The 115,343-nt window shown below is 71.5% G+C and carries 86 protein-coding genes, 1 tRNA gene and 3 pseudogenes (1 of these 90 running past the window's edge); 53 read left to right on the top strand and 37 right to left on the bottom strand.

The window, feature by feature from the left end; translation table 11 throughout:
* The 8 genes from ACFFHU_RS00450 to ACFFHU_RS00415 form a co-directional block, all read left to right on the top strand.
* Nucleotides 1-869, top strand: partial view of an HAAS signaling domain-containing protein gene (locus ACFFHU_RS00450; protein ID WP_377334487.1) — the 3' portion only. Its footprint begins 157 nt before the window's first position; 869 of the gene's 1,026 nt are visible here — the last part of the coding sequence; its start codon lies beyond the left edge, outside the window; its stop codon occupies nucleotides 867-869.
* Between the two features lie 184 nt (nucleotides 870-1,053).
* Entirely contained in the window at nucleotides 1,054-1,740 is a 687-nt protein-coding gene (locus ACFFHU_RS00445) for a dienelactone hydrolase family protein (RefSeq protein ID WP_377334485.1), read from the top strand.
* Nucleotides 1,741-1,816: 76 nt separating this feature from the next.
* On the top strand, nucleotides 1,817-2,593 hold the full coding sequence (locus ACFFHU_RS00440) for a uracil-DNA glycosylase (RefSeq protein ID WP_377334483.1): 777 nt from the start codon (nucleotides 1,817-1,819) through the stop codon (nucleotides 2,591-2,593).
* A gap of 16 nt (nucleotides 2,594-2,609) precedes the next feature.
* A complete protein-coding gene (locus ACFFHU_RS00435; RefSeq protein WP_377334481.1) occupies nucleotides 2,610-3,359 on the top strand; it encodes a DUF4129 domain-containing protein in 750 nt (249 codons plus the stop codon).
* Nucleotides 3,360-3,405: 46 nt separating this feature from the next.
* The gene (locus ACFFHU_RS00430; protein WP_377334479.1) at nucleotides 3,406-4,023 is read left to right on the top strand and encodes a hypothetical protein; all 618 of its coding nucleotides are present in this window, start codon (nucleotides 3,406-3,408) and stop codon (nucleotides 4,021-4,023) included.
* Nucleotides 4,020-5,021, top strand: coding sequence for an AAA family ATPase (locus ACFFHU_RS00425; protein WP_377334477.1), 1,002 nt, complete (start codon nucleotides 4,020-4,022; stop codon nucleotides 5,019-5,021). Before ACFFHU_RS00430 ends, ACFFHU_RS00425 begins: the two co-directional genes overlap by 4 nt.
* 56 nt (nucleotides 5,022-5,077) lie before the next feature.
* On the top strand, nucleotides 5,078-6,409 hold the full coding sequence (locus tag ACFFHU_RS00420) for a DUF58 domain-containing protein (protein ID WP_377334855.1): 1,332 nt from the start codon (nucleotides 5,078-5,080) through the stop codon (nucleotides 6,407-6,409).
* Nucleotides 6,409-6,966: a hypothetical protein gene (locus tag ACFFHU_RS00415; RefSeq protein WP_377334853.1), complete on the top strand. Its 558-nt coding sequence runs from the start codon at nucleotides 6,409-6,411 to the stop codon at nucleotides 6,964-6,966. The genes ACFFHU_RS00420 and ACFFHU_RS00415 overlap by 1 nt, the downstream gene beginning before the upstream one ends.
* 19 nt (nucleotides 6,967-6,985) lie before the next feature.
* On the opposite strand, the gene ACFFHU_RS00410 is transcribed toward ACFFHU_RS00415, so the two are convergent.
* Nucleotides 6,986-8,815 (bottom strand): hypothetical protein, encoded by a 1,830-nt coding sequence (locus ACFFHU_RS00410; RefSeq protein ID WP_377334475.1) that lies wholly within the window; start codon nucleotides 8,813-8,815, stop codon nucleotides 6,986-6,988.
* A 98-nt stretch (nucleotides 8,816-8,913) separates the two neighbouring features.
* Between ACFFHU_RS00410 and ACFFHU_RS00405 the strand changes: the two genes are divergently transcribed.
* The 3 genes from ACFFHU_RS00405 to ACFFHU_RS00395 all read left to right on the top strand — a co-directional run bounded on the left by ACFFHU_RS00405 (nucleotide 8,914) and on the right by ACFFHU_RS00395 (nucleotide 10,380).
* Nucleotides 8,914-8,994 (top strand) — tRNA-Leu (locus ACFFHU_RS00405).
* 98 nt (nucleotides 8,995-9,092) lie between these two features.
* Nucleotides 9,093-9,944 (top strand): Bax inhibitor-1/YccA family protein, encoded by an 852-nt coding sequence (locus tag ACFFHU_RS00400; RefSeq protein ID WP_377334473.1) that lies wholly within the window; start codon nucleotides 9,093-9,095, stop codon nucleotides 9,942-9,944.
* A gap of 118 nt (nucleotides 9,945-10,062) precedes the next feature.
* Nucleotides 10,063-10,380 carry a hypothetical protein gene (locus ACFFHU_RS00395; protein ID WP_377334471.1) on the top strand — a complete coding sequence of 106 codons (318 nt, stop codon included), beginning with the start codon at nucleotides 10,063-10,065 and terminating at the stop codon, nucleotides 10,378-10,380.
* A 70-nt stretch (nucleotides 10,381-10,450) separates the two neighbouring features.
* Here ACFFHU_RS00395 and ACFFHU_RS00390 read toward each other — a convergent pair whose 3' ends face one another.
* The 3 genes from ACFFHU_RS00390 to ACFFHU_RS00380 are packed head-to-tail and all read right to left on the bottom strand — an operon-like array spanning nucleotide 10,451 to nucleotide 13,673.
* Entirely contained in the window at nucleotides 10,451-11,713 is a 1,263-nt protein-coding gene (locus ACFFHU_RS00390; protein WP_377334469.1) for an acetyl-CoA C-acetyltransferase, read from the bottom strand.
* Nucleotides 11,714-11,760: 47 nt separating this feature from the next.
* Nucleotides 11,761-12,576 (bottom strand): SGNH/GDSL hydrolase family protein, encoded by an 816-nt coding sequence (locus tag ACFFHU_RS00385; protein ID WP_377334467.1) that lies wholly within the window; start codon nucleotides 12,574-12,576, stop codon nucleotides 11,761-11,763.
* Nucleotides 12,573-13,673 (bottom strand): SGNH/GDSL hydrolase family protein, encoded by a 1,101-nt coding sequence (locus ACFFHU_RS00380; RefSeq protein ID WP_377334465.1) that lies wholly within the window; start codon nucleotides 13,671-13,673, stop codon nucleotides 12,573-12,575. Before ACFFHU_RS00380 ends, ACFFHU_RS00385 begins: the two co-directional genes overlap by 4 nt.
* Nucleotides 13,674-13,936: 263 nt before the next feature.
* Between ACFFHU_RS00380 and ACFFHU_RS00375 the strand changes: the two genes are divergently transcribed.
* Nucleotides 13,937-14,293, top strand: a complete 357-nt coding sequence (locus ACFFHU_RS00375; protein ID WP_377334463.1) for a YkvA family protein — start codon at nucleotides 13,937-13,939, stop codon at nucleotides 14,291-14,293.
* Between the two features lie 127 nt (nucleotides 14,294-14,420).
* A complete protein-coding gene (locus ACFFHU_RS00370) occupies nucleotides 14,421-15,791 on the top strand; it encodes a cystathionine beta-synthase (RefSeq protein ID WP_377334461.1) in 1,371 nt (456 codons plus the stop codon).
* 130 nt (nucleotides 15,792-15,921) lie between these two features.
* Here the strand turns inward: ACFFHU_RS00370 and ACFFHU_RS00365 are convergent, their stop codons facing one another.
* Together ACFFHU_RS00365 and ACFFHU_RS00360 are read right to left on the bottom strand one after the other, a co-directional pair.
* Nucleotides 15,922-16,437 carry a GNAT family N-acetyltransferase gene (locus ACFFHU_RS00365; RefSeq protein ID WP_377334459.1) on the bottom strand — a complete coding sequence of 172 codons (516 nt, stop codon included), beginning with the start codon at nucleotides 16,435-16,437 and terminating at the stop codon, nucleotides 15,922-15,924.
* Entirely contained in the window at nucleotides 16,434-17,360 is a 927-nt protein-coding gene (locus tag ACFFHU_RS00360) for a ribonuclease Z (RefSeq protein WP_377334457.1), read from the bottom strand. The genes ACFFHU_RS00365 and ACFFHU_RS00360 overlap by 4 nt, the downstream gene beginning before the upstream one ends.
* Nucleotides 17,361-17,807: 447 nt before the next feature.
* On the opposite strand from ACFFHU_RS00360, the gene ACFFHU_RS00355 reads away from it, so the two are divergent.
* Nucleotides 17,808-18,365: a Uma2 family endonuclease gene (locus tag ACFFHU_RS00355; RefSeq protein ID WP_377334455.1), complete on the top strand. Its 558-nt coding sequence runs from the start codon at nucleotides 17,808-17,810 to the stop codon at nucleotides 18,363-18,365.
* Nucleotides 18,366-18,469: 104 nt separating this feature from the next.
* Here ACFFHU_RS00355 and ACFFHU_RS00350 read toward each other — a convergent pair whose 3' ends face one another.
* From ACFFHU_RS00350 to msrA, 4 genes are all read right to left on the bottom strand, one after another.
* Complete coding sequence (locus tag ACFFHU_RS00350) at nucleotides 18,470-18,616, bottom strand: hypothetical protein (RefSeq protein ID WP_377334453.1); 147 nt, start codon at nucleotides 18,614-18,616, stop codon at nucleotides 18,470-18,472.
* 48 nt (nucleotides 18,617-18,664) lie between these two features.
* Nucleotides 18,665-19,204, bottom strand: coding sequence for a nitroreductase family protein (locus ACFFHU_RS00345; protein ID WP_377334451.1), 540 nt, complete (start codon nucleotides 19,202-19,204; stop codon nucleotides 18,665-18,667).
* A gap of 76 nt (nucleotides 19,205-19,280) precedes the next feature.
* Nucleotides 19,281-19,874 (bottom strand): hypothetical protein, encoded by a 594-nt coding sequence (locus ACFFHU_RS00340; RefSeq protein WP_377334449.1) that lies wholly within the window; start codon nucleotides 19,872-19,874, stop codon nucleotides 19,281-19,283.
* A gap of 113 nt (nucleotides 19,875-19,987) precedes the next feature.
* Complete coding sequence (gene msrA, locus ACFFHU_RS00335; protein WP_377334447.1) at nucleotides 19,988-20,650, bottom strand: peptide-methionine (S)-S-oxide reductase MsrA; 663 nt, start codon at nucleotides 20,648-20,650, stop codon at nucleotides 19,988-19,990.
* A gap of 369 nt (nucleotides 20,651-21,019) precedes the next feature.
* Between msrA and ACFFHU_RS00330 the strand changes: the two genes are divergently transcribed.
* Nucleotides 21,020-21,808, top strand: a complete 789-nt coding sequence (locus tag ACFFHU_RS00330) for a helix-turn-helix domain-containing protein (protein WP_377334445.1) — start codon at nucleotides 21,020-21,022, stop codon at nucleotides 21,806-21,808.
* 69 nt (nucleotides 21,809-21,877) lie between these two features.
* Here ACFFHU_RS00330 and ACFFHU_RS00325 read toward each other — a convergent pair whose 3' ends face one another.
* Both ACFFHU_RS00325 and ACFFHU_RS00320 read right to left on the bottom strand, forming a co-directional pair.
* Entirely contained in the window at nucleotides 21,878-22,654 is a 777-nt protein-coding gene (locus ACFFHU_RS00325; RefSeq protein WP_377334443.1) for a hypothetical protein, read from the bottom strand.
* A gap of 150 nt (nucleotides 22,655-22,804) precedes the next feature.
* A complete protein-coding gene (locus tag ACFFHU_RS00320; protein WP_377334441.1) occupies nucleotides 22,805-23,215 on the bottom strand; it encodes an HIT family protein in 411 nt (136 codons plus the stop codon).
* A gap of 60 nt (nucleotides 23,216-23,275) precedes the next feature.
* Between ACFFHU_RS00320 and ACFFHU_RS00315 the strand changes: the two genes are divergently transcribed.
* The 3 genes from ACFFHU_RS00315 to ilvA all read left to right on the top strand — a co-directional run bounded on the left by ACFFHU_RS00315 (nucleotide 23,276) and on the right by ilvA (nucleotide 27,218).
* Nucleotides 23,276-24,418 carry a cystathionine gamma-synthase gene (locus ACFFHU_RS00315; protein ID WP_377334439.1) on the top strand — a complete coding sequence of 381 codons (1,143 nt, stop codon included), beginning with the start codon at nucleotides 23,276-23,278 and terminating at the stop codon, nucleotides 24,416-24,418.
* Nucleotides 24,419-24,500: 82 nt separating this feature from the next.
* A complete protein-coding gene (locus tag ACFFHU_RS00310) occupies nucleotides 24,501-25,886 on the top strand; it encodes an amidase (RefSeq protein WP_377334437.1) in 1,386 nt (461 codons plus the stop codon).
* 111 nt (nucleotides 25,887-25,997) lie between these two features.
* Nucleotides 25,998-27,218 carry a threonine ammonia-lyase gene (gene ilvA, locus ACFFHU_RS00305; protein WP_377334435.1) on the top strand — a complete coding sequence of 407 codons (1,221 nt, stop codon included), beginning with the start codon at nucleotides 25,998-26,000 and terminating at the stop codon, nucleotides 27,216-27,218.
* Here the strand turns inward: ilvA and ACFFHU_RS00300 are convergent.
* From ACFFHU_RS00300 to ACFFHU_RS00290, 3 genes are all read right to left on the bottom strand, one after another.
* Nucleotides 27,188-28,399, bottom strand: a complete 1,212-nt coding sequence (locus ACFFHU_RS00300) for an acyltransferase family protein (RefSeq protein WP_377334433.1) — start codon at nucleotides 28,397-28,399, stop codon at nucleotides 27,188-27,190. The genes ilvA and ACFFHU_RS00300 overlap by 31 nt on opposite strands.
* A 177-nt stretch (nucleotides 28,400-28,576) precedes the next feature.
* Nucleotides 28,577-29,074 carry a transcription elongation factor GreA gene (gene greA / locus ACFFHU_RS00295; RefSeq protein WP_377334431.1) on the bottom strand — a complete coding sequence of 166 codons (498 nt, stop codon included), beginning with the start codon at nucleotides 29,072-29,074 and terminating at the stop codon, nucleotides 28,577-28,579.
* Nucleotides 29,075-29,314: 240 nt separating this feature from the next.
* Nucleotides 29,315-29,749 (bottom strand): DUF4307 domain-containing protein, encoded by a 435-nt coding sequence (locus ACFFHU_RS00290; RefSeq protein ID WP_377334429.1) that lies wholly within the window; start codon nucleotides 29,747-29,749, stop codon nucleotides 29,315-29,317.
* 248 nt (nucleotides 29,750-29,997) lie between these two features.
* Here ACFFHU_RS00290 and mca point away from each other — a divergent pair, with 248 nt between their 5' ends.
* From mca to ACFFHU_RS00265, 5 genes and pseudogenes are all read left to right on the top strand, one after another.
* Entirely contained in the window at nucleotides 29,998-30,879 is an 882-nt protein-coding gene (gene mca, locus ACFFHU_RS00285) for a mycothiol conjugate amidase Mca (RefSeq protein WP_377334427.1), read from the top strand.
* A gap of 118 nt (nucleotides 30,880-30,997) precedes the next feature.
* The gene (locus ACFFHU_RS00280) at nucleotides 30,998-31,300 is read left to right on the top strand and encodes a hypothetical protein (protein WP_377334425.1); all 303 of its coding nucleotides are present in this window, start codon (nucleotides 30,998-31,000) and stop codon (nucleotides 31,298-31,300) included.
* A 107-nt stretch (nucleotides 31,301-31,407) separates the two neighbouring features.
* The gene (locus ACFFHU_RS00275; protein WP_377334423.1) at nucleotides 31,408-34,077 is read left to right on the top strand and encodes a putative bifunctional diguanylate cyclase/phosphodiesterase; all 2,670 of its coding nucleotides are present in this window, start codon (nucleotides 31,408-31,410) and stop codon (nucleotides 34,075-34,077) included.
* A gap of 67 nt (nucleotides 34,078-34,144) precedes the next feature.
* Nucleotides 34,145-35,432: pseudogene (locus ACFFHU_RS00270) on the top strand (thioredoxin domain-containing protein); the annotation flags it as partial.
* Nucleotides 35,433-35,491: 59 nt separating this feature from the next.
* Nucleotides 35,492-36,187, top strand: a pseudogene (locus ACFFHU_RS00265) (hypothetical protein); the annotation flags it as partial.
* An 82-nt stretch (nucleotides 36,188-36,269) separates the two neighbouring features.
* Here ACFFHU_RS00265 and ACFFHU_RS00260 read toward each other — a convergent pair.
* Nucleotides 36,270-36,833, bottom strand: a complete 564-nt coding sequence (locus tag ACFFHU_RS00260; RefSeq protein WP_377334421.1) for a PadR family transcriptional regulator — start codon at nucleotides 36,831-36,833, stop codon at nucleotides 36,270-36,272.
* 100 nt (nucleotides 36,834-36,933) lie between these two features.
* Between ACFFHU_RS00260 and ACFFHU_RS00255 the strand changes: the two genes are divergently transcribed.
* From ACFFHU_RS00255 to purE, 3 genes are read left to right on the top strand one after another with little or no spacing between them, the layout of a single operon-like run.
* Complete coding sequence (locus ACFFHU_RS00255; RefSeq protein WP_377334419.1) at nucleotides 36,934-37,422, top strand: hypothetical protein; 489 nt, start codon at nucleotides 36,934-36,936, stop codon at nucleotides 37,420-37,422.
* An 8-nt stretch (nucleotides 37,423-37,430) separates the two neighbouring features.
* Entirely contained in the window at nucleotides 37,431-38,594 is a 1,164-nt protein-coding gene (locus tag ACFFHU_RS00250) for a 5-(carboxyamino)imidazole ribonucleotide synthase (protein ID WP_377334417.1), read from the top strand.
* Nucleotides 38,591-39,082, top strand: coding sequence for a 5-(carboxyamino)imidazole ribonucleotide mutase (gene purE, locus ACFFHU_RS00245; RefSeq protein ID WP_377334415.1), 492 nt, complete (start codon nucleotides 38,591-38,593; stop codon nucleotides 39,080-39,082). Before ACFFHU_RS00250 ends, purE begins: the two co-directional genes overlap by 4 nt.
* 9 nt (nucleotides 39,083-39,091) lie before the next feature.
* On the opposite strand, the gene ACFFHU_RS00240 is transcribed toward purE, so the two are convergent.
* Nucleotides 39,092-44,743, bottom strand: coding sequence for an SCO7613 C-terminal domain-containing membrane protein (locus ACFFHU_RS00240; protein ID WP_377334413.1), 5,652 nt, complete (start codon nucleotides 44,741-44,743; stop codon nucleotides 39,092-39,094).
* A gap of 388 nt (nucleotides 44,744-45,131) precedes the next feature.
* On the bottom strand, nucleotides 45,132-46,556 hold the full coding sequence (locus ACFFHU_RS00235; protein ID WP_377334411.1) for a UDP-glucose dehydrogenase family protein: 1,425 nt from the start codon (nucleotides 46,554-46,556) through the stop codon (nucleotides 45,132-45,134).
* 278 nt (nucleotides 46,557-46,834) lie between these two features.
* Between ACFFHU_RS00235 and ACFFHU_RS00230 the strand changes: the two genes are divergently transcribed.
* A complete protein-coding gene (locus tag ACFFHU_RS00230) occupies nucleotides 46,835-47,998 on the top strand; it encodes an acyl-CoA dehydrogenase family protein (RefSeq protein WP_377334410.1) in 1,164 nt (387 codons plus the stop codon).
* A 547-nt stretch (nucleotides 47,999-48,545) separates the two neighbouring features.
* Here ACFFHU_RS00230 and eccB read toward each other — a convergent pair.
* On the bottom strand, nucleotides 48,546-49,928 hold the full coding sequence (eccB, locus tag ACFFHU_RS00225; protein WP_377334408.1) for a type VII secretion protein EccB: 1,383 nt from the start codon (nucleotides 49,926-49,928) through the stop codon (nucleotides 48,546-48,548).
* Between the two features lie 51 nt (nucleotides 49,929-49,979).
* On the opposite strand from eccB, the gene ACFFHU_RS00220 reads away from it, so the two are divergent.
* Nucleotides 49,980-51,275, top strand: coding sequence for a type VII secretion protein EccE (locus ACFFHU_RS00220; protein WP_377334406.1), 1,296 nt, complete (start codon nucleotides 49,980-49,982; stop codon nucleotides 51,273-51,275).
* Nucleotides 51,272-51,940 carry a hypothetical protein gene (locus tag ACFFHU_RS00215; protein ID WP_377334404.1) on the top strand — a complete coding sequence of 223 codons (669 nt, stop codon included), beginning with the start codon at nucleotides 51,272-51,274 and terminating at the stop codon, nucleotides 51,938-51,940. Before ACFFHU_RS00220 ends, ACFFHU_RS00215 begins: the two co-directional genes overlap by 4 nt.
* Before the next feature lie 5 nt (nucleotides 51,941-51,945).
* Here ACFFHU_RS00215 and ACFFHU_RS00210 read toward each other — a convergent pair whose 3' ends face one another.
* Nucleotides 51,946-54,003 (bottom strand): hypothetical protein, encoded by a 2,058-nt coding sequence (locus tag ACFFHU_RS00210; RefSeq protein ID WP_377334402.1) that lies wholly within the window; start codon nucleotides 54,001-54,003, stop codon nucleotides 51,946-51,948.
* Between the two features lie 139 nt (nucleotides 54,004-54,142).
* Here ACFFHU_RS00210 and ACFFHU_RS00205 point away from each other — a divergent pair, with 139 nt between their 5' ends.
* On the top strand, nucleotides 54,143-56,884 hold the full coding sequence (locus ACFFHU_RS00205) for a putative alpha/beta hydrolase (protein ID WP_377334400.1): 2,742 nt from the start codon (nucleotides 54,143-54,145) through the stop codon (nucleotides 56,882-56,884).
* Between the two features lie 227 nt (nucleotides 56,885-57,111).
* Nucleotides 57,112-58,128 (top strand): hypothetical protein, encoded by a 1,017-nt coding sequence (locus tag ACFFHU_RS00200; RefSeq protein WP_377334398.1) that lies wholly within the window; start codon nucleotides 57,112-57,114, stop codon nucleotides 58,126-58,128.
* Nucleotides 58,129-58,254: 126 nt separating this feature from the next.
* Here the strand turns inward: ACFFHU_RS00200 and ACFFHU_RS00195 are convergent, their stop codons facing one another.
* The 7 genes from ACFFHU_RS00195 to eccCa form a co-directional block, all read right to left on the bottom strand.
* On the bottom strand, nucleotides 58,255-58,590 hold the full coding sequence (locus ACFFHU_RS00195; protein WP_377334396.1) for a DUF2563 family protein: 336 nt from the start codon (nucleotides 58,588-58,590) through the stop codon (nucleotides 58,255-58,257).
* Between the two features lie 13 nt (nucleotides 58,591-58,603).
* Nucleotides 58,604-60,388, bottom strand: a complete 1,785-nt coding sequence (locus ACFFHU_RS00190) for a hypothetical protein (protein WP_377334394.1) — start codon at nucleotides 60,386-60,388, stop codon at nucleotides 58,604-58,606.
* 11 nt (nucleotides 60,389-60,399) lie between these two features.
* Nucleotides 60,400-60,747 carry a hypothetical protein gene (locus tag ACFFHU_RS00185; protein WP_377334392.1) on the bottom strand — a complete coding sequence of 116 codons (348 nt, stop codon included), beginning with the start codon at nucleotides 60,745-60,747 and terminating at the stop codon, nucleotides 60,400-60,402.
* A gap of 62 nt (nucleotides 60,748-60,809) precedes the next feature.
* Nucleotides 60,810-61,112, bottom strand: a complete 303-nt coding sequence (locus tag ACFFHU_RS00180) for a hypothetical protein (protein WP_377334390.1) — start codon at nucleotides 61,110-61,112, stop codon at nucleotides 60,810-60,812.
* 14 nt (nucleotides 61,113-61,126) lie between these two features.
* A complete protein-coding gene (locus ACFFHU_RS00175) occupies nucleotides 61,127-61,447 on the bottom strand; it encodes a hypothetical protein (protein ID WP_377334388.1) in 321 nt (106 codons plus the stop codon).
* Nucleotides 61,448-61,485: 38 nt separating this feature from the next.
* Nucleotides 61,486-62,106, bottom strand: a complete 621-nt coding sequence (locus tag ACFFHU_RS00170; RefSeq protein WP_377334386.1) for a hypothetical protein — start codon at nucleotides 62,104-62,106, stop codon at nucleotides 61,486-61,488.
* A gap of 83 nt (nucleotides 62,107-62,189) precedes the next feature.
* Nucleotides 62,190-66,161, bottom strand: coding sequence for a type VII secretion protein EccCa (gene eccCa / locus ACFFHU_RS00165; RefSeq protein WP_377334384.1), 3,972 nt, complete (start codon nucleotides 66,159-66,161; stop codon nucleotides 62,190-62,192).
* Between the two features lie 126 nt (nucleotides 66,162-66,287).
* Here eccCa and eccD point away from each other — a divergent pair, with 126 nt between their 5' ends.
* A complete protein-coding gene (gene eccD / locus ACFFHU_RS00160; protein ID WP_377334382.1) occupies nucleotides 66,288-67,679 on the top strand; it encodes a type VII secretion integral membrane protein EccD in 1,392 nt (463 codons plus the stop codon).
* Nucleotides 67,676-69,016, top strand: a complete 1,341-nt coding sequence (gene mycP, locus ACFFHU_RS00155) for a type VII secretion-associated serine protease mycosin (RefSeq protein WP_377334380.1) — start codon at nucleotides 67,676-67,678, stop codon at nucleotides 69,014-69,016. The genes eccD and mycP overlap by 4 nt, the downstream gene beginning before the upstream one ends.
* Before the next feature lie 97 nt (nucleotides 69,017-69,113).
* Here the strand turns inward: mycP and ACFFHU_RS00150 are convergent, their stop codons facing one another.
* Entirely contained in the window at nucleotides 69,114-69,923 is an 810-nt protein-coding gene (locus tag ACFFHU_RS00150) for an SAM-dependent methyltransferase (RefSeq protein ID WP_377334378.1), read from the bottom strand.
* A gap of 239 nt (nucleotides 69,924-70,162) precedes the next feature.
* Here ACFFHU_RS00150 and ACFFHU_RS00145 point away from each other — a divergent pair.
* Nucleotides 70,163-71,394 (top strand): IS3 family transposase gene (locus ACFFHU_RS00145; protein WP_377334376.1). Its coding sequence is split into 2 segments (ribosomal slippage): nucleotides 70,163-70,424 and nucleotides 70,424-71,394, totalling 1,233 coding nucleotides; the frame shifts between segments, so codons are not numbered across the junction.
* On the opposite strand, the gene ACFFHU_RS00140 is transcribed toward ACFFHU_RS00145, so the two are convergent.
* On the bottom strand, nucleotides 71,379-72,401 hold the full coding sequence (locus tag ACFFHU_RS00140; RefSeq protein WP_377334374.1) for a hypothetical protein: 1,023 nt from the start codon (nucleotides 72,399-72,401) through the stop codon (nucleotides 71,379-71,381). The two genes, ACFFHU_RS00145 and ACFFHU_RS00140, sit on opposite strands and share 16 nt — an antisense overlap.
* Before the next feature lie 255 nt (nucleotides 72,402-72,656).
* Between ACFFHU_RS00140 and ACFFHU_RS00135 the strand changes: the two genes are divergently transcribed.
* Nucleotides 72,657-73,466: a hypothetical protein gene (locus ACFFHU_RS00135; RefSeq protein ID WP_377334372.1), complete on the top strand. Its 810-nt coding sequence runs from the start codon at nucleotides 72,657-72,659 to the stop codon at nucleotides 73,464-73,466.
* A 160-nt stretch (nucleotides 73,467-73,626) separates the two neighbouring features.
* On the opposite strand, the gene ACFFHU_RS00130 is transcribed toward ACFFHU_RS00135, so the two are convergent.
* The 3 genes from ACFFHU_RS00130 to ACFFHU_RS00120 form a co-directional block, all read right to left on the bottom strand.
* The gene (locus ACFFHU_RS00130; protein WP_377334370.1) at nucleotides 73,627-74,442 is read right to left on the bottom strand and encodes a tyrosine-type recombinase/integrase; all 816 of its coding nucleotides are present in this window, start codon (nucleotides 74,440-74,442) and stop codon (nucleotides 73,627-73,629) included.
* A 9-nt stretch (nucleotides 74,443-74,451) separates the two neighbouring features.
* On the bottom strand, nucleotides 74,452-74,781 hold the full coding sequence (locus ACFFHU_RS00125) for a hypothetical protein (protein ID WP_377334368.1): 330 nt from the start codon (nucleotides 74,779-74,781) through the stop codon (nucleotides 74,452-74,454).
* 284 nt (nucleotides 74,782-75,065) lie between these two features.
* Nucleotides 75,066-75,662, bottom strand: a complete 597-nt coding sequence (locus ACFFHU_RS00120; RefSeq protein ID WP_377334366.1) for a hypothetical protein — start codon at nucleotides 75,660-75,662, stop codon at nucleotides 75,066-75,068.
* A gap of 11 nt (nucleotides 75,663-75,673) precedes the next feature.
* Between ACFFHU_RS00120 and ACFFHU_RS00115 the strand changes: the two genes are divergently transcribed.
* On the top strand, nucleotides 75,674-75,862 hold the full coding sequence (locus ACFFHU_RS00115; protein ID WP_377334364.1) for a helix-turn-helix transcriptional regulator: 189 nt from the start codon (nucleotides 75,674-75,676) through the stop codon (nucleotides 75,860-75,862).
* 52 nt (nucleotides 75,863-75,914) lie between these two features.
* The gene (locus ACFFHU_RS00110) at nucleotides 75,915-76,601 is read left to right on the top strand and encodes a DUF3800 domain-containing protein (protein WP_377334362.1); all 687 of its coding nucleotides are present in this window, start codon (nucleotides 75,915-75,917) and stop codon (nucleotides 76,599-76,601) included.
* 311 nt (nucleotides 76,602-76,912) lie between these two features.
* Here the strand turns inward: ACFFHU_RS00110 and ACFFHU_RS00105 are convergent, their stop codons facing one another.
* Entirely contained in the window at nucleotides 76,913-78,058 is a 1,146-nt protein-coding gene (locus ACFFHU_RS00105) for a DNA cytosine methyltransferase (protein ID WP_377334360.1), read from the bottom strand.
* 296 nt (nucleotides 78,059-78,354) lie between these two features.
* Here ACFFHU_RS00105 and ACFFHU_RS00100 point away from each other — a divergent pair, with 296 nt between their 5' ends.
* From ACFFHU_RS00100 to ACFFHU_RS00090, 3 genes are read left to right on the top strand one after another with little or no spacing between them, the layout of a single operon-like run.
* Nucleotides 78,355-79,959 carry a sigma-70 family RNA polymerase sigma factor gene (locus ACFFHU_RS00100; RefSeq protein WP_377334358.1) on the top strand — a complete coding sequence of 535 codons (1,605 nt, stop codon included), beginning with the start codon at nucleotides 78,355-78,357 and terminating at the stop codon, nucleotides 79,957-79,959.
* On the top strand, nucleotides 79,952-83,029 hold the full coding sequence (locus ACFFHU_RS00095) for a helicase-related protein (RefSeq protein WP_377334356.1): 3,078 nt from the start codon (nucleotides 79,952-79,954) through the stop codon (nucleotides 83,027-83,029). Before ACFFHU_RS00100 ends, ACFFHU_RS00095 begins: the two co-directional genes overlap by 8 nt.
* Nucleotides 83,030-83,040: 11 nt before the next feature.
* Nucleotides 83,041-84,777 carry a DUF8724 domain-containing protein gene (locus tag ACFFHU_RS00090; RefSeq protein WP_377334354.1) on the top strand — a complete coding sequence of 579 codons (1,737 nt, stop codon included), beginning with the start codon at nucleotides 83,041-83,043 and terminating at the stop codon, nucleotides 84,775-84,777.
* Here the strand turns inward: ACFFHU_RS00090 and ACFFHU_RS00085 are convergent.
* Nucleotides 84,713-85,192 carry a very short patch repair endonuclease gene (locus ACFFHU_RS00085; RefSeq protein ID WP_377334352.1) on the bottom strand — a complete coding sequence of 160 codons (480 nt, stop codon included), beginning with the start codon at nucleotides 85,190-85,192 and terminating at the stop codon, nucleotides 84,713-84,715. The genes ACFFHU_RS00090 and ACFFHU_RS00085 overlap by 65 nt on opposite strands.
* 163 nt (nucleotides 85,193-85,355) lie before the next feature.
* Between ACFFHU_RS00085 and ACFFHU_RS00080 the strand changes: the two genes are divergently transcribed.
* The 9 genes and pseudogenes from ACFFHU_RS00080 to ACFFHU_RS00040 all read left to right on the top strand — a co-directional run bounded on the left by ACFFHU_RS00080 (nucleotide 85,356) and on the right by ACFFHU_RS00040 (nucleotide 106,034).
* On the top strand, nucleotides 85,356-88,199 hold the full coding sequence (locus tag ACFFHU_RS00080; protein WP_377334350.1) for an SNF2-related protein: 2,844 nt from the start codon (nucleotides 85,356-85,358) through the stop codon (nucleotides 88,197-88,199).
* Nucleotides 88,196-92,889, top strand: a pseudogene (locus ACFFHU_RS00075) (Eco57I restriction-modification methylase domain-containing protein). The gene ACFFHU_RS00080 and the pseudogene ACFFHU_RS00075 overlap by 4 nt, the downstream one beginning before the upstream one ends.
* Nucleotides 92,886-97,616 carry a DEAD/DEAH box helicase gene (locus ACFFHU_RS00070; protein WP_377334348.1) on the top strand — a complete coding sequence of 1,577 codons (4,731 nt, stop codon included), beginning with the start codon at nucleotides 92,886-92,888 and terminating at the stop codon, nucleotides 97,614-97,616. The pseudogene ACFFHU_RS00075 and the gene ACFFHU_RS00070 overlap by 4 nt, the downstream one beginning before the upstream one ends.
* Nucleotides 97,616-99,757 carry a UvrD-helicase domain-containing protein gene (locus ACFFHU_RS00065; protein WP_377334346.1) on the top strand — a complete coding sequence of 714 codons (2,142 nt, stop codon included), beginning with the start codon at nucleotides 97,616-97,618 and terminating at the stop codon, nucleotides 99,755-99,757. Before ACFFHU_RS00070 ends, ACFFHU_RS00065 begins: the two co-directional genes overlap by 1 nt.
* 107 nt (nucleotides 99,758-99,864) lie before the next feature.
* Entirely contained in the window at nucleotides 99,865-101,637 is a 1,773-nt protein-coding gene (locus ACFFHU_RS00060; RefSeq protein WP_377334344.1) for a GmrSD restriction endonuclease domain-containing protein, read from the top strand.
* Nucleotides 101,592-101,882 (top strand): GmrSD restriction endonuclease domain-containing protein, encoded by a 291-nt coding sequence (locus tag ACFFHU_RS00055; RefSeq protein WP_377334851.1) that lies wholly within the window; start codon nucleotides 101,592-101,594, stop codon nucleotides 101,880-101,882. Before ACFFHU_RS00060 ends, ACFFHU_RS00055 begins: the two co-directional genes overlap by 46 nt.
* On the top strand, nucleotides 101,773-103,743 hold the full coding sequence (locus ACFFHU_RS00050) for a tetratricopeptide repeat protein (protein ID WP_377334342.1): 1,971 nt from the start codon (nucleotides 101,773-101,775) through the stop codon (nucleotides 103,741-103,743). Before ACFFHU_RS00055 ends, ACFFHU_RS00050 begins: the two co-directional genes overlap by 110 nt.
* A gap of 237 nt (nucleotides 103,744-103,980) precedes the next feature.
* Entirely contained in the window at nucleotides 103,981-104,508 is a 528-nt protein-coding gene (locus ACFFHU_RS00045) for an ArsR/SmtB family transcription factor (protein WP_377334849.1), read from the top strand.
* Nucleotides 104,509-104,717: 209 nt separating this feature from the next.
* Nucleotides 104,718-106,034 (top strand): MFS transporter, encoded by a 1,317-nt coding sequence (locus tag ACFFHU_RS00040; protein WP_377334339.1) that lies wholly within the window; start codon nucleotides 104,718-104,720, stop codon nucleotides 106,032-106,034.
* A gap of 16 nt (nucleotides 106,035-106,050) precedes the next feature.
* Here the strand turns inward: ACFFHU_RS00040 and ACFFHU_RS00035 are convergent, their stop codons facing one another.
* Complete coding sequence (locus ACFFHU_RS00035) at nucleotides 106,051-107,199, bottom strand: EcsC family protein (RefSeq protein ID WP_377334337.1); 1,149 nt, start codon at nucleotides 107,197-107,199, stop codon at nucleotides 106,051-106,053.
* A gap of 182 nt (nucleotides 107,200-107,381) precedes the next feature.
* Between ACFFHU_RS00035 and ACFFHU_RS00030 the strand changes: the two genes are divergently transcribed.
* Both ACFFHU_RS00030 and ACFFHU_RS00025 read left to right on the top strand, forming a co-directional pair.
* Nucleotides 107,382-107,531: a hypothetical protein gene (locus tag ACFFHU_RS00030; RefSeq protein WP_377334881.1), complete on the top strand. Its 150-nt coding sequence runs from the start codon at nucleotides 107,382-107,384 to the stop codon at nucleotides 107,529-107,531.
* A gap of 196 nt (nucleotides 107,532-107,727) precedes the next feature.
* Nucleotides 107,728-110,556, top strand: coding sequence for a hypothetical protein (locus tag ACFFHU_RS00025; RefSeq protein WP_377334335.1), 2,829 nt, complete (start codon nucleotides 107,728-107,730; stop codon nucleotides 110,554-110,556).
* 120 nt (nucleotides 110,557-110,676) lie between these two features.
* On the opposite strand, the gene ACFFHU_RS00020 is transcribed toward ACFFHU_RS00025, so the two are convergent.
* The gene (locus ACFFHU_RS00020) at nucleotides 110,677-111,465 is read right to left on the bottom strand and encodes a hypothetical protein (protein WP_377334333.1); all 789 of its coding nucleotides are present in this window, start codon (nucleotides 111,463-111,465) and stop codon (nucleotides 110,677-110,679) included.
* 117 nt (nucleotides 111,466-111,582) lie between these two features.
* Nucleotides 111,583-112,263 (bottom strand): hypothetical protein, encoded by a 681-nt coding sequence (locus ACFFHU_RS00015; RefSeq protein WP_377334331.1) that lies wholly within the window; start codon nucleotides 112,261-112,263, stop codon nucleotides 111,583-111,585.
* A 199-nt stretch (nucleotides 112,264-112,462) separates the two neighbouring features.
* Between ACFFHU_RS00015 and ACFFHU_RS00010 the strand changes: the two genes are divergently transcribed.
* Nucleotides 112,463-112,981 (top strand): acyl-CoA thioesterase, encoded by a 519-nt coding sequence (locus ACFFHU_RS00010; RefSeq protein WP_377334329.1) that lies wholly within the window; start codon nucleotides 112,463-112,465, stop codon nucleotides 112,979-112,981.
* A gap of 216 nt (nucleotides 112,982-113,197) precedes the next feature.
* On the top strand, nucleotides 113,198-115,195 hold the full coding sequence (locus ACFFHU_RS00005; RefSeq protein ID WP_377334327.1) for an acetoacetate--CoA ligase: 1,998 nt from the start codon (nucleotides 113,198-113,200) through the stop codon (nucleotides 115,193-115,195).
* Nucleotides 115,196-115,343: the final 148 nt, after the last annotated feature.

Raw genomic sequence — 115,343 nt, 5'->3', positions numbered from 1 at the left:
GGCTCGGACCCCCCGAGGCGTACGCGGCCGAGCTGCGGGCGGCCGCGGGCCTGGCGGAACCGGCGGACGGCGAGGCCGCGCGGCCGGATCGCGCGGCGGCGCTGCGGCGCGCCCTCGCGGACCGGCTCACCGCGCTGGACCTGGCCACCGGCCCGCTGCTGGGGTACGCCCGGACCAGCGAGTTCCTCCGGCTGCTGCGGCCGGCCTGGTGGGTGCTGCGCGGCTATCTGCTGGTGCTCGCGTTGAGCATGTTCGGCGACGGCCCGACCGTGCTGCCCCGGCTGGGTGGCAGTCCCCTGGTCGCCATGCTCTTCCTGCTGGCCGCGGTGATCGGTTCGGTCTGGTTGGGTCGCCGGAGCGACGGGTTGACCGGCCTGCGGAAGGTTGCGGTGCACGGCGCCGGGGCGCTTCTGGCCGTGATCGGGCTGGCCGGGCTGGTGGGGGCCGACGGCATGGCCCGACAGAACGGGTACTTCGCCCCGTCCTACAGCGACAACCCGTACACCAACGTGCAGGACCTGTACGTCTACGACAGCGAGGGCAGATTGGTCGACGGCGCCCGGATCTTCGACCAGAACGGCCGCCCGATCGAGCTGGGCTACCCGGACTGGTGTCCCCAGCCGTCGGTCGATCCGACGGCCGAGCCGGCCCAGGAGCGCGCGAGCGACCACGTCAGGTACGCGTACCCGTTCTGCCCGGCCGAGGCCCCGTTCCACGGCCTCGGTCGAGGGCCGGCCGCCACCGGCGAGCCGGCGCCCTCCATCGGCCCGGCCACCCCGGCCGCCACCGGCCCGGCCACCTCGGCCGCCACCGGCCCGGCCACCCCGGCCGCGACCGGTCAACCCACGCCGGCGGTGACTCGCTCCTGACGATCCGGCCACGACAACGTGAACACAGGAGGGATACGCCACGTTGTCGGTGCCTTCCCCGGCAGCACCACGGCATGGCACGCTACCGGCACGTAGCAGCACGCCTCGGATGTCCGGCCGATGGACCTCGGCCGGACGGACTGTGCGACCAGCCAACGATGACTGACCGACAGGAGGACGGCCGATGGGCGAGATGGTGAGCTATCGCAGCAACGGGGGGACCAGTGAGGGCTACCTCGCGGTGCCCAGCGGCGGTGAGACCTGGCCCGCGGTGATCGTCATCCAGGAGTACTGGGGGCTGGTCGGGCACATCAAGGCGGTGGCCGACCGGTTCGCCGGGGCGGGTTTCGTGGCGCTCGCCCCCGACCTCTACCACGGCGCCACCGCGGTCGAGCCGGACGAGGCCGGAAAGATGATCATGGGGTTGGCCATGGACCAGGCCGCCCGGGACATCGCGGGCGCCGCCGATTATCTGGCGAACCGGCCCGAAGTGACCGGCAAGGTCGGCGCGGTTGGCTTCTGCGCGGGCGGCAGCCTCGCGCTCTGGTCGGCCACCCTCTCCGAGCGCATCGTCGGGGCGGTCGGGTTCTACCCGGTGCTGCCCTGGGAGCGGATGCGTCCGGACTGGTCGGACTACGCCGGCAAGAGCGCGCTCATCCACTGCTCCGAGGAGGACGGCACGTCCGCCGCCGAGGGCGTCCAGGCGGCCCGGCGGGCCGTCGAGGCCGCCGGCGGCCAGTGCACCGTGTACGACTACCCGGGCACGTCGCACGCGTTCTTCAACGACGACCGGCCGGAGGTCTACCACCACCCGGCCGCGGCCAGCGCCTGGGCCCGCACCCTCGAATTCTTCCGAGCGAAACTTGGCTGAGCGCCGCCGGAGCCGGGGTGTGGCGGAGGCGGGGTCGGCCGCCGGGACTCAGGCTGAGCGCCGCCGGAGCCGGGGTGTGGCGGAGGCGGGGTCGGCCGCCGGGGCTCAGGCTGAGGCCGGGCCGCGTACCGCTGCGGCGGTCGCCGATCGGGCCGGGCGGGCGGCCGACCTCGACGCTCTCGACGCCGCGGTCAGCGACTGCTTCGCCTGCCCGCGCCTGGTCGCCTGGCGCGAAGAGGTCGCCCGGGTACGCCGGGCCGCCTTCCGCGACCAGGAGTACTGGGCGCGTCCGGTGCCCGGCTTCGGGCCACCGGACGCCCGGATCGGCATTCTCGGCCTCGCCCCGGCCGCGCACGGCGGCAACCGGACCGGTCGGGTCTTCACCGGCGACCGGTCCGGCGATGTGCTGTTCGCGGCGCTGCACCGGGCCGGCCTGGCCAACCAGCCGACCAGCGTGGCCGCCGACGACGGGTTGGCGCTGCGGTCCACCCGCATCTTCGCGGCGGTCCGGTGCGCGCCGCCGGACAACAAGCCCACGCCCGCCGAGCGGGACACCTGCGCGCCGTGGCTGCATCGAGAGCTGGAGCTGATCCGGCCCACCCTGCGGGTGGTGGTGGCGCTCGGCGCGTTCGCCTGGGCGGCCTGGTGGCCGGCGTACCGGGCGGTGTACGGCGAGCGCCCGCCCAGCCCGCGCCCGGTGTTCGGGCATGGGGCAGACTGGTCCGGCGGGGCGGGCCCGAGGCTGCTCGGCTGCTATCACGTCAGCCAGCAGAACACCTTTACCGGGCGGCTCACCCCGGCGATGCTCGACGAGGTGTTCGAGCGGGCGAAGCGACTGGCCGAGGTGGACTGACCCAGCGGGAGGGCGCATGGACCGCGATCCGGTGCGCCGGTGGTGGCCCTCGCTCGTGGTGGTCGGGCTGCTCGCGGTGGCCGCGGTGGCTGCCGGGCACTCGTCGATCGGGATGCGCCGGATCCCGCCGGCGAGCGAGGACGTGCCGTTCGCCCCCGAGTACCCGACCGACCTGCCGACCCCGTCGCCGGTGGCGCCGCTGCCGTCCGGCGTCGCGCAGGACCAGCCCGCCCAGCTGCCCGGTTGGCTCGGCCCGGCCCTCCTCGGTCTGGTCGTGCTGGTGGTCCTGGTGCTGCTCGGGGTGATCCTGTGGGCCATGTTGGGCCGCGGGCGGCGGCGCGCCGGCCGGCTCGCTCCGGCCACCCCGCTCACCCGATCGACCGAGCAGACCACCGAGGACGTCGTGGCCGCTGTCGATGCCGGGCTCGGGCAGCTGGACGACGCCGCCACGGACCCGCGTACCGCGGTCATCGCCTGCTGGGTGCGGTTGGAGGAGGCGGCGGCCGCCGCCGGCGTACCGCGGCGGGTCGGCGACACCCCGACGGACCTGGTGGCGCGGCTGTTGCGCGGCGACCGCGCGGCCGGGGCGCCGGCGATCGCCAGCGCCGACGTGCTGGCCGAGTTCGCCGGCGTCTACCGGGAGGCCCGGTACGCCACCCACGTGGTCGACCAGCGGATGCGCGACCAGGCCCGGGCGGCGCTCGGCAGGCTGCGCGCCGAACTCGTGAGGCCGCGCCGGCCGGCTGAGGTGGGTGAGCCGGCATGATCGGGCGCAGCGCGCAGCACCGGCTGGGGCGTGGTCGGTGGGCGGCATGACCGAGCGCGGCGGCGACCGGGTGGTGGACCTCGGCATGGTCGAGCCGGCGGCGGAGCCGGAGGCGAACGCCGGGATCGAGGACCTGCTCGGGTACGAGGACGAGCCGGCGTCGAACCGGCGCCGACGCTCGGGCCGGTGGTTCCGGACCGTGCTGGTGGTGGCCGCGGCCACCGCCGTGGTGATCGCGGCGCTCCGGGTGGTCGGCCTCGCCGTCTCGGTGCTGGCCGTGCTGGCCGGCGTGCTGGCGCTGATCTTCATCCGCCGGGCGGCCGCCGTGGCGTCCCCGGCGCCGGCGCCCGGTGGGTACGCGCCGGGCGGCGGCCCCGGCCCGGCGGGTCGGGACGGCCTGAGCTGGGCGGTCGGCCGGTGGGTCCGCACCCTCGACTGGACGAGCGGGGACGCCGACCGGTACGACAACCTGGTCCGGCCCCGCCTCGCGGCGCTGGCCGACGAGCGCCTGCGGCAGCGGCACGGCGTCACCCTGGCGACCGACCCGACCCGGGCCCGCGCCCTCCTCGGCGACCCGCTCTGGACGGCGTTGACCGTTCCGGCCCGCCGCTCACCGTCGCCGCGGGATCTCGCGGCCATCGTCGACCAATTGGAGCAGATATGAACGACCTCCCCGCGGTGAGCGTCGCGGACGTTGCCGGGCTGGCCGGCGAGGTGCTCGACGCGGTCGGCTCGGTGGTGGTCGGCAAGCGGGACGCGCTGGAGCTGGTGCTGGCCGGCATCCTCGCCGGCGGGCACGTGCTGCTGGAGGACCTGCCGGGACTGGGCAAGACGCTGACGGCCCGGTCCTTCGCCCAGGCGCTCGGCCTCGACTTCCGCCGGCTGCAGTTCACTCCGGACCTGCTGCCGGCCGACGTGACCGGTTCGTTCCTGTACGACCAGCGCAGCGGCGACTTCAGCTTCCGCGCCGGACCGCTGTTCACCAACCTGCTGCTGGCCGACGAGATCAACCGGACCCCGCCCAAGACCCAGGCCGCGCTGCTGGAGGCCATGCAGGAGAAGCAGGTCTCGGTGGAGGGCGTCACCTACCGGCTGGATCCGCCGTTCCACGTGCTGGCCACGGCCAACCCGATCGAGTACGAGGGCACGTACCCGCTGCCCGAGGCGCAGTTGGACCGGTTCCTGCTCCGGGTCTCGTTCGGCTACCCGCAGCCCGACGAGGAGTGGGACGTGCTGCGGCGCCGCATGTCGCGGCGGCAGGAGGAGACGATCCTGCCGGCGGTGGTCGAGCCGGCCACCCTGCGGGCCATGCAGGCGGCGATCGAGGACGTCGAGGTCGAGGACTCGGTGGGCCGCTACATCGTGGCGCTCGCGACCGCCACCCGCGAGCACCCGTCGGTGCTGGTGGGCGCCTCGCCGCGCGGCTCGCTGGCCCTGTTGCTGCTGTCCCGGGCACGGGCCGCGCTGGCCGGCCGGGACTTCGTGGTGCCCGAGGACGTCAAGGAGGTGGCCGTCCCGGCGCTCGCGCACCGGATCACCCTCAAGCCGGAGATGTGGCTGCGCCGGGTCGATCCGGCGTTCGTCGTGGGCGAGGTCCTGGCCGGTACGCCGGCCCCGGCCAGCGGCGCGCTGCCGAGCCACGCCCGCGGGGCGGCCCGTTGACCGGCGCCGCGGCGGCGGAAGGCGGGGCGGAGCCGGACGGCGCTGCCGACGAGGGGATCCCGAGCTGGGCGCCCACTCGGGCCCTCGGCCGGGCGGTGCTGCTCACCGGGCTGCTGCTGCTCGGCGCCGTCCTGCTGGGCCGGGTCGACCTGGTGGTGCTCGCGGCGCCGTTCGCGCTGGGCACCGCGTACGCGCTGCGCCGCCGGCCGGTCGAACTGCCGGCGGTCTCGGTCGGGGTCGACGACACCCACCTGGTGGAGGGCGGCCCGGTCACCGCCGCCGTCACCGTCGGCGCGCCGGGACCGGTGACCTACGACCTGGCCCTGGTGCGGACCCGGGTGTCGCCGTGGTTGCACATCGAGCGGGCCGGGTTCGCGACCGACCGGGAACCGCCCGTCGCGGCGGTGGACCGGCCGTTCGTCACCACCGTGCCGGCGGCGGCGGCCATCGGCCTCGACCTGGCCGGCCGGACCCGGCGGTGGGGCCGGCACCAGGTCGGTCCGGCGGGCGTCCGCGCGGCGGCCTGCGACGGGCTGCTGGTCAGCCGCCCGGTGTTCGCGACCGCGGAGCGGGTCCGGGTCTACCCGGCCACCGACCCGTTCGAGGCCGTCGAGGCGATGCCGCGGGCCGCCGGCCTGGTCGGTGGCCACCGGTCCCGGCGCCCCGGCGAGGGCGGCGAGCTGGCCGGCGTGCGGATCTTCGCCCCCGGCGACCGGCTGCGCCGGATCGACTGGCGGGTCTCGCTGCGGTCCCGGCAGCTGCACGTGGCGGCCACCCTGTCCGACCGGGACGCCGAGGTGGTGCTGCTGCTCGACGTGCTGGCCGAGGCGGGCCGGTCCGGCGGCATCGGCGGACCGGCCTCGGTGCTGGACACCACGGTCCGGGCCGCGGCCGCAATCGCCGAGCACTACCTGCACCGGGGCGACCGGGTGTCGCTGTTCGAGTACGGCCTGAGCGCCCGCCGGCTGCGCCCGGCGACCGGCCGCCGGCAGTATCTGACGGTGCTGGAGTGGCTGCTCGACGTCGAGGCCGACGCGTTCGAACACGAGCCGTTCGACCACGTGTTCGGCCCGCACCTGCTCTCGGCCGACGCCCTCGTGGTGGTGCTCACCCCGCTGCTGGAGGACCGTTCCGCCGAGATGCTGGCCCGGCTGGCCCGGGCCGGCCGGTTCGTGGTGGCCGTCGACACGCTGCCGCCCGCCGCGCCGGCCGGGGAGCAGGGGCTGCCGCAGCTGGCCCATCGGCTCTGGCGGCTGGACCGGGAGAACACCATCGGCCAGCTGCGCGAGCACGGCGTGCCGGTGGTGACCTGGGCCGGCTCCGGCAGCCTGGACCTGGTCCTCCGGGACGTGGCCCGGCTCGCCACCGCGCCCAGGGTGGGCCGATGATCGACACGGTCACCGGGTGGCTGGCGTCGGCCCGGCGCGCGGCCGGGCGGGCCACCGCCGTCCCGCTGCTGGTCCGGGGCGGCGTCTTCGTCGCCATGCTGGTCGCGTTCGTGCTGGCGGCGCCGGTGGGGTCGCTGACCGGCCGGCCGTTCGGCCTGCTGGCCGCGGTGGCGCTGCTGCCGGCCATCGGGCCGCGCCGGCTGTGGACCACCGCGGCCGTGCTGCTCGCGGTGGGCGTCTGGCTGGTGACCACCACCGCGTACGACCAGCCCATCGCGCCGTGGCGGCTGCTCGGCCTGGCCGGGGCGCTCTACCTGGCGCACAGCCTGGCCACGCTGGCCGCGCTGCTGCCGTACGACGCGGTGGTCGACCCGGCGGTCCCGCTGCGCTGGCTGGGCCGGGCGGCGGCCGTGGCGCTGGTCGGCGCGGTGCTCGGGCTGGTGCTGCTGGCGGTGGCGGGGGTGGGCGTCCCGGTCGGGCTGCCGGCCACGCTGGCCGGGCTGGCCGTGGCCGCCGGCCTGGCCGCCCTGCTCGGCTGGCTCGTCCGCCGCCCCTGAAGGCCCGGCCCCCTTTCCCCTATCTGACCTTCCAGAGCCAGACGTCCGCGTCCCGGGTGGCCGGCCCGAGCAGCGCCTCCACGGTGCCGCGCAGGCTTTCCGCGTGCGGCGCGCCGTCGACGAGCACCACGCAGGACGCGTTCCAGAAGTCGAGGTCCTGCCGCGCCTGCTGGCGCTCCCGGGGGCCGATCGGCGGGATGACCCCCAGCCGGGCCACGTCGGCCAGCAGCGCCGAGGTGGGCTGCTTGTAGGTGCCCATCGAGGCGCCGTGGTCGTCGCCGTACGGGCCGATGAAGAAGCCCTCCGGCATGGCGAAGCCGACGTCCTGGCTGGCCGCCCAGCGCATCGCCCACGGCTCGCTCGGGGTGGGCAGCGGCACCGGCACCAGCACCCCGGTGGGCCGGACGCAGTCCCGCCAGCGGCCCGCCGAGAAGAATTCCGGGACCGGCGGCCGGTCGGTGGTGGGCAGCGGGGCAGGCAGCACCGGCACGAGGGCCGCCGCCAGCACCGCGGGCGCCACCCAGCGGGCGGCCGGCCACCGCAGCCCGCGGGCCCGGTCGACGGCCAGCACCAGCACGGTGGCCAGCAGCGGTACGAGCGCGAGGGCGAACCGCATCGGCAGCGCGCCGTCGATCACCGGCAGTTCGAGCAGCAGCGTGTACGGCGTGGCGACGGCGGTCCGGTGCCCGTGGACCACCAGCTCCGGTCCGAGCGACAGCGCCGCCATGACGACGGCGGCGGTCGTGCAGGCCACCGCCACGGGCCGGCGCAGCAGCCAGCCTGCGGCGAGCAGGCCGAGGACCAGCAGCGGCCAGCCGAGGAACGTGTTGTATTCGGACGGGCCGGTGCTCAGCCGCTCCGCGTCGGGGCCACCGGCCAGGGACAGCGGGGAGAACGCCGGGAAGCTGGCCAGGTCGGCCGAGAAGTATGCCGGGCTGAACAACCCGTTGCGAACTCCCTGCGGTCCCTTGAACTGGAACCAGAGCGGGAACGCCAGCACGGCGGCGGCCAGCAGCGCGGCCGGGATCAGCCCGGCGGCGACGCCGGGCAGGACCCGCCGGGCCAGCCGGGGGGAGGTCAGCGCGTACGCCACGGCGAAGACGGTCAGCGAGACGGCGGTGAGGAACAGCACCTCCTCACCGATGAACACCTGGGCGGTCACCGCGGCGGCCAGCCCGACCGCCGAGGTGCTGATCCGGCGCCGGTCCCGACCGGCGTGCTCGGGGTCGGCGGCGCGCACCATCCGCACCAGCAGCCACACGATGACCGGGACCAGCCATTGGGCGGTCATGTGCAGGTGGCTGTTGGACTGCGACACCATGCCCGGTCCGAAGCCGCAGAGCGTGGCCCCCAGCGCCGCGGCCGGCCGGCTGGCCCGCAGCGTGCGGGTGAAGAGCAGATACCAGGCGATCGCCGTGCCCGCGAGGTTGGCCGCGGCGATCAGCGCGAACGTGGTGGCCGCGCCGAACAGCAGCGTGACCGGCGCGAACAGCGCGCCCAGCGCGATCACCGTGGTGTTGGCCATCAGGTTGACGCCGTCCGGCACGTTGAGCCGGTCGCTGAGCAGGCTGAAGTCCCCGAGCAGCAGCCGGGCGTCGCTGGCCAGGAACCACTCGTAGAGAGTCTGGTCGGCCGGGTTCAGCGCCAGCGCCCGGTGGGCCGGGTCGGGCCACAGCCCGTGGGTGAGCCAGCCGGCGGCCAGCAGGAAGAGCACGCCGATCATGAGGTCCAGCCGGTGCGTACGCGCCATGGAGATCAACCGGGTCCGACGGAGTCCTGCGGGGGCCGCGGGCGCGATCGGGGCCGTACCGGGCTCGACCTCGTACGCCGCGCGGGCTGTGCTGGTCACGACTTTGACCCTAGTGCCGGGCGGCCGGCGGGGTGCGCCGGGTGGGCATCGACCCGCTACGGTGACAGGGCCGGACCGCTGCGCGGCGCCGGCGCCCGGCCCGGGTGGTGGAATGGCAGACACGGCCGCCTTAAAAGCGGCTGCCGCGAGGCGTGCGGGTTCGATCCCCGCCCCGGGCACCGCTGGCCCCGTCCAGCGGATCGCCGACCCGCTGGCGTCGGGGCACTACCCTTGAGGCGCACGTTGTCGTGCCACGACCCCCCAAGGGAGGCCTGGAGTGAAGACCACCAACCCGGTGCTCAGCCGGTTCGGCCGGACCGCCGTGCGGGAGCGAGGCGCCGGGTACGCCGCCGGTGCCGGCTACCAGCAGCCAGCGTACGGGCAGGGATACCCGCCGGCCGGTTACCCGGAGCCCTCGGGCTACCCGAACGGGGCGTTCCCCACCTCGCCCGTCAGCACCCGGACGATGACCATCGACGACGTGGTGGTCAAGACCGCCACGCTCCTCGGCCTGCTGGCCGCGTCGGCCGCGGCCGCCTGGGTCCTCATCCCGGACGCGTTGCTCGGCGCGGCCTGGATCGGCGCGGCGGTGGTCGGTCTGGTGCTGGGCCTGATCATCTCCTTCTCCCGGATGGCCAACCCGGCGCTGGTGGTCGCGTACTCCGTGGTCGAGGGCGTCTTCGTCGGCATGGTGAGCAAGTTCTTCACCTCGGTGGCCGGCTACGACGGCATCGTCCTGCAGGCCGTGGTGGCCACCTTCGGCGTCTTCTTCGCCATGGTGCTGCTCTACAAGGCTCGGGTGGTCCGGGCCACCCCGCGGTTCACCCGGATCCTCATCGCGGTGATGGGCGGCCTGTTCGCGGCCATGCTGATCAACTTCGTGCTGGCCCTGTTCGGGGTGGACACCGGGCTGCGCAGCGGCGGGCCGGTGGCCGTCGGGTTCAGCCTGATCTGCATCGTGGTGGCCGCGCTGAGCTTCGTGCTCAACTTCGCCGAGATCGAGGAGGGCGTCCGGGCGGGCCTCCCGGAGCGATACTCCTGGATGGCCGCCTTTGGGATCCTGGTCGGCTTGGTCTGGCTCTACCTCGAGGTGCTGCGGCTGCTCAGCTACTTCCAGGGCGACGACTGAGCGCACGCCCGTCCGACCCACCGGCGCCCGTCCTCCCGTTGCGAGGGCGGGCGCCGCGCCGTCCTGGCGCCGGGCGGGCCGCCGGTGACCAGGGTCTGCCGGCGGTAAACTGCCGCGGATGAGCGCCGAGCTGACCCGGGAGGTCGACCTGCTCGCCCGGCAGGTCGGGCACTGGGAGGCGCCGCGCTGGGCCGCCAAGGCGGACCGGGGCAACGCCGCGCGCGCCGACCTCGTACACCGGCTGGTCCAGGAGATCGCCAACCGGGCGGCCGACGCGGCCGGTGAGCCGCGCCGGACGGTACCCCGGTTGGACAACGACCTGGCGCTTCCCGATCAGCTCCGGGTGGTGGCCGCCGACCTGGCGGCCGCGGATCCGGCGGCGCCGGTGCTCGCCGACGCCGCCGCCCAGGTCCGCGCCACCCGCCTGGCGCTGTGACCCGCCTGGCGCTGTGACCCGCCCGACGCTGTGACCCGCCCGGCGCTGTGACCTCGCCGGGCGCGGTGGCTCAGCTGAGGCGTTCCAGCACCATGGCCATGCCCTGGCCACCGCCGACGCACATGGTCTCCAGCCCGATCGTCCGGTCGTGCCAGTCCAGCGCGTTGAGCAGGGTGCCGGTGATCCGGGCGCCGGTCATCCCGAACGGGTGCCCGACGGCGATCGCCCCGCCCATCACGTTGAGCTTCTCCAGCGGGATGCCGAGCTGCCGGTACGACGGGATGACCTGGGCGGCGAACGCCTCGTTGATCTCCACCAGATCCACGTCGTCGATGCTCATCCCGGCCCGAGCCAGGGCCTGCCGGGACGCCTCGACCGGGCCCAGCCCCATGATCTCGGGGGAGAGCGCCGTGACGCCCGTGGAGACGATCCGGGCCAGCGGGGTGATCCCGAGATCCCGGGCCCGCTGCTCGCTCATCACCACCACGGCCGCGGCGCCGTCGTTCAACGGGCAGCAGTTGCCGGCCGTGATCCGCCCGTCCGGCCGGAACACCGGCTTGAGCCCGGCCACCCCCTCCAGGGTCACCCCCGGGCGCGGGCCGTCGTCGGTGCTCACCACGGTCCCGTCCGGGGTGGTCACCGGGGTGATCTCGCGGGCCCAGAAGCCGCCCGCGATGGCCTTCTCGGCGAGGTTCTGGCTGCGCACCCCGAAGTCGTCCATGTCGGCCCGGGTCACGTCGTACACCTGGGCCAGGTTCTCCGCGGTCTGCCCCATGGCCAGGTAGATGTCCGGCAGTTCGCCGGTGGCGCGCGGATCGGTCCAGGTGTCGGCGCCGCCGGCGGCCCGGGCGGCGGATCGCTCGCGGGCGGCCGCGAAGCGCGGGTTCTCCCAACCGCCCCCCACCAGGGCCTGCGCCTCCGGGGGTAGGCCGTCGGAGCTGCCGCGGGCGTACCGGGAGACCATCTCGACGCCGGCCGAGACGAAGACGTCGCCCTCGCCCGCCGCGATCGCGTGGAACGCCATCCGGGTGGTCTGCAGCGACGAGGCGCAGTAGCGGGTGAGCGTGGCGCCGGGCAGGCCGTCCAGGCCGAGCAGCGTGGCCACCACCCGGGCCATGTTGAAGCCCTGCTCCCCGCCGGGCAGGCCGCAGCCCAGATAGAGGTCGTCGATGGTGCCCGGATCGAGCTGCGGCACCTTGTCCAGGGCCGCCCGCACGATGGTGGCGGCGAGATCATCCGGCCGCAGCTCCCGCAGCGAACCCTTGTGGGCCCGGCCGATCGGTGAGCGGGCGGTGGCGACGATGACGGCGGTACGGGACGGGTCGGTCGGCATGGCACCACGTTAACCCGCGGGTAACTTGCCCGGGAAGGGAGTGTGGCTCAGCTCCGACTGGCCACGGCGGCCGCCTCGGCCACCGCCGGGAGCAGCGCGTGCGCCCACACGCGGTATCCGTCGGCCGAGGGGTGGTAGCCGTCGGGGCACAGCGTCCCCGCGTCGGCCCGGAACACCGGGCCGGTCTCCGCGGCCAGGTCGACCACCGCGCCGCCGGCCGCCCGTACGGCTTGGGCCTGAGCCGCCGCGGTGCGCCGGCCGAACCAGCCGGCGAGCTGGCGTAGCGGCGGCGCGATTGCCCGGACCGCGCCCAGATCCGGGCAGGTGCCGACCACCACCTGGACCCGGGCGGCGCGCAGCCGGCGCACCGCCGCGCCCAGGTGACCGGCCGCCTCGGCCGGCCGGCGCAGCCCCGCCGCGTCGGCGGCCCCGACGAGGATGACGGCCACGTCGGGGCGGGTGCCCAGCAGCGCGCGGGCCACCTGGGTGGCCAGATCCGTCGACCGCGAGCCCACCACGCCCACGCTGGACAGGTGCACCCGGCGGCGACCCGCGCCGGCCCGGCCCACCCCCTCGGCCAGCAGCCGGGCGAGCTGCCCGCCCGGGGTGTCCTCGACCCGGGCGACGCCCACGCCGAGCGCGGCCGAGTCGCCCAGCAGCACGAGCCGCAGCGCGGGCGCGCCGGCCGGGCCGACCTCGCACCGCAGCGCGAGCCCGGGCTCCGGCTGGACGTACCGGCGGGCGCCGGCGAGGACGGCCTCACCGGCGAGGACCGCGGCCCCGCTCACGGTGCCGGCCAGCAGCGTCATGGCGGCCGTCCGGCCGATCCGGGCGGCCGCGGGCCGGGGGATGGAGCCGGTCATGTCGCACCCTCCTCAACCGCTGCCGGCGGGGTCGCGGCCGCCGGTGGCGTCCTGACCGTCACCGGGGTGGTGGCCGGCGGGGCGGCCGGACCGCCCTGGGCGTGCCCGAACCACGGCCGGCGGCGGCGCAACCGCGCCCACCGACCCGCCGGGCCGTGCTCGCGGCCGTTCAGCCGCGCGGCGCTGACCTCGGTGCCGGCGTGCCGCGCGGCGACCTGCGCGGCCACGGGAAGCGACCGTACCCCGGCCGCGTCGCCCGTTCCACCGTCCGGCCGGCCCGTCCCGGCCAGCGCGGACAGGGCCGTCGGCAGCAGCGCGGCCGCGGCCATGGCGTACCCCTCGGCAGACGGATGGAAGTGGTCCCAGGCGAACATCCGGGTCGGCTCGGCGGCGAACCGGGGCCCGAGCAGGTCACCCAGCGAGACGGTCCAGCCGCCCGCCTCGACGACCGCGACGGTCTGCGCGGCCGCCAACTGACGGCTCCACCGCCGGGCCAGCCAGCGCAACGGCGGCTTGATCGGCTGGATGGCGCCCAGATCGGGGCAGGTGCCCACCACCACCTCCGCGCCGGCGCCACGCAGCGCCCGCACGGCCTCCACCAGAAAGCGCACCGCGACCGGGACCGGGGTCCGGTTGGTGACGTCGTTGCCGCCGATCAGGATCACCGCGAGCTCGGGCCGGTGCTCGAGGGCGGCCTCCACCTGCGGCACCAGGCCGGCGGAAAGCGAGCCCACCACGGCCAGCCGATGCAGCCGGACGGGCCGCTGCAACCGGCGGGAGATCCCGGTGGCCAGCAGCGCGCCGGGCGTCTCCCGGGGCCGGTGCACCCCGTAGCCGGCGGCCGAGGAGTCACCGAGGACGACCAGCGAGAGCGGCGGACCCGGGAACCGGGCGCCATAGACCCCGTCGCCGCGCGGCGGCGGCGCCTCGGCCAGCGGGATCACCCGCCGGGCCCGCCGGGCCTGCCCGATCAGCACGCCGGACGCGGTCAGCGCGGTGATCGCGGTGGCGCCCACGCCCACCACGGCCAGCTTGGCGGCCCGCCGTGCCACGTCCCACGGCGCGGTCACCCCGGACACCGCTGCGGCCTGACCCATCAAGCGCCCCCCGGCCCTACGCGAATCCTTCCTGCGAAATTCGAGGCTATCGCGATCGGGTGGCGGCGCGCTGTCTGCGATGCGGCGTTCCGGGGTGGAAGAGCCGACTGTCGCTCGCCGGTCCGCCGGTCCGCCGGTCCGCCGGTCCGCCGGTCCGCCGGTCCGCCGGTCCGCCGGTCCGCCGGTCCGCCGGGGTGGCGGGCCGTCGGGGTGCCGGGGTGGCGGCCGGGGCGCATCATGGAATGCGGAGAAGGAGGACGGCGATGGCCAAGACCCTCAAGCGCACGGCCGCGTTCACCGCGCTGGCCCGGGCGTTGACCGCCGGGGCGCGGGGCGGACCGTCCCTGTCCGCCCGGCTCGCCGCGCTGCCCCGGATGATCCGGGCCACCAGCCGCGGCGAGTACGACGGCGGCCTGCGGCTCGCGATGATCGCCGCGGCCACCGCCTACGTGGTGTCACCGGTGGACATCGTCCCCGAGGCGTTCTTCCTGCTGCTGGGCCTCGTCGACGACGCCGTCATGGTCACCTGGCTGGCCGGCGCGGTGCTGTCGGAGACCGAGCGCTTCCTGGCCTGGGAGGCGGGCCGGGCGCCCGTGGTCCCCGGACACGTCGCGCGCTGACGGCACGTACGCTGGTCGGGTACGTCCGAAGCAGGCCCGGCCGCCTGCCGGTGCCCTCGCGGCGGTGTCGCCGTCCGGTCATGGTCCAACCGCGCTGCCGGCCTGCCGAACCAGAGAGGCACCCGGAGTGCGCTACTACGACAACGTGGTCGACATGATCGGCAACACCCCGCTGGTGCGGCTACGCAACGTGACCGCCGGCATCCAGGCGACCGTCCTGGCCAAGGTCGAGTACATGAACCCCGGCGGATCGGTGAAGGACCGGATCGCGCTGCGGATGGTGGAGGACGCCGAGGCCGCCGGGATCCTCCGGCCCGGTGGCACGATCGTCGAGCCGACCAGCGGCAACACCGGCGTCGGGCTGGCGCTGGTGGCGCAGCTCAAGGGCTATCGGTGCGTGTTCGTGTGCCCCGACAAGGTGAGCCAGGACAAGCGGGACGTGCTCAAGGCGTACGGCGCCGAGGTGGTGGTCTGCCCCACGGCCGTGGCGCCCGAGGACCCGCGCTCCTACTACAACGTGTCGGACCGGCTGGCCCGGGAGATCCCCGGGGCCTGGAAGCCGGACCAGTACTCGAACCCGGCCAACCCGCGCTCGCACTACGAGACCACCGGCCCGGAGGTGTGGGACCAGACCGAGGGTCGGATCACCCACTTCGTCACCGGGGTGGGCACCGGCGGCACCGTCTCGGGCATCGGCCGCTACCTCAAGGAGGCGTCCGGCGGCTCGGTCCGGATCATCGGCGCCGACCCCGAGGGCTCGGTCTACTCCGGTGGCACCGGCCGGCCGTACCTGGTCGAGGGGGTCGGCGAGGACTTCTGGCCGGAGACGTACGACCGGAAGATCTGCGACGAGATCGTCGAGGTGTCGGACAAGGACTCCTTCGAAATGACCCGGCGGCTGGCCCGGGAGGAGGGCCTGCTGGTCGGCGGCTCCTGCGGGATGGCCGTGGTGGCCGCGCTGGAGGTGGCTCGCCGGGCCGGACCGGACGACGTGGTCGTGGTGCTGCTGCCGGACAGCGGCAAGGGCTATCTCTCCAAGATCTTCAATGACGACTGGATGGCCCGGTACGGCTTCCTGGCGACCGGCGGCAGCGAGGCGACCGTGGCCGAGGCGCTGGCCAAGAAGCCGGGCGGCCTCCCCGAGCTGGTGCACGTGCACCCCACGGAGACGGTCCGGGACGCGATCGACTACATGCGCGAGTACGGCGTCTCCCAGTTGCCGGTGCTCAAGGCCGAGCCGCCGGTGGTGACCGGCGAGGTGGCCGGTTCGATCGCCGAGCGGGACCTGCTGGACGCCCTGTTCACCGGTCAGGCGCACCTGCACGACACGATCGAGCGGCACATGGCCCCGCCGCTGCCGATGATCGGCGGCGGCCAGCCGGTGAGCGAGGCGGTCAACATGCTGGAGAAGTCGGACGCCGCGCTCGTGCTGGTGGACGGCAAGCCCAAGGGCGTCCTCACCCGCCAAGACCTCCTGGCCCACCTAGGCGCCCGCTAACCCCCACCCCGGCCCGCGAGGCGCCGGGTCTCCTCCGCGATCTTGCACTTCGGGCCCCCGATCCGCCCCCTCTGCGGCGTATGTCGGGGCCGAAAGTGCAAGATCGCGGCTGGGGAGAGTGGGGGGACAGTCAGGGGAGGTCGCGGGAGTAGCGGATCTGGTTGGTGGGGATGGTGCCGATCTCGTCGACCCGTTCCACGTCGTCGCAGCGCCATCCGCCGCGCTCGTAGAACCGGCGCGCAGCCGCGTTCTCGGTGAGCACCCACAGGACGGCCCGCTGGTAGCCCTCGTCCGAGAGCGTCCCGAGGGCGTCGATCATCAGGGTCCGCCCGACGCCGCGTCCCTGAAAGCGGGGATCGAGGTGGATCGCGTTCAGCAGCCCGACCTTGGCGTCGGGTCCGGGCTCGTCCGGGCCGACGTACGTGAAGCCGATGATCCTGCCGTTGTGCTCGGCGACCGTGAGCAGGTGATCGGTGCGCTCATAGCTCCAGCGCTGCTCCCAGTAGTGGCCCAGGGCCCGGGGGGTGGGCCGGGCAAGGGCCGGTGCGGGCAGGAAGTGCGAGTAGGCAGCGACGCGCGAGCGGTGGTGCAGGGCGCCCACCGTCATCAGATCGCTCTTCCGGGCGGGCCGGAGCGTGATGATCACCCACCCGAGGGTACCCGGCGGTTCGGCACCGGAAACCGGGCCAGGTCCTCGGCGACGACCACGTCGCCGGGGAACTCGGCCCGCGCCTCGTCGAGGAAGCCGCGCGGGTCCGGGTAGCGCTGCGAGAAGTGTGTGAGCACCAGTCGACGTACCCCCGACTCGGCCGCCACCCGGCCGGCCTGCGCGGCGGTGAGATGGCCGTAGTCGGCGGCCAACCGGGCGTCCGCGGCGCGGAACGTCGACTCGATGACCAGCATGTCGGCGCCCTCGGCCAGCGCGTAGACGTTGTCGCAGAGCGCGGTGTCCATCACGAACGCGAACACCTGCCCCGGCCGCGGCGCGCTCACCTCGGCCAGGCTGACCCGGCGTCCGTCGTGGTCGAGGTGGCCGTCGGCGCGCAGCGTCCCGACCGACGGGCCGGCGATGCCGTACGCCGCGAGCCGGTCCGGCAGCATCCGCCGGTCGTCCGGCTCCACCAGCCGATAGCCGTACGCCTCGATCGCGTGCCGCAGCCGACGGGCCGTCAACCGCCCGACGGGCGTCTCCAGCACGTGAGCGTCGCCGGAAACCGGCTCGGGCCGCAGCTCGGCGGTCTCGTAGAACGAACTGGCGTGCCGCAGCGCGGCGAAGTATTCCCGGCCCGACGCGGGGAAGTGGGCGGTCACCGGGTGCGGCACCCGGTCCAGGGAGAGCCGCTGGATCACCCCGGGCAGCCCGAGGCAGTGATCGCCGTGGAAGTGCGTGACGCAGACCCGGGTCACGTCGGTGGCCGAGACGCCGGCCAGCAGCATCTGCCGCTGGGTGCCCTCGCCGGGGTCGAAGAGGATCCCCTCGCCGTCCCAGCGCAGCAGGTATCCGTTGTGGTTGCGGTGCCGGGTGGGCACCTGGCTCGCCGTACCGAGCACCACCAGTTCGCGGGACATCTCGACCTTTGGAAATGGGCGACCCCCGGGGCTTCCGTTCCGCAGAACGGGCCGGCTGGACTGGGCCGGCACCCCGGGGGTCGGGTGGCTGACTTGGATTCGCCGCACCGCTGCCACACGGTCTCGACGATCGGACAAGGGATCCTCACCGGCGGCGAGCCGTCGAGGGGGATCCATGACTGTCAAGGACAGCGGCTAGCGGACAGCCACCTCACGAGTCCAATAACTACACAAAGCCTGGACCACCTCCTTTCCCGTGTACCGCCAACCTATCCACCCGGCGACCCGCCGGCAACGGGTTTAGATCACTTGCCACAACGCCACCCGGCGCGCTAATGCGGTGAGCCCGCGAATGTCTCGCTCTGTCTCGTTGCGTGTCATCCTGACACTGGCTACCTGCGACTCGCAGATTTGCCACACGCTGGGATACCGGGAGGTGAGTCGACGTTGAGCGTGGCGGTGCTTGAACACGTGGGCCCCTGGACTGAGGCTGAGTACCTCGCCCTAGGCGAGACCACGGACCGGATCGAGCTGTTGGACGGGAGCCTGCTGGTTAGCCCGGCACCGAGCAAGCGGCACCAGCACCTGTCACGGCGGCTGGCCAACGCCGTGGATCCGGCTGCCGCCGCCCGCGGTCTGCTGGTCTTCGAAGCCGTCAACGTCCGGCTGCGGACCGATCGGATCGTCATCCCGGACCTCGTGGTCGCAGACACCGACGAGGAGGGCGCGGTGATCGACGCGGCCGAGGTGCGCCTGGTCGGCGAGATCGTCTCACCCGGGAACGCCGCCGCCGACCGGTTGGTGAAGATGCAGCTGTACGCGGCCGCGGGCATCGGGTCGTATCTCCTGGTCGAGCCGCGCCAGGGCGATGAGCTGGTGCTGCGCCTGCATCGCCTGGTCGAGGCGCACTACGTCGAGCAGACGGTGGTCAGGTCCGGTGAACGGCTGCGACTGACCGACCCGGTCGAGCTCAGCCTCGACCCTCGATCGCTGCTTGCCAGGTAGCCGCGGACCGGCCGGCACTCGACAATGCCGAGCCGGCCTAGGGTTCAGCGCGACCGGTAGGCGATCTTAGACGGCCGTCACCGCCACGACCCGTTCCGGGTTGATCACCGGGCCCTCCTTGGCCGGTTGGCCATCGGGGTGGCGAGCTTGTCGCCGTCGAGCGCGTCCCCGGCTTCGATGGCCGCCCTGGACTCAGTGAGTTGCCGCATGGCCTCGCCGCTGGACAGGACCTCCAGAGCACTCTCTGACATGATTTCTGTGCAGATCTAGCGTTCCGGGTGGCTCTGGCGGACGGTGCCCTATTCGCGGGGCCAGCGGATGCTCGCTTCGCGACCGCCGCTCCCCGGACCCCGTCCCGCGGTCGGGGCCACGCGGCCGATCGCGGTCATGGTCATGACCTGCCAATGATCGGGAACGTCGAGGAGCGCCGCGAGGGCGTCGAGGTGGAAGGCGCGGAACTGGCGGCAGGCCAACCCCATCGAGTGCGCCTGGATGGTCATGTGCGCGACCGCCTGACCCAGGTCATAGGCCGAGAACTCGCTGAACTCCCAGTCGGTGCCCGCCACTCGGAGGTGGCAGATATTGACGACCAACAGCCCTGCCTGGCGTGCCCATGGTCGCGAGCTGCCGGCAAGGCAGTCGATGATCTCCTGCCAGCCGGGCGCGTGCCGGAGCACCGGGTGGAAGGCCCACGGCTGCGAGTTGCCCGCGGACGGCGCCCAACGGGCGGCGTCGAGCAGCGCCTCCACCTGGGCGGCATTGATCACGTGCTCGGCGTCGAACTCACGCGGGCTCCATCGCCGGCGCAGTACGGGCAACAGAAGGTCAGCTGTGTCCACGTCGACGGCAACTTTCCACCCGGTGCCCCGTATTCCTCGCAGGAGCGGCCGTCCCCGCGTGGCGACGTCTGCTGCCCTATTCGGCGAACGTCCCGCCGGCATACCCCAGCTGCCGCATCGTCGAGGCCGCGAAGACGACCACGATGTCGTCGCCAGGAACGATCAGGTCGAACGGCTCCTGGAACCGCGGGGTGCCGGCCACGAACCACACCGGTCCGCCGTCGAAGTCCAGCCGTAGGGCGGTAGGTATCTCCTCCTCGTACGGCGGGCCGATCACCTGGCCGTTCGACCGCATCGCGGGCCCGAGCGTGAACCTGTCCCAGGAGACCGTCGCAGCGCGCACCGGCTGTCCCAACAGTGCCTTCCAGGGCGAATCGGCCCCCGGCCCGACCCGTTGCGCTCCGTCTTCGTCGAGGTGGTGCACGATGGGCTCCGGGAACACGTCCACGCCGTACGGATGGAAGGTCGCGGCCCAGGTCACGGTCACTGGACCCGTGTCGGTCGTCAGTTGCACGCCCATCGTGGCAAGGTGAAATTCGCCGAAGTCCCATTCGGGTTCCCGCCCGACCGCGCGAAGGTCCCAGTAGTCGACGGAGCGGATTCGACGGCCCGGAAGCGAGTCGACCCGGCGGTCGAAGCTGGCGCCTACCTCACCGTCGTCGTCGGTCACGATCGCACGATCTCCCGGCGGCGCCGGTCAGGACAACGGCTTTTTGACGATCAACCGGCGTACCCGCCGCGCAGCGGCCACCGCCGAGACGACGGTGGCCGCTGCGCAAGCGATCAGGCGGTGGTGCGGGCCACGCCGACCGGGCAGGACATCCCGTTCGGGCCGTGGTTGCAGTAGCCGTCCGGGTTCTTCGACGGCGCCAGATATTGCTGGTGGTAGTCCTCGGCGAAGTAGTACGCGCCGAGCGGGGCGATCTCGGTGGTGATCTCACCGTGTCCGGCCGCCTTCACCACCGGGGCGAACGCGTCCCGCGACCGCTCCGCCTCGGCGGCCTGCTCGTCGTCGGTCGGGTAGATCGCCGAACGGTACTGGGTTCCCACGTCGTTGCCCTGCCGCATGCCCTGCGTCGGGTCGTGGTTCTCCCAGAACACCTTCAGCAGGTCCTGGTAGTCGATCAGCGCGGGGTCGTACACCACCTGCACGGCCTCGGTGTGCCCGGTGTAACCCGAGCAGACCTCCTCGTACGTCGGGTTCGGGGTCTGGCCACCGGCGTAGCCCACCGAGGTGGACAGCACGCCCGGGAGGGACCAGAACAGCCGCTCGGCCCCCCAGAAGCAGCCCATCCCGAAGACGGCGATCTTGGTGCCCTCCGGCCAGGGACCCTGGAGCGGGCCGCCGAGCACGGCGTGCCGGTCCGTCACCGGCAAGGCCGTCTGCCGGCCCGGCAGGATCTGGTCCGGCGAGGGCATCTGAGGCGTCATGCGCCGAAGAAACACGTCTGGCTCCTTTCGGGGTCCGCCCGACCGCGGGCGGAACCTCTGCCGGGTGCAACGTCCGACCCACCACGATCCTTACCCGGTGGCCGTCCGGTCAGGCGTCCGGCCGCTCATGGCCGCTCGTCGGGTCGCTGGTGGCCGCTCGTCGGGCCCGCATGGCCGCCTGCCCGGCCGGCTCATGGCCGGCCGTCCCTGCCGGCTCGTCCGGGCTTCACAGCCAGCCGAACGCTCGACTACTTTCTGATTTATAGATAATCGTGCGCGCGATCGGGTCCTGTCACCGGTCCGCTGCCGGCAGCCGGGGATCGGGCGCCGGCGCCGCCGTGCCCCGCCGACACGGCGGTGCGGTGGCGCCGGGAGGAGGTACCGATGGCCCATCCACCGATGCTGGAGCTGTTCGCCGGTGAGCTCTGCCGGGCCCGGACCGCCGCCGGGCTGTCCCGGCGTGAGCTGGCCGAACAGGTCGGTTGCCCGGAACTGCTGGTGGTGAAGATCGAGCAGGCCTGCCGGGTCCCCCCGGCCGAGTTCGCGGAGCGCTGCGACAAGGTGCTGGCCACCGACGGCCTGCTGGCGCGGATCCGGGCCGGGCTCGGCCGGGAGGCGCTGCCGCCCTGGCTCCGGGACTGGTCGGACATCGAGCGCGAGGCGGTCGCGCTGCGGTCGTACCAGCCGCTCGTCGTCCCGGGCCTGCTGCAGACCGAGGCGTACGCGCGGGCCCTGCTGGCCGCCGGCGCGCTGCGCGGTGACGAGCTGGAACAGCAGCTCGCGGGCCGGCTGGAACGCCAGGTGGTGCTGGACCGGGAACCGCCACCCCGGCTGGACGCCGTGCTCGACGAGTCCGTGCTGCACCGCCTGGTCGGCGGTCGGGCCGTGCTGCGCGACCAGCTGCTGCGGATGCTGGCGCTCGGCCGCCGCAAGACCGTGTATCTGCACGTGGTTCCGTCCGGCGCCGGGGCGTACCCGGGCCTGCATGGCGCGTTCGTGCTGGCCACGGCGCCGGACGGCAGCGACGTGGGGTACCTCGACGGTCAGCTCGCCGGTCGGGTGGTGGAACGCCCGTCGGATCTCGCCACGCTGCGCCGCACCTGGGAGGAGGTCCGCGCCGAGGCGCTTCCGCATCGCCAGTCCATCGAACTCATCGAACGCCTGGCCGGCTGAGGTGCAAGGAAGGGCCCCCTGTTATCGCTTTTTGTATAGCAGGGGGCCCCGCTTAACGCCCGTGGCGCGTCAGCCGTTCATGGCCAGCGCGAACAGCAGGATCAGCACGGCCAACGGGATGGCCAGGCCGATGATCGTCATGGGCCGGACCAGCAGGTGCGGCCCGGGGTCCAGCGGTGCGCGGCTGGGGGCGCCCGGAATGGGCCGCGGTGGCGCCAACCGGCGTACCCGGCCGCTGACCGCGAGGTTGTAGAGCACCACGATCGGGGTGATGACGAACGAGAAGTAGCCCCACCAGCCCTGGACCAGCGTCTTCGACGTCATCGACCGGAAGGTGGCCAGGCCGCAGCCGTGGCAGAACGGCCCCTTCATGCTGAGGAACTGCATGATGAGGACCATCCCGCGATGGCCCCGGAAGGTGACCTTGGCGGCCGGCGCACACCCGCACAACCGGCAGGTGAGCCCCGGTACGCCCGCGGCGCGGGGATCGTTCACCGGCGCCGGGCCGGTGGCCGGGTAGGCCTGCCCGGGCAGCACCCCGTAGCCGGCGTGCGCTGGCTCGGCATAGCCGGGGCCGGCATAGCCGAGGTGGGCCGGGCCGCCATGGCCGGGCTGGGCCGGGGCGGCATAGCCGGGGTACGCGGGAGCGGCCGGCTGCGCGTACCCGCCGGGGTAGGGCTGCCCGGGGGAGACCGGCGGGTGGCCGGGGGAGACCGGCGGCGGGTACCCGCCGGGGGAGACCGGCTGCGCGTAGCCGCCGGGGGCCGTGCCCGGGTGCGGACCGGGCGCCGGTGCGGCGGTCGGGGCGTTCTGCGGCGCGGGCGGGTACGGGCCGGGATAGGACATCGGGGCACACCTCGGGTCGATCAATGAAGGCGCGTCATGGTAAAGCCCCGGCGGCGTGTTCCGCTGTCCCTCGTCGCGCCCGCTCGGCGGGCGTTAACAAGGGGCCCTTCCTATACAAAAAGCGATAAGAAGGGGCCCTTCCTTCCACCCCTACAGCGCGGCGGCGATTTTGTCGGCGTAGGACTGGGCCTCGGCGTCCGAGTCGTAGCGGTGCCGGGGCCAGAAGAAGCCGCGCAGGCCGTCGCCCCTGGTCCGCGGGATGACGTGGGTGTGCAGGTGCGGCACCGACTGCGAGACCCGGTTGTTGATGGCCACGAACGTGCCCCCGGCGGCCAGCCCCGCCTCCACCGCCCGGGCGAACCGCTGGACCGCGCCGAAATAGCCGGACACCTCCGTGGCCGGCAGGTCGGCCAGCGTCTCCACGTGGGCGCGCGGGATGACCAGCAGGTGCCCCTTGAAGACCGGCCGGGTGTCCAGGAACGCCAGCACCTCCGGCTCGTCGGCCACCCGGAAGGCCGGCGTCTCGTTCCTGGTGATCGCGCAGAAGACACATCCCGCCATCCGGGGAGGTTAACCGCCGCCCTCGCGCCGCGCCCGCTGAGCAGCGGCTAGCCTCTTCCAATGGACTACGGCTTCGAGACGCTCGCCATCCACGCCGGCCAGGAGCCGGACCCACGCACGGGTGCGGTGATCCCGCCCATCTACCAGACCAGCACGTACGCCCAGGACGCCGTGGGGTCGCCGCGGCTGGGCTACGAGTACAGCCGGTCCGGCAACCCGACGCGGGACGCGCTCCAGGAGGCGCTCGCGGCGCTGGAGGGCGGGCGGACCGGCCTGACCTTCGCCAGCGGGCTGGCCGCCGAGGACACCCTGCTGCGCACCGTCTGCCAGCCCGGCGACCATGTGGTGATCCCGGACGACGCGTACGGCGGGACGTACCGGCTGTTCTCCCGGGTGGCCGAGCGGTGGGGGCTGAACTGGACCGCGGCGAAGGTCTCCGACCCCGACGCGGTGGCCGCGGCGATCCGGCCCGGCCACACCCGCATCGTCTGGGTGGAGACGCCCACCAACCCGCTGCTGGGCATCGCCGACATCGCCGCGCTGGCCGGCCTGGCCCACGACGCCGAGGCGCTGCTGGTGGTGGACAACACCTTCGCCTCGCCCTATCTCCAGCAGCCGATCGCGCACGGCGCGGACGTGGTGGTGCACTCGACCACCAAGTACATCGGCGGCCACTCGGACGTGGTGGGCGGCGCGCTGGTGGCGGCGGACGCGGAGCTGGGCGAGCGGCTCGCGTACCACCAGAACGCCATGGGCGCGATCAACGGGCCGTTCGACGCCTGGCTCACCCTGCGCGGCCTGAAGACCCTCGGGGTACGGATGGACCGGCACTGCGACAACGCGGAGCGGATCGCCGACTACCTCGCCACGCACGCCGGGGTGGCCGAGGTGCTCTACCCGGGCCGCGCCGAGCACCCGGGCCACGAGGTCGCGGCCAAGCAGATGCGCCGCTTCGGTGGGATGATCTCGTTCCGCGCCGCCGGTGGCGAGGAGCACGCCGTACGCATCTGCAACTCGACGCAGCTGTTCGTGCTCGCCGAGTCGCTCGGCGGGGTCGAGTCGCTGATCGAGCACCCCGGCCGGATGACGCACGCGAGTGCCGCCGGCTCGCCGCTTGAAGTTCCCGCCGATCTCGTGCGACTGTCTGTCGGCATCGAGACGGCCGACGACCTTCTCGCCGACCTGGAGCGGGCGCTCGGCTGAGCCGCGCACCGCCGGGTAAAGGCGAGGCGCCCGCGACGGCCGCGCGGATCAGGGACGCAGGGCTGGAACGGGAGGGTGGCGGGTGCAGGACATCAACGCGACCTGGGTGGGCGCGACCGCGAAACAGATCGCCCGCGGGGTCCGTCGGGGCGACGTGTCGGCCACCCAGGTGGTCGCCGACCACCTCGAGTACATTTCCCGCGCCGACGGGCAGCTGTCGGCGTTCCGCACCGTCCGCGGCGGCGAGGCGATCGTCGAGGCGGAGAAGGTCGACGAGCAGGACGACCTGGCCAACCTGCCGCTGGCCGGCGTGCCGGTGGCGATCAAGGAGAACACCCAGGTTGCCGGCGTACCCACCTGGAACGGTTCGGCCGCGGCCCGGACCCCGGTGGCCGAGCGCGACCACGAGGTGGTGCGCCGGCTGCGCGGCGCCGGCGCGGTGATCGTCGGGGTGACCCGGATGCCCGAGTTGGGGCTCTGGGGCACCACCGACGATGCCACCGCGGTGACCCGCAACCCGTGGAACCCGGAGCACACCCCGGGCGGCTCCTCCGGCGGCTCGGCGGCGGCCGTGGCGTCCGGCATGGTGCCGATGGCGCACGCGAACGACGGGCTCGGCTCGGTGCGCATCCCGGCCGCCTGCTGCGGCCTGGTCGGGCTGAAGCCGGGCCGGGGCGTGGTCCCCAGCCAACTCGGCGCCACGGACTGGTTCGGCCTGGCCGAGCACGGCGTCCTCGCCACCACGGTGGCCGACGCGGCGCTCGGCTTTGCGGTGCTGGCCGGCCGGCGGCCGGACAAGCTGGTGCCGCCGGAGCGGCTGCGGGTGGCCGTCTCGCTGCGGTCGCCGGTGAAGGGCACCCGGCCGGACGCGCCGAACCGCGACGCCGTGGCCACCGCCTCCCGGCTGCTGGCCGCGGCCGGTCACGACACGATCGCCACCGATCCGGTGTATCCGACGGCGCTGGGGCTGCGCGGCGTGGCCACCTGGCTGGCCGCCGCCGCGGCCGAGACCCGGGCCGCCGGCCTGGACCCGGCCACCCTGCAGCAGCGCACCCGCCGGCACGCCGCGCTGGGCGGGTTCGCCGAGCGCCGTGGCTGGGTGCAGGAGGCCGATCGGGCCGCCTGGCGGGACCGCTGCGTGGCCTTTTTCGCGGACAACGCGGTGGACCTGCTGCTCACCCCCGCGCTGGCCGGCGCGCCGCTGCCGGCGCTGCGCTGGTCGGAGCGGCCGTGGCGGGCCAACCTGCGGGCCAACATCGGGTTCGCCCCGTACGCGGCGCCGTGGAACATCGCCGGCCTCCCGGCCCTGGTGGTGCCGGTGGGCCGCCGCCCGGACGGGCTCCCGCTGGGCGTGCAACTCGTCGGCCCGCCGGGGAGCGAGCTGCTGCTGCTCGCCGTGGCCGGCCAGTTCGAGATGACCCAACCGTGGTCCCGGCACGCCCCCGGCCACCCTGCCGCGGCGCGTTGACCCCGTCGGCGCCGCGACCGGCCGCGGCGGCAGCCTCATGATCGACACGGTGTCGGGGGTGACGCTGCCGACCGCGCCGGCTCACGCTGCGCGAGGTGGCACGATCGGGGCATGACCGAGCTGGTTGGCCTGCCCGATGTCCGCGCCGCGCGGGAACTGCTCGCCGGCGTCACCCGGACCACCCCGGTGGAGCCGTCCCGGCCGTTGAGCGCGATCCTGGGCGGCCCGGTCTGGCTCAAGTGCGAGCACCTGCAACGCGCCGGCTCGTACAAGGTGCGCGGCGCGTACGTCCGGATCTCCCGGCTGAGCCCGGCGGAGCGCGACCGCGGCGTGGTGGCCGCGAGCGCCGGCAACCACGCCCAGGGCGTGGCGCTGGCGGCCGGGCTCGTGGGCACGGCGGCCACCGTGTTCATGCCGGTCAACGCGCCGCTGCCCAAGGTGGCGGCCACCAAGGGCTATGGCGCCACGGTGGAGCTGGCCGGCAACACGGTGGACGAGTCGCTGCTCGCCGCGCAGCAGTTCGCCGAGCGGACCGGCGCGGTCCTCATCCACCCGTTCGACCACCGCGACGTCATCGCCGGCCAGGGCACGGTGGCGCTGGAGATCATGGAGCAGTGCCCGGACGTCCGCACCATCATCACCGGCGTCGGCGGCGGTGGCCTGATCTCCGGGCTGGCGGTCACCGCCAAGGCGCTCCGGCCGGACGTGCGGATCGTCGGCGTGCAGGCCGAGGGCGCCGCCGCGTACCCGCCGTCGCTGCGGGCCGGCGAGCCGGTCCGGTTGCCGTCGTTCGCCACCATCGCCGACGGCATCGCGGTCGGCTGCCCCGGCGAGATCACCTTCGCGCACGTGTCCAAGTTGGTCGACGAGATCGTCACGGTCTCCGAGGAGGACATCTCCCGGGCCCTGCTGATGATGCTCGAGCGGGGCAAGCAGGTGGTCGAGCCGGCCGGCGCGGTGGGCGTCGCGGCGCTGCTCAGCGGTGCGGTCGAGGTCGAGACGCCGGTCGTGGCCGTGCTGTCGGGCGGCAACATCGACCCGCTGCTGATGTTGCGGGTGATCGAGCACGGTCTCGCGGCGGCCGGCCGGTACGTGCGGCTGACCGTGCGCTGCTCCGACCGGCCCGGACAGCTCGCCTCGCTGCTGAGCCTGATCGCCGGGCACCGCGGCAACGTGGTGGATGTCGAGCACCAGCGGCACGACCCGCACCTGCGGCTCGGTGAGGTGGAGGTGGCGCTGTCGGTGGAGACGCGCGGCGCCGAGCACTCCGACCGGCTGGTGAGCGCGCTGCGCGAGAATGGCTACCTGGTGAGCATCGCGGGCCCGGTCTGATCCTCGCTCGGCGCCGCCGGCCGGCGGCGCCACGGCCGTCCCGGCGCCGGCCGGTCCTTCCAGGCCAGCGCGGGTCGCTCCACGAAATGCCAGGAGGGTACGGCCAGCGCCGCCGTGCCGAGCGCGGAGAGCAGCACGAAGACGCCCACCCCGTACCGGGCCCCGCCGACCAGCGCGAGCGTCTGCTGGACCGGGAACGCGTAGATGTAGATGCCGTACGAGTAGTCCCGCCGCCGGCCGATCCGGCGCAACCGCCGGGGCAGCGCCACGGCGGCGTAGCAGAGCAGGTACGCGTACGCCGGCAGGCCGAGCACCAGGAGGCCGCCGAGCCAGAGCGACCCGGCGAGGAGCAGCCCGGCGCCCGCGGCCAGCGCCCCGTGCAGCGGAATGCGGTCGCGGTACAGCCGCAGCACGGCGCCGAGCAGGAAAGCCAGCCCCAGCAGCACCGCCTGGCCCACCTCGAAGGCGCCGAGCAGCGGCACCCGGAGCACGCCCAGGGCCGGCGGGCCGGTCGGGGACCGCAGCCAGCCGACCGCGACGGCGGCGTAGGTCGCGCCGGCCAGGCCGAGCACCACCGCGGGACGCCGGCGCAGCACCGCGGCGGCGCCCAGCAGCCCGACCACCAGGTAGCAGCCGAGCTCGTACCGCAGGCTCCACAGTGAACCGTCGAACGCCGTGGGCCGCCCCCCGGTCAGCCGGGCGTACGGCACGTGCGCGAGCAGCCCCGAGATCGGGTACTGGTTGATCAAGGCGAGCGCGTTGACGAGGACGTACCGGAAGGGGCCCTCGGGGTGTCGCCAGAACCCGGTCAGGCCGCCGCGCTCGTACCAGGCCACCAGCGGGGCGAAGCCGAAGGCCGTGACGAGCAGGCACACCCACAGGCCGGGGAAGATCCGCAGGAACCGGTGCCAGGCGTACCGGCCGGGCGGGAAGCGCAGCGCGCTGGTGGTGATGAGGAAGCCGGACAGCACGAAGAAGCCGTACACGGCCATCGTGCCGAGGTCGGTGTGCCGCCGGGTGAGGGTGGTGCCGAGGTCCTCCTCGCCGAGGCCGAGCGGCCAGGAGTGGCTGACCAGGACCGCGCCGGCCAGCACCAGCCGGAGCAGGCCGATGGCGTTGTCCCGGGTCGAGAACCGGTCGGCCAGGGTCGGCGGGCGCCACCGCCTCCACCACGCCGCCATGGCCTCGCGCCTCCCGGCGCCCGCGGTGGGTGCCGCCCGCGAGGCACCTCAGGTTTCCGCAGGTCAGGGGCACCCTAAGCGGCGTGGGGCGGGATATCGGGGACGCCGGGCCGCGACCGCGGCGTCCCGCAGCGTCGGATTACCGACTCGGCGCGGCCCGCCGCGCACGGGCTCGGCTCAGCCGGCGAACGGCTCGAACTTGATCACCGTCACCTTGATGTCCGCCCCGCTGGGTGCGGTGTACGTCACCGTCTGGCCGGACCGGCTGCCCAGGATGGCCTGGCCGAGGGCCGACTCGGGGCTGTAGACCGTGAGGTCGGTGGTGGCGGCGATCTCGCGGGAGCCGAGCAGGAACGTCTCGGTGTCGTCCTTGTCGTCGTCGAAGTAGATCGTCACGACCGTGCCCGGCGCCACCGCGTCCGCGGTGGGGGCCTCGCCCACCCGGGCGGTCCGCAGCAGTTCCTGCAGGTAGCGGATGCGCATCTCCTGCTTGCCCTGTTCCTCCCGGGCCGCGTGGTAACCGCCGTTCTCCCGCAGGTCACCCTCTTCCCGGCGCTCGTTGATCTCTGCTGCTACGGCGGGCCGGGCGGCGATCAACTCGTCGAGTTCGGCCTGCAGCCGGTCGTGCGCGTCCTGCGACAGCCAGGTGGCGCCTTCGCGATCGGTGGTGGACACAGGCGTTCTCCTCGTGCTGCGGTGGACAGGGACGAATTACCAAGTTACCAGTGCGGTACACGCTCCGTACGAATGCGTTTTTCTCCATTCGAGCGCGGTGCCCGGATCCGCCGGCCCGCCGCTGTCGGGCCGGCCGGACGGCGCGGGCCGGTCAGGCGGCCAGGCTGCTGCGGCGCGGGCGGGTCAGGCGGCCGGGCTGCTGCGGCGCGGGCCGGCAGGCCGCCGGGCCATGCGGCGCTGTCAGGCCGCCGGGCGGCAGCGGGTGACCTCGCCGAGCAGCGGCCGCGCGCTGGTGGCCAACCGGTGACGTACCTCCAGATGCCGTTGGCCCGGCGCGGCCGCCACCGGCACCTCGTCGTGGCCCACCTCGGCGCCGTCCCGTGACCTGGCACGCACCAGGCAGACGGCCGCACCGCCCGGCGGCACCGTGACCCGGAAGTCGACCACCACCTGCCGGTCGGTGATGTCCGTGTAGGTGACCACCTCGGCCCGGTAGTTGGGATCGCCGTACTGCCGGTAGAGCCGGGCCGAGACCAGGCCGAGCACGCCGACGAGCAGGACCGCGACGGCGACCACCAGCCACGGCCGGCGCCGCCCGGGCGCGCGCCGACGGCCGTACCGGCCGGGCGGGAAGACCGGCGCGGACGGCGGCGTTGTGGCGTGCGTCTCGCTCAACTGGGGAGATCTCCTGCGGTTCATGTCGGTGCGATCGGCAAGAATGGCAGGGTCCATCATCCCAGCCGCTTCCCGCCGGGGCGCAGCCGGAGCCGGTCTTTGGCGACGGCGAGCAGCGGCCCGGGTGGCACGCCCGACCCGGTCGGGAAGCGGTCCGGGTGGGACACGCGGGGGATACCGGCCCCGACGGGACGGGTCGGCCACGCCGGCCACGGGATACAGCCGGAAGCGATGAGGGAGCACCGGAGTTGGCAGAGCAGTTGCGTCTGATGGCCGTCCACGCCCACCCGGACGACGAGTCCAGCAAGGGCGCCGCGACGACGGCCAGGTACGTGGCCGAGGGCGTGGAGGTCCTCGTCGCCACGTGTACCGGGGGCGAGCGGGGGAGCGTGCTCAACCCCAAGCTGGACCGGCCGGAGATCTGGGCCAACATCGCCGAGATCCGGCGGGCGGAGATGGATGCGGCCCGGGCGATTCTCGGGGTCGAGCAGGCCTGGCTGGGCTTCGTCGACTCCGGGCTGCCCGAGGGCGACCCGCTGCCGCCCCTGCCGGAGGGTTGTTTCGCGCTCCAGGACCTGGCCGTGGCGGCCGGTCCGCTGGTCCGGCTGATCCGCGAGTTCCGGCCGCACGTGATCACCACGTACGACGAGGACGGCGGTTACCCGCACCCGGACCACATCATGACCCACAAGGTCTCGGTGGCGGCCTTCGAGGCGGCCGGCGACCCGACCCGCTACCCGGAGCTGGGCGCCCCCTGGCAGCCGCTCAAGCTCTACTACGACATTGGGTTCTCGCACGGCAAGGCGCTGGCCCTGCACGGGGCCATGCTGGCCGCGGGGCTCGAGTCGCCCTACACCGAGCGCCTCGAGTGGTTGAAGGAGCGACCCGACAAGGGCCCACGGATCACCACCCGGGTGAACTGCGCCGAATACTTCCCGGTGCGGGACGACGCGCTGCGCGCGCACGCCACCCAGGTGGATCCGGACGGCTTCTGGTTCCAGGTGCCCATGGAGATCCAGCGGCAGGCCTGGCCCACCGAGGACTTCGAGCTGGCCCGATCGCTGGTCGAGACCGACCGGCCGGAGTCCGACCTGTTCGCCGGGATCCGCGGCACGGAGCACGCCCGCTGAGCCCGCCGGCCGGGGTCGCGCAGCGTTCGCGCGGCCCTGGCCGGAGGCTTCGACGCCGCCCTAGGCGTACCGTGTGGGGGACGGGTCGGACCGGCCCGGAATTCGGAGGACGACTCAGATGCTCACCGCCTCGCAGGTGCTCGCCGAGAACAACTTCGGGGACACCCGGACCGGCGGCCTGGCCGGACCGATGGGCCTGTTCCTGATCGTGGTCCTGGCCGTCGCCACGGTGCTGCTGATCCGCAACATGAACGCCCGACTCCGGCGGCTGCCGGACCGGTTCCCCGACCAGCCGTCCGGGGCCGATCGGCCCGCGGCGGGCGCGGCCGGGGAGCGGGTCGAACGAACGTCGTCGGATGAATCTTCCGACTCCTCCGCCGGGCCGGGTGACCTGGGTCGCGGCAGCCGTTCGGCGTCATGATTCATCCATCCGCCTGGCCGCGCCCCCTGTTGCCCCCTCGACGTTTGGCTTAGCCTTCCGCCGGGGGGACCGAACGTTCCCGCACCGTGCGCGGAAAGGGGGCGCCGATGTCCGCACCGTCCGGCGCCCCGCTGGTCCGGTTCCTGAGGTGGACCGGCCTCACCGTGCTGCCCCGCCGGTCCGTCCTCCTCACCGCCGTCCTGCTCCTCGCGGCGCTGGCATCCGTCGGTGCCGGCCTCGCGCTCACCCCCGCGCTCGGCGACGACGCCCGGGGCACCCTGCCACGGTTGGCCGTGGCGGCCGCCGTGGCCGCGGTGGCACAGCTGGCCCGGCTGCGGTTCCGGCTGGCCAACGGCACCATCAACGTGGGGTGGGGCGAGGCCGCCCTCATCGTCGCGTTCTACCTCGTCCCGGCCGGACTGGTCCCGCTGGCCGTCTTTGCCGGCGCGACCGTGGCGTGGATCATCCTGTCCCTGCTCTCCGAGCGCCGGCCGCCGATCGAGGTGCTCCGGGTCTCGGCGTCGCTCACCCTGGGCGCCGCGCTGGGCACCGCCGTCACCGGGGCCCTGGCCGACCCGGCGACCCGGGCGCCCACCCCGGCCTCGGCCCTGGCCATGGCGCTGGGCGCCTCGGCCTACCTGCTGGTGACCGTCTCGCTGGCGTCGGTCACCATGGCCACCCGGCAGGGCGTGCCGATCGGACCGCTGCTGCTGCCCACCCTTCGCGGCAAGCTGCTGATGTTCGTCGGCAACGTGCTGGTGGGGCTCGTGGCGGTGACCATGCTGGCCAGCGAGCCGCGCTGGCTGCTGCTGCTACCGCCGGCGCTGTGGCTGCTGCAGCAGACGTACAGCCACCGGCTGCGCGCGGACGACGAGCGGCGGATCTGGCGGACGTTCGCGGATGCCACCGGCGCGCTCAACCAGCTCGACGAGCGCGGCGTGGCCACCGCCGGCATCGCCGGGGCGCTGGCGCTCTTCGGGGCCGAACGGGTGTTCATCGACGTGGCCCGCTCGGACGGCCACTGGCGCCGGTACGAGGGCGATGGCACGGGCGAGGTCCGTGCCGAGGCGGTGCCGCCGCAGCAGCGGTCCGACCAGCCGCGTCCCTGGCTGGCGTCCCGGGCGCCCCGACCGCTGCTGACCTCGGGTTTCGTCGAGCTCACCGAGCCTGCCGACGCCGACCCGGCCGGCCGGGACCGGGCGGGCGCGCCGCCCGGGCCGGATGCGGCGGCGCGCGACCGGGAGACGGCCCGCTCGCTGACCGTGGGCGCGGTGCACGTCGGCGAGCTGCGGGTGCGTTTTCCCGCCCCGGTCGATCCGGGGCTGCGGGACCAGGCGGCGCTGTCGGCGTTCGCCGACGCGCTGGGCGCGGCCCTGCACGACGCCGCCACCCACCGGGAGCTGGCGGTGCTGGCCGAGCGGTCCAGCTATCAGGCCCGGCACGACGCGCTGACCGGCCTGTTCAACCGGACGGCCATGCTGGCCCGCGGCGACGCGGTGCTCCGCGGCCTGGACCGGGAGCATCCGGTGGCGCTGCTGCTGCTGGACCTCGACCACTTCAAGGAGGTCAACGACACCCTCGGGCACGCCGCCGGTGACGAGCTGCTGCAGATCACCGCCGACCGGCTGGCCGAGCTGGTCCGCCCCGGCGAGCTGCTCGGCCGGCTCGGCGGCGACGAGTTCGCGCTGCTGGTCACCGCCGCACCGGCGACCGGCCGGCCGGGCTCGCTGCCGCACGCGATCCGGCGGGCCCGGGAGATCGTCGAGACCCTCACCGAGGCCACCGAGGTGGCCGGCGTCCGCATGTCGGTGGAGGCGTCGGTCGGCGTGGTCTCGGCCACGGCCGGCGCGGCCGACATGACGGAGCTGCTGCGCCGCGCCGACATCGCCATGTACCAGGCCAAGGAGGGCGGCGGCAGCGTCGCGTCGTACGACAGCGCCCGGGACGCGGCCAGCACCGACCAGCTCGCCCTGCTGGCCGAGCTGCGGGAGGCGCTGGACGTCTCCGACCAGCTGGTGCTGGCGCTGCAACCGGCGGTGGACCTCAGCACAGGCGCGCCGACCGGGGTGGAGGCGCTGATCCGGTGGAGCCACCCGCGCCGAGGCATGCTCGGTCCCGGTGACTTCGTCCGGGCCATCGAGAGCAGCGAGCTGCTCGGCGCCTTCACCCGGTACGTGCTGGACAAGGCGCTGGGCGTGGCCGCCGAGTGGGCCCGGCACGGGCTCGACGTACCGATCTCGATCAACGTCTCGGCGCGCAGCCTGCTGGATCCGCGGCTGCCGGCCGAGATCGCCGAGTCGTTGCGCCGGCATCGCGTACCGCCGCACCGGCTGGTCCTCGAGATCACCGAGACGGTCGTGATGAGCGAGCTGGAGGTCATCGACGAGGTGCTGGCCGCGCTGCGGGCGCTCGGCGTCCAGCTCGCGGTCGACGACTTCGGTACGGGGTTCTCCTCGCTGACCTTCCTGGCCCGGGTGGCGGTGGACGAGCTCAAGGTGGACCGGTCCTTCGTGATGCGGATGGCCGAGTCCGCGGAGGCGGCCGCCATCGTCCGGATCACCGTGCACCTGGCCCGGGAGCTGGGCCTGCGGGTGGTGGCCGAGGGCGTCGAGACCGCGGACCAGCGGGCCGCGCTGGCCCAGCTCGGCTGCACGGCCGCCCAGGGCTACCACTTCTTCAAGCCGATGCCGGCCGACAAGATCGTCGCCGTGTTGCGTTCGCTCCGAAACTCGGCCCAGGCGCGGGTCTTCCCGCTGCGCGCCGACGGCGCCTCCTGAGCCCGGCCGAGCCCGTCCGGGCGGTGACTGAAATGCCCGGCCTGCCGGGAGTCGATATGCTCGGCCGGTGAACCGACTGGCCGACGCCACCAGCCCGTACCTGCTCCAGCACGCCGACAACCCGGTGGACTGGTGGCCCTGGCGCGCCGAGGCGTTCGCCGAGGCGGCGCGCCGGGACGTGCCGGTGCTCATCTCGGTGGGCTATGCGGCCTGCCACTGGTGCCACGTGATGGCGCACGAGTCCTTCGAGGACGATGCGGTGGCGCGGGCGGTCAACGACAACTTCGTGGCGATCAAGGTGGACCGCGAGGAGCGGCCCGACGTCGACGCCGTCTACATGACCGCCACCCAGGCGATGACCGGGCAGGGCGGGTGGCCCATGACAGTCTTCGCTACCCCGGACGGCACGCCGTTCTTCTGTGGCACCTACTTCCCGCGTACCAATTTCCTGCGCCTGCTGGAGTCCGTCACCGCGGCGTGGCGGGACCAGCGCGACGCGGTGGTGCAGCAGGGCGCCGCGGTGATCCAGGCAGTCGGCGGGGCCCAGGCCGTGGGCGGGCCGGTCGCGCCGCTCACCGCCGAACTGCTGGACGGCGCCGCGGCGCAGCTCGGCCAGGAATACGACGAGGTCAATGGCGGGTACGGCGGCGCGCCGAAGTTCCCACCGCACCTCAACCTGCTCTTCCTGCTCCGGCACCACCAGCGCACCGGGCTGGTGCGCGACCTGGAGATGGTGCGGCACACCGGGGAGGCGATGGCCCGCGGTGGCATCTACGACCAGCTCGCCGGCGGGTTCGCCCGGTATGCCGTGGACGCCACCTGGACCGTGCCGCACTTCGAGAAGATGCTCTACGACAACGCGCTGCTGCTGCGGGTCTACTCGCAGCTCTGGCGGCTCACCGGCGATCCGCTCGCCGGCCGGGTGGCCGCGGAGACCGCGGCGTTCCTGCTGGACGACCTGTCCACCGAGGCCGGCGGGCTGGCTTCGGCCCTGGACGCCGACACCGAAGGCGAGGAGGGCGCCACCTACGTGTGGACGCCCGCGCAGCTCGTCGAGGCGCTCGGCGAGGACGACGGCCGGTGGGCCGCCGACCTGTTCGGCGTGACCCCGTCCGGCAACTTCGCCCATCATGCGGCCTCCGCGCCCGCAGACGGCGCTCCGGACCGAATGACGGGCGTCGAGAAGGGCGCCAGCGTGCTGCGGCTGGCCCGGGACGTCGACGACGTCGATCCGGCCATCGCCGCGCGGTGGGCCGACGTACGGGCGCGGCTGCGCGCGGCCCGGGACCGGCGGCCGCAGCCGGCCCGGGACGACAAGGTGGTGGCGGCCTGGAACGGCCTGGCCGGCACGGCGCTGGCCGAGCACGCCATGTGCACCGGGGACGAGGTCACCGGCGCGGCGGCGGTGCGCATCGCCGAGGTGCTGGCCGAGCGGCACTTGGTGGCCGGCCGGCTGCGCCGGGTCTCCCGGGACGGCGTCGTGGGCGAGCCGGCCGGGGTGCTCGAGGACTACGGCTGCGTGGCCGAGGCGTTCTGCGCGGTGCACCAGCTCACCGGCGAGGGCCGCTGGCTGGAGCTGGCGGGCACGCTGCTGGACGCGGCCCTGGAGCACTTCGGCGCGGAGAACGGCGGCTTCTTCGACACGGCGGACGATGCCGAACGGTTGGTGACCCGGCCGGCCGACCCCACCGACAACGCCACGCCGAGCGGCCTGTCGGCGATCTCGGCGGCGCTGGTGGCGTACGCGGCGCTCACCGGGCAGACCCGGTACCGCGAGGCCGCCGAGCGGGCGCTCGGCACGATCGCGCCGATCCTGGACCGGCACGCCCGATTCACCGGTTATGCGGCCGCGGTGGGCGAGGCGCTGCTGTCCGGCCCGTACGAGATCGCCGTGGTCACGGCCGAGCCGGCGGCCGATCCCCTGCGGCTGGCGGCGATCCGCCATGCCCCGCCCGGCGCGGTCGTGGTGGCCGGCGCGCCGGATCAACCGGGCGTGCCGCTGCTGGCCGAACGCCCCATGCTGGGTGGCGCGTCGACCGCGTACGTCTGCCGCGGCTTCGTCTGCGACCGCCCGGTCACCACCGTGGACGACCTCCTCGCCCAGCTTTGAGTGAGAGGAAGGGCCCCTTCTTATCGTTTTTTGTATAGGAAGGGCCCCTCATTAGCGTCGTCGGCGGGGCCGGCGCCGGCCGTTAAGCCGGTGGTGGCGGTTCCGTCGGGTCCGTCCCGGTGACGCCCGCGGGCAGGTCGTCGAACCAGGCCAGCACCGCCCGTTCGTACGCCAACCCGAACCGCAGGGTGGCGATCGCGTACGGCTCGATCTCGTCGGCGCCCGGCGGTAGCTGCGCGGCCGCCGCCGCATAGCCGGCCAGCCGCTCGGCGTGCGCCCGGCGGTGCGCGGCGAGGTGCTCGGCGAGCCGGCCGGGCGGCAGGTGCCGGCCGAACAGCACGGCCAGCAGCAGCGGGAACCGGATGGCCTCGGTGCCGGGGTCCCGGCTCGCCCATTCGGCGAAGGCGGCCCGGCCGGCTTCGGTCAGCTCGTACGGCCGGCGGTCCCTTGGCCCGCGCTCGCCGGCCCGGACCAGCCCGGCCGCGGCCATCGCGGTCAGCTCCCGGTAGACCTGGCTCTGGGTCAGCGACCAGAAGTCGCCGATCCGGGACTCCGCGGCGGCCACCAGGTCCCAGCCGGTCATCGGGCCGTCGTGCAGGAAGCCGAGCAGCGACGCTGCGGTCGCGTTGAGCGGTCGATCGGCCATCGGCTCTCCCGGGAACGGCTTGACATCCCACTGTGTCATATCGCAAGCTGATCATATCCACCTCCCACTTTGGGAGGTCGGTCGCGGGGGAGGAACAGCCGTGCACGCCATCCTGCTCGTCGTACACATCGTCAGTGGCCTGACCGGCCTGCTGCTCGCGCTGCCGGTGCTGCTGGCGCCCAAGCGGCGCGGGCGGCACACCGCGCTCGGCCGGGCGTACGCGGTGGCCGCCACCGGGCTGAGCCTCAGCGCCTACGGCCTGTTCGCGTACCGGCCCCGCGAGCTGTTCGGGCTGGCCATCCTCGGCACGTTGACCCTCGGCTGGCTGCTCGGCGGGCTGTGGTTCGCCCGCCGCCGGCCCCGGCTGATGGGCGGGCGCGGCTGGCGGATCTGGCACCTCAACCTCATGGGCAGCACGGTGATCTCGTTCGTCACCGGGTTCGCCGTGCAGACCACGCACGGCAACCTGATCGCCTGGCTCGCTCCCACGGTGCTCGGTTCGGCGCTGATCGCCCGGCGCACGGCCCGGGAGGTGACCGCCGGACGCCGGACCACGCTGCCGATCCCCAGCCCGGGACCGATAGGCTGACATGCGTTATGGATCCCCGTACCGGTCTTCCCGTCGTGGGCATGGTGGGCGGCGGCCAGCTGGCCCGGATGACCCACCAGGCCGCCATCGCCCTGGGGCAGTCGCTGCGCGTCCTGGCGCTCACCCCGTCCGACGGCGCCGCGCTGGTGGCCGCCGACGTCCGGTACGGCGACCACACCGACCTGGCCGCGTTGCGCGCGTTCGCCGAGGGCTGCGACGTGGTCACCTTCGACCACGAGCACGTGCCCGGGGCGCACATCGCGGCGCTGGCGGCCGAGGGCGTCACGCTGCACCCGGCCGCGCCGGCCCTGCGGTACGCCCAGGACAAGCGCGCCATGCGCGAACGGCTGTCCGGGCTGGGCGCGCCGGTGCCCCGGTGGCGGCCGGTGGGCGACCCCGCCGAGCTGGTCGAGTTCGGCGCCGAGGTCGGTTGGCCGGTGGTGCTCAAGGCGGCCCGCGGGGGCTACGACGGGCGCGGCGTCTGGCTGGTGACCGGCCCCGACGAGGCCACCGAGCGGGCCGGCACGCTGCTGGCCGGCGGCACCGAGCTGATCGTCGAGGAACGGGTGCCGCTGCGTCGCGAGCTGGCCGTGCAGGTGGCCCGGTCGCCGTTCGGGCAGGTGGCCGCGTACCCGGTGGTGGAGACGGTGCAGCGGGACGGCATCTGCGTGGAGGTGCTGGCGCCCGCGCCCGACCTGCCGGAGGAGCTTTCCGTGGCGGCGCAGCGGCTGGCCATCGACATCGCCACCACGCTGGACGTGGTCGGCCTGCTCGCCGTCGAGCTGTTCCAGACCGACGCCGGCCTGGTGGTGAACGAGCTGGCCATGCGGCCACACAACTCGGGGCACTGGACCATCGAGGGGGCCCGGACGTCGCAGTTCGAGCAGCACCTGCGGGCCGTGCTCGACTACCCGATGGGGGACACCACGCTCACCGCGCCGGTGGTGGTGATGGCCAACGTGCTGGGCGGCGAGCCGGGCGGAATGTCCATCGACGAGCGGCTGCACCACCTGTTCGCGGCCGACCCGGGCGCCCGGGTCCACCTCTACGGCAAGCAGGTGCGTCCCGGCCGCAAGATCGGGCACGTCACGGTGCTCGGCGCCGACCTGCCCGAGGTACGCGCCCGCGCCGCCCGGGCGGCCCGCTGGTTGACCGAAGGCAGTGCCGCATGACGGACGTCGGGCTGATCATGGGTAGCGACTCGGACTGGCCCACCATGCGGGCCGCGGCCGAGGCGCTCGACGAGTTCGACGTACGGCACGAGGTCGCGGTCGTCTCGGCGCACCGCACCCCGGTCAAGATGATCGAGTACGGGCGATCCGCGGCCGACCGCGGCCTCAAGGTGATCATCGCGGGGGCCGGTGGCGCGGCCGCGCTGCCCGGCATGGTGGCCTCGGTGACCCCGTTGCCGGTGATCGGCGTGCCGGTGCCGCTGAGGCACCTGGACGGGATGGACTCGCTGCTGTCCATCGTGCAGATGCCGGCCGGCGTGCCGGTGGCCACCGTGTCGATCGGCAACGCCCGCAACGCCGGCCTGCTGGCCGTGCGCATCCTCGCGGCCACCGACGCGGTGCTGCGGGAGCGCATGTCGGCGTACCAGGCCGGGCTCGAGCGGCTGGTGGCCGAGAAGGACGCCGCGCTCCGGGCCACGCTGGGCTGAGCTTCCCCCTCAGCGCATGCCGCGCAGGGCGCCGCGCAGCCGCTCCTGGGTACGCCGGCGCCGCTCGTTGCCGGCGCCGAGCACCAGCAGCACGATCCCGACCGGGATGAGCACCAGCCACGGCCCGTACACGGTGAGCGCGTGCAGGGCCGCGAGGGCGGTGACCACCGCGCCCACCACCACCGGGGCCTGCTGCCGGCTGGTCGAGCCGACGATGAGCACCGCCACGGCGCCGAGCAGCAGCGCCACCTGCCGCACGTTGCTGGTGTCGCTGATCAGCACGATGGCCAGGGTGGGCAGGAACGCCGCCACCAGGGCCGGGCCGTACGCCGCCCAACTGCTCAGCTGCGGGTGCTGGCGCAGCTCCAGGATCCCGACCAGCAGGGCGAGCGCCGCGAACGGCAGCGTGTAGGCCTCCACCAGCCCGACGTCGGAGATCCACATGAGCAGCCACCACGCGCTGATCTCGCACGCCACGGCCGACCAGAACAGCGCCCGGCGCTCCATGGTGCTCCGGCCCGGCCGGCTGGCGGCCACCCCGATGACCGCGCCCCAGGCCGCCAGCAGCGCGGCGATGTGCCGGGGCGACTGGAACGCCAGCGCCAGGGCGATCAGCGCCGAGCCATAGCCGGTCCACTCCACCGTGGCGGCCTCGCGGACCGCCTCCGGCCGGCGCAGCCGGGGCAGCGTCCGGGCACCCACCAGCAGCAGCGTCCCCACGGCCAGCACGCCGAACGCCGACCAGGTCGGGCTCAACCCGGCCACCAGGCCCAGGGTGAGCACGAACAGTTGGGCCATCACCGAGCCGAACAGCCAGCCCAGGATCCGGGCCCGCTCGGTGCGGCCGAACAGCGCCGCCACCGCGCCCACCCCCACGGCGCTGCCCAGGGTGAACAGCGTGAGCTGCCGGGTGGCCAGGGCGCCGGCCAGCCCGGCTCCGCCGGCCGCCAGCCCGATGCCGAAGGCGGTCATCCGGGTCACCCGCAGCGACCGGGCCTGCTCGGCGGGCGGCGGTGGTGGGGTGAGGGCTAGCCCGAGCATGGCGATCGTGAAGACGGCCAGCGCCGCCATGGTGGCGTTCGGCCAGCCCAGCCCCAGCGAGGTCGGCGCGATCAGCAGCGTGATGGCCGCGCCCGGCAGCACCACCGGCACGGCCCGGGCGGGCCGGCCGCCGAAGAACCCGGTGGCGCCGAGCGCCGTGGCGATGGTCAGCAGCAGCGCCGCGAGGACATTGGTCGGATCGACCGCCGCCGGGGGCGGCACCAGCAGCGACGGCGGCGGGCCCGCCCACACCCGGCCGAGCACCCGGTACGGCCCGAGCAGCGCGGTCACCAGCGCCGGCGCCACGGCCGCCACGGCCAGCGCCGCGGGCACCACCGACACCAGCAGCGCGCCGACCGTCGGGCTCACCGCCCACCGGCTGCGGGGCGGGTCGGCCAGCGGCCGGCGTACCCCGCCGGCGAGCACCGACCACCGGGACCCCGGCGCGGCGGCCGTGCCGGGCGCCGGGGTCGCCCCCGGCGGCGGGGTGGCGGCCCGCAGCAGCTCGGCGAGCACCCCCAGCAGGGCGGTGGCGGCCGCGAACACCCCGAACGGCAACCCGGCGAAGATCGACGCCGCGGCCGTCACGGTCGCGCCGCCGGCGATCCCCACGGTGGCGTACGGCAGGTACTCCGGTATGCGCCGGCGCGCCACGGCCACCACGGCCACGCCGAGGCTGGATCCGCCGAGCGCGGCCGTGAGCACGACCTCGGACGGCCAACCCAGCTCGGCCGCCAGCGCGGCGAGCGCCCCCGGCGCGGCCAGCAGGGCGCCCCCGGTCGCCATCCCGCCGATCTGCGCCAGCTGCACCGGCATGGCCGGCGGCGCCGGGGAGGGCGCCCCACCGTCCGAGCCGGCGGTCATCCCGGCGATGGCGCGGGCCAGCCCGGCCACCACCACCCCGAGCAGGCAGAGCACCCCCAGGGCGGCCGCGGTGGTCCACGGGCGCACCAGCGCCGCGCCGACCGCGTGCAGCGCCACGCAGCCGGCCAGCGCCGCCCAGGCCAGACCGGCCCGGGGATCGGCGGCGGCCACGGCCGCGACGGCGTACGCCACGGTCACCACGCCGCTCACCACGATGGGCGACCACCAGGGCAGACCCAGCGCGGCCGGCGTGCCGATGGTGGCCAGCCCGGCGAGCACGGCGGCCACGTCGTAGCCGCGGGGCCGCGGCAGCAGGATCGCGGCCGCGCCGGCGAGCAGCGCGAGCGCCACCGGCGCCTGCCAGCCGAGCCCGCCGGGCGCGCCGGCCGACCACCGGTCCAGGTCGGCCGCCCAGATCCGGCCGGGCGTGGCCAGCACCCGCACCCCGCCCACCACGGCGGCGTACCCGGCGATGGCGGCGATGACGGCGCCCGTGACGGCAAGGCCCAGCACCGGGCCGCGGCGCCAGTGCGCGGGCATGGCCCGGGCCGCGACGGCCACCAGCAGCACCAGGGCCGCGCCGGCCGCCAGGGCCGAGCCGGGGGCCAGGATCGCGGCGATCCGGGCCAGCGCACCCACGCTCGCGGCAGTGGCGGCGGCCGTCGCCAGGTCCGGGCCGTCGAGCACTCGGTCGGCCCGCCGGCCCGCGTCGATGGACGGCGCGAGGACCAGCAGCACGGCCGCCACCAGCAGGGCGCCCCCGACGAGGGCGTCGGCCGGGGTGGCGCCGGGGGCGCCGAAGGCGGCGATGGCGACCGCCAGGGCGCCCAGCGCCGTGCCGACGGCCAGCGGCGCGCTCAGCTCGCGATGGGCCACCTGGCGCAGGGCCGCGAAGCTCAGCGTCCCGCAGGCGGCCAGGAAGCTGGCCGCCAGCACGGTGAGGCTGGCTCGGGCCACCGCGTCCGGGGCCGGGGCCGCGCCGAGCGGGATGGCCGAGGCCACGAAGCCGGCCACCGCCCCCGGGATGGCCAGCGCGGCGCCGCCGGAGGCCCAGTCCGCCACGATGCCCGCCGTGCGGCCCAGCACGATGGTCCGGCTGGCCGGCGCCAGTGCGATCAGGATCCCGGCGGCGGCCAGCGCGCCGAGCACCGCGGCGGTGCTCCCCGGCCGGGCCATCGCGGCCCCGGCCGCGCCGAGCCCGGCCGCGAGGGCGGCCAGCGCGTGCGCCCGGGCCGCGCGGACGGTCTCGGCCGACAGGCCGGCGGCGGCGATGCCGATCCCGGCGACCGCGGCCGGCCAGGGCGAGGCGGGCCAGGGCAGCGCCAGCGAGGCCGGCATGGCCAGCGCCGTCGCGGCCGCGCCGGTCACCGCGAACTCCCGCCGCAGCTGGATGGGCAGCGCCACCACCGCCGCCACGGTGAGCAGGAACGCCGCGGCCGCGAGCTGCCAGCCGGCCGGACCCACCGCGCCGGCCAGCCGTTCCGGATAGCCGGACAGGTCGGCCCGCCACGGCGGCATGGCGATCCGCACGGGGGCCACGGCGGCCCGCACCGTGGTGCCGGCCACGAAGGCGCCGATCACCAGCAGCGCGAGCGCGGACGCCAGTTGCGGACCGCGCCGGACCTGCTCCGGGAGCGCCCGTACGGCGACGCCGGTCAGCGCCACCGCGGCGGCCACCAGCACCAGCGACCGGCCGGGCAGGGCCTCGGCCGACACCTTGCCGACGGCCGCGATGACGGCGAGGGTGAGCACCCCGGCGGCCACGTCCCGGACCGGCGGCCGGTCCAGCGCGAGGGCGCCGGCCAGCCCGACCACGGCCGCCAGCAGCAGCACGCTGCCCGCGCGCGCCGCCGCCGGCACCGTGTCGGCCGCGACGAGCGCCAGCACGGCGTACCCGAGGGCGAGGACCGCGGCGACGGCGTGCAGCGCGAAGGTGAGCTCCCGCAGCCACGGCGTGGCCGGGCCGGGCGCGGCCGGTCGCCGCTCCCGGGCCGGGATGCGGCGCCCGTCGGCGGCGGCCGTGACCACCGCGTCGACCTCCTCGCCCGCGCTCTCCGGCCGGTACGCGCCGGCGGCCCGGTCGGCCGGCCCGGGACCGGCCGGGTCCGCCCCGGCCGGGTCGTCGGCCGGCTCCGGCGGTGGCCCGGCCCGGCGGCTCAGCCACGGCGCCGCGGTGAGCCGACCGTCCGCGGTGAACAGCCGGGCGAGCCAGAGATCGAGCGCGGCCACCGCGGCGAGCGCGAGCGCCCAGCCGGCCGGCCCGGTGATCGCGTCCCGGGCCAGCAGCGGCAGCACCGGCTGGACGGCCAGGACCAGCCCGTACCGGGGCAGGGCCAGGCCGGTCGCGCCGCCGTAGAGGGCGGCCACGACGGCGGTGACCGCGAAGGTCAGCCCGGCGTAGAGGCCACCCGGAACGCCGCTGGTCGCCACGGAGTCGACCGTCCAGACGGCGTAGCCGGTCAGCGGCACCAGGAGCAGACCCACCGCGGCCAGGGTTTCGGCCGTCGAGGTGAGGCCGCGGCGGGCGGCCAACGGCGCGCCCGCCAGCAGCGCGCCCGAGGCGGCGGCCAGGATGGCGACCCGGCTGAAATTGCTGTACGACGTGAGCGCCACGACCGCGGCCGCGATGCCCAGCAGCAGGCCGCCGAGGGCCAGGTAGATGTTCTGCACCTCGCGGGAGGAGGCCTCGGGCGGGTGCGGCGGAGCGCCCTCGCCGGACGCCGGCGGTTCGAACGGGTCGGGCAGCCCCTGCCAGTCGTCCCGCGGCGGGGCCTGCCCGGCGGCGTCCGCGGCCGGGGCGTGGCGGCGGGCGCCGGCCCGGCCCTCCTGCCGGGGCACCCGGGGCGCGCCCGGGGGCGGCGGGGTGCCCGGCGCCGGGCCGGACCCGGCCGACGTCGGGGGAGGCGGGGACGGCGTGCCGGGCGCCGGGCCGGCGCCGGCCGACGTCGACGGCGGCGGGGCCGGTCGGTCGGCCGTACCGGACGGGTAGCCGGACCCGGGTGGCGGCGCGGGCCGGGCGGCCGTACCGGCTGGGTACCCGGATCCGGGCGGCGGCGCGGGCCGGGCGGCCGTACCGGCTGAGTAGCCGGATCCGGGCGGCGGCGCGGCGGCCGACGGCGGCGTGGTCATCCCGGCGGCGCCGGATCGGGATCGCGCGGCCGCGGCGTCCGGCGGCGGCCCGGTTGTGGACGGCCCGGTTGTGGACGGCTCGGTCGTAGGCGGCGCGGTCGGGGGCGGCGCGGTCCGGGAGCGCGAGCCGGCGCTGGGGCCGGCAGCCGAACCCGGCGCGGCGCTGCCGGCCGGGGTCGCCGGCCCGGGTCGGGCCGACGACGGTCCCGGGCCCGACGGTCCCGGTCCCGGCCTCGATCCGGATGGCGGCGCGGCCGCACCCGGTCGACCGGCCCCCGGCGGTGGCGGCGCGGCCGCGGACGGCGGCGGACCGGCGGGTGGCGGGCTGGGCGGCGCCGGCCGGCGGTTGCCGCCGCGCCGGAACCGGCGGCCGCGACCGCCCTGCCGACGGCGGTCGTCGTTCGCGTGCGCCAGGATGTCCCGCTGGAACTGCGCGGCCTGCAACTGCTGGGCGATCTGCCGCTGCTCGTCGCCGATCGCGAGCTCCCGGGCCTTCATCTCGGCGATCGAGCGTTCGATCCGGGCCAGCTCATCGCCCAGGTCACCCTGCGGGGTCCCGCAGAACGGGCAGCTGGTGGCCGTCTCGATCATCCGCCCGCAGCCGGTGCACTGGTGCGTCTCGCTCATGCCGGCCCCTCGCTTCGCTCCGGGCCGTCATGAGGCTCCACCGCACTGAGCCAAACGATTCGCTCGCTGCGCTCGCTCATGCCGGCCCCTCGCTTCGCTCCGGGCCGTCATGAGGCTCCACCGCACTGAGCCAAACGATTCCCCACCCGCCGCGCCCCGGCCGGCGCTTCGCACTGAGCCTGCTGCGCTCGCTCATGCCCGGCCCCTCGCTCCGCTCTTCGTGGCTTCCCTCCGAAGCATGCCCAAACCAGGCAACCGTTGAATAGCCCCGCGGGGTGTGTCGGCATGGAAGATCGCGAAAATGCGAACCGGCCGCGGACCCGAGGCGGGTTCGCGGCCGGTGTCGGCCGGGCTGCGGTCGCCGGGGCGACCGCGGAGAGGTTGCGGCTCAGGGGCGGCCCATGCCGCGGTACTCCCAGCCGGCCTGGGTCCAGGCGGTGGAGTCCAGGCAGTTCCGGCCGTCGACCACGCGCCGGCCGGCGGCCAGCTCACCGAGCGCGGCCGGGTCGGCGTTGCGGAAGTCCGCCCACTCGGTGAGCACGCAGACGAGGTCGGCATCCCGTACGGCGTCGTCCATGGTGGCCTCGTACGTGAGGTCCGGCTGCGCCTTGCGGGCGTTCTCCATCCCCTGCGGGTCGTACACCCGCACGTCCGAGCCGGCCTTGCGGAGCAGCGCCGCGACGGCCAGCGCGGGGGCGTCCCGGACGTCGTCGGAGTTTGGCTTGAAGGTGGCGCCGAGCACCGCGATCCGGGTGCCGGACAGGTCCGGGCCGGCCGGACCGTAGCGCCGGTTGAGCAGCTCGGCGGCCAGCTGGAGCACGCGGTTGCGCCGGCGCATGTTGATCAGGTCGACCTCGTGCAGGAACCGCAGCGCCTCGCCGGCGCCGAGCTCCTGCGCCCGGGCCTGGAACGCCCGGATGTCCTTGGGCAGGCAGCCGCCGCCGAAGCCGACGCCGGCCTGCAGGAACCGGTTGCCGATCCGGGGGTCGTACCCGATCGCCTTGGCCAGCTGCGTGACGTCGCCGCCGGCCACCTCGCAGACCTCGGCCATCGCGTTGATGAACGAGATCTTGGTGGCCAGGAACGCGTTCGCGGCCACCTTGACCAGCTCGGCGGTGGCGAAGTCGGTGACCACCAGCGGAACCTCGCGGTCCTCGGTGGCGGCCAGGTCGAAGACGCCCTTGTGGGCGGCGTACAGCATGCCGTTGGCCCACTCGGACTTGACGCCCACCACGATCCGGTTCGGCCGCAGCACGTCCTCGACCGCGAAGCCCTCCTGGAGGAACTCGGGGCTCCACGCCACCTCGACGCCGAGGTCGGCCGGGGTGTGCTTGCCGACCAGCTGCTCGATCCACTCGGCGGTGCCGACCGGCACGGTCGACTTGCCGACGATCAGCGCCTTGCGGGTGAGGTTCTGGGCGAGGCTGGAGACCGAGGCCTCGACATAGCTCAGGTCGGCGCCCATGCCGTCGGCCCGCTGCGGGGTGCCGACGCAGATGAAGTGGACGTCGCCGAACTCGGCGGCCTCCTCGTACGAGGTGCTGAACCGCAGCCGGCCGGAGGCCAGGTTGCGGCGCAGGAGCTCGTCCAGGCCGGGCTCGTGGAACGGCACCTCGCCCTCGCCCAGCCGGGCGATGCGCTCGGGATCCACGTCGACGCCCATGACCTCGTAGCCGAGCTCGGCGAAGCAGATCGCATACGTCGCACCCAGGTAGCCGACTCCCAGGAAGGTCAGCCGGGGGCGCGCCGCGCCGGAGGGCGGGCTGACCGTACTGAGGGGAAGGGGCTGCGTGGTGGGATAAGGGATCGTCACGCCTTGTTCTCCGCTCGCACTGGCGGCGCTTCGTTGCGTCGCAGCTGACTGCGGCGCCGCGGCCCCGGCACCGGAAGAGGACATTACTGCTTCAATGTACGGCGATCTGCGGTTGTGTGATCTCGCTCATGCCGCGCCGCGGGCCGCCTGCGGCGATAGTTGGTGAGCCTACGCGCTTCCAACGCGGCGGCAGAAATCCGCTGGGTATCCTCGCCACGCTGGCCGGCGGATCCAGAAGATACCGACCAGCCGCGACATTCGCCAAGGGGAGGGGCACGATGACGACAGACCCGTCGTTCGACGTCTACCGGTTGTCCGAGGAGCACGAGGCCGTCCGGGCGGCCGTTCGGGACGTTTGCGACGCAAAAGTCGCACCGAACGCGGCAGAAGCCGACGAAACGGCTGAGTTTCCCAAGGCGTCCTACGAGGCTCTGCGTGCCGCCGACTTCCACGCGCCGCACATCCCCGAGGAGTACGGCGGCGCCGGGGCCGACGCCCTCGCCACGGCCATCGTGATCGAGGAGGTGGCCCGGGCCTGCGCCTCGTCCTCGCTGATCCCCGCGGTCAACAAGCTCGGCACCATGCCGCTGCTGCTGGCCGGCTCGGCCGAGCTGAAGCGTCGTTACCTCACCCCGGTGGCGGCCGGCGAGGCGATGTTCTCCTACTGCCTGTCCGAACCGGAGGCCGGCAGCGACGCGGTGTCGATGACCACCCGGGCCGTCCGCGACGGCGACCACTGGGTGCTCAACGGCGTGAAGCGGTGGATCACCAACGCCGGTGAGTCCGAGTACTACACGGTCTTCGCGGTCACCGACCCGGCCGCCCGGTCCCGCGGCATCTCGGCGTTCGTGGTCGAGAAGGGCGATCCGGGCGTCAGCTTCGGCGCCCCGGAGAAGAAGCTCGGGATCAAGGGCTCGCCGACCCGCGAGGTCTACCTGGACAACGTACGCATTCCCGCCGACCGGATGATCGGCGCGGAGGGCACCGGCTTCGCCACCGCCATGCGGACCCTCGACCACACCCGGGTCACCATCGCCGCCCAGGCCATTGGCATCGCGCAGGGCGCGCTCGACTATGCCAAGGGGTACGTCAAGGAGCGCAAGCAGTTCGGTCGGCCGGTCGCCGACTTCCAGGGCATCCAGTTCATGCTCGCCGACATGGGCATGAAGCTCGAGGCGGCCCGGCAGCTGACGTACGCGGCGGCCGCCAAGTCCGAGCGCGGCGACGCGGACCTCACCTACTTCGGCGCCGCGGCCAAGTGCTTCGCCTCCGACGCCGCCATGCAGATCACCACCGACGCGGTCCAGCTGCTCGGCGGGTACGGCTACACCCGCGACTACCCGCTGGAGCGGATGATGCGGGACGCCAAGATCACCCAGATCTACGAGGGCACGAATCAAGTGCAGCGGATCGTCATGGCGCGCCAGCTGCTGAAGGACTGAATCGAGCCTGTTTTCGCAGGTGAGGGCCGTGGTCGGCGGGTAGTTGACCTTTCGGTTGACTTCGGTCGATCATGGCCCGTTTCGGATGTCATCCTGGCCAAATCCTGGCCTCGCCGCTCACACATGCCCATGTGTCGAGCTCGTTTCCTGCTTGCGGACGACGCCCGCAGCAGGGTGGCTCCTGGGATAACCTTCTCGACGGCTTGGCGCCATGGACCGGACCAGGCGTACCGAAAAATGCGGCGAGTGTGCCGCAGCTCAAGTCGCTTCGCGTCATCCTCGGCTCATCCCAGGGCTCCGACAACATTGTCAAGTGATGACGAGGAGCGCCAGTGGCCGGATGCTGTCGCACCGCCGACAGCCTGGCCCGGCACGGGATGACCGCCTACGACCAGGCCACCGGTGTGGTCCTGGCCAGCGTCGACGTCGACGGCAAGACCAACGAGGCGGCGGCTTCGTCGAGATCACTGACGCGGAGCAGAACCGCAAGCTGGACCGCTGGCACCAGCGGCTCACCGATGGCGGCCTCTGGGTCTGAACCACCAGGTCAGGGGTGGCTGCCTTGGTATTCCTGAGCGGCAGCCTCCGGGTCGAGGGTGGGCCCGGAGGGCAGTAGGGCGACGAAGGGCAGCGGCAGCCGGGTCGCTGCGTCGATCTTGAGCTGCAACCGCGCCACGGCGTCGGCGGAGATGATCGGGAATCGCTGTCCGGATTCGGTGATGAGGTTGTACCCGCCGTCCTGGCCGGCCGTGGTGGTGGCCAGGACGAACGCCCCGGTGCCTGGAGTGATCGAAACCGAGGTGGCCAGGTCGCGGTTCTCGCCGGCCCTGGTGGCGATCGGCGGGGCGGAGCTGGGGGTGGGCAGCGTCGGGGGGAGGCTCACGGTCGCGGCCCAGGGCGCGTCACCGGGTGGTGCGCCGGGTGTCGTGCTGACGCACAGCGGCTGGCCGCGGACCGGGTCCACCGGGCTCGGTACGTCCTTGGGCCAACCTGCCTTACCCGGCACGGGCTGGTGGGACGTGGGGACGTTGACGGCCGCGGAGTCGAGGTGGATCAGTTTGCTGTCGCCGGCCTGGAGCAGGGTGGCGGTCAGCGGTGTGATCGGGCTGATCCCGTCGAACTGGGCCAGCCAGTAGCTTGGGTGCTGGCCGGAGACCTGAGTCTGGATGACGTCGCCGACGGCGGCCCGGTCGGGCAGGGAGGTCGGCGGTGTTCCGCCGTGGGGGACCGGCGGAACGGCGATCTCCGGACCCTCCGGCAGGGTGTCCAGCACCCGCGCCGGCACGGCCATCGGTCGGACGTCCTGGAACCCGAGCACACCGCGGGTGTTGCCGGCCAGCCGGTAACGGCGGCCGAGGGTGATGAGCCAGGTGGTTCCGCCGTCCTGGGCCAGCACCGCGGAGTTCCGGCCGAGCATCCCCTGGGTCGGCGCGGGCGCTCCGGCCAGGACCGTCACGTCGGGCTGCACCACCTGCGAGCCGGACGGCAGCACGCAGACCGTCCACGGTCCGGTGGCCAGGCGCTGCGGCATTCCGTCCGGTGCTCCCGGGATGCCCACCGGGAGGCCGCGTCGCCGTCCGTCCAGGGCGGAGGCTCGGACCTCGACGGGTTTGCCGCCGCCCACCAGCAGTGCCGAGCTGAGATTGAGCGCCGGGTGCAGCACGCCGTCGACCAGCACGTACCGGTCACCGGAGCCTTTGACCAGCACCGCTCCGGCGTCCGGTAGCGAGGGGCCGCGGCCGCCGCCGAGGAGCCCCGCGATGCCGAAGCCAGCCATCACCAGCACGGCGATGACCAGGCTGCCGACCAGCGTCCGGTTCAGCCGGCGATGCGGGTCCCGGCCGGCGTCGTCGACGCCCAGCACGAGGCTCGTCACTCGCCGACGGCTCTCGTAGTCGTACGCTGCGACGTGGTCCCGGGTGGTGGCCATCGGTCGGGTTGACCCTCACTGTCGGTGGTCCCTTCGGTAGCACCATGATAGGTGAACAGGGTTCGATCCCAGCGCGCCCACGAGGACGGCGAAGAGGTGGCGGCACAGGTGTACGGGGCCAGTCCGGTCGGCAGCTCGCCACGGCGTGGATCGCGGCTGCGAATCGACCGAAGCCGACTGATCGCCGTGGAGGCCGTCGCCGGTCTGGCCATCGTCGGTGGCACGCTCGGTGGCGCCGTCGGATGGTCGATGATCTTCGTGGCGGCACTCGTGCTGCTGCTCACGCTTGGCCGCCGGGACGGCCGGTGGTTGACCGAACTGATGGCCGCGCGGCTGCGTGGCGGCACCGCGACCAACGCGGTCGTTGCCGCCCCACCCGAGCCGACGACCAAGCCTCGCGGGGCGGCGGATCAACCCGGCGGGGCGGCAAACAGGCCCGACGGGACGGCGGGCGAGGTGCGCAGCGGCACAGCGGAGTTCGGCGCGGTGGCCGAGATCGTGCCGCAGTTGATGGTGACGGAGTGCAGCAGCCGGAACGGAGACCCGGTCGGCGTGGCCTGGGACGGCCAGGGCTTCGCCGCCGCGCTCGAGCTGGACAGCAACACGCGGTTCCGGCTGGACCTGGGACGGCTCGTCGCATCCGCCGCGACCGACGACGTGCCACTGGCCAGCGTGCAGCTGCTGATCGAACAACTGGCCATGACGAGGATGCCCGGGAGCGGGGTCGTCCGGTCCGCCGGCGACCCCTGGCCGGGCGTGGACCTGCCGCTGCTGCGCCGGGCCTGGATCGCGGTGCGGTACGAGCCAAGCTGGGCGCCCGAGGCGGCAATGCGGCGCGGCGAGGGCGGGGCCGATGGAGCTCGGTTGGCGGTGGCGGCGTCACTGGCCCGGCTGCGGGTGCGGATCCTCGAACAGGGACCGACGGCAACGCCACTGGACGCAGCCGGGTTGACCCGCACGATCCGTACGGTGGGCGACCCCGCCACGACGGGCACGCTGCACCGCGAGCACTGGACGCCAAGCCCGGCGCGGCACCACTGCCTCGGAGCGACGGTCGGGTCCCCGGCCGACTGGCTCACATTGCTGCGGGCCGTCTCGCGCAGCCCGGCCGAGCGGACCGTCCTGTCGCTGTCGATCGAGTTGAACGCCGCCGCCACCCGCAGCCGGGCCGCGATCCGGCTGGTCGGCAGCGACCACGCGGCCGTCCGGCAGGCCCAGGACCGGTTGCTGGCCACCGGCCTGGCCAGCCCGTTGCTCGGAGCGCAGGCGGCGGGGGTGTTGGCCACGCTGCCGCTCGGAGGCGGGCCACGCCCGTCGACCGGCGCCATCGGTTGGATGTCCCGGTGAGGGGGCAGCGGGCGAAGGCGCCCGAGCCGGGCCGAATGGACGTCGAGGTGCTGCCGTCGGTGCGATGGGCGGGGCCTGCCCAGGTCGACCTGGCCGTCGACATTCCGCTGGGCGGGGTGTCACTCGGAAACGACCGCGCCGGGCAACCGGCCGCGGTCGCCATGGTCCAGCCCCGACCGGTACGGATCGGACTGCTCGGCCATCCCGCGTGGGGCGCGGCGCTGGCCCACCGGCTGCTCAGCGTGGGCTGCCAGGTCGCCGTGCTCACCACCGGCTCGAAGCACTGGGCGGCGCTGCGGACGACGGCCAACCCCCCGTGGCTGACCTGGCTGAACGGCCCGACGCGCTGGCCGCCGGGGCGGGACGGGACGGCCGGATTCCGTGGCCCGCAGGTGCTGATCGTGGATTATCCGACCCCGCCGCCGCTGTGGATCGGCAATCAGCCGTGGTGCACGGTCGTGCACGCGAGCACGGCGGCGCCGATTGGCTCGGAGTTCTGGTCGAATACGGATGCGTTGCTGCTCACCGCGCCCGGCTACGGCGCCGTGGTGGCGCAGCGCTGGGGGCTCCCCGACGCGGCGCTCGCCGACGACCTGCGGCCGGGCGAGATCGCGCTGGCCGATCGGCACGGCGTGCTGCCCATCGTTTTTCCCCGTACCGGATAGGTGGGTCAGCGTCGCTGGCCGGCCAGGGGGAGCGGTCCGGTGTGGTCGTCCTCGACCGACCCGGGCAAGGCCGGCCGCAGGTAGACGGTGGTACGCGTACCGCTGACCGAGCGGGACCGGGTGAACAGGCTGTGCAGCCGGCCGGCCCGGTCGGGCCGGCCGGGCAGCAGGCGGCCGACGACCGTGTCGAAGGCGCGGCGGTCACCGACGCCGCCGAGCCAGTCACCGACCCGGCGAGCGATCTCTGCATGCCCGATCATCGGCCGCATGAACGCCGAAGCGGTCGCCACCTCGGTCACGGTTCCCCCGGGAAGCGCGATGCGCAGCATGATCCCGGCGCGGTGGGTGGCTGCCACCTCCTCGGTCAGCACCCCGGGGATCACCGGGCGTACGGCCGCCAGGTCGGGCGGCAGCCCGGCGTCGGTCAGCACCGTGGCGACCAGCTCGGGGCGCCAGCCGGGCAGCTCGTAGTAGACCTTGGCGCCGACCCGGCCGCCCCGGCCCAGCCCGATGGCCAGTTCCTGGCAGAAGCCGTGTGCCTCCAGCCGCGCCATCGTGGCCAGCGCCGGCGCCCCGGCCGGCAGGCCCAGCCGGCGCAGCGCCGTGGTGACCCGCGCGCCGGCCCGCCCGTCGGCCAGGTCGTGGTGCAGCGTGCTCAGGTACGTCTTCAGCACCTCCCCGCCGTCCGTGGTGGTGTCGACCCCGGCCCAGACCCAGAACCGGCAACCCTCCGGAACCGGTAACGCCGGGTCGACCAGCGCGTCGACCGCCGGACGAATACCGGCCCAGGTGTCGGCGTAGCCGAGCAGTTCGGCCGTCCGGCCGATCGCCGCCAGCCCGCTGCGGGCGCGGGGGTACGGAGGAAGAACCGGGTCACCCACTTCGACGGTGTAGCGCAGCGCGGGTGGCCCATCGGTGACCGACAGTTCCAGCGGCAGCCCGCCGGCCAACCCGGACAGTTGGGCGCTCGGCCACGGCGCCGCAGCGGCCAGCGATTCCCGGGTGAGTTCGCCGAAGACCGCGACCGCCCGCGCGGGGTCGACCCCGAGGTCCGCCGCGACGGTGCCCACCAGCCGGTCGTACCCGTGCCCGACCGCGCCCCGCCCGGACGGGCCGGCGAGATGTGCGGTCCGGCTCCCGGCGTTCCCGGTGGTGGTGGCGACCGGTTCGGCGGGAAGCGCCGGTGCGGCGGTGAGCAGGGCGCGCAGCGCGGTGGCCGTGGTGAACACCCCGCGGGCATCGACGCTGCGTTCGGTCACTCCGCCACCGCTCGGGTCCGGGACGAGCAGCTCGGCGTCGCCGGCCCAGCCGCCACCCGGGCGCTCGGCGGCCAGCAGTGATCGTGCGTCGACGGGCGCGTCGGCCAGCACCAGGGCGTGCAGCCAGGACGCGTGCCCGAACGCGGTGGCCGGCGGGCGTACGGGTGCGGGCACCGGGGCCAGACCGGGCCGCCCGGCGACGGTCCACGCCTCCAGCGCGAGCGCCGTCGGATAGCCGTCCTCGGCCCACCAGATGCTGGTCCATCGGCCGGGTGGCCGCTGCCACCGGGCGACCAGCCGCGACCAGGCATCGGCGAGCGCGGGCCGGCCGAGGGCCCCGCCTTCGTACCGGGCCAGCAGCGCCGCGGCGGTGACGTCGGGCGTCGGCTCCGACCACCGGCCGGTGCGGTACACGTCCTGGTACGTCCGGTACCCCGCCGTGCCCTCGTGCGCGGTCAGGAACTCCAGCGCCGCCGCCGGCACCGGCCGGCCAACCGCGGCCAGTAGCCGGACGACCCAGGCGGTGGAGTCGGCATCCGGTGCCACGCCGCGGTGGTATCCCCAGACGGCGCCCGGCCCGACCGTGCTCAGCAGCCAGTCGGCCGCCGCATCGGCGCCCTCGGCGGCGGCCGTCCGCACCGCCGGATCCAGGGTCGGGCTCGCCGCCGCGGCGGCCAGTGCGCTGCCCGCATAGCCGGTGACCCAGGAGTCCGAGCAGCCGACGGCGACCATGAAGTCGCTCCAGCTTCCTTGCGGGTGTTGCAACCGGCGCAGGTATCCGACCGCCCGTGCCGCAGCCTGCATGCCCTCTCCGTTCCGGTTCTCCACCGGGACCGCGGCGCACATTCGCCGGGCCGCGAGCCTATCGACGTGCATGGCAGAATACGGGGTAACCGCGAACCTCCACAGTGCCGTTCGGCGGTGCCGGGAAACGGGGGCGTTCATGGCCGACTTCTCGCAAGAGTCATTGGTCGCGGCTGCCGGGGTGGACCCGTGGAAGCTGCGCGACCAGTTCACCGCCGGTGACCCGGAGGAGATCTACGCGATGGCGCGTGGATTCAACCAGGCGGCGGCGCAGCAGGGCGACGCGGTGACGCTGGCGACCAAGGGCTTGGAAACCGCCGGCGACGGCTACAAGGTCAACAACCAGACCCCGATAGACGTCGACGCCCAGGTGGCGCAGGCCAGCAAGGAACTCGGCAACAGCGGCGAAAAGCTCGGCAAGATCGCGAAGCTGCTCTCCGAGACCGCCAGCGACCTGGCCCAGCGCACCGCGACGGCGAACACCCAGATCAACTCACTGGTCGGTGACGTCAACGGGATCATCGGCGAGTGGAACCAGATGGTCCGCCAGTCGCACAACGACCCGGACTTCCAGCAGAACCGCCATTCGTACATGGCGCCCTACGTGGCCCGCGCCGTGCAAAAGGTCAAGGACTACGGCGGCCCGCTCAACCAGTCGATCGGCGACTACGAGAAATACCTGGCCGATCACCTCAAGGCGATGGCCGACCTCGGCTACATCCCGCCCACCCAGTTGGACGAGGGGCCCGGCGATGTGAACGTGCCAGATCCGAAGTCGGCCGCGAACGGCACGGTCGCGGCGACGAAGATGGGCGACCCCAGCCAGGCCAAGGCGGCCTTCGCGCAGAACACCGCTTATCTGAACCTGCTCAATGAGAAGCAAAAGTCTGGGGTCCCGCTCACCGAGGCCGAGAAGAACTGGCTGAAGGCCTACTACGAGCAGGTGACTCCGCACTTCGGCGAGATCAAGGACTGGGCCGACAAGCAGGCCGGCGTCAAGCCGGGACAGAAGCCCGACCAGAAGGACCCGTTCGTCCAGCTGGTCAGCCGGGTCGGCGACGGATTCCTCAACCTGTCGCGGGACGTCCCGTACGACGAGCTGCCCAAGTCGGCCCGCGACGTCATTGCCAGCAACCTCGGTGTCACAGAGCCTTCCGACGAGGTCGGCTTCTGGGCCACCCCGGGCCAGCGGCACCTCGGGGATGCCTGGCCGCCGAAGACCGATCCGGCGTTGCTGGCAGCCGCCGGGTTCACCGGCCTGCTCAACGACTACTCCAGCGACGGTGTGGCACCGAGCAACGACCTGGCGTCGCACCTGAAGGACGCGGCGTTGCGCTGGAAGCACCAGAGCAACGTCATGTACGCCAACTATCAGGCCGACTACCCGATCGCCAAGGGCTATGACCCCTCGCTGAAGCAGTTGTCCGCCGACGAGTGGAACAAGCTCATGCCCGACGAGCTGTCCTCGGACGCGCTCGGCGTGGTGGCCCGCAACAGCCCGTTCAGCAACGACTGGATCCTGCACAACGCCGCCGAGCGTCGCGAGCTGATGGGCATGAACTGGCAGTCCGGCCAGGGCGCGGCCGACGTGTTGCTCGCGGCCAGCATGCGCGGGCAGCCGGGCCTGTCGAATGCGCAGGCGGCGCAGGCCGGCCTGGCCATCGTCCAGGACGCCGCCACCGACTACAACGGTCTCGCTCACATGGCCAACGCCAAGGTCAAGGGCGCGATCGCCAACGTCGGACTGGTCTACGTCGACTCGTTCGCCCAGCACAACACCGTCCCGGTCGGCGAGGAACAGAACATCGAGATCACGTTGCCGGACGGGACGAAGGTGTCCGGCTTCCAGATGGCCGACGCCACCCGTGGCAACTTCCTGAAGTTCGTCGCGGCCAGCGACCCGGCCATCTACCAGCACTTCCGGGAGGGAACCCTCACCCGGGGCACCGAATATCTGCAGATGGTGATGGGGCAGGGGCACACCGATCCGCACGATCCGGCGTACGTGAGCGCGATGAACGATGCCGTCCGGCTGACCTCCATGACCGATGGCGCGGCGGCGAGCGTGCTCAACGACGCGGCGAAGGAGGGCGCCAGCGGCGACATGCGCAAGAAGATGGCGGAGGACCTGGCGTATGCGCAGGCAATGTCGGATTACAACACCAAAAAGGGTTACGTTGACACGGTGAAGAACCTGTTCAGCGTGGCCGGCCTGGTGAGCTTGCCCACCGGCGCCAGCACCGCGCTGAGCGTCGGCTCCACCGCCTTTGGCATGATCACCGACGCCGCGATCCAACAGCCCCCGGCTCCTGATCAGAACACGTACATCACGAACCTCCAGCAGTACGTGGGGGACCTCGCCGACGCCCAGAACGCGGACGCCGCGGCGCACGCGCGGGTGCAGGACAACATCGTCGCCATGACCGTCCGGGCCGGCGCGGACTCCGGGCATCCGATCATGGTCGACGACGGCCACGGGCACATGGTGGCCGTGACCCAGGATTCGGACGGGCAGTACCCCGAGCCGGTGGTCAGCGACATCTACAACGCCCTGCCGGACTACACCCAGGATCTCGGCGGTAAGTCCATCGACGACCTGCTCGGGGGCTCGCACTCGGATCCGAAGGCGCACGGCGGCGGGTACGACACCCAGTTCGACACGGGCGCGTCCGGCACCGGCCCCGAACAGGTCGGCTCGCTCGGTGACGCCGGCGGCAACTGGTCGAACACCGACGACCAGTACCGGATCTACTACGGCGACGAGACCCGGTGGCGTTACCACGAACCGACCACCTGGGAGGGCGCGTCGCTGGACAGCCAGGCGCCGGACAACAAGGGCAACACGAAGACCGACGCTCCCACCGTGCCGGCGGCCGGATGAGCCCGCGCAGATCGGCGGCCGCAGTGCGCACGACCGCGGTGTTGTGCTGCGTCGCGTTGATGGCGGCGTGCACGTCCGATCCGGCGCCCAAACCCGCGCCCTCGCCATCGAACGCCACCGCCCCGGCACCCTGTCGCACGGACGTGATCGCCGGTTGGCAGGGCGCCGGCTTGGCGGTGTTGTGGGCCGGGCCGGACCGGGGAGACGATCCGCACCGGAAGGGGACCGTGTCCCTTCCTGCCGCGGTCACGGCGATCGACGTACACAACGGTCGGGTTCGCTCCTACTGCCCGTTGCCGGGCACCTCGGCCGAGCTGGCGAGCGCTCAGGACTACACGCTCGGCATGCGGCAGGGCGGCGTGGACTACCCGCCCTTCCGCACCGATGTCGATCTGCTGCTGCGTACGCAGTACTTCTCGCCGGACTTCCGCTGGTTCGGCGCCCCCGGCCTGCCGCTGATCGACGTAGCCGCCGGCAAGGCCGTCTCGACCGATTGGACCGGCGTCACCGTCGGGTTGGGACGCGACCTCGCCCTGCTCCGCACCGGCCAGGGCGCCTCCGCGACCTGGTGCACTAGGTCGCTGCCGCCGAAGGCGGGTGAGGCATGCACGGCCCTCACCGCCCCTGCGGGAGCGGGAGGTTTCGTGATCGGGTCCGGCGGGACCCCGGTCTGGGTGCCGGCGGCCGCGCAGCCGTACGCGTTCGGCCCGGTCACCGGGTACGCCATCACGGACGGCACAAGGCTGTACGGCGCCGACTACCTGTCCACCGCCGACCGACGGGCGCAGCGCGAGAAGCTTTCCCCGACCGATCCTCCGATCGACATCGACCCGGCCGGCCGCGGCGGTTTCGTCACCTCGGCGCCCACCCCGCCGGCTGGATTGAACGACATCGACAGCTGGTTCTCGGTCGACTCGGTCGGAGACGGCAAAATCCACACCCGCTACCACCGGACGAAGGCCCACGACTGCGACAGTCGGTGTTGGATGTGGGGTGATGCGGACGCTCGATCCCGAGCGATCGTCGACAACGGCACCGTCGCCATCACCGCCGCGTTCCAGCTGACGACACGGGATGGCCAAGACCGTGTTTCCACCCGCTTCGGAGCGTTGATGGACGACAGCGGCAAGGTGTACGACCTGAGCAAGGAGCGGGGGCTGGAGTGTCCCCGCCCGCAGTCCTTCTGCCGCATCGTGGCCTGGCCGGACGGCAGTCTCGGCCCTGGGGGAACCGCCGCGCCCTGATGGCGGCGGCACCGGCCCTGTCGGCCCCGCCGCCGGCGGTGTCGGTCCGCGCGGCCGCGTTCCGATGGCATGAACGCATCCGGGGCCGCCGGCTTTCGCCAACGGCCCCGGAGCACACGGTTCCGGTCAGGACATGCCGTCGGCGACCTGCCGGGAGACGCCGCTCTGCGCTGCCACGGTGGTGGTCCGGGTCAGGTCGTCGCCCGCGTTCGCGGTCGTGTCTGCCCGCTGCCCGGAGACGTCGGTGTTTCCGGCGGCGGTCTGCGCCCCCTTGGCGTGGTCCGCCTTGGCCTGCTCGAGCACGTTGGCCAGTGCGCCGGCCGGTCCGACATCGCCGAACGCCCTGGCCGAGACGAGGGTGCCGGTCACGATCGTGCCGGCCGTGCCCGCCTGGTCGCTGGCCTGCCGGCTGATCCGGCCGCCCTGACGTAGCTGATCAGTGTCGTACCGCATGTCTGCCACGACGACTCCTCCGCTAATCCTCGCCCAGCACCGGCGGCCCGGCCTCCAGGTTGGCCGACCAGACGTCGTCCTCGACAAGCCAGTCCGGCCGCTGGCGCCGCTGCTTCTCCCGCTCGCCGCCCTGACCGGCCTGTGTGGGCGGCAGGTACGCCCGGTTGCGGTTCTGGCCGGCGCTGCCTGCGGCCCGGCCACCGCTCGCCGGCCCGGCGCCCTCCTCCAGCGGCTCGCCCGGAATCCGGCCAGTGCGACCGCGACCCGTGCCGGCCGACCGTCCGCCGGCACCCGCGGTGGCGCCCGAGCCGGAGTTGAGCAGCGGCTCCTCCGCCACGCCACCGGCGCCGCCGGCCCGACCCGCTCGGCCGCCGCGGCCGGTCAGCAGTCCCTCCTGCTGTGCGGCGCCACCGCCGGCCCGGCCACCGTTCCGGCCGGTCAGCAGACCCTCCTGCTCCACGGTGCCCCCACCGGCCCGGCCCGCCCGGCCACCAGCCCGGCCGGACAACAGCGGCTCCTCCTGCTGCGCCGTGCCACCAGCCGCCCGGACGGCGGCACGAGCACGACCGGTCCATGTGCTTTCCGGCTCGGTCACCAGCGAGCGGCGGGCACCCGCTCGGCCGCCGCCGGGACCGCCGGCCAGGCCGGCCTGGGTCGGCGGCATGTACGGCCGGCCACCCTGGCTCGCCTCCTTGAGCGCCAACTGCTGCGCCGCGTACGCCTTGGCGGCCATGCTGTCGGTGGCCTGCTGCCGCAGTTGGTTGGCGGCCGGGTTGGCTGGGTCGAGGCTCGGCGGCTGCAGCCCGCCGTACAACCCGCCAAGTCCGGCCGGGCCGCCGCCGGTCCCTCCGGCCCCGCCGCCTCCGCCCAGCGGTGCGGCGAGCCCACCGCTACCGCCGAGCGGACCGGCCGAGGGCGTTGCGCCGGTGTTCAACCCTTCCAGCCTGGAGGCGTACCGCTCCGAGTCGCCGAATGGCTTGCCGGTGACCGGGTCGATCCACCGGCCGGCCGTGGGGTCGAACTCCTGGCCGGTGGCCGGGTTGATCAGGTAGCCGGTGCGCGGGTCCCGTACCCAGCCGGCGAAGTCGCCGCTGTCGGGGCCGAGGACGGACGAGCCCGGGAAGGTGCCGGAACCGACCTTGGAACCATGACCGGTCACCACGGACGCCGCGCCAGCGGCACCGATGCCACCGGCAAGCGCCGCGGTCGACCCGTTGTCGCCGGTCCCGCCGCTCGCCAGCGGATGGGCACCGCCGCCGGAGCCGCCGGCACCGCCACCTCCGGCGCTGCCCGGATCGGCCAAGCCGCTTCCGGAGCGGGTCGGTGCGGGATCCACCGCGCCCGGCTGAAACGCGTCGTAGGCGCCGGCCCACTTGTCGATCTCACCGTTGAGCACCGCGGCCGCCTGCGCCTCGCGGCGCTGGATGGCGTTGGCTCGGCCGGCCGAGAGGGCGTCCTCCGGGCCCACGATGCGCTCCACGTCCTGGTTGAAGGAGTAGTCCTCCTGGTACATGGTCATCTGGGCGCTGCTGCCGGTGGTGGACGCCTTCGACAGACCCTCCGCCACCGTGTCCGCGTACCCGCTGACGTTGGTCATCCAGGATGCCAGAGGGGCGGCCCGATCACCGAAGTTCTGGTACGGCGTGCCGTACTGCTCGGTGACCTTGTCGGCGGTGCCCTGCAGATGCCCGGAGGCGCTGCGCAGCGCCTCGGCGAAGTTCCGCCAGGTCGTGGCGACTGACTCGATCGAGTACGGCTGACCGCTCTCGATCTTGTCCTTCGCCGTCCAGTAGTCGTAGTTGGCCATTGTGCTCTGCCCTACTCAGCCAGGGGGACGTGGCCGCGGCGCGCCGCCGCCTGGGTGGCCGGATCGACATCGTGCGCCAACTGCGCCGCGGCAAGGGTTCGGCTGGCCAGGTCGCTGATGTCGAGCCCGACTTTCTCCAGCTCCCCAAGCATCGATTGGTATGCATTGAATAGCCGTTCGGCGACGGCCTGGCTTCCGTCGATGTTGCCGAAGGCCGCCGGAGGGATCAGGTTGCTCAGCAACTGTTGCTGCAACTCGTTCGGCTTCTGCTTTTGTCGCAGCTCGGCCGCGGCCTGCTCCAGCCGCACCGGATCGAAGACCTGCCGCCCGTTGTCCGTCCATCCGTACGCTTCGCCCACCGTCATCCCTCCAGGCGCCCCGATGCCACGGGGCCGGGCGCCGGCCCGGCCCCTCCCCGTCTTCAGCCGGCGATGACCCGGCTCATCTGCTGGTTGGTGTCCGCCGAGATCGACGCCACGTTGTTGACTGCGACGTGCTGCTGGTTGAGGTCCGCCGTGTACTGCGCGGTGCGCTGGTGGTACCGCGCGGTGCGGTCCTCCAGGGAGGCGCCGGTCAGCGCGTCCAGCGCCTCGGACACCACACCGCTGAGCCGGCTGCGCACACCCTCCCAGATCCGGTCCCAGTCGGCCTGGGAGTTCCGGGTGACGGTGGCGATGTTGACGATGTCCTCGTTCTTGAACTCGATGTAGCCGTTGCCGCTCATCAGATGCCCCTCCTTCACATACCCTGTGCGACGGACGAGCCGGCACCGGACCGGGCGGCCTGAGTCGCCTGGTCGGACCCGGCCTCGGCGGTGGCCCGCAGCTTGGCCAGGTCGGCCTGCAGCTCACCCAGCGTCTCGGACAGCGCCTTGCCGCCGCCGCCCAGCCCGGAGAACGTCGACGAGGTGATCTGTCCCGCCGGCGCCTTCATGGCGGCCTCGCTGAGCCCCGCCTGAGCGAGGATCTTCTGGGTCACGCCCTCCATTTCGGAGATGGCGCTGCTTACCACGTTCTCCGCGGCCAAGACGGCCGACAGATCGATCTTCACACCGGACACTGCGCACCCTCCTCAAGGTGGTGGATCATCAGGCCTTGTCATTCCAGGACCGAGCAGGACTCGACGATGTGGTCCTCGGCGGTCCGGCTCTTGAGGTAGATCGGTATGACCTTGGAGTCGTCCTTGGCCCTGGCCGCCGCGATCCCCTCCGCGATTGCCGCGTCGGCGTCGGCGAGGTCCTGATAGACGACAAAGCTCTTCGGCACACCCGCGGCCTGCAGCTTCGATCGCGTCTTCGCGATGCCTGTGTGGTAGGTGCCGAGAACCTCGACCGCCTCCGCCCACACGCTGTCCCGCACGGGCCGGCCCTCCGTGACCGGCTGGACCTGGCTGGCGGCCCAGGATGTCGCGAAGAACTGGATGGCACTCTCCCCGTACGCGCAGACCGAGCCGGAGAGTTTGGCGACGCCCGGCGGCCGGTGCAAATTGCGAGACGGTGGCTTCGTGTACGTCGGTGAGGGCGGCGTCGAGGCTTCCGGCGTGGCCGGCGCGTTCGAGGAGTCGGTCGGCGCCGTGTTGGTGACCCCGGCGGTTGTCGGGGCGGCCGTCGGCGGGTGTGCCGGGTCGGAGCAGGCGGCCGCGAGGGCGAGCACCATCGCCGCACCGGCCACGGCACGCAGGCTCGGTGCGGTCGGACGCCGCATCATGATCCTGAACAACCTGAATCCTCCTCGAACACCCATTTCAATGTATCGGTGTGGGGCAAAGCTGTGGGGGCAATAAGTCCTACACCCATTTCTGATCAATCTATTTCCGGTCGGGCGTCCAATCGGGCCAACTGCACCGGCACCGAACCGTGTCGGCGGTGCACCAGCGTGCCGCGACCCGGAGGTAGCGGCGCCGGCCGCACGCCGAACAGGGCCCCCTCGTCGCGCGGTGCGCTGAGCACCACCGCCGGATAGCTCTGCTCCCGCATTGCGCCGAGGAATGGATCCAACAGGGCCCGTGCGGCGCCGCCGGCGCGACGGGCAACGTACGGGTACAGGCCGATGTCCCGCGCCTGGGCCAGGAACGGCAGCAGCGGCAGCAGCGGATTGCTGCCCGCGGTCACCAGCTCGTAGTCGTCGACCAGCAGGTAGATGTCGGGCCCGGTCCACCAGCTGCGGTTGCGCAACTGCTGCGCGGTGACCTCCGTGCCGGGCAGGCGCTTGGTGAAGCCCTCGACCAGCCCGGCCACCAGATCCTCGGCCTGGGCCTGGTTGGCGGCGTAGCCGAGCAGCGACTCGCCGGAGAACTCGCCGAGCATGCTCCGTCGGTAGTCCAAGATGATCACCTTGGCCTGCTTCGGCTGCCAGGTGTCCACGACCTGCCGGCCGACCGCGCGCAGCGTCGAGGTCTTGCCGCTTTCGGCGTCGCCGAGCAGGACCAGGCCCGGCTCGCGCCAGTCGAACTCGACCGGGCGCAGCCGCCGGCCCTCCAACCCCAGCACGATGCCGCGTTCCCGCGACTCCTTGGGCAGGTCGGCGAACTCGATCACGGCGGGCAGCAGCCGCACCGGGGGTGCCGACGGGCCGTCCCAGTAGTCGCCGACCGCCTGCACCAGGCCCGCGATCCCGGTGGACAGGTCGGCCACCTCGCGTCGGCGGTCGATCCGGGGGATGGCCGCAAGGTACTGCATGCGGTCCGCGCTGACCCCGCGGCCGGGTCGATCGCTCGGCACCGCCAGCTGTGCCTTGCGGTCGATCTCGGAGTCCAACGCGTCACCGAGCTTGAGTTCCAGCTTCGTACCCACCAGGTCGCGCAACCCGAACCGCAGGTCGAGCCAGCGGTTCGCGGTGAGCACCAGGTGGACGCCGTACGTCAGGGACCGCGAGGCAAGGTTCACCAGCGCGCCTTCCAGGTCCTCGTAGTCCTGCCGGAGCACCGACCAGCCGTCGACCAGCAGGAACACGTCGCCGTACCGGTCATCCTCCACGCTGCCCCGCTCGCGCAGCCTCCGGTAGTCGGCCATGGTGTCCACGCCCAGTTCCCGGAACCGCCGTTCCCGGTCCTCGACCACCGCGGTGACCTCGGCGACGATCCGGCGGGCCACCTCGGCGTCCTGCCGGCCGGCGAGCCCGCCCAGGTGCGGCAGGCCGGACAATCCGAAGAGGGTTCCGGAGAAGTCCAGCGCATAGAACTGCACCTCGGTCGGGGTGTGCCGGAGCGCGAGGGCGCAGATCAGCGTGCGCAGCAGGGTCGACTTGCCCGACCGTGGTCCACCGACAATCGTCGCGTGCCCGCCGGCGCCGGCCAGGTCCACCCACAGCGGGTCCCGGCGCTGGTGGAACGGCCGGTCGACGATCGCCACCGGCACCCGCAGCGGCGCCGAGGCCGGGTCCGCGCCGAATCCCCGGTTGGGGCGTACCCGCAGCCCAGGCAGGAGCATGTCCAGGGTGTCCGGCTCGGTCAGCGGTGGCAGCCAGACCCGGTGCGCCCGGGTGCCCTGCCCGGTGAGCTGCTCAACCATCGTGGACAGGATGGTCGGCCCGCTGCTCTCTCCCTCCGCCGCGTCGGCCGACTCCGGCCCGGCTCCGGCCGTCCCCGTCGAGGCCAGCGTCTGCGGAGTCGGAGACTGCGGGCTCGGTTGGTACTCGGCCTGGAACAGGCGTACCTCGAGTCCGTCCGCCAGCAGCTGGTCACCGATCTGTTCCGGGCTGCCGTACGGGCCGGAGACGTACGCGGCGCGGAACCGGCGCAGGCCGGCGGTGTCGCCGCGCAGATATCCGTGGCCGGGCGCACTGGGCAGGCTGAACGCGTCCGGCACCCCGAGCACCGTCCGGCTTTCCTGCTCGGTGAACGTGCGCAGGCAGATCCGGTACGACAGGTTGGCCTCCAGGCCGCGTAGCCGGCCCTCGTCGAGGCGCTGCGAGGCCAGCAGGAGGTGCAGTCCGAGCGAGCGGCCGAGGCGACCGATCTGCGCGAAGAGGTCGGCGAAGTCCGGCTTCTGTGACAGCAGCTCGGAGAACTCGTCCACCACGATGAACAGGCTCGGCAACGGGAGCAGATCGGCGCCGCGCTGCCGGGCGCGGTCGTAGTCGCGTACCGAGACCAGGTTGCCGGCCGCGCGGAGGATCTCCTGGCGGCGGTTCATCTCGCCGGACAGCGCCTCCTGCATCCGGTCCACCAGCGCCAGGTCGTCCTGGAGGTTGGTGATGACGGCCGCCACGTGCGGCAGGCCGGCCATGCCGGCGAACGTGGCGCCGCCCTTGAAGTCCACCAGCACCAGATTCAGCTGCTCCGGCGGATGGGTCGAGGCCAACGCCAGCACCAGGGTGCGCAGCAGCTCCGACTTGCCCGATCCGGTGGCGCCGATCAGCAGCCCGTGCGGCCCCATGCCGTCGTACGCGGATTCCTTGATGTCCAGCTCCAGGACGCTGCCGTCGGCGGCGATGCCGATCGGGGCCCGGAGCCGGTCGCGCAACGGGCGCGAGGCCCACAGCACGTCCAGGCTGAGCTCGCCGGGGTCGTCCACACCGAGCAGTCCCGGCAGCGTCTGATCCACGGTCGCCAGGTCCTCGGCCTGCGCGGTCGCCACATCCAGGCGGAACTCGGCGATCTGCTGGGCCAGGGATTCCGCCACCGGCGGCGCCAACCCGTCCGGCCGGCCGAGTGCGGTCAGGGTGGTGCCGACCCGGGTGTTCAGCCGCCCGTCGTCCACCACCAGCTCGACGCCGTGCCCGCGTACCAGCTCGGCGCTGCGGCCGTCCAGGTCGACCACCGTGGCCGACTGCAGCCCGTCCGGGTTCAGCAGCAGCTCCGTGCCGGTGGTCATGCCGCCATCCAGGACGACCAGCAGGTGCGGCACGTCCGGATCGACGGCGGCGTGCCGGTTGAATCCCGGCCGGTTCGCCAGCTCGTCCTGGAGCCACTCCTCCAGCGCGGACAGCGATGGGTGGATCAGCCGTACCGGACCGGCGTGATCGACCTCGGTGGGATGCTGAGCATGGGGGAGCCACTTCACCCACGACCACGCCGAGGCGGTGGCGTCGGCGGTGCAGACGGCCACCCGTAGATCGGTGGGGGCGTGCCAGGTGACGGCCTGGGCCACCAGCGCGCGGGCCAGTGACCGTGCCTCGTCCCGGTCGCCGGAGAGGGCGACCGCGGCGTACCGGCGCAGCGACAGCTGTACGGGCAGGTCCGGCACCGCGGAGTGGCTGGCGATGAACCGGCGCAGCGCGAGCGCGCAGAGCGGGTCCAGGTCCTCGACCGGTCCGGTCTCGCCCGGCACCAGCTGGGTGGCCAGATATTGCGGCCCCAGGCCGAGTCGCAGCCAGCCGAAGTCCGGGTCGCTGGGACGCCGTTCCCACAGTCGGGAACCGGCGGCGATCGCCCACAGCTGGTCCGGCGCCGGGGCCACCCAGGCGGCGGCCTCGCGCTGCGCGTCGGCGGTACGTCGTACCCGTTCCCGCGTCTTGCCCAGGTATCTCAGGTAGTCGCGGCGGTTGTGCTCGGCGTCCGCCCGATGGGTGGCCCGGGCCCGCAGGAGCGAACCGGCCACCATGGCCAGCGAGGAGAACAGGAAGAACGAGCCGGCCACGTAGGTGATCGGATTGCTCGGCGCGGCGAACAGGTAGGCCACCGAACCCAGACCGGACAGCGCGGGCAGCGCGGTCAGCCAGACGTTGCCGGAATCCGCCCGGGTCAGCTCGGGCGGCGGTTGAAGCAGCACCTCGCCCTCTGGCACGCTCGGCCGCGGAACCCTGGGCGGGCGGCGGAACGCAGTGGTGGGCAACTCGGAACCCCCGTGCGACGTATTGTGACCGACGATTCAACCGTGGAAGCCTTCGATCGATGAAGTTACTCTAGGTTGCGGCAGCCCAACGGAGTCGAGTAGTCCGGCCCCGCCGGCGGGGGAGCGATGACACCCACTACCGCGATGCCGACGCCCGCTGACACCGGCCACAGTGGCGCTTTCTGCCGGATCCGTCTCGCCGCGCCGGGCGTCCAGGTCGATCTGTCCGTGCCGTCTGCCGTGCCGCTGGCCCGGCTGCTGCCCATGCTGCTGCGGCAAGCCGGGCAGGCCGACACGGATGCCGCGGGATGGGCCCTGTCCACGGCCGAGGCCGATCGGCTCGATCCCGGCGCCTCGCTGGCCGAGGCCGGGGTGTCGGAGGGCGGTCTGCTGGTCCTGCATCGCGCCACGGAACGCACCGCGCCACCCGTCTACGACGATGTGGTCGAGCTGATCGCCCAGACCGGCGGGACCCGGCCGTGGGGCACCCGGGAACTACGGATCACCTGCGCGGTGCTGGTCGGTGTCGCGCTGCTCGGCGCGCTCGCCGCGCTGGCCACCGCCCGCGGGGTGCTGCCCGGCGCGCTGGCCGGAGGCTTGGCATGCCTGCTGCTGGCCACCTCCTGGGCGCTGTCCCGGGCGGCCAACGACCTCGCGGCCGCGACACTGGCCGCCGCGCTGGCCGTACCCAGCGCCGCCGTATGCGCGGCCGAGCTGCTCGGCGGCGGCTGGGGCCGGGGCCACCTGCTGCTCGCCGGGGCTGTCGTGCTGTTCGTGGCCGCGGTCGGTCCGGCCGTGGTGGGCGGCGGTGATCACGTGTTCGCCGCGTTGGGCATCACCGGGCTGGCCGCAGGGCTTGGCGCGTTGATCGCGATCTTGACAGCGGCCCGACCAGCCTCGGCCGCCGCGGTCGTCGCGCCGCTGGCACTGGCCGCCACCACGCTGCTACCCGCGCTGGCGCTGCGCTCGGCTCGGCTGCCCCGACAGCCGCTGCCGCGGTCGGCGCAGGACCTGACGGCCGTACCCGGTCAACTGGACCTGCAGCGGGCCACCGAGCAGATCGACCGGGCCCGGAGGCTGCTGTCCGGGCTGCTGGCCGGCTGCCAGGCCGTCGTCGCGGCCGGCGTACTCGTGCTCGCCGCGGACCCGTCGGTGTGGTCGCGGTTGCTGGCCGGGGTCCTCGCCCTGCTGGCGGTGCTGCGCGGCCGGCTTTTCCGGGACCGGGAACAGGTCGCGGTGGCGGCGGTGACCGGCACGATCACGGTCCTGGCCGGCGCGGCGATCCTGATCAGCCGGCTCGCTGGTCATCCCGCCCTGCTGGTCGGGATACTGGCTCCCATCCTCGCCGCGGTCGCGTTGCTGGCGGCGATCATCGGCGGCTTCGCCGGCCGACGCCAGGCCAGTCCGCGGCTGGCCCGCGGTCTCGACGCCATCGAAACTGCCCTGATGCTGTCGGTGGTCCCGCTCGCGCTCGCGGTGTGGGACGTGTACCGGGCCCTGATGGACCTCCGGGCGTGAGGCGCCTACGGTTGCTCGCCGTCGCGCTCGTTGTTTTATTCATTACCCTGGCCGCGGCGCCGACGGCGGCGTTCGCCGAGTCGGCGGCTGCGCGGATCGGCGGCCCAGCGCTGGCCGGTTTATCGCTGGCCCGCCTCGGGCAGAAGCCCGTTCCGTGCCGAAACCCGCCGGCCCACGGCCAGTCGCTGCCGGCCGCCGCCCCACGTGACCCGACCATCGCCCGGCTCGGCCTCGATCGCGCCTGGGACCTGTCCACCGGAGCGAAGGTCACCGTCGCGGTGGTCGACTCGGGTGTCGACGGCACTCAGCCCAAGCTGCGACCGGCCCTGGCGCCGGGCTCGGACTTCGTCACCACCCAGACCCCGCCCGGCTGGCAGCGGCTGCCCGGTGGGCTCGGCGACTGCGGCGACAACGGCGGGACCCATGGCACCGCGGTGGCCGGACTGATCGCGGCCCGCCCCGACGATGACGACCGGATCATCGGAGTGGCGCCGCGCGCGCGGATCGCCCCGATCCGCATCGTCGACGGCGTCCAGAACGCCTCACCCGAGATGATCGCGGCGGCGATCCGGAAAGGCGCCGACCTCGGCCAGGTCCTCAACCTGTCGTTGGCCCTACCGGTGGACCGACCGGCCGTCCGGGCGGCGATCCGGTATGCGCTCGACCATGACGTCGTGGTGGTCGCCGCCGCCGGGAACGAGTCCTCCAACGGGGACAGCAAGTGGTACCCGGCCGCCTACCCCGGCGTACTCGCGGTGGCCGCGTTGAAGCAGGACGGCACCCCGCTCACCGAGTCCAACCGGGGAAGCTGGGTCGGCATCGCCGCGCCGGGTGACCGGCTGACCGCCCTCGCCGCCGGCGGCGGCTACACCACGGTGAGCGGCACCAGCTTCGCCACCGCGCTCGTCAGCGGTGTCGCGGCCCTGGTCAGATCCCGCTTCCCGGACATGTCGGCGGCCGAGGTGGTGCACCGGCTGACGGCGACGGCCGTGCCGCTCGGCGCCGCCCGTGACGATCGCGTCGGCGCGGGCATCATCGACCCGTTCGCGGCGCTGAGCGCGCAGAGCGCGGCCGTGCCGTCCGATCCGGGCCGCTCGGGCGGCCCTGCGGGGGCGTCCGGTCGGGTTCGGGTCCTGCCCCGCCAGGATCAGACGGCGGGCATCGTCGACCGCTGGGGCACGCTGTTGGGGGCCGCTGGGGTGCTGGCGGTGGCCGCCGCACTGGCGTACCTGGGCCGGCTGGCGTTGCTCGCCGCACGCCGACGCCGGAAACGCCCGGGCGATCAGGAACCCGTCGAGGAACCAGCCGTCGACCCGCCGGACGTTCGACTCGCCTGACAGCCAGCGATCCGACCAGCTTTGCTCGGCCTGCAACGAGGGCTGACCGGAGAACCGGAGGGGCGGCCAGGGCCCAGGTGGCTGGAGATCGTGGCGGTCACGGCTTTCGGGCTACGCCGCAGAACACCGCCATGTCCGGCTGGTCGTCGATGGAGCCGGTGTCCGGTCGCCAGCGCGGGCTGGAGATCACGCCGGGTTCGACCAGTTCCAGACCGTCGAAGAAGCCGGCGAACTGCTCCCGGGTACGCAGGTTGTACGGCAGCCCGGCCTGGTTCGCGGTCCGGTTGGCCTGGTCCGACCCGGACGTCTCGGTGCCATCGTTGACCACGAGGAAGCTTCCGGACGGCATCGCGTCCATGAGGCCGCGGACGATCGACCGTGCCTGCTCGTAGTCCGGCACGTAGCCCAGGATGCCCAGCAGCATCACGGCGACGGGTTGGGTGAGGTCCAGGGTCTGCGCGGCCTCGGCGAGGATCCGCGTCGTGTCGTGCATGTCCGCGTCGACGTAGCGGGTGGCGCCCGCGTCGCTGCTGGTCAGCAACGCCCGGGCGTGCGTGAGGACGAGGGGGTCGTTGTCGACGTACACGATCCGGGCCGCCGGTGTGATCCGCTGCGCCACCTCGTGGGTGTTGTCGGCGGTGGGCAGCCCAGTTCCGATGTCGAGGAACTGGCGCACCCCGGCCTCCCCGGCGAGGTACCGGATGGCGCGGGCCAGGAAGGCTCGGGAGGCCCGGGCGATCTCCGCGATGTCCGGATAGACCTCCAGCACCCGGTCACCGACGGCCCGGTCGGCGGCGAAGTTGTCCTTGCCACCGAGCCAGTAGTTCCAGACCCGGGCGCTGTGCGGCACTCCGGTGTCGAGCCTGGTTATGGGGTCCGCGACGGTTCTGGCGGAGTCCTCGGCCATCTCTGCGACCCTCCGATCTGGTGCTGAGTTTGGGACCCGAGCAGAATAGCCCGTGGTGAATCGACTGATCGAGTACGCCAACCCGAGTAACGGGCCGGGCCCCGCTCCGCTACGGTCCATGCGGCAAGGCCGGTCAGCGGACGGGGTGTTGGTTGAGCCGTTGACGACGCAGACCGGCGTCAACTTCCCCGCACCTGGCCGCTGGGCTTCCCCCTGAGATGTGGACACCCTGAGACTGGATGTTGGTCCAGAGGAAGGGGTGTCCCCGTTGGGGCGTCCCATCGAAGTACACGGAAGAGTTCCAGCGTGACGCGGTCGACTTGGTCCACTCGTCGGGGCGGCCGATCAACCAGGTCGCCCGAGAGCTGGGGATGAGTCACGAGACGCTGCGGAACTGGGTCCGTAAGCAGGAGCGGCGGTCCGGGACGAGTGTGGCGACCTCGGGTGACGGGGTGTCGGTGGCGGACAAGGACGCCGAGATCGCCCGGCTGCGGCGTGAGGTCGCGGAACTGCGGCAGGAGAAGGAGATCCTGCGCAAGGCGGCCGCCTATTTCGCGAAGGAGATGGATCGGTGATCAGCCGCTTCCGGTTCATCTCCATCCACCGCGCCACGTTCGGCGTCAAGCGGCTGTGCCGGGTCCTGGCGGTGTCCCGCTCCGGGTTCTACCGCTGGACCGGCAGCGAACCCGCCCGGCGGCCACGCGCCGCTGCCGAGGACGTCCTCGCCGAGCAGATCACCCAGGTTCACGCCGGCTCCGGTGGCGTCTACGGATCGCCGCGGGTGACCGTCGAGTTGCGCGCCCAGGGTGTGCGGGTCAACCGCAAGCGGGTTGAGCGGATCATGCGCCAGCGCGACCTGGTGGGCCGGCACCTGCGACGCCGCAAGCGCACCACCATCCCAGATCCCGCGGTTCCGCCGGTGCCGGACCTGATCGGCCGGGACTTCACCGCCACCGCACCGGATCAGCGGTGGTGCGGCGACATCACCTACCTCCGCGTTGGGACTGGCTGGCTGTATCTGGCCACGGTCATCGACATCGCCACCCGCCGCCTGATCGGCTGGTCGATCAACACCCACATGCGCACCAGCCTGGTCATCGATGCCCTCAACGCGGCGGTCGCCGCCCGCGGCGACCGGGTCGACGGGGTGATCTTCCACAGCGACCGCGGAACTCAATACGGCAGCAGCGACTTCGCCGAGGCCTGCCAACGCCACGACATCCGCCGCTCGATGGGCCGCATCGGCTCGTCGTACGACAACGCCCTGGCCGAGGCCTTCTTCGCCACCCTCAAGCGTGAACTCGACGTCGAGCACCGACGCTGGACATCCGAGGCCGACGCCCGCCGCGACGTGTTCCGCTGGATCGCCTTCTACAACCACCGACGACGCCACTCCGCACTCGGCTACCTCAGCCCCGCCGACTACGAACAGACCCTCACACCGACTACGCTGCATCAAATCGCGGCATAACCCGGTGTCCACATCCCGGGGGGAACCTCAAAACCTTCGGTTTCGGCGGTCAGTGCCGCTGCAGCCGCTTCGACGCTTCCATACGCGGCGACGTCATCTGCCAGGGTGGTGGCGCCGACGGTCTCAATACTGTCGATCAGCGGGAGGAGGATGGGCGGGATGGGCCACTTATGGTCATCATCATTTTGGTCTATTACAATTTGGATGGGAGGGCTATTCGGCGGTGGCTGCCGCTTCTGCTGCTCGCATTTGCGCTCCTTCTTGACCTCCTCGATGTGCAGAAGGCCAGGGGTCGGCGAGATCGCTCTGTAGGTGGAGAGCTTGAAGCCGGCCTGGCCATCGACCTTGCAGTCCGCATCTTTGCTGTAGACCTGGAACCAGTCCTCGTACTGTCCCCATCGGTTCAAGACCGTCCCAGGAGTCACCTTCTGGACACCGTTGGCTACGAGGACGGCGGCGTACCGTGCGACTTGGCCACCCCAGCCGTCGTAGTCCTTGTTGGTCTTGACCTTGGCCTCGATAATCTCAGCGAACGTGTTCCCGGCGCGGTCGTAGTAGATGATGTCGGGCCGGTCGCTGCCGCCATTGAGAGTGGGTTCCCACTGGATCATCGGGTTGATGATGCCGCCGGGCTGGTTGCCGGGCGGCGGGACCCCGAGGTTGTCGTTGAGGTATTTGATCGCACGAGCCTGCCCGATCGCCTCGACGCCCCCGGATGGGCTGCACTCGCTGGTCGTCTGGTAGATGTACGTTCCGAGCGCCGGACGGTCACGCAGGCACTGCTCGACGATGCGCCGTCGGGTGGAGTATTGGCCCTTGAAGACGCAGCGCTTCTCGCCGCTGCGGGCACTCGTCCAGTCGTCGCTGTTCGGAGAACATCCGGCGGCGGGTGCAGCCGCAGCGGCCAAGGCTTTCATCTCGGGCAAGGCGGCGATTCTCGGTTCGGCGAAGGCAGGACCGGACCTGAAGATCGAGGCGATCATCGCGGCGACGAGCACTGCCGCCACCAATCGGCTATGACGTCGCACGTAGTCCCCCGTACACATCGACAGTCACCGGTGTTGCACAGACAGTAGCAACGCCGTCAAGAGGGACCGGCACGATGGGTAGAAGGTTGTTGACTATGCTGCAACCTCAACCGGTCCTTGGGAGGTGCCATGGTCGTCGATCGATCTTGGACGGTTGCTCTTGATTCGCTTACGTCGCGTCCTGTCCGGGCCGCTCGGATGGTGATCGCGGCGCGAAACGTCGACCGTGAGGCCGTGATCGTGCTCGACGCTGACAGCGACGACTTCGTGATCGTCGAGGGCCTGCCGACGCATACGCGACCCGGGACCCTCTCGCTATCCTTCGACGGTACGCATCTGGTGTTCCTGGCTCGTCAGGACGACAACTCGGAACCGATGCGGATCGTGCTGCACAGCCTGGCCACCGGAGGCCGCTGGGAGGCTGAGGCGCACGAGTACCGGCAGGCGGCCCTCGCGGTGGACGGGACCCAGGTGGCTGTCCTGGCTGACGCTTCAGGCGGCACAGCTATGGCGGCGCTCGGCAGCGAGAGTGTTGGCGTGATCCTGATCGACACGGCCACGGCCAAGCCCCGGCTGCTGTGGTCGACCGACGGATACGCGGAAGACTCCTCGATCAGCTGGTCTCCGGATGGACAGCTTCTCGCCGCCACCTACCTCACGCTTGACGACGTTCTGACCACCGCGGTGTTGGATCTGTCCGGCACGGTTATCGGGTTGTATCCGGAACGAGTCGCTCTTCCCGGCGCGCACTCCGTCTGGATCTCCAACCGTGAAATCATCGTCTATCCAGAGCCCGACGACGTCAGCCCGCTGACCAGCCTGAACGTCTCCACAGGACGGGAGCGGCACTTCACAAGGCGCAGCTTCGATGGCTATCTCGCCATCAGCGGTCGCCGCCAGGTGCGGCGCGGGGCTTCGGCCGGGCAGTTCGTCACAGCGGACCTCAACGACGGGGACGAGCGTCCCTTCCTGACCTTCGAACCTGCCATGGATATCATGGCGCTCGACACGGTGCCTTCAAACGCGGGCACAATGGCAGCCTGACGTATGCGTTCGCTGCCTCTTGGGCTCGTGTCGACTAGGATGTGAGCCGCGGACCTGCCCCACGCTCGTGGATCGGCAGGTCCGGCCTTGTCTGTCCACCATCCGACGATGAGTTTAGTAACTCGGTCACACTGCCGCCGAACCCCTGCAACTTCGCCTATCAACGCCGGCTGAACTTTGGCGACCGGTTGTCGGTCAGGGAGTCGATGGCGCTCCGGCCGCGCTCGGGCGCATCCGGCATCAGGTGGCCGTAGTACTTGTAGGTGACTTCGACCGATGAGTGCCCGAGCCAGGCGGCCAGGTCGGTGATCGGTACGCCGCGGCTGAGCATCGACGAGGCGAAGAAGTGCCGCAGGGCGTGGGTCTTGGTGAAGGAGACCTTCGATGCCTTGAAGGCCGGCAGCAAGATCTGGTTGCGCAGGTAGTACTGGTAGAGCAGCCCGCTGCGGGACCGGTTGGGGAACAGGATCTGGTCGGGGCCCCAGGTGCCGTACTTCTTGAGATGAGCACAGCACGGCCGCGACCACGGCCGGGAGGGGAACCGTGCGGCCGGGGGAGTCGGCGTCGCGGTGCTTGGTGTACCGCTTGAGCCGGAGGCCGGCGTTCTTGCCGCTGGCGCTTTCCCCGTCCTCCGTGATCTGCCGGTCGACCCGCAGCAGGTTGGCACGGAAGTCGATCTGCTCCCGGCACACGCCATGGCCTCCCCGATGCGGAGGCCGCAGCCGGACATGAGCCAGATGAGCGTGGCGTACCGGTCGTCGGTGGCGGCGACGAGGGCGGCGACCTCGGCGGCTCGGGGTACGACGATCTTTTCCTTCGCCGTTCGTCGCACGTTGGCTCGGCGACCGGGCAGTTTGACGCCCCTGGCCGGGTTGCGTCCGAGTTCCTCGTTGTCGACCGCCCACTGCAGGGCGGACGACAGGTAGCCGAAGCGGGTCTGGATGGTCTGGGCGCTGTACCTCTTGGTGTCCCGCATCCACAGCACCTAGGCCTGGACGTCGGACTTCCTCAAGCTTCCGGTGGTGGCGGTGGCGAAGTAGGGCGCGATCGCCTGGTTGAGCATGCTGCGGTACTGCCGGACGCTGGAACTTTCCAGCCCCCGGGTGGTCGCCCATCGTTCGAAGAGCCGGGCGACGGTTTCGGTGCCCCGGGTCGGCTCGATGTAGACGCCGGTGATCAGGTCGCGTTCCGTCTTGGTGCGGAAGGTCTCGGCGTCGACCTTCTTGCGGAACGACTTCTGCCGCTGCTTCTTGTCGGTGTCGATCCAGTAGACGGTGTAACCGGAGGCGCTGCGGTTGATCCATGAACGTGCCATGAGGGGCTCTCCTTCGATGCGGATTTCCGCGTTCGTCCGGCCGGAGGCGCGTGTCATCGCCCCGGCAGCCAGGAGCGGCGGCGGGTTCTGGGTACGGCGTTCAGCCCGTCCGCTCGGCGCGCGGCAGGCGAGAGGCGTGGCAGACCGCCCGGGCCGTCAGCTGCGGTGACGGCCCGGGGAGTCGAGGGAACTTCTGCGGCGCCAGTGGGCGTGGGCTATCGGCCCGTGAGCCGTTGGGCGTCGCGGGCGGGATGGGTCATGTAGTGCGGGGCAGTGCCGGCTGGCTACTCCAGCCGGCTGAGGAAGTCGTCGATCTTTCCGACGAGCGTTTCGGTGTCGGCGCCGGACGTGGCGGCCTCGCGGATGTCGGTGAGGACGCCACGGACCTGTTGCCGGGTCTTGCGCCTGATCTCTTCGCTGTCGGCGACGAAGCTGTCGAAGGCCACCTGAGCCCGTGCGAGGAACTCCTCACGCAGCTCGGGCGACGCGGAAGTGGTGGTGCTGGCCAGCTGGTCGGCTGCCGCCTTGTAGAGCGCGGTGTTCGTACCGTCCAGGGCTTCCTGGCCCAGGACCCAGCGGCGAAACCGGGCAGGGTCCACCACCACCCCTGGCGCCACTTGGACGGCACCGTCGTCGGTGACCAGCAGCGCCGCGGGCGGCACGTCGAGGATGTACGCGAAGCGAATCAGCTCGTCCACGGTCGCCCCGGTCTGGCGCCGTCCTGCCTCGATGCTCATCAGGACGGTCGCCGACATCGCCGGATCGTCGAACATCTCCGCGGCCTGGGCTGAGCTCAGCTTGCGCCGCCTGCGGATGTCGCGCAGTCGCTGCCGCACGACCTCGCCTGGGCTCATGTCCTTGCCGACCCGCTCACTTGCCATGTTCGTAAGTTATGCGGGTCGACGGCAGTGGGCTATGGAGCCACGAGGAGGCAGCGGCATACCTCGGGATCACCAAGCAGACGCTGCACTTCATCAACCACAAGGGCACCGGGCCCAAGTCGTACAAGGTCGGCCGCTACCGCCGTTACCGCCAGCGCGACATCGACGCCTGGCTGGAAAGCCGGTGCACCGGCCCCTGACGGCACCCGCCCCTGCTTCTGCTCGCCACTCGCGTCACTCCTGGAGTACGTCATGCCAGACCCCTCCAACTTCGCCCTCTACTACGTCGACGACTCAGGTAGCGAGGCCAGCGGGTACGTCACGTACAGCTGGGTCCGTGTCGACCCGGCCCACTGGGCTGAGGCGGAGCAACAGTGGCTGGCCTTCCGGGCAGCCACCTTCCGCCGGCACGGCATCGCAACATCGGCCCGGCTGCACGCCACCGACCTCGCCGGCGGGCGGGGTCACCGATCCGCTGAACTGATCTGGAAGCGTGCCGACGGCCTGGAGATCATCCACGACGGACTACGTGCCATCTCCGCGTTGCGCGGCGTCGCCATCGGTACGGTGTTCCGACGTACCGCGGCGCGCGGCCGGGATTTTCACCGCCACAAGCAGGAGGTCTACCGGTGCATGGTCGATCGCCTGAACAGTGACCTCGGGACCCGCGGCGGCTTCGGCCTGATCGTGATGGACGGCGACGGTGGTGATCCCTCCTACGTCCGCACCCATCGAGCTCTCACCCCGGCGAGCCGTCGGCTGATCGAGGATCCCTACTTCCGGCACGCCAGTGTCAGCCAGTGGGTGCAGATCGCGGACCTGGCTGCCTGGAGCGCCTACCACTCGCTGCGCCCCGCTGGACGGCGTACCAGAACCTCTTACTGGTACGCCGACATGCTCGGTCACCTCGACCGCGACGGCGGTCCGGTCGAGGTTTGACGGGCCGGCGCGGCGCCTCTCGCGGTACGCGCTCCTGGAACCGGCACCGCCCAGCGGGCAAGACCGGGCAAGGACCAGCGCAAAAGATCTTGCCGAAGGCACAGATCTTTTGCGCCTTGCCGGGGCGGCGCGCTGGGCGAAGATACCCGGTGGAAGAGAGCGGCCGCGAGTTGGCGGTGCCGGGTCGGCTGCCACCCGGAGACGCCCTTGGCTTCGCCCTTGGCTTCGCCCTTGGCGGAACGACGCGGCCGAGCCGGATGATGGGCAGCGGCGGCTCGGCCAGGATCGTGCCCAGGATGGCTTGGGGTGGGTCAGGCGATCGCCCTTATGGACCGCGAGGTTGCACGTCGCGCATCTACGGTCGGTGGCGGGACTGTCGCACGACGATCGACTCGGCTGACCCGACCTCGGATCTGCTCGACATGCTCGACGATCGCATCGCCGATCGCTTGCGCGAGTTTCGGCGGCACCGCGTTGCCGATGAGCCGCCCGAGGGGTGCGAACTGTACGGGGTCCTCCGGCGCAACGAATTCGTAGTCCTGGGGGAAGCTCTGGAGGATGGCGGCTTCGCGTAGCGAGATGGCCCTGTCTTGCTCAGGGTGCCCGAAGCGGCCGGCGCCGTAGTTGTACGACAGTGTCGTGATCGTCGGGGACGGCTGATCCCAGGCCATGCGGGCGTAGACGTTTCGGAAGGTGGAACCGGATGACTTCCGGTGGCACGGCGCGCGGAGGCTTTCGTCCCAATCCTCCCAGGTGCCGCCGGGCTTCGAACTCCTGATGCGGTCCAGATTGGCATGCGTCAGCGTGCGGCTCTTGTGAACTCGGTCCAGTGGGTCCGCCTCACCATGGCCGATCGCGGCGAGTTTTCCGATCGACTCTTCGACAGTTGCGTAGTTGGCGGGCGCGACCGTGCCCTTGGGCACTCGGATCTCGCCGAGGAGTGAGGCTACGAGAACCAGACGGCGACGATGTTGTGGGATGCCATACGCGGGGCAATGGCAGGACTTGAAGTCCACGAAGTAGCCAAGGTCCCTCAGGCGATCGACGAACCGGTTGAAGATCGACTTGCTGACGATGCGGGGAACGTTCTCCATCGTCACGAGCTCGGGCCTCGTGCCCTCGACCAGACGACTGACCTCGTTGACCAAAGGCCACTGGGATTCCTGGGAGGTGTCGGCGCCGCGGCGGTACGACGAAAATGGCTGGCACGGAGCGCAGCCGGCCAGCATCCTGAGGGACCCCTTCGGCCACATGGCGGCCAGGTCCTTGGCCGCCAGTTTGCACACGTCCATTTTGTGGAAGGGTGCGCGGATGTTGGTCCGGTAGGGGTAGTCACAGGCGGGATCGATGTCTACTCCGGCGACGACGTCGATCCCCGCATCCTGCAGGCCGTACGACAAGCCCCCCACGCCACAGAACAGGTCGACTGCAGCAATCTTGGCGGGTCGCGGGGCCATGCTGAAACCTTAGTTGGTCAACTGACGCAGACGCCGCCCGGCTCGACCCGCGCGGCTTCGACTCCCGATCGAAGTTGGCAGCAGCGCAATCTCTGTCCGGTGTACGACACCTGCACCTCTGGCTTCGCTTGGCGAGTCGAGGAAGCGCTAGCGTGTCCGGAACAACTCTTGATCAACGTGGGGGTGGCATGGCCCGTCGCGAGGGGTAATGTCGGCACGAGTAGAACATTTGTTCGGCTCGTCCGCTTTTGTCGTACCGCGGCTCTACGCTCGGTTCCCCACGACGGGAGGGAATCATGTCCGCTGCAGTGCTACCTTCCGCGAGCGTCTCCGCTGCCCTGGTCGACGAGCTGCGGATGATTCTCGATCGACATGAGGGTCGTCGGGCGCAGTCCTTGGTCGCCGACTTCGCCGTCCGTCATCACCTCACCCACAACGATGTGGACGCCCTTCTGGTGATGCTGACCCGGCAGAGGGCCACAGGCCACACGACTGCACCTCCCGCGGCGGTGCCCCCTGCACCGATCCAGCCGTTCAGGTCGACGAGTATCGAGAACCTCGACCCCCAGGCCACTTCCTCGGACGGTCCGCCGGCCGCGGGCCAGGGCGATCTGGACGTCGACGAAGAGGACGGCGACGACGACCTCGCTTGGATGTTCGGCGATGTCCCGGAGCCCTCCACCTCTCCGGCCACGGGCGACGGCCTAGTGGCCAAGGCGTTCGAGGACCTGTTCGGTGACTGGGCCCGCACGGGTGGCAAGCTGACTCGCGCGGATGTCGCCCTGCTCGCGACACGTCGAGAACTCTCGGCCGCTCAGCATGGGGAATTGCTGAGCCTGCTGGAAAGCGCCGGCGTCGAGCCCTCGGCATCCGTCGAATCCGGCGCAGCGACGTCTGCCATCAAGGGTTTCGAGCTGCACGGTGACTCCGTCCGTCAGTACTTGCGGGAGATCGGCCGGTACCCGCTGGTCAATGCTGCTCGCGAGGTCGAACTCTGGGCCCTGATGCAGCAGGGCGATGCTGCTCGTCGAACTCTCGACAGCCGGTGGGACGAGCTCTCCCGTGACGACCGACGGTCGTTGCGGGACCGTATCGAGGCGGGACGCGATGCCCACGCTGCAATGGTTTGTGCGAATTTGCGGCTTGTGGTGTCGATTGCCAAAGCTGGTAACCCCAATCAGACCGGCGTCGAGTTCGCCGACCGGATCCAGGACGGCAACCTTGGCCTGATGCACGCCGCCCACCTCTTCGATGGTTCCAAGGGATACAAGTTCTCGACGTATGCCACGTGGTGGATCAAGCAGTCCATCGAGCGGGGTGTCGCCAACCACAGCCGGACGATCCGCATCCCTGTCCATCTCCACGAGAAGGTGCGGAAGGTCGCGAAGACGGCCCGGAAACTCACCGCTCGGTTGGATCGGGAGCCGACCCTTGCGGAGCTCGCCGAGGCGACCGGGATGGACGCAGGGAGGGTGCAGGCGATGTTGGACCACCTGCGCCCGGTGGTCAGCATCGATCTGCTCTTCGGTGACGGTGGCGACCTCCGTCTGTCGGACATCCTTGTCGACGAGCAGGAGCGGGACGGGCGTGCCGACCCGGCGGAGATCATCGGGCACGCGATGCTCGCCGCGGACATCGATCGCACGCTGCGGAAGCTGTTGCCCGAGCGGTCGGTCCGCGTGCTCCAGCGCCGGTTCGGTCTTGGCACCGGGGAACAGGAGACGTTGGACGAGATCGCAGCCGACTACGGCGTCACGCGGGAACGGATCCGGCAGATTCAGGTGAAGGCCATGAAGACGCTTGAAGAGCACGAAGGCGCAGCAGGGTTGCGCTCGTACTTGACCGACGAGCAGCTGACCGGCCGGGTGGCAGTTCCGCCGAAGGGAAAGCGTGATGAGTGACGCCAAGGGCCAGACGTTGGACGAGGCGTGTGACCGGTTCGTCGCCTGGCTCGATCAGCGGGTGACCGCCGCAGGCCGAGGCGACGGTCTGGAACGGTTGGAAGTGGCCCCGTCGGGGACGTTCTGGCTGGGTCGGTTGGCCTGCGAGGACGAGGTGCGTAAGGGCGCCGGCGACGACCGGGCCGAGCGGCTGGACCCCTGTGCGATCGGTATCCGGTTCCGCCCTGCGGATGCCCCATCGTGGTCGATGACGGTGACGGTGCGGGCCCGCGCCTGGGTCAAGGACCCCAAGGACGGCCCTGATCCGGACCGCCGGTGGTGGCGCACCGGTCCTGTCGAGGAGAAGATCCCCGTCGCGGTCGGCGCCGAGGGTGGAATCTTCGGTGCGAAGCAGTTACGAGATGCCTTCGCGGCGGTAGGTGCACCGGGCTTGACCGCTGAAGTTCGAGTCGACGTGGAGGACTGGCACAGGGACGCCGAGCTTGTCGTGCAGCTGGTCAACACCAGCCCGGAGAAGTCGCGCGGCGGCCTGACCGACGACCACCTTTACGAGACGCAGCTCGAGGTCTCCGGCCTTGCCACCATCCCGTTCCAGTTGGAGAGCCTGCCCGACACCTTCCGCTACGACCGCGACGTGCCGGCGTACGGCATCAACGTTGGCGTCGAGGTGCCAGCGCCCGGGGTGTTCCGCAGCACCGACACCATCACGGTTCAGACCGTCCGGCCCGACTACTGGAACAGCAGCCGGCCGGAGCCGACGCTGTCGTTCGAGCGCCTCGCCGCCGACCCGATTCCGGAACTCACCGCGCTGGTCGATGCTTTGGAAGAGTACGACGACACCCACTGGTCGCCATCGGCGCTGGGCGCCAGGGAGCCGGCCGAGGGCTGGACACCGGGAATGCGAGCTGAGGCGGACAAGGCGGCAACCGACGTGTTCGCGGAACTAGACCGTCTACGAACCGGCCTGGATCTTCTGCAGACCAACGACGAGATCCGCCAGTCCTTCCAGTTGATGAACAGGGCGATCGGGCTGAGCGCCCAAGGGCGGGGCTACACCGCCTGGCGGCCGTTCCAGGTCGGCTTTCTGCTGTCCGCCATCCGCTTCCTCGCCGAGCCTGCCGACGACGCGAAGGTCGTCGACACCGTGTGGTTCGCCACCGGTGGTGGCAAGACCGAGACCTACCTCGGGCTGTTGTTGACGACGGCCTTCTTCGATCGCCTCACTGGCAAGCGTACCGGCGTGACCGCATGGTCCCGGTTCCCGCTACGGCTGCTGAGCTTGCAGCAGACGCAGCGCTTCGCCGACGCCCTCGCCGGCGCCGAGCTGGTACGCCAGGATGCGTTGTCGCGCAAGGTGGCCAATGTCAAGGGCGCCCCATTCAGCCTCGGGTTCCTGGTCGGCCAGGCCGGCACACCCAACAAGATCGTGCCCAAGCCGGAGGGCGACGAGGTCGGTCCGGACAGCCCGGGGATGCCCGACAAATACCGGGTGCTGCTGCACTGCCCGTTCTGCCGAGACGAGAACCTAAGGATGAAGTTCGACCGGCAGCGCTGGAAACTGGAACATCACTGCACCAACCCAGGATGTCCCTGGAAGCGCGGGGCCTTGCCGGTGTACGTCGTCGACCAGGAGATCTTCCGCTTCCTCCCGACCGTGGTGGTGGGAACGCTGGACAAGGCCGCGTCGATCGGCCTGCAGCAGGCGATGCGTGGCCTCGTCGGGCCGCCGCAGAAGATCTGCTCGGTCGACTGGCACGGCTTCACCTACGCGACCAGGTCGAAGACGCCCAACGGCTGTCTGGTACCCGGCTGTCAGGGAACCCTGAACCCGCTGCCGATGCCGGCGGAGCGGTTCGCGCCGTCGCTACGGTTGCAGGACGAGTTGCACCTGCTCCGCGACAGTCTGGGCGCTGTCGACTCGCACTACGAAAGCCTGCTCGACTACCTGCAGAACGAGCTGACCGGTAGTCATGCCAAGATCGTCGCCAGCAGCGCGACCCTCACCGGGTACGACCGGCAGGTCGAAGTCCTCTACCAGCGCAAAGGCCGCGTCTTCCCGCAGCAAGGTCCCCGCTCCGGTGAATCCTTCTGGACGGTGCCCAAGCCAGAGAAGCTGCGGCGGTTCGTGGCGGTCGCGCCGCGCGGGGTGACGCTGGAGCACGTCAGCGACCGGAGCCTGGATGCCCTGCAACGATGCGTACGCAGGCTGGTGGACGAGCCGGTGGCCGTCTGTGCGGAGGCCGGCATCGATCCCCGGCATGCAGACGAACTACTCAGCCTCTACGGCACGAACGTGGTGTACGGCTCCACCCTGTACGACGTCGAGGCTGCGGGCCGGAGTCTCGGCAGCAACAACACCGTGTCCGGCATCAACGTCGAGCAGCTCACCGGGCAGACCGACTTCGACGAGGTGCGCGACATCCTGGAGCGCCTGGAGAAGCCCGAGGAGAAGTTCGAGGATCGCATCCACGTGATCGCTGCCAGCTCGATGCTCTCCCACGGTGTCGACGTCAACCGGCTCAACACGATGGTCATGCTCGGCCTGCCGCTGACCACGGCCGAATTCATCCAGACGACGGCCCGCGTCGGACGCCGATTCCCGGGGCTGGTGTACGTCCTGCACAAGATCGGGCGGGAACGCGACGCCCAGACGTTCCGGCACTTCGACAAGTACGTGAGTCAGGGCGACCGGTTCGTCGATGCCATCCCGATCACCCGCCGCAGCCGGCGGGTGCTCGCTCTCACGCTTCCCGGGATGGTCGCGGCGCGCACCCTGATGGTGCACGAGCCGGCGAGCAAGCAGCGACTGAGCACGCCGGCGAAGCTGCGCCAATACGTCCGAGACGCGGGGCTGACGCCCGAAGCCGAGGCGGCGGCCGTGGCTGCGATTCTCGGGCTCGAAGGGCCGGAGGACTCGTTGCACCGGCAGCAGATCACCGAGTGGGTCCGTGAGTGGTTCGCCGAGCTCGAGGACCCGACCACCAAGGCGCAGTTCATCAGCGAACTCGGCCACCCTCGCCCCATGATGAGCCTCCGCGACGTCGAGGCCCAAGCTCCGATTCACGACTGAAGGCGATCGACATGACGAAGCTTGGTTCCCGTAGCGGCAGTCAGATTCTGCGTACCTTCCTGCCGGCGCAGACGGTCGACCTCCGCGGTGACATCTACCGGGTCGACGAGTGGTCGGCGCCGAGCCCCATCGAGATCGACTCCGACGTGGTGCGGGCAAGTCTGTTGACCGAGATCGGCGCCTGGACCGCCAACGACAAGGATGGCGGCATGGCCGGCGAGCTGCTTCGCAGGGTGCCGGTGGAGGTTGTCGAACTCGACGAGCGCCGAGGTGTGACCGTGGAGCGGTTTCCGCGGGTCTGGCTGTGTCGAGTCTGCAAGCGGATCGGCAAGTCGGAAGAGGCGGGCTGCAGGTGCGGCAAGCGTGCCTGGGGTCAGCTCCACTTCGTCGGCGTGCACGAGTGCGGAGCGATCACCGAGCCCTGGATCCGGCGCTGCCCCCAGCACGACGACGTACGGGTGGTCGTGCCGAAGAGCGCGAAGGCCGCGGACATCCGCTTCGTGTGCCCGGTTTGTGACACGCCGACGATGCAGGGGCTGGGATTCAACAAGAAATGCGTGTGCGGCGACGGTGCCGTCCGGTGGAACGTTCACAAGGCCCGCATGGTGTACGTGCCGCGCGGCATGGTGCTGATCAACCCGCCACGGCCCGAGCACCGGGAAAACCTCAAACTCGCTGGCGGTCCGCGTAAGGCGCTGATCTGGGTGGTCGAAGGGTTGGCGGTGCCCAGACCCGCCGACGTGACGGTGAAGCAGACGCGCCAGGAACTCGTCGAGCAGCTCATCGCCGGGAAGATGCCGCCGGACATCGCGGAGCAGATGGCGACGGTCGCCGAGAACGCCGGCCAGTTGGCCACAGCGGGCGATCATCCGGTCGACCGGATTCCCGCCACCCGACGAGAGGTGGTCGGACGGGAGGCCGTCGACATCGCGATGGCCCTGGCGGAGAGCCGGACCCCGACGACGGCGCTACGCGCCCCGGACCCCGACGACCCACTCGAAGATCGCTATCGGGAGAAGTACCCGCCAGCCCTGCGCCGGGCCGGCATCGCCGGGCTCGATCTCGTCGACAGGTTCCCGATTCTCAATGCCATGTACGGCTACACCCGTGGTGAGGACGACCCGTCCAAGTGCCGGCTGGTGCCATTCCGACGCAAGCGGGGAGGCTACCGGCTCTACGGCAATCTCGCCGAGACCGAGGCGTTCCTGGTCCGGCTCGACCCGATCCGAGTGGCGAAGTGGCTGACCGGTCGCGGGCACCGGCTACCGGGATGGTCGCCGGATTGCTCCGACCCGGTGGTGGCCCGAGTCGCCGTACTGGAGTCCGCCGTGATTCCCGACAAACGGGACGATCCGCGGACCGAATCGGCCGGGTCCGACGTGCTCAAACTGATCCACACGTATGCCCACCGGCTGATCCGGCAGACCGCCGTCTTCTCCGGCATCGAACGCGACGCGCTCAGCGAGTATCTGGTCCCGCATCACCTTGGCTTCTTCCTGTACGCGGCCGCTCGCGGTGATTTCGTGCTCGGTGGCATGCAGGCGGTCTTCGAGTCCAACCTCGACGACCTTTTGACCGCGTTCATGGACGCGGAGCACCGTTGTCCGCTGGATCCTGGATGCGGGATGGGCAGCGGCGCGTGTGCGGCCTGCGTGCATCTGGGCGAGCCCTCGTGCCGCTTCTTCAATCGGTTCCTGGACCGCGGGGTGCTGTTCGAGCGAAGCGGTTACCTGCGGATCTCGTCATGATTCGTTCGCGCCACACCGACTCCACGCGTTCCGCCGCGTCGATCACCGGCTCGTGCTCCCACACGTGGACGGCCAGCCACCCGAGTTCGGCCAGCGCGGCGTCCTTGGCGCGGTCCCGGACGACGTTCCGATCGAGCTTGGCCTGCCACCACTCCCGGTTGTTCCGTGGCATCGTGCCGTGCTCCGGGCAGCGGTGCCAGAAGCATCCGTCGACGAAGACCGCCACCATCGCCCGGGTGAAAGCGATGTCCGGGCGGCCCGGTAGCCCTGGATGGTCGACCCGAAATCGCAGACCGCGGCGATGCAACTCACGTCGCAGCGCGATCTCCGGTTTCGTCGCCGTACGAGGTTGCCGCGCGAGCCGCGCGGACGTGGCGGCGTCGAGCGGTGCGGGCGGGGTGGACTTTCGGCCCATCGCTCCAACCTATACGTGGAGATCCCACCGGCTCCTTCAAAGCTAGGGTGGCTGATATACCGCCTGACTTATCGAACGAATATGGCACTTATCGACATAGCGGAGATGTGTAGTGACGGCACCCGATTCCGAAGTCCGCCGCTGGCTCGTCCCCGGTGCAGTCGTGGAGATCCGCGACGAGGAGTGGCTGGTCCGCGCGACCGAGGAGACCGCCGACGGCCTCGCGGTGCATGTGCAAGGGCTCGGCGAGCTGGTCCGCGACACGACGGCGACGTTCTACCAGAGCCTCGAAGAGACCATGACTCCGCTGGATCCAGCCCAGGCCAGGGTCGTCCCGGACGACAGCCCTCGTTATCGCACCGCCCGGCTCTGGCTGGAGTCCACCCTTCGCAAGACCGCCGTCCCGCTCGCCGAACAGTCGCTGTCGGTAGCCACTCGCGGCCTCGCCGACGCGCTCGGCTACCAGCAGTCGGCGGTCCGCAAGGCCCTCGACCCGGAGAACCTGCGACCGCGCATCCTGCTGGCCGACGCGGTCGGCCTCGGCAAGACCCTGGAAATCGGCATGATTCTGGCCGAACTGATCCGCCGCGGGCGAGGTGAGCGCATCCTCGTGGTCACCCCGCGCCACGTCCTCGAGCAGATGCAGCACGAGCTGTGGACCCGATTCGCCCTGCCCTTCGTGCGCTTGGACACCGCCGGCATCCAGCGGGTCCGGCAGAAGCTGCCGGCCACCCGCAACCCCTTCACCTACTACCGCCGCGCGATCATCTCGATCGACACCCTGAAATCCGACCGCTACGTCGCCAGCCTGCGTAAACAGCGCTGGGACGCGGTGGTCATCGACGAATCGCACAACCTGTCGAACGCCGACACCCTCAACAACCGCCTCGCCCGGCTGCTGGCCCGCACCACGGAAGCGCTCATCCTGGCCTCCGCCACCCCGCACAACGGCAAGGCGGAGTCCTTCGCCGAGTTGATTCGGATGCTCGACCCGGTGGCCGTTCCGCCCAGCGGCGAGCTGGACCGGGACGAGATTCGGCGGCTCGTCGTGCGCCGCCACCGGCACAGCCCCGAGGTAGCAAGCGCGGTCGGCGCCGACTGGGCCGAACGGCGCGAGCCGAACAACATCCTGATACCAGCCAGCCCTGCGGAGAGTGCGGTCGCCAGCGAACTCGAAAACACCTGGCTGTGGCCGGGCAAGGGCGGCAGCCCGTACTCGGGCGTACGTGGGACGTTCTTCCCGTGGACCCTGGCGAAGGCGTTCCTGTCGTCACCTGCGGCGTTGCAGGAGACGATCAACGGACGCATCGACCGGGTCACCGAGGACCCCGCAGTGCCGTCCGACCGGGCCGAGGTCGAGCTACGCGCGCTGCGTCACCTCGGCAGCCTCAACGAGCGCGCGTTGCGTACGCCGTCGGCCAAATATGCCCGGCTGGTGGCGTACCTGAAGGAGATCGGCGTCGGGGCGAGCTCCGCCACCCGCGCGGTGGTCTTCGCCGAACGTCTGGAGACGCTGTACTGGTTGCACCGCAACCTCCCAGGCGACCTCGGGCTGCCTCAAGGGGCAGTCGACCTGATGCACGGCGGCCTCACCGACTCCGACCAGCAGGACATCGTCGAACGCTTCAAGCAAGAACGATCGGCGGTGCGTGTGCTGGTCACCGGCGACGTGGCCTCCGAGGGCGTCAACCTGCACGCCCAGTGCCACGAGCTGATCCACTACGACATTCCGTGGAGCCTGATCCGTATCGAACAACGCAACGGCCGCATCGACCGCTACGGCCAGAAACACCCCCCGCAGATCACCGCCCTGCTGCTCGACCCGGCCAGCGAACGGTTCGCCGGTGACGTCCGGGTGCTGGCCAAGTTGATCGAGAAGGAGGACGAGGCGCACGCCGCCCTCGGTGATGTCGCTTCGCTCATGGGCCGCTACGACGTCAAGGGCGAGGAGGAAGAGATCCGGGCGGTGCTCTCCGGCGCCAAGCAGCTCGACGACGTCGTCCGTCCGGTCGCCGAGGTAGCCGCCGGCACCGATGTCGCCGCGCTGTTCGCCCAGCTCTTCGACACGCCCGAGCAGGGCGACGAGCCAGCCCCGGCCCCGCAGGTCGTACCGGACGCGGACAGCCTGTACGACGACGAAGTCTCGTACCTCGAAGAGGCGCTGCGGGAGGCGTTCATCGATCCGACGGCACCGCCCTCCCGGGGCGGAGTGGGCTGGCGCCGGGACGAGGCGTTCGGCACCGTCGAACTCACCCCACCGCCCGATCTGGTGCAACGTCTCGACGTGCTGCCGCAGAGCTATCTCGCCGACCGCAAGGTGACCGAGCGCCTGGTCCTGGCCACCACGACCGCCCGGGGCAAGGACAGGTTGGCCGCCGCGCTGCGCGACGACAAGGGCACGAGCTGGCCGGATGCCCACTACCTGAGCCCGTTGCATCCGGTGCTCGACTGGGCCGCCGACCGAGCATTGGCGGCGCTCGGCCGCAACGAGGTGTTCGCGGTCCGCGGCGCGGTGGAGGCACCGACGGTGCTGCTGCTCGGCACGCTGACCAACAGGCGCGGGCAGGTGGTCTCCACCGCATGGCTGACCACGCAGTTCCCCATCTCCGACGATTCGTCGTTCGCGCTGGTCACCCCGCACGACTCCAGCATCGATGCGCTCCGGACGATCGGTTGGACCGTGCCCCGAGCCAACCCGGGCGCCGTCGCCGCCACCGAGCGCCTCCAGCCCTTGATCGGGCCCGCGGTTCACCAGGCGGCGGCCTACCTGGAGAAGACCGTCTTCGAGGCAGCCAGCCGAGACGCACAGCAACGCGTCGAGAGGTGGCGCCGCAAGCTCGACGCCTGGGACGGACAGACGGCGGTCCTGATCCGACGAAGCGAGGCGGCGGCAAGCCGGGAGCGCCTCGACGAGGAACGGCAGCTGACCGAGGCGATGGCGCCGGCCCGGCAACTCGTACGCCCGCTGTTGGTGGTCGTGCCCGACACCGAGGGAGAACACCGGTGAGCAGAACGGACGCGATCCTCGTCGGCGAGGGCTGGATCTCCGAGCACTACTTCACCACCGACGGAATCAAGGAATCGTTCCGGGCAAAGGTCCTGGAACGCCGCGCCGGCTGGGACACGGAGGAGGCCGCCGGCCGGTCGACGCCGCGGTCCCGGTTCCTGGCGGTCCGCCGGGAGCTGGAAACCAACCTGGCCGCATTGTCCGGGCAGTTCGACCCGGCCGCCGCCAGCGAGCAGGCCGGCAGCCGGACCGCGTACGAGGTGCCGGCGCGGGTGTCTCGCACCATGCGCCACGTCCTCGGTCTCGACGCGCCAGGCCTGGTCGTCTCCGGCTCCGGGCCGGTCAGCCGGGTCTCCTCGGCTGGCGCCTCGGGCCCGGCACCGCTGGTCGTGCTCGACGCCGTTCCGGTCGCCGCCATCGAGGAACTGCTCGCCCGGGATGCGGTCACCCTCGCCGAGCCGGTTCAGCTCACGGACGACGGTGAAGAGTTCAAGAGCGCTGCCCGGCTGCTTTCCACGCTCTTCGTGGCCGACGAGGCGCCGGAGCTGGCGCTGGTGCTGGCCGGCCGGTGGGCGCTGCTCGCCGAGCGCGAGCGATGGGCCGAGGGCCGTTACCTGGCCGTCGACCTGCAGTCGGTCTGCGAACGCAACGACACCAAGAAGGGTGGCGAGATCGACCGGGCGATGGCCTGCCTATGCGCCGAATCGATCGCCCCGGACGCGGACGGCAAGCTGTGGTGGCAGGGCGTGCTGGAGGCGTCGGTCAAACACACCGTCGGCGTCTCCCAGGACCTGCGCGACGGCGTACGCCTCTCCATCGAGATCGTCGCCAACGAGGTCGTCGTCCGCCGTCGCGCCCAAGGCCTTGCGCCGCTGCCGAAATCCGAGGCGCAACCGCTGGCTCGGCAGTCGCTGCGCTTCCTCTACCGGATCCTGTTCCTGCTCTATGCCGAGGCCTCGCCGGAGCTGGGTGTCCTCCCGGTTGGCGCCCCCGAATACGACCAGGGATACAGCCTCGACCGGCTACGTGAGCTGGTCCAGGTCGAACTGGCCACCCCTCGATCCCGTACCGGCACCCACCTCTACGAGTCACTCGGCGTCCTGTTCCGGCTGGTCGACCGGGGCCACCCCCCGGCCGCCGGCGAGGACAATGCCACGCTCGCCCCCGGGCTGACCTTCAACCCGCTTCGCGCCGATCTGTTCCGACCCGAGGCCACCGCCCACATCGACGAGGTGAGCCTGGGCAACGCCGCCGTCCAGCAGGTGCTCGCGCACCTGCTGCTCAGCAAGGAGCAACGCGGCAGGGACCGTGGCTTCATCTCATACGCGGAACTGGGCATCAACCAGCTCGGCGCGGTCTACGAGGGCCTGATGTCCTACACCGGCTTCTTCGCCGACACCGACCTCTACGAGGTGGCGAAGAACGGCGACGGGTCGAAGGGCTCCTGGGTGGTCCCGGTCGACCGGGCCGACGGCATCGCCGCCACCGACTTCGTCAAGGCCATCGACCCGGTGACCCAGGAACCTCGGCCCGTCGTGCACAGGCAGGGTTCGTTCGTGTTCCGCCTCGCCGGCCGGGAACGCCAGCAGTCCGCCTCCTACTACACCCCTGAGGTGCTGACCCGCTTCACCGTCGGCCAAGCCCTGGAAGAGCTGCTCACCGACGACACACCCGCCGAGCAGATCCTCACCATGACGATCTGCGAGCCGGCGCTCGGCTCGGGAGCATTCGCCATCGAAGCGGTCCGACAGCTCGCCGACGAATACCTCAAGCGCCGCCAGAAAGAGCTCGGTCAGCGCATCGACCCAGACGAGTACCCGAAGCGGTTGCAGGAGGTCAAGGCCTACCTGGCCCTGCACAACGTCTATGGCGTCGACCTCAAACCGCGGTCGAGCTGGCCGAGATCTCGCTCTGGCTGGACACCATGGTCGAGGGCCTGTCCGCACCGTGGTTCGGCCTGCACCTGCGCCGCGGCAACTCGCTGATCGGTGCCCGCCGCGCCATATACCGACGTAGCCAGATCACCGACAAATCCTGGCTGGGGGCCGCGCCGCAGGGGGCGCCGGTCACCTCCCTGGTCGAGGATATCGAGGCGGGCCGCGTCGCCGCCGACGGCATCCACCACTTCCTGCTTCCCGCAGAGGGCTGGTGCTCGGCCGCCGACGCCAAGGAGGCCGCCGCCCTGGCCCCGGGCGCCGCGACCCGCCTCAAGAAATGGCGCGGCAGCACCAAGACCAAACCGACCAAGGCCCAGATCGACGCGTACGTGGAGTTGGCCCACCGGGTCGAGACGCTGTGGCAGATCGCTTACCGTCGGCTGACCATCGCCGAGCAGGAAATCCGCCGGTCGATTCCGGTCTGGGGCGTCAACGAGCTACCGACCGGCGGGAACGTTCAGCGAGAACGGATCGAACGAGCCCTCGCCGACGAAGAGGGCGCCTACCGGCGGCTACGCCGAGCGATGGATGCCTGGACCGCACTCTGGTTCTGGCCCCTCACCGACACGATCGCCACGGTGAACGGCGAGGTGATCGAACCACCAACGGTCACCGAGTGGATCGCCTGTCTACGGGCGTTACTGGGACGCAACCCGGACGTGCACAAGCGCAAGCCGGTCGAGCTGCGCTTCGGCGCCGGCATGAGCTGGGAAGAGCTGAACGAGGCCGAACGTCTGGACCTGGGCTTCGCCAGCGCGGAATCCATCGACGAGGTCCTGCAGAAGCATCCCTGGCTGGTGGTCTGCGAACGGATCGCCCGACGACAGGGCTTCTTCCACTGGGATCTCGACTTCGTCACCGTCTTCGCCCGCGGCGGCTTCGACCTCCAAGTCGGTAACCCACCGTGGGTTCGCCCTGTTGTCGACATGAACTCGCTCCTAGCCGAAGGAGACCCTTGGTGGCGGCTGGAGATTAAGCCCAGCCAGCGGAGCGTCGAGGAGAAGCGAACTGCAACGCTGGCTCTGCCCGGTATGCTGGATTTTGCTGCGGACGGCGTCGTCGTGGCTAGCTCCACAAACGAGTTCTTGGGGTCCGCAGCGCAGTTCCCGCACCTAGCCGGTCTGCAGCCAGACCTGTACCGCTGCTTTATGGAGATCATCTGGCGCAACGCAGGGAATTCCGGGATTTCTAGCCTTATCCATCTAGATACGCACTTCGCCGAGGAGCGTGCCGGCTTGTTGCGCGAGGCGTCATACTTGCGCCTCCGGCGGCATTGGGAATTCATCAACGAGCTGCACCTTTTCGAGATTCAGCATCAACGACATTTCGGAGTCAACGTTTACGGGGTTGCATCCGATCGGCCCAACTTCCTCCACGCAACGTCGCTCTATCATCCAGACACTGTAATTCGGTCGATAGAACATGACGGATCCGGGCCGGAACCCGGACTAAAGGACCCACTTGGTCGCTGGGATGTTCGGCCGCATCGCTCGCGCATTAGGCGGATCAACCATGCCCAAATAGGCTCATGGCATGCGATTATGGAATCGTCGGGCATCCCTATTATCCGAACCCGGATGGTGTATGCGGTAAACGCCGCATCCGAGGCTGTTCTCGACAGCATTGCGCACTCGCCCAGACTTCGCGATCTGAGTCCATCATACTCGCCTGGATGGCACGAAAAGAACGACAGGGTCAAGGGACTATTTCGCTCAGAGTGGGGGACTACGGAGTCCTGGAAATCGGTCATCCTCCAGGGCTCGCACATCTTTGTTTCCACGCCATTCTACAAAGAGCCGAATCCGACCATGCTACACAACACCGACTCGCGCCCAGTCGACATCGAAGCTCTCGCCGCTGATGCGACGCCGGTAAGTGGCTACAAGCCAGCAGGTAGCGACGCAGTCTTCGATCGAGCATACGGAAGGTGGGAACACGGCCCGGATAGGGTATCGCCGCGAAAGTTTTACCGCTTGGCTTGGCGAAAGATGGCCGCAAATACCGGCGAGCGAACGTTAATCTCCGCGATAATTCCACCTGCCGCCACGCACATCCAAGGAATCTACTCACTCGGGTTCGCCGACGGCGATAATTCGAAACTTGTTGCGGTTGCGGCGTTGACGTCCTCGCTGATTCTTGACTTTTCCGTTCGAGCCGCCGCACTCGCGAACATCGGCTTTGGAACAATGGATCGCCTTCCGGCGGTGAGAGGCCGTGAGCTGGAGAACGAGGTAGCCCTACGTGCACTTCGACTGAACTGCCTCACCGACGCATATTCCAGTCTTTGGCGCGACCAATATCGTGACGCTTTCCTGGACGACGGATGGACTGGCGGCCATCCGGTTCTTCGGGAGCAAGGATTCGGTAATTTGGCGCACGAGTGGAGTGCAGCCGTGCCGCTACTTCTAGCTGTTGAGCGGCGGCAGGCGCAGCTCGAAATCGACGCGTTGGCAGCTTTGATGCTGGGCGTCGAGATCGATGTCCTTTGCACGCTTTATCGTACACAATTCGCCGTTCTGCATGGGTATGATCAAAGGGCCAACTACTACGACGCCAACGGCCGGCTGGTGCCGAACTCCGTGCTCACGGTGTGGCGGAAGAAGGGTGATCGGATCACCGTGGAGGAGCGGACCGCGACCAACCAGGCCGGCTACACCTACACCTACGAGTTGCCGTTCGTCACGCTGGACCGGGAGGCGGACATGCGGCAGGCGTACGCGGTATTCGAGCAGCGGCTGCGGGAGCGACAGTGACCGAATTGCTGCCCACCTTCCAGGCGGCCCGGATCCAGCAGGCGCTGGTCGACTACCTGACGACGACGTTCGGGCTGACCGACGGCGATGCGCGGGACGGCCTCGACCGGTTCCTCTCCGACCCGGACACCGGCATGTTCAAGGGCCCGTACGTGCGCCTGCGGCTGCCGTTCCGCCCGGCCGACGAGGGGTGGCGGTCGAGCCTGGAGTGGTACGAGGGGTTTCCGCCGTACGGCCATCAGGCGGCGGCGTTCGCCCGGTTGGCCTCGGCGGTGGACGGCCAGCCGCGCCGGCCACTGCCGACCCTGGTCACCACCGGTACCGGCTCCGGTAAGACCGAGGCGTTCCTGCATCCGATCCTGGATCACGTGCTTTGGGCACGGCGCACCGGCGTGACCGGCACCAAGGCGCTGATCCTGTATCCGATGAATGCGCTCGCCAACGACCAGGCTGCGCGGCTGACCAAATTGCTCACCACCCAGCCGGAACTGGCCGGGGTGACAGCGGCGCTCTACACCGGTCAGGCGACCACGACCCGAATGACGGTCACCTCCGACGGGCTCATCAACGACCGTGCGGTCATCCGGGACACCGCGCCGGACCTGCTGCTCACCAACTACAAGATGCTCGATCAGTTGTTGCTGCGGGCCGAGGACCAGGAGTTGTGGCGGCAGTCCGCCATCAGCCTGCGCTATCTGGTGTTGGACGAGTTCCATACCTACGACGGCGCACAGGGCACCGACGTGGCGATGTTGCTGCGCCGTCTCGGCCTGGCCCTGAAGAGCCACTGGCCCGTCGACGATCCGTCGATCGATGAGACTGCCCGGGCCCGGCCGCTGGGTCTGATGACGCCGGTCGCCACCTCCGCGACGCTCGGCGACCGGGGTGACCTGTCGGTGATGCGGGAGTTCGCGGGCACCGTCTTCGGGGAACGGTTCGATTCGACGTCGGTGGTCACCGAGACCCGGATCAGCTTGCCGGAATGGACCGAAGGCGCGGCCGAGACGGTGGCGGCGTCCGGGTTCGCGCCGGTCGCCGTGGGAGAGCTGCGCGCCGCTGGGCTCCGGCGGCTGCCACAGGTCGGCCTGGACGCCTCCGGCGCGGAGGCCGCGTACGCCGTACTCGGATTGCTCTATGGGGTGACCGCCGACAAGCTGGCCGATGCGACACCGGAGCTGCTGTCGGCGTTGTGTCGCGCGCATCCGCTCCTGGTCGATCTGGCCCGTACGGCCGGTCAGGCCGTTGCGCTCAGCGACCTCGCGTTGCGGGTCTTCGGCCCACAGGACGAGCCGGAGCCTGCTGAGGCGTTGCTGTCGCAGGTGCTGGCGATGCTGGGGCACGTACGCAAGGTTGTCGGCCGGGACGCCCTGTCGGTCGAGGCGCACCTGTGGGTTCGGGAGCTGACCCGGATCGACCGAGCTGCGGCAGCGTCGGCCCGGTTCCGCTGGAGCGACGACGGCCCGTCGGTCTCCGCGGACGAGGCTGAGGAGGCGCGGCCGTCGTTTCCCGCGATCTTCTGCCGGCATTGCGGCCGGTCCGGCTGGGGCATCGGTCTCGCCCCGGTCGGCGACAGCCTAACCGCGGACGACGAGGGCATCCGCCGGCAACACGCGGCCCGGGAGGGACGATTCCGGCCCCTGCTCTACGCGCCGGCGGAGGCGGTCGCTGGGTCCGACGGCGAGTCGGCGCCCGACGGGCTGGTGTGGTTCGCGATCCGCAACCGGGAGCTGCTGCGCCAGGTCGCCGACGACGACCCGGATCTGCGCGACGGATGGGTCCTGCCGGTGCTGACCAACGTGGGCGCCACCGCCGACGATCTCAGCCGCAAGGACACCTGTCCGTCGTGCGGGCAAGAAGACGGCATCCGCTTCCTCGGCAGCGCTATCGCCACGCTGCTGTCGGTGTCGCTGTCGACCCTGTTCGGGGCGCCGAAGCTGGCACCGGAGGAGAAGAAGGCCCTGGTCTTCACCGACTCGGTGCAGGACGCGGCGCACCGGGCCGGGTTCGTGCAGGCCCGGTCGCACACCTTGACGCTGCGTTCGGTGCTGCACGAAGCGGTCGTCGAGGGAGACCTGACTCTCGACCGGCTGGTGGAGGAGGTGCTGGCGCAGGCTGGTGACGATCCGGTCCGGCGTTACCGACTGCTGGCCCCAGACTGTGCCGATCGGGAATCCTTCATCCCGTTCTGGCAGGAACGGCGGCAGCGGGGCGTGAAGCCGTCGGTGCAGTCACGGGTGCGTACGCGGCTGGCCCTCGACGCCGCCCTCGAGTTCGGTGTCCTGGAGGAGTACGGGCTGCTGCCCAACTACACCCTGCTCGACGACAGCGTCACCCTGGATGTCGGCCTGTCCTGGATCGACCCCGACGACCGGAAGTACCGCTACGACAGCGCGCAATTCCAGCGGGGCTCTGCCCAGGCTCTGCGCGAGTTCGCGCCGGGAGCCACCTTCTACGCCCGTGGGTGGGAGATCGAGATCGACGCGGTGGATCTCGGCCTGGACGGAACGTCGATCCGAACCTGGGCGTTCTGCCCTGCCTGCGGCCACTCCTGCGACATCGCTGCAACCGGCCGTGACGCCGTTCCCACCACCTGTCCACGCTGCGGCAGCCGAGGTATCCACGACACCGGACAGCGCCTCGACGTCGTCGAACTCACCCGGGTTTCGGCCGAGGTACGCCGTGACGAGGTGGCCATCTCCGACCGGTACGACGAACGCGGCCGGGTCGGCTTCCAGATCGTGACCGCCGCAGACGTCTCGCCCGAAGACATGGACGTCCGCCGGTTCGCCGAAGGCACCGGGCTGGGGTGGGTCCATCTGCGCTCGGTCGACATCCGTTGGCTCAACCTCGGGCCGGCCGGTCACGGTACGACCCGCACCATCGCCGGTGCCGAACGGCAGGGCACCCTGTTCCGGGTGTGCTCCGGCTGCGGGAAGCGCGACACCGAGACCGGCCGCAATCGCCCTCACGAACACCGTCCGTGGTGCCCGCATCGCACCGCCCCCCACGAGATGACCAGCACCGTCGCGCTGTCGCGGACGCTACGTACCCAAGGGCTGTTGATCCGGTTGCCCCGAACGGTCAGTCTCGGCGACGACTTCGCCGTGCCGAGTCTGTCCGCGGCGTTGCTGCTCGGGCTCCGGGAACAGCTGGGCGGCCATCCCGACCACATCCGCGTGGAGCAGGTCGTCGACCCGACTCTGTCCGACGGCAGCGACAACCACGACGCGATCCTGCTACACGACACCGTGCCCGGCGGCACCGGCTACCTGGCCGGCATCGCCAAGCCCGACCAGCTCCGCGAGTTGCTGGTCCTGGCCTGGGACCGGCTCCGGGACTGCGCATGCCGCCTCGAGGAGAGGCTGGCCTGCCATCGCTGCCTGCTACCGTTCACCGCACCGGGAGTGACGCGGCGCATTTCGCGGGCGTCGGCCGAACGACACCTACGCAACCTGCTCGGATTGCCGGCCGACGCCCAGACAGCAGAAGACACGACCTGGACGGTGACCGAAGTGGCTCCGCACGAGGAACCCGAGTCTCATCTGGAACGGTCCTTCTACCGGGTCTTCCTGGGCCGGCTACGACGCAGCGGCGCAGCCGTCACCGAGACTCCGTCACCGGTGGGCAACATAGCCCGGTTCACCCTGCCCGGCACGCACCGCCAATGGACCCTCAGTCCTCAGGTCAACGTCGCCGACTCCCGGCCCGATTACCTGCTGAAGACCGGCGACATGAACGTACCGGACATCGCGATCTTCACGGACGGACGCGCCTATCACGCGACCTCGGCGGTCAACCGCCTCGCCGACGACGCGGCCAAGCGCGCCAACCTGCGCGAACTCGGCATCCTGGTCCTCGCGCTCACCAGCGCCGACGTGGCCGCCGCCGAAACCGCCACCAACGTCGCACCCCCCTGGTGGAACGCGGCCCTGGCCGGCGGACTGATGAACGTTCCTGGCTTCCAGGCCCCACCGGAAACCTACAAGGCCCTGGGGCAGGGGATGGTGGACTGGCTCGTTGGTTGGGTCCAGGGTCCGAACCCACCGGCGGTTCGGGCCGCCGCCCGAGCCGTGCCCATGTTCCTGTCGGCGGGAGCGCAGCCGATCCAGACGTCTACCGCGGTGACCCTGCCCCAGGTGGGCCGGGCAGTGCTGCTCGGTGAGGACGTGCCCGCCGGCGAACGTCGGGTACATCTGCGCCGGTTCGGGTCCCTGGCGGCGGTCGTCGAGATGACGGCGGCCGGCGTCGTCGAGGTCGCCGTCGTTCTGGACGACCGCAGCGACATGCTCGGCGACAAACACGCCGAATCGTGGCGGGCGTGGCTCCGGCTCGCCAACGCGCTCGGCCCGCGCGACTGGCCGACCACCGCCACGACGACCAGCCTCGTCGAGCCGCTCGTCGCCGAGCCGGACGCGGCAGATCCCCGTCGTCCGATCGGTGCCTGGGCAGACCTGTACGAGGCCGCGTTCTCCGAGGCCGAGAAAAAACTGATCGCCGCCCTGGCCGACTACGACATCACGCCACCGACCGTGGGGGCGGAAGGCCCGGACGGTATCCCGCTCGACATCTGCTGGCCCACTATGCGCATCGCCGTGGCCTTCCCCGACATGGCGCCAGAGGACCGCACCGACCTGGGCCGCCACGGCTGGCACCTTGTGGAGCCCGAACCGGCCGAGATCGTCTCCGCCCTGACCCGCGCCGCCGCCGACACGGACGAAGGACACTGATGCCGACCATCATCATGGGAAAACTCGCCAGCAAGATCGACGGTTCGGTTCGCGGCAAGGCGATGACCTTCCTGCAAAAACTCGGCGTCGACGACGCCACCCCCGGGCTGCACATCGAACCCATCCAGCACAGCGCCGACCCACGGGTCCGGACCGGTCGGGTCGACGAATTCTGGCGGGCCGTCATGTTCCGCCTCGACGGCGACGGCGAAACCCATTACGTCATCCACGGCATCTGGCCACACGACGACGCCATCGCCATCGCGCAACGGGTATGCCTCAAGGTCAACCCGATCAACGGCCTGCCGCAGATCGAAGAGATCGAGCTGCCAGCGGCCGCGGTTCCGACACCGCCTGCCGGCAAGGTGTCGCTGAGGCAGGCGAAGCCGCTGTTCGCTCGCCTCGGCCACGAACGCGTCGACCTTGTCGAACGACTCGGGTTGCCCCAGGCCATCGTCGATGAAGCGTTCGTGGCCCCGGACGAGGACGCCATGCTCGACCTCGCGCAGCAGCACGAGGGCTGGATCGGCACGATACTCGTCGACTTGGCAGCAGGGGACGACATCGATGCGATCGTCCAGCGCATGGAGCTGGAGAAGGTGTCCTCGTCGGGGAACGACGACGCCGACATGCTGCAGTCCCTCAAACGGCCGGCCGCCGCGTTGCAGTACGCGTTCATCGGCGACCAAGAGGAACTGCGTCGCGTGATCGAGGGCGGTGACTTCGGTGCCTGGCGCGTCTTCCTGCACCCAGAGCAGCGCCGGTACGTCGGCCGCTCGTACAGCGGCCCGTTCCGGCTCTCCGGCGGGGCGGGCACCGGCAAGACTGTCGTGCTCGTTCATCGGGCTCGCGCGCTTGCCCGGCGTGACCCTCAAGCGCGGATCGTGCTCACGACCTTCACCACCAACCTCGCAGAAGCCCTCGGGGACAGCCTGACGCAACTCGACCCGCGGGTACCTCAGGCCAAGGCCCTCGGCGAGACCGGCGTGTACGTGACCGGCGTGGACGCGCTTGCCGCCGCCGTGCTGCGGACCGCTGGTCGCGGCCTTTCGCCGGCCATGCGCGAGGTCCTCGGGGAGGAGCGGTCCACGCCGCTCGCACGAACCGCGCCGACTCGTTGGCGGGAAGTCGTCGAATCGACAGGGACCGCCCTACCGCCCGAACTCGCCAACGAAACGTTCCTAGCCGCCGAGTACGCGCACGTCGTCCTCCCGAACAAGCTGCATGACGAAACCGGCTATCTGCGGGTACGGCGACCCGGCCGGGGCGTCGCCCTGGACCGGGCCAAGCGCCGAGCCGTCTGGGCGCTCGTCGAGGCGTACCGGGCGCGCTGTCGGGCCGACGGCAGCCTGGACTTCACCGAGGCTGCCGCTGTCGCGGCAGCACACCTGATGGCGAGCGACGCCCGTCCCGCCGATCACGTCCTGGTGGACGAAGGGCAAGACCTCTCACCCACCCATTGGCTCCTGCTCCGAGCCGTCGTCGGCGAACACCCCGACGACCTCTTCATTGCCGACGACTCTCACCAACGCATCTATGGCAGTCAGGTCGTACTCGGGCGATACGGCGTCGCCATCGTCGGCCGTTCCCAGCGACTGACCCTGAACTACCGAACGACGGCGCAGAACCTGCACTACGCCATGACGATCCTCGATGGCGGTCGGTACACCGACCTGCAGGACGAGCCGGACAGCACCGGCTACCGTTCGGCCCGCACCGGGCCGGTGCCCGTCATCGAGACCGTCGATTCACTGGCCGAAGAGGTAGCGGTGATCGTCCGGCACGTACGCGCCTGGCTCGACGCCGGAGACCCGCTGGAGAACGTGGCCGTCCTGGTGCCCGACCGGTACCACCGAGACCGTGTCGTCACCGCCCTCACCGACGCCGGCGTCGACGCCCGCGCTGTGGACCGTGACCGTCCGCCGGCAGATCGGGTACCGGTGTTGACCATGCACCGTGCCAAGGGCACCGAATTCCCGAAGGTCGTCCTCGAAATCGGCAAGCCATCGCCCTCCGAGCTGGAACGTCTCGAGTCCCTGGACCCTTCGGAGCGGGCGGACGCAGAACTACGGGCCCGATCCTTGCGATACGTCGCAGCGACCCGCGCCCGCGATGCCCTGGTGGTCGTGGATCGCCGCTAAGTACCTGAGACGCGATCCATCGAGACATGTGTGGTGATTCAGAAGTGAGCACCATCGGACGCCGAGGAGTCGGCGCACTGGCCCAGTATCGGTGCAGGAGGTAGGGGATGGACTCCAGAACACTTTCGCTCAGTAGGGTCCTGACGAACGAGGTCCGCTATACGGTTCCCCTGTTCCAGCGAAAGTATGTCTGGAACGAAAAAGACAACTGGTGGCCTCTCTGGACCGACGTCGTCGAGACGACTTGCCGGCTGATGACCGACCGGTCGAAAGGTGCTGGTGCTACCCGCCCCCACTTCCTCGGCGCCGTCGTGCACGAAGGGCTCCTGCCCAAGACGGGGCAAATGCCAGAACAGCGCATCATCGATGGCCAGCAGAGAATGACCACCTTGCAACTGCTGCTGGCTGCGACTCGTGCCGTCGCCCGCGATCGTACTCTCAATGATCAAGCAACCAGGATCGGGCGACTGATCGAGAACCCACACGACACCGTGAAGGAAGCGCACGACCGGTACAAGGTATGGCCCACAAATGCCGATCGAGACTCGTTCGAGCGGGCCATGAACGACGATCCCGACGATTCCCTCATCGGCCGCGCGTACAGCTTCTTTCGAGCGAGAGTCACCAGCTTCGTAGATGAGGCCGATGGGGGCTCGGGCTGGGACCCGGGTGAGGAGGACGACTGGACAGGTCCTTCGACAAGCAGCGAGGCTGAGTCCGCCACGGGTGAGGGTCGGCTCACTGCGTTGATCGACACATTGCGAGACCTCATTCGTGTGGTCGTGATCGAACTCGATCCGGCCGAGGACGACGCTCAGGTGATCTTCGAGACCCTCAACGCCCACGGTACTCCTCTCCTCCCTTCGGACCTCGTCAAAAACCATATGTTCAATCGGGCTCAGCTGGCGGGGCTGCCGGTCGAAGCCCTCCACGCGAAGTGCTGGGCCGACCTCGAGGACGAGTGGTATTCGCAAGAGGATGTCGTAGGCCGGACGCGCCGCCAACGCCTGGACCTTGCGATTGGCTTCTGGGCGGCCTCAGCCAGCCCGCGGGGTGCCGACGTAGCCCAGTCGCACCTGTTTTCCGCAGTCCAGGAGATAGCTCGCGCCCGCTCCGGTCCAATGTCCAGACCGGACCCAGACGGCGTTGCCTCGTTGTTTGCGGAGATTGCCCACCACGTCAACACTTGGCGGCGGCTCCGGACCGCTCCGTACAGCTCCGCCGAGGGCAGGTTCATGTCCAGGCTCCACGACCTGAACACGACGACTCCGATGCCATTGGTGTTGTGGATGGCAGCCAAGGTCGACGCTGAAGTGCCCCGCATCGAGTTCGAGCGAGCACTCGTCTCCATTGAGTCCTATCTCGTTCGTCGCGCTGCCTGTGGTCTCACCGCGAAGAACTACAACCGGGTGTTCGCAAGCGTGCTGGCCCAGGTCAAGAAGGGCAGCCCGACGACTGTGGGCATGAATGTGACCCAGAGCCTTGCCGACCTGAGCGACGACTCCTCGAGGTGGCCGAAGGATGAAGAGTTCGAGACGGCGCTCATCGAGGAGCCGCAGTACCGCCGACTTTTACGGGCGACTCGGGTGCGGATGGTACTTGAAGCATTGGAAGCGGCAATGCTCAGCTCCGACGTAGAGCAGCTGGCTCCGCCAGGCGCGAGTCTCAGCGAGGAAGATGCGCCAGGTGGCCTTGGCCGCACCAGGAAAGGGAAGCCGTTCACCCTCGAACACGTGCTGCCGCAAGCGTGGGAGGCGAACTGGCCAATCTCGCCGGACTTTCTGGTCAGGCCCGCGCGGAGGAGAAAAACCGGCGTGACGCCAAACGTGACTGCCTGGGAAACCTCACGCTGGTCACTGGCGGCAAGAACGCACAAATGAGCAACAAGCCGTGGCATACAAAAAGAAGCTACCTCCAGACCAGCTCCTTGCTCATGCTTACTCAGGGCACCATTCTGGCCATGCCTGTCACCCCTTGCGAGTCGCGCCAACACGATGCCAAGTCTCAGGAGGCCGATGAGTTTTTCGCTGGCCTTTGGGCAACCGATCCATGTATGGCAATCCGGCTCAGGGGAGCCTGCCTGGCGCAATGGGCGCTTCATGTGTGGCCTCGGCCGAAGGAGTGACGGACCCCGCTTCGCTCGGCTCATCGTTGCTGGTGTCGACGATCCGCTCGACGTCGAGGTCTTCAGTACAGATCAGTCCGCCCGATACCTGCGGTCGGCGCTTGGGGAACAGCACTCGCTTGGTGACGACGTCGAGGGCGTCGCGGCCGACCTACAGGGTCTGCCGCTCGCGCTCGCCCAAGCGGTGGCGTTTATGCTGGATCGGCAGCTGCGGTGTAGTGAGTACCGGCGCCGGTTCGCGGACCGGCGCCGGCGCCTGAGTGAGCTGTTGCCCGAGCCAGAAGCACTGCCTGACCAGCACCGCAACACGGTCGCAACTACTTGGTCACTCTCCATGGAAGCCGCGAACCAACTCGCGCCGCTCAGCGTGGCTCAGCCGCTCATGGAGTTACTCAGTTTCTGGGATCCCGACAGCATCTCAGCCGGGCTCGCGACAACAGGGGCCGCCCGGAACTGGCTTTCGTACGCAGTCAGCTTGGCTGGCGGCCCAGTCGCCGACATCGATACGATTCGTGACGGACTGCGAACGCTACACAGACTGAGCTTGTTACGTCACGACGGCGACACCGTACATGTCCATGCGCTCGTTCAGCGAGTCACTCGCGAAGGACTCGACGCCGAACGGCGCGCGTCGGTCCTTCGGGCGGCGGCTGACGCGCTGCTCGAGTATTGGCTCCGGGGAGGTCATTCAAGAAATCTTGCACTCGCAATGCGAGCCAACGCTGACGCTCTGCGCCGTCACGACCGGGGTGAGCTCGTGGGTGCGGGTGTTCACAAGGTATTGATCCTGGCTGGCACTCGTCAGGGCGAGATTGGCGATCCGCTAGGCGCTGCCGTGTACTTCGACCACCTGCTTGCTACATCGAAGCAGCTCGGGCCCGACCATTCGGATGTACTGGAGCTGCGGGGGCATGCCGCTCGATGGCGAGTGAACGCCGGCGATCCCGCCAACGCAATATCCATCCACGAAGAACTGGTTCACGACTTCGAAAACAAGCATGGGCCCGACCACGCCGGCACCATCGTAGCCCGTGCCAACCTGGCTGAATGCCGGGCCATGTCCGGTGCCTTGACCGATGCCATTCAGGAGATGGAGCAGGTGCTGGCAGACTGCGAGCGCCTGTTCGGACCACACAACGTGCACACCTCGGATGCGCGTGCTCTGCTTGGCGGCATGTACGGAGAGGCCGGGGCGGCCGAGGCCGCCCGCACCATGTTCGGTCAATTGGCGGCCGACCGGAGCGACGTCTTCGGCCCTGATCACCCATACACCCTTGCTGCGGAAGGAGCGCCTGCTCACTGGGTAATCGAGTGCGGCGATCCGGGCACAGCCATCCCATTGTTGCAGCGCCTTCTTGACGCTCGTATGCATCGACTCGGTGCCGACCATCCGGCCACACTCGCGGCCCGCGGCAACATGGCACGTGCGATGGGGGAGGCTGGCGATCGCCAAGGCGCGGCCGACGCCTTCGACGCGCTGCTTCCCGACTTCCTGCGAGTCATGGGCCCTGACCATCCGGAGACATTGACCGTCCGCAACAACTATCTGCTCTATAATTCTCTCGGCATGGACCCTGACCGGGCGGCGAATGCCTGGATGGACCTCATCGACGACAGCGTGCGCATTCTCGGCCGGTTGACCCCCGGCACCCTGACCAGTGTGCACAACTTCGGTGAATGGCTGGCCCTTACTGGCCATCTTGATCAAGCCGCCGGATGGCTGCAGGTCGCGCTCAGCGGACGGACCGAGGTCCTCGGGGCGGAACACCCACACACGTTGATTACCCGCGCGTTTCTGGCCCGAACGCTGAATGCGATGACCCGCAGCATAGCCGACATAACGGATGAAAAAGAAAGATAACAAGGACTTTTGAGTATTTGCGAGCAGTATCTCTGTGGATACGGGCACGATCGCTCCGCTTGACGGGTCAGGTTCCTTGAGAAGGGCTGGCACCCTCCGTCATCTACCTGTTCTGGGACGGCCGAGGCTGGGCGGCAGCGGGTCGGCGTTGGTCTGTGCGGGGAACGGCGGGATCATGGGGACATGGCGGAGGCGCGGCATGGCCCAGGTGTAGTGACTCTTACGGATCCGCAGGTGATGCGGGCGCTCGCTCATCCCGCCCGGCTCGCGATCCTCGAACACCTGAGTACCGAAGGAGCCAGCGTCACGGCGACCGAGTGCGCCCAAGTGGCAGGCCTGTCGCCCAGCGCTACCAGTTACCACCTGCGGGCACTGGCCCGGGCAGGTCTTCTGGAGGAGGCGCCGAATCGCGGTGACGGTCGGGAACGGGTGTGGCGAAGCGCCGTCTCGGGTTTGCTGCTCAACGTCGAGTCGAACCCGGGGGAGGACTCGTCGGCCGCGCGCCAGGCGTTGCTCGAGGCGCTGTTGGCTCGGGATGTGAGCCGGACCCGGGAATGGATCGGGCGCCTCCCCGTCGAGCCACCGGAGTGGTACCAGGCCGCGAGCTTCGTCGACCACGGCTTGTTGCTCACTGCTGCCGAGCTGGAAGGGCTGACCTCGGCCGTTCAGGCGCTGTTGGAGCCGTATCAGGGTCGTCGACGGACGGATGCTCCGCCAGATGCGCGTCGCGTCTCCCTGCTCCTCAAGGCGATTCCGGTCGACTGACGGCCCCCACCATCCCGAGGGGTCCTGATGGCCAGTCGGCGCTGGAGGTGCCGCGGTCAGGGTGCGGCCCCGCCCTCAAGCCCGAGCGCCCCAACCATGCACCTCTGCACCCGAGCACCACGGCCCGGAGTGTCTCTCCGGCCCAGCACCACAGCAGAAAATCGATCGATGCCCTTGTCTCATTAGATGCGAAGCGTTAGCTTCGAAGTATGTCCTTCACAACTGATCGGCATGTCGAGGCCGAACGCGATACGGGCGACGAGCTGCCGTCCTCCCGGTGGTCCGACGTCTACCTCAGCGCGGCGACCCGAGGGTTTTCGGCAGCTGGCGACTTCATGGCCGCCACCGCGCTCGTGTTGGCGGTCCAGGCGTCGGGTGCCGGTCGGTGGGCGCTGCCGGCGCTGCTATTGGCCGAATCCCTGCCGCTGGTGGTGCTGGCGCCGGTGACCGGTCGGCTGGCAGACCGGATCGACAGCCGTCGGCTGCTGGTCGCTGCGGCGCTCGCGCAGGCGGTCGTGTGCGCGGCGCTGGCCGGCGTCACTGAGCCCGTGCTCATGGTGCTGCTAGCCGGACTGCTCGGCTGCGGACTGGCCGTTACCCAGCCGACGCTGTCGGCGCTGACCCCGGAGATGGTCCGGCCCGCAGATCTGCCGCGGGCGAGCGCGGTGAACCAGACCGCCGCCACGTTCGGTCTGCTGGCCGGTCCGGCGCTGGCCGGCGTCCTGGTGGGCGCCTTCGGCGTACGGCCGCCGCTGCTGCTCGACGCGGCAAGCTTCCTCCTGCTGGCCGTCGGTGGCGCACTGATCCGGACTCGCCGTCGGGGGCAGCCCCGGCCAACCGCACTGGGCGAGCGGGAGGCGCAGCGCACGGCCACCCGTCGCAGCGGGATGCCCGGAGCGGGGCATTCGGCCAGCCCCCGCTGGCGTCTGCGCGCGGACCGGCTGCTGGCGGTCATTACCGCCGCCGTGGCCCTGGTGATCGCCGCGATTGGCGCGGTCAACGTCGTGGAGGTGGTGCTCGTCCGGGACACGCTCGCCGCCTCGCCCGCGATGTTCGGCCTGGTGGTGAGCGGCTGGCCCATCGGCATGCTGACCGGCTCGTGGCTGGCCGCCCGGCTGGCTCGCCGGTGGACCGGACCGGTCGCGTTGGCTCGGGCCGGCCTGGTGGCGCTCGGCGGATGCGGCCTGGCGCTGCTTACCGCCGCAGTTGTTCCGGCCGCTGAGTGGATCTTCCCGGTGTGGGTGATCGGCGGCATCGGAAACGGAGGTGTGAACGTCTTCTTCAACCTGCTCGTCGTCCGGCGTGTCCCGTCGGAGGCGCGCGGCAGCGCCTTCGCCGCCGTCGGCGCCGCCGGCCAGTTTGCCGGGATGATCGGCTACCTGATCGGGGGTGGCCTACTGGCCGTTACCTCGCCACGGGGTGCGGCTGGGCTCTGCGGCGCGGCCGGCCTGTTCATCCTCCCTGTAGCGCTGCTTGTATTGCGGCGCGTGGCGGAGCCTCGATTGGCCGGCGGCGCGGCTGAATGACCGTCCTGCTCCAGATTCAGCGCAGGTCGGGCCCGCCTTCCACGGCGAGCTCGTCGAGCACGCTGAACCCCTCCTCGGCCACGTCGTTCGGGTCGTCCATGTCCTCGACAACGAAGGCCTCGAGTGGTTCCTCGTCCAAAAGTTGAGGGTACTTCTCCAGCAGGAATCGGCGCCGGTACGCCATCTCGGCGGTGTCGACGATTCCCTCCAGGGTGGTCCAGTTGAGGGTGCCGCCGACCAGGATTCCGGCCGCCGGCACGACCTTGCCGAGCCCCTTCTTTGTGAGGGTGTGGCCGACCGACTCCGCGAACTTTCTGGCGATCTGGGAGACGACGGAATCGTTCAGAACACTCCACGCCTTGCCCCGGACCAGCGCTTGGGTGAGGCGCGAGATGTCGGCGAAAGCTGCGTTCTTCGCACCCACGGAGGCGGCCGTCCCGGCGTTGACGACGGACAGGACGAAGAGCTTTTCGGCTGGCTCTTCGGGGTCGTAGCCGTACAGCAGCGAGACATGGCCGACTGCGCGGGATGCGAGCCCGATGACGATGGCCGCGTCGCCAGCGAGAGCCCCGACGATGGCTCCCCCCGAGGGTGCCGCTGCCGCGCCAGCGGAGACCGCAGTCGCCAGCTCGCCTCCCGAGATCACCAGCCCCGCGCTCATCCCTGAGACGGCGGCAGCCGCCGGGTAGTACCAGCTCAAAGACCGTCCGCGGACCATGTGGATCTGCTCGAGGTCGAGGCGACGCAGGTCGGAGAGCTTGGTTACCTCGTGCCCGCGCTTCTGGTGAAGCTCCACCACTCGCTTGGGTGAGAGCCCGGCTCGGGAGATCTTCGCTACCGTCCGCTGCATCGAGCCCGCAGCACTGCCGCTCCAGTCTGCCGCGCTGGTGGGGAGGGCGCCGGCGGCTTTGCGAGCACCGGCGCCGATGGCGTTCGCGCCCTTGGCGACGATGCCACGGCCTCGCGACACGACTGATTCGGCTCCCGGGTGGTCTTCCAGGTACGCCGCTGCACGCCGACCGAGTGCCGCGGCGCCGTTGGACACACCCTCGCCGGCGCTGCGCAAGGCGGCCGACAGTGGTCTGCCTTTGAACCGCTGAATGTCACGCCACGCTGCAAGCTCGTACTCGGAGGGCTCTTCCACGTTGTCCAGATTAGTGACCATGGCCGTCGATCATGAACAGGCGGGCGACGGAGTGGGGCTGGCCCGATCGGCCCCGTCAAGTAGTGCAAAGCTATGAATCGACCCAGGCTTGGCATACCCGTGGCGGTTGAGCGTGTCGACCCGACCACGCTGTCCACGTCGCTCGGCAGCGGACCATTGGGCAGGGGTTCCGGGCAGCAGGCTTGCAGGCACTCTGGGAAAATCCTGGCGAGACCCCGATCTCGGTTAGTTTTCCCAGCTCAGCAGCTGTTTCCTCGTTGATCACCCGGATCTGCGAGGGCACCAACCAGGTGCAGCGGATCGTGATGGCCCGGCAGCTGCTCAAGGACTGATCGGATTCGGGGCTGCGCAGCAGAAGGGCCGTGATCGACTTTTGTCGGTCATGGCCCTTCTGGTCACCCGGCTGCCCGCCTGGCGTCGCCGTCCCCTATCGAGCGGTTTCGCTCGCTACGATGACGCCCGCCGGCGCCGTTTGGGGCGCCGCACGGGGAGGGTAACCAGATGAAACCCCTTAGAGCGGCTGCCTCCATGGCAGCCCTCGCCGTCGTGGCCGCGATGCTGACCACCGGCTCTCCGGCCTCGGCCGCCACCTCGTCCGAGGCGCCTCTGACGAGCTGGACCTATCTCGACTCGGCGAATCCGCAGACGAAGACGGTCGATGCGCCGGTGGCGCCTCCGGTCGGCACGTCCCGCGACGACGCCGGTCGGACGCACACCTACCGCTCCTACTTCACGTACGACCTGACGATGCTGAAGGGCACGGTCGTCCACAGCTCATACCTGTGGACGACCGAGAAGACGGTCGCGGACTGCTCCGTCCCGGCAACCATCGAGGTGTGGCGGACCCGCCCGGTCAAGGACACCACCACCTGGCTGCGGCCGCCCACGGAGATCGAAAGGCTGTTGACCACCAAGCGGGGCCCCGGCGTGAACTGCCCGGGCTATCTGGGCCTGGACATGGTGGCCACGCTCAACGCGGCGCTGGGCCGGCACGAGAAGAGCATCACCCTGGAGTACCGGGTCGCGGCCGAGCAGGAGGCCGACGCGCGGACCGGTCGTACCTTCGACAAGCCAGCGCTCGGCGCGACCGCGAACCATCCGCCCACGGTGACGAACCTGCATCTGGCGTACCCGGACCGACCCTGCGGCACGCTGGCCAGGCCGTCGCCGGCGGCGCGGAACACGGTTTTCGCGGCCACCGCCAGCGATGCGGACGAGGGTGACTATCCGCGGCTGCAGTTCGCGATCTGGCCGGTGGATCATCCCGATCAGCGTCGTGAATTCCATGACTACAACGGCACCGACCTGAGCCAGTACGCCGACGGCACGGTTCTGGCCTGGCAGGCGCAGGCCAACGACTACCACGACCTGGGTCCGTGGAGCAGGACCTGCTACCTCGTGATGGACCGGACCGCCCCGGCGAATCCGCCGAAGGTCACGTCGCGGACCTATCCCGAGGGCGACTCCCCGGGCGGCGGCACGGGCATCGAGGGGACGTTCCGGTTCGACGGGGCCGGAGATCGGGACGTGGTCGCGTTCGCCTGGCGGGACCCGATGGGGTCTTCCGGCCAGATCGCGGCCACCCGTCCGGGCGGCAAGGCGATCCTGGGGTACACCCCGAAGCTGCGGTTCAGCAACGACCTCTATGTCGCCTCCGTCGACGCCGCGGGCAACCGCGGGCCGGAGAAGGACTACCAGTACCGGGTCGCCGAGACGGCGCCGAACGCCGACGTCACCGTGCGAGGCGTCGGCCTGCCGAGCACGATTACGTTCATCGCGTCGAAGCCCGAGACCACCGCGTTCGGGTACCAGCTCAAGGACGGCGCGGAGGTCCGCGTCCCGGCGGTGGACGGAAAGGCGACCGGCGCCATCACCTTCACCGCCGCCGGCCAGATCGAGGTGGCCGTCCGGAGCTACGCCAGGAACAAGCTGATCGGGCAGGAGACCCTGCAGGTCTGGGTCACCGACGCCCCCGGCGTGGAGTCGGCGGAGTTCAACCTCGACCACGACCAGGTCGCTGGCACGCCCGGCTCGTTCCGGTTCACCCCGCACAGCAACGACGTCGTCGCCTACCAGTACAACCTCGACGACGAGTGGAAGACCATCCCGGCGGCGGACGACGACACCGCCGTACTCCAGTGGACGGCAACGCCCGGCTGGCATGACATGACCGTACGGTCGGTGCGGGCGGATGGGTCCACCTCGCTGGAAACGTACTACCAGTTCAACATCATCGATACCCGTCCGACGGCCTACGCCCATGACCTGAGCGACTGGCCGCGCCGGGACGGAGTCGGGGTGCCGCTGGAGATCGAGTTGGACAGCCAGCTGCCGAACCTGACCGGCTTCGTCTACCGGTTCGACGGCGGCGCCGAGCAGACCGTGTCCAATGGGGGCAACCCGTACGCCGTCATCACGGTCACGCCGACGCACGCCGGTGACAATGCCGTGGTCGTCCAGGCGCTGCTGTCGGACGGTACGCGGTCGCCCGCCACCACGTACACGTTCGGCATCTGGTCCGGTCCCGTCGTCACGCACACACCCGAGGGCAGCGGCACCGTCGGCCGGACCGCGACGTTCACGTTCCACCCGGGGCTGCCCAACGTCGCGTCCTACCGTTACTCGCTGAACAGCGCCGACGAGAAGACGATCGCGGCCGGTCCCGACGGCACCGCAACGGTCACGTACACGCCCAGCTCGTGGGGCTACAACGAGGTGCGGGTCACGAGCGTCGGTACGGACGGCGCCGAATCGGACCTGCGGATCGAGCCGTTCGATGTCCGGGACAACAAGGTCGACGTGTACAGCACCTACGACTGGTCGCGCGCCGGAATCGGCTGGACCGGATACTTCTACTTCGCCACCCAGCTGTTCGGCGAGGTGACCGAGTACCACTACCGCGTCAACGACGGCCCGGAGCAGATCCTGCCGGCCAGCACCGACGGCACGTCGACGCAGGTGGCGGTGCCGCTCGACCGCAACGGCACGAACACGCTGCACGTACAGAGCCTGACGGCGGCCGGCGACCTCTCTCCGGTGACGGACTACGACTTCACGGTCGGCACCGCACCCTACGTCGTGAGCGCCCAGTATCCGAACAGCACCTGGTCCGGCGGCGCCGGCGTCCCCGGCACCTTCGAGTTCAGCGGCGGCACCGCGGGAATCCTGTCCTTCTCCTGGCAGATTGACGGCGGCCCGGCGACGGACGTGCCGGCCGACGGCCAGGGCAGGGCGTCGATCACGTACACGCCGGCGCAGAACTTCGAGTCGCACGCCCTGTACGTGACCGGCCACAAGGCGGATGGCACGGACACCGACACCACCACGTACTACATCTACGTGTCCAACGGCGCCTGACGACGCCCGCAACGCGTCACGGCCGGTCCCTTGGCGTCAGTGTTCGGGACACCGGGGACCGGCCGCATCGTGACCGACACCTGCGGCCTGCCGGCCTCCGTGCTGGCCGGCGGGCCGCGGTCAGGCCGGTGGCACGGCCCGGCGCAGTGGCTGGAGGGCCCTGGTCAGGTCGGCGGTGTCGGCATCCCGGAACGGATCCGCCGGGCGGCCGTACGCCCGCCCCGACCCGGACCGGCCGGCGCCGCCGGGCGGCCCGAACCGCCAGGGTGGCCACGGCGGCGGCACCTCGGCGACCGCCGGGCCCGCCGGTCCCGCGCCGGGCGGCGGCGTCCAGCCGGGCGGCGGCCGCCACGGGTTCGTCGTGGCGACCGCCGGGACCGGCGCGGACAAGCCGGCGGGGGTGGGCGGGTATGCCGCTGTGGGCCCCGGGGGACAGTCCACGGTCTGGGTCGGCGCCGACCCGTCGTCGGCGGGTGACGGCGGATCATAGAGCGCGGGTGCGCCGTCGAAGCGGCGCCAGCGGCGTCCGCTGAGCACGGTGGTGAGCAGCGGCAGCCCGAGCAGCACGGCCAGCCCCTCGGCCGGTCGGATCAGGTCGCCCCCCAGCTCGAGCGGCAGCCTGCCGAGGCTCTGCCGGGTCAGCGCCGGATAGCCCGCGACCCACGCCGCGGCGCCCAGGTAGGCCAGCCCGGCCAGCGCCGGTCCGAGCGGGGACAGCCGGGGCAGCAGCAACGCCGCGAACAGGATCGCGGCGGCGGCCAGCGCGCCGAGCCCGACGAGCCGGTCCACCGCGAGATCGCCGTCGGGCCGGTTGGCCGCCCGGCCGTACGCCACGAGGCCGTAACCGGCCAGCGCCCAGACCGCGGGCGCGAGGATCAGGGACAGCAGAACCGAGTTGACGTGTCGCATCGGGCCCCCCGGGAGTTGCCTGTGGCAACCCTACGCCGGGTGATGCCCTGATTGGCGCATTGTGACGGAACCGCGGCCCGCGTGGCACCGAGCCGCCGGACCGCGGGCGATCTTCGCTCAGCGCGCGGCACTGTCTCGCCGGGTCGAGCGCGGCGGCTCCGACCATGGCGAGCCGACCTCACGGCGGGGAGCGGCGGTGCCGTCCTGTTCCGGGTAACCCAGGCTCATCGGGGCGGTCTCCGACTCGCTGCTCGGGGCGCGGAGCAGGGACCAGTCCATAGTGCGGTCGCCGTCCGTGCCGTCGGGGCCGGCGCTCGGGGCGTACCCGGCGGGCGCCGCCCAGCCCTCCCGGCCGGCCGCCTCCGCGCGGGCCAGCGGCCAGCGGCGCCACCGCTGCAGGCTGAAGGTGGCCATCAGCAGCAGCACGCCGATGAGCAGGATCGTGCCGTTCTGCAACGGCAGCCGCAGCGGCACGTGGTCGCCGAAGAGCCGCCAGCCGTCGGGCACCCGGTCCCGGACCGCGAACGGCCGGACGAACAGCCCCGCGTACGGGGCGACCAGGAGCAGGCCCGCGACCAGCGGGCCGAGCGGTGAGATCCGGAGCGACGCCAGCAGTCCGAGCACGAGGCCACCGACGGCCAGATACACGGTCGGCTCGATCAGGTTGGCCACGTTGTAGGTGCCGGCCTGGGTCCACCGGTCGAAGGTGGACGCGGATCCCTGCTGGCCGAGCGCGAGCAGGATCCAGGACACCGGGGCGGCCACCACACCGGCGAGGAAGCTCCAGAGATGTCGCATCCGCGCACCGTACCGCCTCGGGCCCGGCCGACCCAGCGAGCCGCCGGCAGCGTTTTGGCGACCGGCGGCGTTACGGACGCGGAGTGCGAGGTAGCGGGGCCGCGGCGGGCGAGGCGGCGCGGCCGTGCCGGCCGGCGAGCGCCGTCACTGTGGCGCCGGCCGGCGGAGGCGGCCGGGTCGGCCACCGTACGGTGGCGGCGTGAGCGAACAGAGCGCGGTCCCGGCGGGAAAACCCACGTCGTACTCCCGGGTGACGCTGAGCCGGATCATGACGGCCGTCGACGTCAATCTGTACGGCACCGTGCACGGCGGCGTGCTGATGAAGTTCATCGATGATGTGGCGGGGGCGTCGGCGGCCCGGCACAGCGGCGGGACGGCGGTCACGGCGGCGATCGACGAGATCGTCTTCTCCGACCCGGTCCGGGTGGGCGACCTGGTGCACGCGCACGCGCAGGTCAACTGGACGGGACGTACCTCGATGGAGGTCGGCGTCCGGGTGGTGGCCGAGCGGTGGGACACCGCGGAGGAGGCGCCGGTCCGGGTGGCCACCGCGTACCTGGTGTTCGTCGGCGTCGACGTGGCCGGCGGCCCGCGGGAGGTGCGTCCGGTGCTGCCCGAGACCCCGGCGGACGAGCGCCGGTTCCGGGAGGCCGAGATCCGCCGCGAGCACCGGCTGGCCCGCCGGGAGGCGATCCAGCGGCACCGCGGCTCGCGGTAACGGCGTCGCGCCCGGTTGTTAATAGGGGGCCCTTCCTCTACAAAAAGCGATAAGAAGGGGCCCTTCCTTGCGCTGCCCACACGTTGGCGGGGCGATGGGTGTGGGTTGGCCACGCGTCGGGGGTGGCGTACCGGGTCGCAGAATGGCCGTCCGGGTACGGCAAGATGGCGTCGGGCGGGCACAACGGCGTACCGGCCCGCGGGGAGGGATGGAACAGTGGGTGACGTTCTCTGGACGCCGTCCGACGAGGTCCGCGAGCGGTCCCGGATCGGCCACTACCTGCGCTGGCTGCGGGACGAGCGGGGGCTGGCCCTCGACTCGTACGACGAGCTGTGGCAGTGGTCGGTCACCGACCTGTCCGCCTTCTGGCAGTCGATCTGGGACTACTTCGACGTCGTCGCCCACACCCCGGCGCAGCGGACGATGGCCGGCGACACCATGCCGGGCGTCCGCTGGTTTCCCGGCGCCACCCTCAACTACGCCGAGAACGTGCTGCGGATGCCGGGCATCGGCGATGACGAGCCGGCGGTGATCGGCTACAGCCAGAGCCGCCCGCCGGTCACCCGCACCGCGGCCGAACTGCGCGAGGACGTCCGCCGGGTGCGCGCCGGGCTGCGCCGGCTCGGGGTCGGCCCCGGGGACCGGGTGGCCGCGTACGCGCCGAACATCCCCGAGACGTACGTGCTGCTGCTGGCCACCGCGAGCCTGGGGGCGATCTTCTCGTCCTGCGCGCCGGAGTTCGGCACCCGCAGCGTGACCGACCGGTGGCGGCAGATCGAGCCCACCGTCCTGGTGGCCGTGGACGGCTACCGGTACGGCGACAAGCCCGTCGACCGGCGCGCCGAGGTGGCCGCCATCCGGTCCGCGCTGCCGTCGCTCCGGCACACGGTGCTGCTGCCGTACCTCGACCCGGCGGCCGCGCCGGCCGACGGCGCGCTGCCCTGGTCGGAGCTGGCGGCCGAGACGGACGAGCCGCTGGCGTTCGAGGCCGTGCCGTTCGACCATCCGCTGTACGTGCTGTATTCCTCCGGCACCACCGGGCTGCCCAAGCCGATCGTGCACGGGCACGGCGGGATCTTGCTGGAACACCTGAAGATGCTGGCCCTGCACCACGATCTCGGCCCGGGTGACCGGTTCTTCTGGTTCTCCACCACCGGCTGGATGATGTGGAACTTCCTGGCCTCCGGGCCGGCGGTGGGGTCGGCCATCGTGCTCTTCGACGGCAACCCCGGGGTCCGGGCCGAGGCCGGCCGGCCGGCCGAGCCGGACCTGGGCGCGCTGTGGCGGATGGCCGCCGATGCCGGGATCACCTACTTCGGCACGTCGGCGCCGTTCCTGCTGGCCTGCCGCAAGGCCGAGCTGCGCCCGCGGGACCTGGCCGACCTCTCGGCGCTGCGCGGGCTGGGCTCCACCGGCGCGCCGCTGCCGGCCGAGGGCTTCCGGTGGGTGTACGAGGCGGTCAGCGACACCCTCCAGCTGCAGTCGCTGTCCGGCGGCACGGACGTGTGCACCGGTTTCGTGGGCGGGGTGCCGCTGCTCCCGGTGCGGGCCGGTGAGATCGCCTGCCGCTGCCTCGGCGCCCGGGTGGAGGCCCGGTCGGCGGACGGGACCCCGGTGCTGAACCAGCTCGGTGAGCTGGTGATCACCGCGCCCATGCCGAGCATGCCGGTGGGGTTCTGGAACGACCCGGACGGCCGGCGGTACCGGGAGGCGTACTTCGACGTCTATCCGGGGGTGTGGCGGCACGGCGACTGGATCACCATCAACGAGCACGGCGGCTGTGTCATCACCGGCCGGTCGGACGCCACCCTGAACCGTGGCGGGGTCCGGCTGGGCACGGCCGAGTTCTACTCCGTGGTGGAGGGGCTGGACGAGGTCGTCGACTCGGTGGTGGTGCACCTGGAGGACAATGAGGGCGGCGCCGGCGAGTTGCTGCTGTTCGTGGTGCTGGCCGAGGGTCTGGAGCTGGACGACGGGCTGCGCCGGAAGATCGTCCGCGAGCTGCGTACGGCGCTGTCGCCGCGGCACGTTCCGGACGAGATCTACCAGGTCCGGGCCGTGCCCCGGACGCTGTCGGCGAAAAAGCTGGAGGTGCCGGTCAAGAAGATCCTCACCGGTACGCCGGTGGACGCGGCGGCCGCCACCGGCGCGCTGGCGAACCCCGATTCGCTGACCGCCTTCGAGCAGCTGGCCCGGCGCCGCGCCGCGCACTGACGGAGAAGGAAGGGCCCCTTCTTATCGCTTTTTGGGCTCTTGTGACGTTGTCGTGGGTGGGTTGAGCATGTCGTAGCAGCGCACGCCGTTCTCCGGCCTACGGTTCCGGTTGTCGAGACTGGAATCGGGCATAACGGAGAACGGCGTG

The organism is Plantactinospora siamensis, assembly GCF_042434095.1.
Classification (GTDB): domain Bacteria; phylum Actinomycetota; class Actinomycetes; order Mycobacteriales; family Micromonosporaceae; genus KBS50.
The sequence above is the reverse complement of the archived record's forward strand: the minus strand, read 5'-3'. Positions and strand labels throughout refer to the sequence as shown.

Bases quoted from the DNA above. Each gene is read 5' to 3' on its own strand.
- ACFFHU_RS00330 (WP_377334445.1), top strand. From the start codon at position 21,020: ATGGCCCATCCACCGATGCTGGAGCTGTTCGCCGGTGAGCTCTGCCGG.
- ACFFHU_RS00360 (WP_377334457.1), bottom strand. From the start codon at position 17,360: ATGTCCCGCGAACTGGTGGTGCTCGGTACGGCGAGCCAGGTGCCCACC.
- ACFFHU_RS00315 (WP_377334439.1), top strand. From the start codon at position 23,276: ATGGACTACGGCTTCGAGACGCTCGCCATCCACGCCGGCCAGGAGCCG.
- eccB (WP_377334408.1), bottom strand. From the start codon at position 49,928: ATGGCCACCACCCGGGACCACGTCGCAGCGTACGACTACGAGAGCCGT.
- ACFFHU_RS00240 (WP_377334413.1), bottom strand. From the start codon at position 44,743: ATGAGCGAGACGCACCAGTGCACCGGCTGCGGGCGGATGATCGAGACG.
- ACFFHU_RS00205 (WP_377334400.1), top strand. From the start codon at position 54,143: ATGGCCGACTTCTCGCAAGAGTCATTGGTCGCGGCTGCCGGGGTGGAC.
- ACFFHU_RS00050 (WP_377334342.1), top strand. From the start codon at position 101,773: ATGAGTTTTTCGCTGGCCTTTGGGCAACCGATCCATGTATGGCAATCC.
- ACFFHU_RS00385 (WP_377334467.1), bottom strand. From the start codon at position 12,576: ATGACCGGCTCCATCCCCCGGCCCGCGGCCGCCCGGATCGGCCGGACG.
- ACFFHU_RS00190 (WP_377334394.1), bottom strand. From the start codon at position 60,388: ATGGCCAACTACGACTACTGGACGGCGAAGGACAAGATCGAGAGCGGT.
- ACFFHU_RS00100 (WP_377334358.1), top strand. From the start codon at position 78,355: ATGTCCGCTGCAGTGCTACCTTCCGCGAGCGTCTCCGCTGCCCTGGTC.
- ACFFHU_RS00110 (WP_377334362.1), top strand. From the start codon at position 75,915: ATGCCAGACCCCTCCAACTTCGCCCTCTACTACGTCGACGACTCAGGT.
- ACFFHU_RS00425 (WP_377334477.1), top strand. From the start codon at position 4,020: ATGAACGACCTCCCCGCGGTGAGCGTCGCGGACGTTGCCGGGCTGGCC.
- ACFFHU_RS00040 (WP_377334339.1), top strand. From the start codon at position 104,718: ATGTCCTTCACAACTGATCGGCATGTCGAGGCCGAACGCGATACGGGC.
- ACFFHU_RS00435 (WP_377334481.1), top strand. From the start codon at position 2,610: ATGGACCGCGATCCGGTGCGCCGGTGGTGGCCCTCGCTCGTGGTGGTC.
- ACFFHU_RS00380 (WP_377334465.1), bottom strand. From the start codon at position 13,673: ATGGGTCAGGCCGCAGCGGTGTCCGGGGTGACCGCGCCGTGGGACGTG.
- ACFFHU_RS00035 (WP_377334337.1), bottom strand. From the start codon at position 107,199: ATGGTCACTAATCTGGACAACGTGGAAGAGCCCTCCGAGTACGAGCTT.
- eccD (WP_377334382.1), top strand. From the start codon at position 66,288: ATGACACCCACTACCGCGATGCCGACGCCCGCTGACACCGGCCACAGT.
- purE (WP_377334415.1), top strand. From the start codon at position 38,591: ATGACGGACGTCGGGCTGATCATGGGTAGCGACTCGGACTGGCCCACC.
- ACFFHU_RS00095 (WP_377334356.1), top strand. From the start codon at position 79,952: ATGAGTGACGCCAAGGGCCAGACGTTGGACGAGGCGTGTGACCGGTTC.
- ACFFHU_RS00130 (WP_377334370.1), bottom strand. From the start codon at position 74,442: ATGCGGGACACCAAGAGGTACAGCGCCCAGACCATCCAGACCCGCTTC.
- ACFFHU_RS00060 (WP_377334344.1), top strand. From the start codon at position 99,865: ATGGACTCCAGAACACTTTCGCTCAGTAGGGTCCTGACGAACGAGGTC.
- ACFFHU_RS00280 (WP_377334425.1), top strand. From the start codon at position 30,998: ATGCTCACCGCCTCGCAGGTGCTCGCCGAGAACAACTTCGGGGACACC.
- ACFFHU_RS00260 (WP_377334421.1), bottom strand. From the start codon at position 36,833: ATGGCCGATCGACCGCTCAACGCGACCGCAGCGTCGCTGCTCGGCTTC.
- ACFFHU_RS00445 (WP_377334485.1), top strand. From the start codon at position 1,054: ATGGGCGAGATGGTGAGCTATCGCAGCAACGGGGGGACCAGTGAGGGC.
- ACFFHU_RS00120 (WP_377334366.1), bottom strand. From the start codon at position 75,662: ATGGCAAGTGAGCGGGTCGGCAAGGACATGAGCCCAGGCGAGGTCGTG.
- ACFFHU_RS00275 (WP_377334423.1), top strand. From the start codon at position 31,408: ATGTCCGCACCGTCCGGCGCCCCGCTGGTCCGGTTCCTGAGGTGGACC.
- ACFFHU_RS00105 (WP_377334360.1), bottom strand. From the start codon at position 78,058: ATGGCCCCGCGACCCGCCAAGATTGCTGCAGTCGACCTGTTCTGTGGC.
- ACFFHU_RS00090 (WP_377334354.1), top strand. From the start codon at position 83,041: ATGACGAAGCTTGGTTCCCGTAGCGGCAGTCAGATTCTGCGTACCTTC.
- ACFFHU_RS00085 (WP_377334352.1), bottom strand. From the start codon at position 85,192: ATGGGCCGAAAGTCCACCCCGCCCGCACCGCTCGACGCCGCCACGTCC.
- ACFFHU_RS00150 (WP_377334378.1), bottom strand. From the start codon at position 69,923: ATGGCCGAGGACTCCGCCAGAACCGTCGCGGACCCCATAACCAGGCTC.
- ilvA (WP_377334435.1), top strand. From the start codon at position 25,998: ATGACCGAGCTGGTTGGCCTGCCCGATGTCCGCGCCGCGCGGGAACTG.
- ACFFHU_RS00395 (WP_377334471.1), top strand. From the start codon at position 10,063: ATGAGCGCCGAGCTGACCCGGGAGGTCGACCTGCTCGCCCGGCAGGTC.
- ACFFHU_RS00115 (WP_377334364.1), top strand. From the start codon at position 75,674: ATGCGGGTCGACGGCAGTGGGCTATGGAGCCACGAGGAGGCAGCGGCA.
- ACFFHU_RS00325 (WP_377334443.1), bottom strand. From the start codon at position 22,654: ATGTCCTATCCCGGCCCGTACCCGCCCGCGCCGCAGAACGCCCCGACC.
- ACFFHU_RS00250 (WP_377334417.1), top strand. From the start codon at position 37,431: ATGGATCCCCGTACCGGTCTTCCCGTCGTGGGCATGGTGGGCGGCGGC.
- ACFFHU_RS00045 (WP_377334849.1), top strand. From the start codon at position 103,981: ATGCGGGCGCTCGCTCATCCCGCCCGGCTCGCGATCCTCGAACACCTG.
- ACFFHU_RS00020 (WP_377334333.1), bottom strand. From the start codon at position 111,465: ATGCGACACGTCAACTCGGTTCTGCTGTCCCTGATCCTCGCGCCCGCG.
- ACFFHU_RS00125 (WP_377334368.1), bottom strand. From the start codon at position 74,781: ATGGCACGTTCATGGATCAACCGCAGCGCCTCCGGTTACACCGTCTAC.
- ACFFHU_RS00180 (WP_377334390.1), bottom strand. From the start codon at position 61,112: ATGAGCGGCAACGGCTACATCGAGTTCAAGAACGAGGACATCGTCAAC.
- ACFFHU_RS00015 (WP_377334331.1), bottom strand. From the start codon at position 112,263: ATGCGACATCTCTGGAGCTTCCTCGCCGGTGTGGTGGCCGCCCCGGTG.
- ACFFHU_RS00430 (WP_377334479.1), top strand. From the start codon at position 3,406: ATGACCGAGCGCGGCGGCGACCGGGTGGTGGACCTCGGCATGGTCGAG.
- ACFFHU_RS00065 (WP_377334346.1), top strand. From the start codon at position 97,616: ATGCCGACCATCATCATGGGAAAACTCGCCAGCAAGATCGACGGTTCG.
- ACFFHU_RS00350 (WP_377334453.1), bottom strand. From the start codon at position 18,616: ATGTCAGAGAGTGCTCTGGAGGTCCTGTCCAGCGGCGAGGCCATGCGG.
- ACFFHU_RS00230 (WP_377334410.1), top strand. From the start codon at position 46,835: ATGACGACAGACCCGTCGTTCGACGTCTACCGGTTGTCCGAGGAGCAC.
- ACFFHU_RS00375 (WP_377334463.1), top strand. From the start codon at position 13,937: ATGGCCAAGACCCTCAAGCGCACGGCCGCGTTCACCGCGCTGGCCCGG.
- ACFFHU_RS00025 (WP_377334335.1), top strand. From the start codon at position 107,728: ATGGCAGCCCTCGCCGTCGTGGCCGCGATGCTGACCACCGGCTCTCCG.
- ACFFHU_RS00390 (WP_377334469.1), bottom strand. From the start codon at position 11,713: ATGCCGACCGACCCGTCCCGTACCGCCGTCATCGTCGCCACCGCCCGC.
- ACFFHU_RS00210 (WP_377334402.1), bottom strand. From the start codon at position 54,003: ATGCAGGCTGCGGCACGGGCGGTCGGATACCTGCGCCGGTTGCAACAC.
- ACFFHU_RS00320 (WP_377334441.1), bottom strand. From the start codon at position 23,215: ATGGCGGGATGTGTCTTCTGCGCGATCACCAGGAACGAGACGCCGGCC.
- ACFFHU_RS00300 (WP_377334433.1), bottom strand. From the start codon at position 28,399: ATGGCGGCGTGGTGGAGGCGGTGGCGCCCGCCGACCCTGGCCGACCGG.